This is a genomic window from Paraburkholderia sp. BR10882 (genome assembly GCF_040948855.1).
GTDB lineage: Bacteria > Pseudomonadota > Gammaproteobacteria > Burkholderiales > Burkholderiaceae > Paraburkholderia > Paraburkholderia nodosa_A.
In genome coordinates, this window is sequence record NZ_JBFPKP010000016.1 from 1 (window position 1) to 115,343 (window position 115,343).

Sequence of the window (115,343 nt, forward strand, 5' to 3'; positions counted from 1 at the left end):
GTCTGGGCCGCGTGCTGCTCAACGATCCGGCCACGGGCGTGATGCGCCACGCGGATGCCGGCTACGAACTCGCGCAGCAGACCGCGCGCGAGGCAGGCCTCAAGCTGCCGATGCTCGGCCGATGAGCGGCGCGAAAGCGATAGGGGGCGCGGTGCAGGCTGCCAGGCTCACGCTGCTGCGTGGCGCGGCGCTCGTGGCGTCGCCGTGGAAGAACGGCGGCGGCGTCACGCGCGAAATCGCGGTGGCGCACGTGGCATCGCGTGCCGACGCGTCACTGGACGCGTTCGCGTGGCGCGTGAGCGTGGCCGATGTCGCGCAGGCGGGGCCGTTCTCGCGCTTCGAGGGCGTCGATCGGACGCTGGTGCTGCTCGACGGCGCGGGCATGCTGCTCGACGAAGCGGGGCGTACGCATGTGCTCACGCAGCCCCTCGACGTCGCGCATTTCGCGGGAGAAGCCGCGATCGACGCGCGCCTCGTGAACGGCGCCACGCGCGACTTCAACCTGATGGTGCGCCGCGATGCGGCGCGCGGCACGCTCGAAGTGTGGCGCGCAAACGAGCGGCGCAGCATGCATGCGCAAACGGTATTGCTCTACTGCGCGCAAGGCGGGCAGGATGTGCGCGTGGATAACGAACGTCACGTGCGCCTCGAAGCGGGTGACACGCTGCGCATCGATACGCTCGATGCGCAACGCTCCTTGAACATCGACACGCGCGGCGCGGGCGCCTTGCTCGCCGTTGCGCTAGATGTGCTGCAAGAGCCGCCGCAAGACACTACGGAAACGGCATCGCGCGATGCTGTGCATACCTGATGAAACGCACACTCTGGCAAAACCTCAACCTGTGCCCGCATGGCGATCCGGGCCACGTCGTCGAGAACGCGGCGATTGCTGTGGAAGACGGCAAGATCGCGTGGCTCGGCGCCGCTGCCGAATTGCCCGCGCCATTCACCGATTGGCCGTGCGAAGACCTGGGCGGCGCCTGGGTCACGCCAGGCCTCGTGGATTGCCACACACACCTCGTCTATGGCGGACAGCGCGCCGATGAATTCGCGCAGCGCCTTGCGGGCGTGAGCTACGAAGAAATCGCGCGGCAGGGCGGCGGCATCGTCTCGACGGTGCGCGCCACGCGCGCGGCCGACGAAGCCGCGCTGTTCGCGCAGTCGGCAACGCGTCTCGAAGCGTTGCTCGCCGAAGGCGTAACGGCAGTCGAAATCAAATCGGGCTATGGCCTCGATCTGGCGAGCGAGCGCAAGATGCTGCGCGTCGCGCGTCAGCTTGGCGAGCGTTATCCGGTCACGGTGCGGACGACGTTTCTCGGCGCACATGCGTTGCCGCCCGAGTTCGCCGGCCGTGCCGACGACTATATCGACGAAGTGTGCGAACATATGCTTCCTGCGCTGGCCGACGAGGGGCTCGTGGACGCTGTCGATGTGTTCTGCGAACGAATCGGCTTTTCGCTCGCGCAGAGCGAGCGCGTGTTCGAGGCGGCCGCGCGGCGCAAGCTCGCGGTCAAGATGCACGCCGAGCAGCTTTCCAATAGCGGCGGCGCAGCGCTCGCGGCGCGTTACGACGCGTTGTCCGCCGACCATCTCGAGTTTCTCGACGAAGCGGGCGTCGCCGCCATGAAGCAGGCGGGCACGGTGGCGGTGCTGCTGCCGGGCGCGTACTACTTCATCCGCGAAACGCAGTTGCCGCCGCTCGACTTGCTGCGGCGCTACGAGGTGCCGATCGCCATTTCGACCGACAGCAATCCGGGCACGTCGCCCGCCACTTCGCTGCTGCTCATGATGAACATGGCGACCACGCTGTTTCGCATGACCGTGCCCGAGGTGTTGCAGGGCGTGACGCGGCACGCCGCGCAGGCTTTTGGCGACGCAGAGCGTCATGGCACGCTCACGGCTGGCCGTCCCGCAGACTTTGCCGTTTGGTCGGTGCAGTCACTCGCGGAGCTGGCTTACTGGATTGGCCGTCCGCTCTGCGCGCGCGTGGTGCGCGGCGGCGAGACCGTCTTTGAGCGTCGCGCATTTGAGCGTCGCGTTTGAGCACAATTTTCAGCATGAATCACACCATCGAAACGAATCCGACTTCGCACGCGCTCTTCGCCGAGTACGCTTACTTGACTGACGGCTGGCGCCGCAACGTGCTGCTCGAATGGGACGCCGCGGGAACGCTGCGCAACGTGACGCCCGATCTGGCGCAAGCGCCTGAAGGCGTCGCGCGTGCGTCGGGCCCGATTACGCCTGGCATGCCTAACCTTCATTCGCATGCGTTTCAGCGCGCCATGGCGGGCCTCACCGAATATCGCGCGAACCCCACCGACAGCTTCTGGAGCTGGCGCGACCTCATGTACCGCTTCGCGGCGCGCATCACACCCGACGATCTCGGGGCGATTGCGCGCTGGCTGTATGTCGAGATGTTGAAGGCGGGCTACACCTCTGTTTGCGAATTCCACTACGTGCATCACGGCAAGGATGGCCAGCGGTATGCGAGCCCCGCCGAACTGGCGCAACGCGTGGTGGACGCAGCGAACGTGACCGGCATCGGCATGACGATGCTGCCCGTGCTCTATCAATACAGCGGCTTCGGCGCGCAAGCGCCGCGCGACGATCAGCGGCGCTTCATCAACACGCCGGAACAGTTGCTCGGCATCGTCGAAGCGCTGCGTGCGTGGCAGCCCGAGCACGGCGCGTTGCGCTACGGCGTCGCGCCCCATTCGCTGCGCGCCGTCTCGCACGACTCCTTGCGCGCGCTGCTGGAAGGCCTGGATCGAGCGCTTCCCGGTGCACCGGTGCATATTCACATCGCCGAACAAACGGCCGAAGTCGAGGCATGCATGGCGATCGAAGGCGCGCGGCCGGTGCAATGGTTGCTCGACCGCTTCAACGTCAACTCGCGCTGGTGCCTCGTCCATGCCACGCATATCGATGCGAGGGAGACCGCCGCGCTTGCGCAGAGCGGTGCGATTGCGGGTCTGTGCCTCACGACCGAGGCGAATCTTGGCGACGGCATTTTCCCCACGCGCGAGTATCTCGATGCGGCCGGCGCGTTCGGCGTGGGCTCGGACAGTCACATCGGCGTGGACTGGCGCGCGGAGCTTCGCTTGCTCGAATACGGTCAGCGGCTCGCGCGGCGCGAGCGCAACGTGTTGGCCTCGACGCATCAGGCACAGGTTGCGGACCGCCTGTTCGACGCAGCGCTCGCCGGAGGCGCCAGTGCTACGGGGCGCAAGGTTGGCGCATTGAAGGAAGGCGCGCGCGCCGACTGGATCGTGCTCGACGCTCAACATCCGAACCTCGCCGAGCAAAAGCCGCTCACGTGGCTCTCGTCGGTCGTCTTTTGCGAACATGGCGAAACGCCCGTGCTCGACGTCTATACCGGTGGCGTCAAGGTCGTAGAAGCGCGCCGCCATCGCGACGAAGCCCGCCTTTACGCCGACTACCGCGCGGCGCTCGCCAGACTGCTGGCTGATGATTGAACGCAGGCGCCAATTCACGAGGCAACTTTCGATGACCGATATCTTTTCGCTGGAACGCGGCACCGCGCCGCTCATCATTTCGATCCCGCACCTGGGTACGCACATTCCGGCCGCGATGCACGGCGAGTACACGGACGTGGCGCTGACCGTCGCCGATACGGACTGGCATCTCGATCGCCTTTACGCGTTTGCGAAGGAGCTGGGCGCGACCGTGCTCGGCGCGCGCGTTTCGCGCTATGTGATCGACCTGAACCGCCCGCCGAACGACGAGAGCCTCTATCCCGGCCAGACCACCACGTCGCTGTGTCCGACCGAAACGTTTCGCGGCGAGCCGGTCTACCGCGACGGCTGCGTGCCCGACGCGCCTGAGCGCCAGCGCCGCGTGAAGACATTCTGGCAGCCGTATCACGACACGCTCGCCGCCGAACTCGAGCGCCTGCGCGTGGCGCATGCGAATGTGCTGCTGTGGGAAGCGCATTCGATCGCGAGCGTTCTGCCGCGTCTGTTCGACGACAAGCTGCCCGACCTGAACATCGGCACCCAGGACGGCCGCACGGTGAACCCAGCGGTGCAGGCGCGCGCGGAACGCGCGGCGGCGGCAAGCGGCTATTCGTGGATCGCGAACGGACGTTTCAAGGGCGGCTACATCACGCGCCATTTCGGCGCGCCGCAGGACGGCGTGCATGCGATCCAGCTGGAGATGTGCCAGTCGGTTTACATGAACGAAACGGCGCCGTTCGACTACGTTCCCGCTCTCGCTGGGAAAGTCCAGCCGGTGCTGCGCGAAATGGTGGGCGGCGCGCTTGCGGAAATCGAGGCGATGAACGCCGCTGCGGCCTGAGCATTCCCGACGGCCGTCCAGGCTGGGCGTGGGCACAACGGCTCTCGATCGACGATCGAGAGCCGTTGTTGCGTTTAGAAGCGGTGAACGATGCCGATCTGCACGCCGCGCGCGTCCGCGCCGGGGTAGGCGAGCGGCAGGCCCGGATTCGCCGCGCCGGCGAGCGTGTAACTTGCCTGGTTACGGTTGCGCAAGAACGAAAGTGCGCCGTAGAAGTTCGTGGTTTTCGACAGGTCGTATTCGTACATCAAACCGATCTGATCGGCATTGTCCCCTTGCGACGTCCGATCGTGCAGGGTGGCGTAGCCGAGCGACACGGCATTGTTCACGTTGAACTGATACTTCGCGGAAAGGCCCACGGTATAGGCGTTCAGCGCCAGGTCGGGCCATTTCATGTCCGAATAGCCGCCGAAGATCGTGACGCGCCCGATCGCGTACGAGGCGCCCGCCATGATCGTGCGGTCTGTTGCGCTACCCTCGCTGTGTTTGAGCCACTGTCCCGCCACGAACGTGGCGAATGGGCCGTGCGCATAGGTCACGTCGAACTGTTGACTCGAGCCCGCGGAGCGCAGGCCGCCTGCGTCGCCGAAGCCCACGTAGATGCCGGCCTGAAGGCCCGCGAACTCCGGCGTGACATAGGAGACGGTGTTGCTCGTGCGGAACGTGAACACCGTGAGGTTGTCCATGGCCGAAGCCTGTGTCACGCCGCCAAAAGCGTCCTGGCCGCCTTGATCGTTGAAGAGCGGCGAATTTTGCCGGCCCACGCGCAACTGGCCCCAGCCGCCCGAGAGGCCGACCCATGCCTGGCGATCGAACAGCGAGCCCTTGGTGGCCAGCGTGCCGTCCGTGGGGTTGAAGCCGTTTTCGAGGGCGAACGACAGCGTCTGCCCGCCGCCCAGGTCTTCCTTGCCTTTGAGGCCGAAGCGGCTGCCCCATTGACCGCTCGAACCGAGCGCGGCCGTGTAGCCATTGCCGGTGTTGACGTATTGGGCGAATTCGTCGATGAGCCCATAGAGCGTCACGCCGTCCTGGGCAAGCGCGTTGTGCGCGAAGAGGCCGAGTGCGGTGGCGCAAAGTGAGTTTCTCGTGGCGCGAGCGGAAGGGCGAACAGCTGTAGCGGGGTGCTTTTTCATTATCAGTACAACTATTTTTCGGAGGAATGAAACGAACGCGCGGGTGGTGAGGCCCGCGCGAATGGGAACTATGTGGATCAGCGAAGCGGCGCGCTGCGCCGCACGGGTCAATCCTGCTCGACCGGCAGGATCAGGCGTTCCGGAATGACCGGCGGCGTGAGGCGCATGGCGGCGTAGTAGAGCACGCCTGGCACGATCAGGCCGAGAATCCACGAGATGTCCGTGCCGCCGAGTGCGTCGACGAAGGGGCCCGTATAGAAGCTCGTCGAGATGAACGGCATTTGCACCAGCACGCCGAGCACGTAGATGCCAATGGCCTTGGCGTTCCAGCGGCCGTAGCGGCCATCGGGATTCGAGAGCGCCGGCACGTCGTAGCGCGAGCGCGTGAAGCAGTAGAAGTCCACCAGGTTGATCGCGCTCCACGGTGTGAAGAACGCCAGCAGAAACAGGATGAACGCCGTGAATTCCTTGAGGAACGAGTGGCGCCCCGCAAGCGCGACGAGCGTCGAAATGCCCACCATGCCGATGATGTAGAGGAAGCGGTGGCGCGTGGAAATCGCGCGCTTCGCGCGAAACGCGCTCACGATCGTCGCCATCGACATGAAGCTGCCATAGGCGTTGAGCGTGGTGACGGTGAGCTTGCCGAACGCAATGCTGAAGTAGAGCATCGCGGCGACCGCGCCGCTCGCGCCGAGGCTCACGATATACGCCACCTCATGGTGCGCAAACGCGTGGCCCGCGAGCGCGGCCGCAAACACGCCGAACACCATCGCTGCCTGCGCGCCGACCACCGAGCCGAGCCCGACGGCGAGGAACGTGCGCACGGGCGAAGTCGAGCGCGGCAAGTAGCGCGAATAGTCGGCAACATAGGGGCCGAATGCGATCTGCCACGAAGCCGAAAGCGACATGGAAAGCAGGAAGCTCGCGATCGAAAAATGGCGATTGGCCAACAGCGCGCCGATATCGTGGTGCGCAAAGAGCTGCGCGAACATGAACACGAACGCGAGCACGCCGATCACGCTGGCAATGCGGCCGACGAAGTGAATCGAGCGATAGCCGAGCAGCGTCAGCACGACGATGAGTGCCGCGAAGAGGCAGATGCCCGCGGTATCGGAAACGTCGAGTAGTTGCGCCGTGGCCTGGCCGGCAAGCACCGTGCCGCTCGCGGAAAAGCCGACGTACATGATGCAGACGAGCACGATCGGAATGGCCGCGCCGTAGACGCCGAACTGCACGCGGCTGGAGATCATCTGCGGCAGGCCGAGTTGCGGGCCTTGCGCGCCGTGCAGCGCCATGACCGTGCCGCCTATGAGTTGGCCAGCCAATAGCGCGATGAGCGACCAGAAGACGTCCCCGCCAAGCACGACGGCCAGCGCGCCGGTAATGATCGCGGTGACCTGCAGGTTCGCGGAAAGCCAGAGCGTGAACTGGCTGAACAGGCTGCCGTGGCGCTCAGAATCGGGGATGTAGTCGATCGAGCGCGTTTCCAGGATCTTGCGGCCATCGGTTTCGAGGTTGGCGACGGATTCAGGCATGGCCACGGACGGCTCCGAACATTGGGGTGAGTGCAGGGCGTCCGCGAGCCGCGGACGATGGGAATGTCCGCATGATGTTGTATAGACAACTTAGGAGAAATTGGGGATTACCCTGTCGATGCGTGGCTTACAAAAGCCACTCGATAGGCAGGGTGGAGAAGAACCAGACGCTCAGGCGCTGGTTCCATGTGGTGTTCGGCTCGGTGTCGTAGCGGATGACCGTGTCATCGGAAAGGCGCGTCCAGTAGAGCTTGCCGTTCTCGTCGAGGTGCGCCTGATACGCGAGCTGCGGCACGCGCGTCCAGAACGCTTTTTCGATCTGGGTGGCGAGCACGGGGCTGTCGATCACGAGCCCGAGTTCGGTGTTGAGGTTGGCCGAACGCGGGTCGAAATTCACCGAGCCGACGAAGACGCGCTCTGCATCCACAGCGAAGGTCTTGGCGTGCAGGCTCGAGCCCGTGCTGCCGAACGGGCCACTGCCTGCGCCTTTGCCCGCGGCTTTGTCTGAACCCTTGCTCGTGCCCGCCGCGCGCCGCAGTTCGAACAGCTCCACGCCGCCTTTGAGCAGCGCCACGCGGCGCCGCGCGTAGCCGGAATGGACGGCGGACACATCGGTGGCTTCGAGCGAGTTCGTCAGTACTCGCACGGTCACGCCCTGGGCGGCGAGCTGGGTGAAGTATTGCGTGCCCACCTCGCCCGGCACGAAGTACGGCGAAACCAGATCGAGTTCGCGGTGCGGATCGCCGACGATCTCGTGGAGCTGGCTGAGGATGAGCGTCTCCTTGGGCGCCGTGCCCAGCGCTTTGGCCGGATCGTCGCTGACCAGCTGCGTCTTCGCCCATTCGAGCGGCAGCGTGCCGTCCAGCAGACGGCGCACGTCGGTGGTCTTGCGCAATGATTCGATGTATTCCGCCGCGGCCGGATCGGTGCGCGCGGCAAGCGCTTCGCGATCGAGTGTAGCGAGTGCATCGGGCGCCACGTAGGGCAGGATTTGGGACGCGGGGAATGACGAAGCGCTGGCCCAGTAGCGGTCGAAGTCGTTCGCGACATCGGTGGCGGCGGGGCCGATGGCGAGCACGTCGAGGTCGGCGAATACGACGCCGTCGGTCGCGCCAAAATATTCGTCGCCGATATTGCGGCCGCCAAGGATGGTCGCCACGCCGTCAGCCGTGAGCGACTTGTTGTGCATGCGCCGGTTCAGCCGCGAGAAGTCGGTGATAAAGCCGATGGCTTTGGGCTTGCGGGTGACGAACGGGTTGAACAGCCGGACCTCGATGTTCGGATGCCCATTGAGCGCCGCAAGCGTGGGGTCGAGCGAGGACGGAATGCCGTTGTCGTCGAGCAGCAGGCGCACGCGCACGCCGCGGTCGGCGGCTTCGCGCAGTTCTTCGAGCAGCAGCGTACCCGTGAGATCGTTGCGCCAGATGTAGTACTGAACGTCCAGCGTACGCTGGGCGTTGCGCACGAGCGCCACGCGCGAGGCGAACGCGTCGAGCGGGTTCGCGAGCGGGTCGATGCCGGTGGAGTCGGGATGGGTGGCGAGTTCGGCCGCTACGGCTTTGCCAAGTTGAGTCGATCGCGCTTCGGCTGACGTGAGCGCCGTCGTTTGCGTGCGCTCGCCGATAGGAGGTAACTGCTGACACGCGGCAAGACCTGTGGCGAGCGCGATTGCGCACAGCGGCAACGCCATGGCGCGCAGTTTTCGCAACCCGTTTGCAGCCAGCGCGATGAGCGATCTTTGCATGGAGCGTCCGCTTTTCCGTGTCGATCCCGCTTCTAGGCGCGAAGCGCGGGGCTTCGCGAGTGAGCGTGCAACGACGTTAGCTTACGCGATTGGCGTGGCGGGCACCACGACGGGCGTACAGCCAAGGAGCGAACGCGTGGGTGTTGCGAGCTTAGTGCGCGTCGAGCGCCGCTTGCGCGCGGGCGCGGGAGTCTTGCGCCGACTGGTTGCGCTCGGCCCGGGCGTCACGTGCTTCCTGCTTGAAGGTCTGGCGCGCTTCCGCCGTGCGGGCGCGCTGTTGCCGGTTGGCCTCGCGAACTTCCATGCGCTTCTGAACGATCGGGTCGTTATGCGTCACCGTGGTGGCGGGCTGGCCTTCCTGGCTTGCCGGTGCGGGGGTCTGTGCAAACACCTGGCCCGCAAACAGGGCGCTGGCCACGATGGCGACGACGGCAACGGTGCGAGTTCTGATTTTCATGAGTTTCTCTCCGGAAAATAAGTTTGGGTTGCTAATTAAATCTCGTGCTCGGGTAAAGCCGAGAGCGGGGCCTGTCGAGCGATCAGAGGCGGGTGGCCTCGTCCGCTCTTGTCTTCTGAGCTTTCATTTTACTTTCTAGTTGAGGCAGGTCAACCCGAGAGAGGCTCTAGCGAAATGGCCGTGCGGCCGCAATGCGCCTATTCATAGGCCATTGAGGAATTCGCATGACAGATGGTCGCAGTTGCGCGTTCTGTCACCGACGCAGCATGTCTGCAATCGTTTGTGTGAGCAACGTCTGCTTGTGTGCTTTCCGGTGAATCATCCCCACCGTGCGGATGAGTGGCCGCCCAGGCAGCGGCACGAGTCGCAGATTCGGATCGCTCTGCCATTTGCCGCCTTGCAGGACGGGTAACACACTCACGCCCACGTCGTTGCGCACCAGCGAGACGATCGTTTCGATCGAGTTCAGCTCCAGGTATTCGAGCGGTTCGATGCCTAGCTCGCGCAGGGCGCGGTCGATCACGACGCCCGTCGGCACGCGCCGGTCGAAGCGCAGAAAGCTGCGCTCGCGCAGGATGCGTCGCGCATCGTCGCCGGGCGTCGCGCAGCTCGTCACGAGCATGAGGGGCTCTTCGTAGAGCGGCGTCCAGGCGAGCGACTCGTGAAGCGAACCATCTGCACTGCCAACTACGACGGCGAGGTCCACGTCGCCGTCTTCCACCATGCGCGCCAGTTCGTTCGAGCGCGCCGAGGTGAGGCGCACTTCGAGTTCCGGGTGGCCCGTTTTCAGATGCGCGACGGCCAGCGAAAGCGCGCCGATCACCGACACCACCGCGCCGATGATGATCGAGCCGCGCATCGTGTCGCCCGCGCTGGCGGGCAACTCGTCGATCAGCGCGAGAATGTGATCGACCTTCGCGCAGATCTCGCGGCCTTCGCGCGTGAGCGCGACCTGGCGCGCGCGGCGGTCGAAGATCTGCCGGCCGAGCGCCTCTTCGAGCCCGCGCATTTGCAGGCTCACGGCCGCCTGGGTGAGCGCCGATTTTTCTGCCGCCGTGGCGAACGACCCGCTGCGTGCGACGGCCTGCAAGGTGCGGAGCATGCGTAGGGTTAGCATGTAAATAAAACTTAAGTGTCGACAATAAAATATTAATATTTTTTCGCTTGATCCTTCAAGATAATCGACAGATCGGCGTGAGCCGTGCGCGCCGCAATTGAGTGCGGCCGTGCGCGTGCCGCTGCTTTCGTTCATTACCGGAATCCGGACTTCCATGACGCGCTTCAACTGGCAAAACCTCTATCCGACGCCGCGCCTGCCGGTGTTCGCCCGCAATATCGTTTCGACATCGCATCCGCTTGCCGCGCAGGCCGGGCTGCGCATGCTCTGGAAAGGCGGAAATGCCGTCGACGCCGCCATCGCCGCGGCGGCCGCCATCACCGTGGTCGAGCCGGTATCGAACGGCCTGGGCAGCGATTGCTTTGCGCTCGTGTGGGACGGCGCGAAGCTGCACGGCCTGAACGCGTCGGGCAACGCGCCGGCGGCGTGGAGCGTCGACTATTTCCGCCGCAAATACGGCGAGGAAAACGGTCTCGCGAAGCAGCCGAAACGCGGCTGGGACACGGTGACCGTGCCTGGCGTGATCGCGGGCTGGGAAGCGCTGCATGCGAAGTTCGGCAAGCTGCCATTCGCGGACCTGATGGAACCGGCCATCGAGATCGCGGAGCGCGGCCATGCGGTAGCGACTATCGTCACGCGCAAGTGGCAGGCGGCGATTCCCGAGCTGCACAATCAGCCGGGCTTTGCCGAAACGTTCATGCCGCGCGGCCGCGCTCCCGAAGTGAGCGAGCGCGTGTGCTTCCCCGGCCACGCCGCCACGCTGCGGCGTCTTGCGGAACGCGGTCCGCGCGACTACTACGAGGGCGAGCTCGCCGAGCGCATCGCCGCGTTTGCGCGCGAAGGCGGCGCGGCGCTCACGCTGGACGACCTGCGCAACTATCGCCCGGAATGGGTCGAGCCGATCGGCAAGAACTATCGCGGCTACACGGTCCACGAGATTCCGCCGAACGGACAGGGCATCGCCGCGCTGATCGCGCTCGGCATTCTCGAGCAGTTCGACATGGGCTCGCTCGCGCTCGACAGCCTCGAATCGCAGCATCTGCAGATCGAGGCCATGAAGCTCGCGTTCGCCGACGTCTATCGCTACGTTGCCGATCCGCGTTCGATGGAAGTCACGCCCGAGCAGATGCTCGACGACGCCTATCTGAAAGCGCGCGCGAAGCTGATCGACCCGAAGCGCGCCACGCATTTCGATTTCGGCATGCCGCGTTCGGGCGGCACGATCTATCTGTCCGCCGTGGACGAGCGCGGCATGATGGTCAGCTTCATCCAGTCGAACTACATGGGCTTCGGTTCGGGCGTGGTCGTGCCGGGCACGGGCATCGCGCTGCAGAACCGCGGCTGCGGCTTTTCGATGGACCCGGCATCGCCCAACGTCGTGGCAGGCGGCAAGCGCCCGTTTCACACCATCATTCCGGCGTTCCTCACGCAGCAGGTGGACGGCCGCCAGGAAGCGGTGATGAGCTTCGGCGTAATGGGCGGCGACATGCAGCCGCAAGGGCATTTGCAGTCGGTCGTGCGCATGCTCGACTACGGCCAGCAGCCGCAGGCCGCGTGCGATGCGCCGCGCTGGAAGGTCAACCGCGACTTCACGCTCGACATCGAATCGACCTTCAACCCGCAGACGGCGCGCGCGCTGCAAGGGCTCGGCCACGAGATCAAGGGCATCGACGATCCGTACATGGACTTCGGCTCGGGCCAGTTCATCTGGAAGCTCGATCGCAACGATCCCGAGCGCGGCTATGTGGCCGCGAGCGACACGCGCCGCGACGGGCTCGCAGCGGGTTTCTAGGCGGCAAACCGGCAAGCAGTATTTGACGCGAGCGGGAATACCTCGCTCGCGGTTCACGACGATCAATGAGTAGACCAAATAAAAACGGAGGAGACTGACATGGAGACCGGTTCATCGGTAACGGGTGCGCCGCTCAGCCGCGGCATGGTGCGCCGCATCGTGTTCTCCTCGTCGATCGGCAATGCGCTGGAGTGGTTCGACTTTCTCGTGTACGGCTACTTCGCGCCGATCATCGCGAAGCAGTTCTTTCCCGTGCACGACGAATGGCTGTCCACGCTGCTGGCGGTCGGCACCTTCGGCATCTCTTTCCTCATGCGGCCGCTCGGCGCGATCGTGCTGGGCGTCTACGGCGACCGCAAGGGACGCAAGGCAGCGCTCACGCTCGCCATTGCGCTCATGATGGCGGGCACGCTCGCCATGGCCGTCATGCCTCCGTATGCGTCGATCGGCATCGCCGCGCCGCTCCTGATCCTGCTCGCGCGCCTCGTGCAGGGCTTTGCCGTAGGCGGTGAATTCGGCAGCGCGACGGCGTTCATGGTCGAACACAGCCCCTCGAAGCGCGGCTACTACGCGAGCTGGCAGTTCGCGAGCCAGGGCGCGGCCGCGATTCTCGCAGCGTCGTTCGGCGGCGTGCTCGCATGGTGGCTGCCGCCCGAGCAGTTGCAGGCGTGGGGCTGGCGCGTGCCGTTCTTCTTCGGGCTCGTGCTCGGGCCCGTGGGCTGGTACATTCGCTCGCATCTGGACGAGACGCCCGAATTCATCGCGAACCAGCAAGCGCACAGCGAACAGGATGCGCGCGCAACGAGTGAGCCGGGGCTCGGGCGCCAGTGGGTGAACCTGGTGCTCGCGGTGGGCATCGTTGCGCAGTCCACCGTCGGCGTGTACATCCTCCAGCTCTACATGCCGATGTACGCGGTGAAGCAGCTCCACATGGCGGCGGCAACCTCGTTCGGCGTGGTCGTGCTCAACGGCGGCCTGCAGTTCGCGCTTTCGCCGGTGATGGGCGCGCTCTCGGACCGCATCGGCCGCATCCGCATCATGCTGACCACGTCGATCCTGCTCGCGGCGCTCACGTATCCCATGTTCGCGCTGCTGCAGCGACACCCCACGCTCGGCTGGCTGCTCGTGCTCCAGGGCGCGGCGGGCATCTTCAAGGCCGCCTATTCGGGCCCGATGCCAGCGCTGATGTCGGAGATCTTTCCCGTGCGCGTGCGCTCTGCGGGGCTTTCCATCGCGTATAGCCTTGGCGTGACGCTCTTCGGGGGCTTCGCGCCGACGATTGCCGAAGTGCTGATTCACGTGACGGGCGATACGCTCGCTCCCGCGTATTACGTCTCGCTTGCCGCCGTGATCTCGGGCGTTTCGCTCGCGATCGTCGGCTGGCGGACGATGCGGAAGGCTTCGATGCGCGCCACGCTCGCGAGCTGAAATTCGGAAGTCCGAACTGACCCGATTGTTCTTGCGCCCGCAGAATCGCTCCTTAAAACAGGGCGTGAATGTGGGCGCGGTGTTTTTGCACGACTACTTCGCGACTTCGTGTGGGCCTCGCTGAAGCGTCACGAAAGTGGTGATATAGTCGCCCCCTCACCGCCGTCCGTCGGGGCGAGCATTACGTTTTGTCAGGTTTCGGGAGAGTATATGGCAGTCGAATATCGTGGCTTTCGAGTCACTGTCGATGCGAAAGCAGACGCGACGGACACGCAATGGCTGTGCCGCGCGGTTATGGAAGGTGTCGACGCACAGGTGGAAACGGCGAAGCTGCCTTCCGTGGAGCTTGCCATTCCCAAGCTGAAGATCGATGTGCTGATGGCGCTGAGCGTGGTCGAGCAAACGGCGAAGCAGGCCGTCGACGAATGGTGGCACGCCAGGCAGCCGGAAATGGCCTGATGTTTCAGGCGCAGGCAACCCCGCTGCGGTTGCCGCGCCTCGCGCTCAACGCGAACTGACCCGATTGCGCGGCGTGCCTTCGCAAAACGCCGCGATGTTTTCCACGAGTTGATCCGCAAGCGCCTGCATGGCTTCATCGCTCGCCCACGCAACGTGGGGTGTGAGGATGAACGCCGGATGCGAGACGATGGCCTGAAACGGATGATCGGCAGGCAACGGTTCCTGCGTCACGACATCGAATCCCGCGCCTGAAATCGCGTCGCTTTGCAGGGCGTCCACCAACGCCGCTTCGTTCACGAGTCCCCCACGCGCCGTATTGATCAGCAAGGGCCGCCGCTTCATGCGCGCGAACGCCCTGGCGTCGATCAGATCCCGCGTTTCCACGGTGAGCGGACAATGCAGCGTAATGATGTCGCTTTCTTCTAGCAGCGCTTCGAGCGGCACGTAGCCCGCTTGCGCGTCGTTGCGCGTCTTGCGCGCGGCGAACAGCACGCGCAGGCCGAGCGCGCGTCCCATTTGCGCGACGGCCTGTCCCAGTGCGCCGTCCCCGATCACGCCGAGCGTCGAACCCGCGAGATTGCGGATTGGATGATCAAAGAAGCAGAACTGTCCCGATTCGAGCCAGCGCCCTGCGCGCACGGCATCGCGATACGCGGCCAGGCTGCGGCGCAGCGCAAATATCAATGCGAACGTATGTTCCGGCACGCTGTTGCCGGCGTAGTCGCGCACGTTGCTCACGACGATGCCGCGCGTCGCGCAGGCGTGCAGATCGACGTTGTCTGTACCCGTGGCGGCGACGGCGACCATGCGCAGGCGGGTCGCGCCAGCCAGCGCTTCGGCGCTGATGCGCGCCTTGTTCGTGATGACGATGTCGGCGTGGCGAATGCGGGCGGCGACCTCTTCGGGCGCGGTGCGCTCGAAGGTTTCCAGGGTGTGGTCGAACGGCAGCGGACGCAGCCGCGTCTGGGGCGCGAGCGTCGCGCGATCGAGAAAAACGACGTGCATGATGTCTGGCCTGAGCGAAGGAGGGGCAGTCCGCGATTGTCGCGCACCGGGTGCGCGGCTGGCTTGCTCGATCCGCCAACTGGGTTTCCGGTGAGGAAATGCGCAGCGACGCCGCGCCACAGGCCTTCGCTGCCTTTCCATTTGCTCAAGCCAGATTGAGCAAGCATCGATTATCAAAGGGTGCGGTCCGGTTCATCATGTCTCCGATAGTCAATCGCAGACAGTCCGAAATAACCCCTTTCATGGGACCAGAGTCAGGAGCTTTGCATGGGATCAGAGTAAGGAGCTTTGCATGGGATCAGAGTAAGGAGCTTTGCATGGGATCAGAGTAAGCGCTAAAGCGCTAACTCTGATCGACAGCTAAAGCGCTAACTCTGATCGACAGCTAAAGCGCTAACTCTGATCGACAGCTAAAGCGCTAACTCTGATCGACAGCTTTGCCCTGACTCTGGTCGACAGGAGACACAGCCATGCCACGACCACTCGAAGGCATCCGCGTTCTGGAGCTCGGACAGCTCATCGCGGGTCCGTTTGCTGGCCGCATGCTCGCCGAGTTCGGCGCGAGCGTCATCAAGGTGGAGCCGCCCGGCGTGGGCGATCCGTTGCGCAAGTGGCGCCTGCTGCACGACGGCACGTCGGTCTGGTGGGCCGCCCAGTCGCGCAACAAGGAATCCATCACGCTCGATCTGCGCACGCCCGAAGGGCAGGACGTGGTTCGCCGTCTCGTAGCGGAAACCGACGTGCTGATCGAAAACTTCCGCCCCGGCACGCTCGAAGGCTGGGGCCTCGGCTGGGACGAACTCAGCGCGATCAATCCCGGCCTCATCATGCTGCGCGTGTCGGGCTACGGGCAGACCGGCCCGTATCGCGACCGGCCCGGTTTCGGCGTGGTCGCCGAAGCGATGGGCGGCCTGCGTCACCTGAGCGGCGAGCCTGAGCGCACACCGGTGCGCGTCGGCATCTCGATCGGCGATTCGCTCTCTGCGCTACATGGCGTCATCGGCGTCCTGCTGGCGCTGCGGCATCGCGAGCAGCAGGGCGGACGGGGCCAGGTCGTCGACGTCGCGCTCTACGAGTCGGTCTTCAACATGATGGAAAGCCTGCTGCCCGAGTATTCGGTGTTCGGCGCCGTGCGCCAGCCGGCAGGCAGCAGCCTGCCCGGCATCGCGCCGAGCAACGCCTACCGCTGCAGCGACGGCAAGTACGCGCTGATCGCAGGTAATGGCGACAGCATCTATCGCCGCCTGATGGAACTGATCGGCCGCCCGGACCTGGGCAACGATCCGGCGCTCGCGCAGAACGACGGACGCGTCGCGCAGGTCGAGCGCATCGACGCCGCCATCGGCGAATGGACCGCGCGGCACACGCTCGACCAGGTGCTCGCGGCGCTCAACGAGGCGCGTATTCCAGCGGGCCGCATCTACGACATCGTGGACATCGCGGCCGATCCGCATTACCACGCCCGCGAGATGATCGTGGACGATACCTTGCCCGACGGCACGGCGGTGCAAGTGCCGGGCGTGGTGCCCAAACTGTGCGGCACACCCGGCACGATCGAGCGTAGCGCGCCGACGCTCGGCGAGCATACCGAAACGGTGCTGGAATCGATAGGCGTAGACGCCGCAACGCGCGAAACATGGCGCGCGCGCGGTGTGATCTGAACGGAGAGCGGCAAGATGACGACCGGAAATAAGGACAACTTCAAGGGCAAGGTGCTGTATCTGAACGAAGTCGCGACTCGCGACGGTTTCCAGAACGAAGCCGCCTTCATCGACACTGACGACAAGATCGCGCTGATCGACCGCCTGAGCGCCTGCGGCTACGCGAAGATCGAAGTGACCTCGTTCACGTCGCCCAAGGCGATTCCCGCACTGCGCGACGCCGAGGCGGTGATGCACGGCATCGAGCGCGTGCCGGGCGTCGTCTATACGGTGCTCGTGCCGAACGTGCGCGGCGCGGAGCGCGCGCTGTCGTGCAACGTCAATGAAGTGAATCTCGTGATGTCGGTGAGCGAGACTCACAATCGCACCAACCTGCGCATGACGCGCGAGCAGTCGTTCGCACAGTTGCGCGACGTGATCGACGCCGTGCGCGGCACGGGCGTCGCGATCAATGTTTCGCTCTCCACAGCAATGGGCTGCCCGATGGAAGGCGACGTGCCCGTGCAGGACGTGCTCGGCTGGATGCAGCGTTTTGCCGAACTGGGCGTGCAGGGCGTGACGCTTTGCGATACCACCGGCATGGCGCATCCCGCGCAGATACGGACGTTGTGCGAAAGCGCTGCGCAGGCGTTCGGCACACTCGAACTGACGCTGCACTTCCACAACACGCGCGGCATGGCGCTCGCCAACACGCTTGCGGCGCTCGATGCGGGCATCGTGCGCTTCGACGCTTCGCTTGGCGGTCTTGGCGGCTGTCCGTACGCGCCGGGTGCGAGCGGCAATGTGTGCACCGAAGAACTCGTGCACATGCTCGAACTCGACGGCTACGACACCGGCGTCGATCTCGCCGCCGTGCTCGATGCCGCCGCGCTGTTGCCCGGCCTGATCGGTCATGACGTGCCCAGCCAGATTCTGAAGGCCGGCCGCCGCCTCGACCTGCATCCTGTGCCTGAGCAGGCGCAAGGCATGCCCCCACAACGCGCGTACTCATGACAAGGAGCGAAGCATGGCGTTGATCGACCACCTCGACCACCTGGTGCTGACCTGCGTGGACCCTGAGGCCACGAAGCACTTCTATACGGAAGTCTTGCAGATGCAACTGGAGACCTTCGGTGCGGGGCGGCTCGCGTTTCGCTTCGGCAACCAGAAGATCAATCTGCATGTGCGTGGCGCGGAGTTCGAGCCCAAGGCGCATGTGCCGGTGCCGGGCGCGCTCGATCTGTGCTTCATCGCTGCGGTGCCGCTCGATGTGGTGATCGCGCATCTCGCCGGGAAGAACTGGCCGATCGTCGAAGGTCCGGTCGAGCGCACGGGCGCGACGCAGAAGATTCGCTCCGTTTATGTGCGTGACCCCGATCTGAACCTCATCGAAATTTCCGAGCCGATCCAGGCCGGTTGATCCCTCTCGCCAGTTTTTGCCGTCGAGCCGGGGGGCGCCGGTTGGGCGGCGAGCACGCCGGCCCGCATGGCCGGCACGCGGACGTGCATCGCAGCACGTTCGCCCCTCCGTTCCCACATCTGCACTTCCTCCCGAGCCCGCGATGCAGGACAATCGTCTCTCGCGCCGGCTTTGCCCCATTCATCATGGTCAATCCACTTCACTTCGATCTGCAGTCGCTGCGGGTCTTTCTGCTCGTCGCGGAACATGGCAGCCTCACCAAGGCCGCCGAGCACGGGCAGCTCACGCTTTCGGCCGTCAGCAAACGCATTGCCGAACTCGAAAGCGTGACCGACTGCGCCTTGTTCATCCGTCGCGCGCGCGGCGTGGATCTGACGCCCGCTGGCCATGCGCTGCTGGAGCACGCCACGCGCGTGGTCGATCAGGTCAATCGCATGGCCACCGAAATGAGCGACTACGCCGCCGGCGTGCGCGGGCACGTACGCATGTGGGCGAATACGTCGGCGATCGTGCAGTTTCTGCCCGTCGATCTCGCCTGCTTCCTGAATGAGCATCCAGGCATCAAGGTCAGCCTCGAAGAGCGGCTGAGCCACGAAATCGTGGAAGCGCTCGGCGCAGGCAAGGCCGACCTCGGCGTGTTCGCCGACAACGTGCCCGCACCCGGCATCGAGCGGCGCCTCTATCGCCGCGACGAACTCGTGTTGCTCGTGCCGCGCAGTCATCACTTTGCGCAACTCGAGGTGATCCGCTTCGCCGATACGCTCGACGAAGACTACGTGGGCCTGAGCGATGGCAGCTCGCTGCTCGCGCGCATGACGGACGCGGCATTCGCCGTCGAGCGATCGCTGAAGCTGCGCATCCAGGCCTCGAACTTCGACGGCGTGTTTCGCATGATCGAAGCAGGACTGGGCATCGGCGTGCTGCCGCGCGACGCGGTGAGCGACGAGCGCGGCAAAGCCGGCGTCGTCAAGGTGAAGCTGGCGGACACGTGGGCGACGCGCACGCTCTGGATCGGCATGAAGGCGGATAGCGCGCCAAGCTCGGACATCGTGAGCCTGTTCGACTACATGTCGGCGCGCGCAGAGCAATGAAAAGCGGGGCGGCCCCGCAAGACGCGGCAGCCGCCCCGATGACGCTGGGACGCTTGAGGTATCGGACGCTCAGACGGGATTGATCTCATCCTGGCTGCGCCGCGTGGTGAGGGGCCCGAACGCACGCAAGGTCACGGCAACGATGGCGAGCGCGGCGGAGATCACCCCGAACATCGCAATCGGGCCGTGCTGCGTGAGCACCGGCAACAGGATGAAGGGCAGGGCGCTGCTCATGATGCGCGAGAGCGAATAGGTGCTGCCGATCGCTGTCGAGCGCACGCTGGCGGGGAAAATCTCGGCCTGGTACACGTGGTAAGCGTTGCTGAACACATTCGATGCGCATGTCGTCAGTACGCCGAAGCAAACGATCAGCGCGGCCTGCCCCGAGTACGCGAAACCAAGGCCAAAAATACCGATGGAGATCAGCGAGGCGATCACGAGCGTGCGGCGCTCGATCCAGTTGAGCAGCGGCACGGAGAGCAGCGAGCCGATCGGGTAGCCGAGGAACGAGAGGGCCACGAACAGCGTGCTGCCCGTCACGTCGATGCCGCGGCTCTTCACGACGACGCCCGCAAGCGTACCGAAGCCGTAGTAACCGAAGGCCTGGAACAGGTGAAACACGACGAGCATGACATAGCGCTTGTCATAGGGCGCGCGCCGCAGCAGGGCAATGCGTTCGGAGAGGCTCAGCGGACGCTGGCGCGTTTTCGGCTCGGCAAAGCGCTTCGGCATCGGCGCGCCGGCGCTTTGCGCGAAGCGGCCCAGCATCGCATAGGCCTCGTCGGCGCGGCCTTGCGCCAGCAGCCAGCGCGGGCTTTCCGGCAGGCGATGCTGCACGGCCAGCACGAACAGGGCGCCAAGGCTGCCGATGGCGAGGATGATGCGCCATCCCGCAATGCCGGCAGGATGGATCGGATTGAGCCAAACCGCGAGGAAGCCGACCAGCGGCACCGCGACGTACGAGGTGGTATAGGCCCACGCGGCCATCCGGCCGCGTTTCTCCTTCGGCAGGATCTCCGAAAGGAAGCTATCGGCCACGGGATAGATCGCGCCGACGCCCACGCCGGTCAGAAAGCGGCAGACCACGAGCATGGTGGCGTCCACGGAGAACGCTGCGAGCAGCGAGAACGCGCTGTACCACACGAGCGTGAACAGGAAGGCGCGCCGGCGGCCGATGCGGTCGGCGAGACTGCCGAGGAAGAGCGAGCCGAAGAACATGCCGACGAAGGCGGAGGCCAGCAAGAGCTTGAACGCGAGGCTGTGCGCATCGAGTCCGTATTCGTTCTGCAGCGCGGCGCCGATCGAACTGACGAGGAAGATCTCGTACATGTCGAAGAAGAGGCCAATGCCGATCACCCACACCACGAAGCGGTGCAGCGCGCCCACGGGCATGTCGTCCATGAAGCTGCTGAGCGTGACGCCCTGGTGGCCTGGCAATGGGGCTTCCGCGGTGAGCGGGCGGCGTGGCGCTTCGCCCGGCGCGCTGCTGCCCAGGTCGAGGGGATGGCTGTTCATGCTGTCTCCGGTATTTTCGATGCCGCGTCACGAGCCGCGGTCGGGGCGCAAATCCGTACGAACGGTACGGAGAAGGCGTGATGGCCAGTGTGGGAGATTTTCGCGAGCGCGAAAATTGAGGAAGGGTGAAGCGTGCTTTCCCGCGGGGAAAGGCTGGGGCGGGGCGGCGCGTTATAGCCGCGCCGTTGCGCCCGAAATGCGTCTGGCTTTGCTTGCTTATGCGATCGCGAGGCAGATGCCGGTTCAGATCTGCAGCCGCTCGAGAACTTCAAGGAAGAGCAGCACGGCAATGAGGATGCCGATCCACCTTACCGTCAGTCTGAGGTTGAGGAGCGTCGGTCCCAGCGAGCTCACGGCTTCCGCGACGACCTTCGCCGCCCCCGCCGGGTCGCTGCTCGCCGCCGAGCCACGCAATGAAGCCGTCGCAAAGTCGATGCGCAGATGGGTGACATAGCCAGTCGCTATGTTCGGCCATTCGATCGTGTCGTCGCCTTCATTGGGCCGCAGAAAGAGCCGGGGCTGGCGTGACGGCTCGGCCGCGGGATCTTCGGACGTATAGAGGTGCCGCATGGCCAGACCCAACTCTACCGCGCCAAGCTGGCCGTCCGAGATCGCCTTCGCCAGCACCTGCAGGCAGGCAGGGGGAATGTGGCACGCGAGCCACCACTGATCGGGCTCTCCGGTCTCGTCATCGGCGGCATTGAAGCCCAGCCGGGCGGTGCCGAGCGCCACATCGGACATCGAGTTGCCCAGTTCGTCTTCCAGTGCGCGCAGGCCAAGCCGGTCGGCCGTGCTGACGTCGCGGGCTTCGAAGCTTACCTGAAGCACGCGCGTCGCCAGCTGCGGAAAGCCAATGATCGCAAGCTCCTGGCCGTCGAGATGCGCCGCGCCGTGGAGCGACGTGGACAGAACCGGCTGCCGGTCCTGATCCAGCGGCTCGACGAGTTGCTGCGCCACCTGAAGCTGTTCCAGCTTCAACCACATCGACGTGGTGGGATAGTACGTCCGCTTCGCGCTTGCCAGCTCGACGAGTTCAAGAGCGTGATCGTTGCGTTCGACGAGATTCACCGCCGCTCTCTTTTCCAGAAAATCCATGTTCCCCCCCACGCCGCCAGGTCCCTCGCCGGCATGAGACCAGGAGGTGAGTGCCGTCCGTCTGACCGCGTGATCGAGAAGCGTCCGCGGTATTCGGGTTTGCGCGTGATGTGAATAGGGGGGATTGTACCCATCGGAAAGTTCGCCGCTATATGCCACAGGGCACATAAGAACGACATTTCAATCCTCAGATTGATTCGAAGAATCACGTCGATTCGAAATGAAAATGAAAGCCATGACGCTGCGCGAGCGTTCCCCTTGCAGACCGGAATCGAGGCATGACGCGCCGCTTGTGTTGGCCAGGACACACTCCATCGCCCGTCAGGACCACGGCCGCGCAACGCGATGGGTTTGCCCTACTGCAAGTGTAGGGAGGTAACCCATCGCAGGCTCCGCTGCCGATATCCAGAATCCACATACGGGTCAGTGTGACGAATGCATCAGCCCGCAACTGCAGTCGAGCGTGACGTTCAGCGCCTGACGCGCTGCTTGACCCCAAGGACGGAGGTCATATGTTCAGCATCCGCATGTGTCGCAATAGCGTGGCAGCCCTGCTATGCATGATGTTTGCGATCCCCTCATTTTCCCAATCGTTCATGGTTCAATGCCCGCCGACCACGCCGTCTCATCCGTCGGCGCTGCCCGCGGGCGCCGGCGAACCGCCGTACACGGGACCGTCCTTCACGGGCCAGACCTCGGCATCGACCGGTGTCGTCAACGGCGCCATCAAGTGCCAGCAGATCTCGGGTGGCGACGGCTATGCGACGATGGCCAACGGCGTGCAGACCTATCTGTTCGCGTTCGGGCCGTTGTCCGGTCTTGCCGACATCAAGGCCGGATTGCCCGGCACGCAGTTCGCCTCGGTGTTCAACACCGTCGGCGATCCGAGAACGGATCCGACCTACAACGGCGCGGTCGGTCTCACGCCCGATCCGGAATCGACGCCGCCCGGCCAGCTCACGGGCCATGTCGACCCGCGGCCGATCATGGACATCGGCGTGATGAACGGCAACGAGCCCGCGCCGATGATGGCGATCGACGAGGATGACGAGTTCTTCCTCACGCTCACGAACGTCGGCATGATCATGCGCCCCGACCTGTTCGAGAAGCACACGGTGCACTTTCACGGCTATCCGAATGCCTCCTCGTTCTACGACGGCGTGCCCGACGCGTCGGTCGCGATCAACATCGGCGCGAGCTTCACGTACTACTATCTCGCGCCGGATGCGGGCACCTACTTCTGGCACTGCCACATCACGCCCCCGGAGCACCTGCAGATGGGCATGGTCGGCCAGATCTTCGTGCGTCCGCGTCAGAACCGCGTGCCCGCGGGCAAGTCGCTGTATCAGTCGCTGGTGTTGCAGCAGCAGGATCTGCGCACGCGGTGCGGCACCGACATTCTCTGCACGACGCCGCTGCCGCCACAGAACGGCGTGCTGCACGTGAACAATTTGAGCGGGACGCCCACGCTCTACGCATACAACGACGGCGATGGCTCGACCGCCTATGACGTCGAGTATCCGGTGCAGATCCATGGCTTCGATCCGAACTTCCACTTCGTCGGCATGACGTTCAATCCGGAGCCCTTCACCGACATGAAAGACAAGTTCTTCATGCTGAATGGCCGCAGCTATCCGGACACCGTCAATCCGAATGCGCTTTCGACGCCCGCGTCGGACGGCGTGCCGCGCTTCTCGCAACCGCTGCCGTCGCTGATCAATATCCCTGTCGGCGGCAAGGTGCTGCTGCGCATCTCGGACCTCGACGTCACCGAATATCAGACGCTCGCCTCGCTCGGCATTCCGATGCACGTGGTCGCGCTCAATGCGCGGCTGCTGCGCGACATGGCCGGCAACGACATGACCTACTACACGAACTCGATCACGCTCGGCGGCGGGGAGTCGCTCGACCTGATCCTCGACGCCACCGACACGACGAAGTATCAGTCAGGGCAGGTCTTCTACCTGTACACGCCGAATCTGGACCATCTGGCGAACGACCAGGAAAACTTCGGTGGACTGATGACAGAGGTGCACATCTGCAGGTCGGTGGATCCGAAGACGAAGGTCTGCACGCTATGAGACGCATCATGCACGCGATAAAGACGGTTCATGGCTGCCCTGCCATGGACCCGGCCAGGAAGTCCTGCACTTAGGAGAAGAGCCGTGGGACACATCACTTACCGCATAGCGATCACGACCCTCGCGCGCCTCGGACGGCTTGCACGGTTCGGCGTGGCGGCGCTCGCGGCGCTCTTCTGCATGCAGGTGCATGCGGCCGCGCCTGGCATCACGGGCACGCATTTCGACCTGCGCGCCGAGGCGAGCCGCATCACCCAGCCGGACGGCAATAGCGTCTATTCATGGGGCTACGGCTGCAATACGGCGCCGGCCGGATTTTCGCCGCCCAACATTGCCGGTGCGAATTGCCCGACCATGCAGATTCCTGGTCCGACGCTGATCGTCAACCAGGGCGACATCGTCACGGTGACGCTCACCAACAATCTGCCGGCGGCGGCGGGCAACACGTCGATTCTCTTTCCCGGGTTTGACGTATGCATGGGGACGATCGACCCGACGACGAGGCTCTGCTCCGGCACGCCGACGGGCGTGCAGGGCCTGCTCACGCGCGAGGCGTCCCACACCGTCACGGTCACCTACAGCTTCATCGCCGCTACGCCGGGCACGCACGCGTACTACAGCGGCACGCAGGGCGATCTGCAGATCGAAATGGGCATGTATGGCGCGGTCATCGTGTTGCCGACGTCGTCGCCCGGTACGCTCGCCGTGCCGACCGGCTGCAACCCGATCCAGGGGACGCGCAAGCTGCTGGACGGCCAGCCCGACTTCCGCAATGCCGCGGCGGCCTACAACCACAGCGCAGCGTGCTACGACCGCGAGTATCTGTTTCAGTTCTCCGAAATGGATCCGCGCATTCATGCACAGGCGGAGCAACAGGCCAGCAACGCTTGCACGAGTCCGACCGGCTGCATGACGGTCGAGACGGAGCCGTATCATCCAGCGTACTTCATGGTCAACGGACGCTCGATGCCCGACGACATGGACCCGAACTACGCGGCGCAATATCCGAATCAGCCATACAACGGCAACCCGCACATGCACCCCGGCGAAATGGTGCTGCTGCGGATCATCGGCACGGGGCGCTGGCAGCATCCGTTCCATGAGCACGGCAATCACGTGCGCGTGCTCGCGCGCGACGGCAACATGCTGCTCGCCAGGTCCGACGCGACCAAGGTCGCCGGCCCGCTGCTGTTCACGACCACGACGACACCGGGCCTTGCGATGGACGGGATCTTCTACTGGACGGGCAAAGGGCTGAACTGGGACGTCTATGGGCACTATCCCGGCGACGGCAGCGTCTGTATCCCGGATGCAAACGGCTACTACACGCAGGATCCGACAGCACCGAACTATTACGAGTGGTGCGCGGACCACAACAAGGCGCTCGAAACCCATCCGTTCGGCAAGGTGGGAAGCGGCGGCCCGGTGACGCTGCCCGACTCGCACGTACTGACCAACGGCTTCTGGTACGGCGGCAGCCCCTATCTCGGCCCCGATGCGACCATGCGCGCGACTTCGCCCACGGGCACGACGCCGCCAAGCGGCACGTCGGTGAATCCACCGCAAACGGAAGCCGGCTTTGCATTCATGTGGCACTCGCACAATGAACGTGAGATCACCACGAACAACATCTTCCCTGGCGGAATGATGATGATGATGCTCGTTGATCCGCAAGCATTCCTGATCGACGAATCGAACTAGAGGCGGGGAGAACGGCGATGAGATCCACCACACTCAAGGCAAATCTGTTAGGTATGCTTAAGGCGTCGATTGCCGCTTCCGTTTTGCTGGGCGCGAGCGGGATGGCATTCGCCCAGGCATCCGTCAATCTCACTGCGAAGGCCACCACGGCCGTGATGCCCGACGGGCAGGCCGTGCCGATGTGGGGTTACGGCTGCACGGCGGCCGCTGCGCCTGCCACGTGTACGGCGGCGAACCCCGGGGCAGGGGCCAACTGGTCGCCCGTCGTCATCACGGTGCCGCCTGGGCCGCTCACGATCAATCTCAACAACAGCCTGCCCGGCTCCGTGCCGACCTCGCTCGTGATCGTCGGGCAACTGGGCGGCGGTCTGGGCACGACGGCGACGAGCATGCCGAGCCCGACGCACCCCACCCAGACCGCGACCACGTGGCCGACCGCCGCCGCCGCGCCCGGCGGGGCGACGTTCACGCCGCCGACGCAAGCGGCCCGCGTGCAGTCGTTCGCGACCGAAGTCGCGCACGGCAGCACCACTGCGCTCACGTGGAGCAACCTGAACCCCGGCACCTATCTGATCGAGTCGGGCACGCACCCATCGATCCAGGGGCCGATGGGGCTCTATGGCGTGCTGGTGGTGAGAACGGCGGCCAACGGCACGACGCCTGCACAGGCGTATCCGGGCATCAGCTACGACACCGACGTGCCGCTCGTGCTGAGCGAAATCGATCCGGTGCAGAACACCGCGGTCGCCTCCGCGGTCGCGACCCCGGGCTTCAGCGAAACCCTGTCCTGGTCCGGGCAGCCGGGCGGCTGCGGCGATTCGAAGTCGACCTCGTTCGGCACCTGCTATCCGCCCACGGTGAACTACGATCCGCGCTACTACCTGATCAACGGCGTCTCATTCGACCGCACCAATCCCGGCGCTTCGACGTTCGCCGCGACGAGCGCCGCGACCACCGGACCGGTGATGCTTCGCTTCGTCAACGCGGGTCTGCGCATGCACGTGCCGGCCGTGGTCGGCGCGCAAACCGGCACGACCCCGGTCTCCGGCTTCGCGTTGATCGCCGAAGACGGCAACGTGCTGCCCGGCAATCCGCGGATCCAGTCGGAAGTGTTCATGGCGGCCGGCAAGACCTATGACGCGCTGGTCAACATGCCGGCCGCAGCCGCTTCCGCGCTGCCGGTGTTCGATCGCGAACTGAGCCTGTCGACGAACAACGCGCGTGACGGCGGCATGCAGGGTTACATCAGCGTGAACAACTCCACCGCGGCGTCCGCGGCCGCCGTGGCGAACGCTTCGGTCACCGGTTCCACGTACTTCTTCGTACCCGGCAAGACGCTGACCGTGTCCGACCCGGCTAGAGGCGTGGCGGCGAAGGACGCCAACGTCTACGGCGTGCAGGTGAAGACGCCACCGACTGGCGGCTCGCTCACGCTGAACCCGGACGGCACGTTCGTCTACACGCCGAGTCAAGGCACGACGGCCGACAGCTTCGTGTACCAGGCGAACGGCAACCCGAACGCGGCGGCGACGGTGACGCTCACTGCGTGCACGACGGGCAACGGGTGTCAGTCCGGACCGCCCACGGCCGGTAATGCCGCATATACGAGCAACGTCGCCTCGCGGCTGCAGATCTCCGAGCCCGGTGTGCTCACGTACGCCAGCGATCCGAATGGCCTGCAGCTCACCGCGACGCTGGTCGGCACCCCTTCGGGCGGCTCTGTCACGCTGAATCCGGACGGCTCCTTCACGGCGAGCCCGGCAACGGCGCCAATGGGCAGCGCGGCGTCCGCGAGTGTGACGTTCCAGTACAAGGCGGTGAATGCGCAAAATACGGCGAGCAACACGGCGAGCGTGACGGTGACGTTCAAGGGCGGCAGCGGACTCGTCGTCAACGTACTCGATGCGCCCAGCACGCAGCCGGGCAAGACGCCGGTGAAGATCAGCGACTACCGCTGGATCATCGAGGAAGACCGCACGTTCCAGATCGATCCGGCGTGCCAGGTGAATTCGCCCACGCGTCCGGCGACGTGTCCGCCGCTGCCTGTGCCGAGTCTCGGTGCAAACTTCCATACGAGTTACATGCCGGTGGTGGCGGCAGGCTGTGTCGGCGTCGCCGCGTGCGAAGCGGGGCAGACGGTCTACGACCCGGTCAGCCAGACCCACCTGCCGGCGGTGTGCGACGTCGGCAACGGCGTGTGCCGGACCACGGCGGCGCAGCAGGTGCCGGTGGATCCGTCGCAGGTGGCGCTCGATCCGAAGAAGCGCTATTACATTTCGATCCTGCCGGGCAACGCGTACAACTCGTTCACGAACGGCGGCGGCGTTCCGCAGCCGGTCGACCCGACCAACCCCTCGGGCGCGCAGCGGCAGTTCGACATTTCCAAAGACTGTCCGGGCGTCGCGAACTTCGCGCCGGGCACGGGCAAATGCGGCAACGGCATGGGCGGCGCGCCGATCGCGGCCGGGCAGACTTCGGTCAATGTGTTGCTCGAGGAATCGCCATTCCCGACTGCGAAGGTTTCCGTGTTCGTGTTCGAGGACGACGCACCGCTGAACGGCGAAGTGGACGTGAGCGGCGGCACCGACACCTTCGGCTCGGCGCGCGAACCGGGCCTCGGCGGCTTTGAGATCAAGCTGTGGGACGACGCGGGCGGCAGCGGCCAGCCGACCGGACAGATGACCTACGACATGTTCAACATGCCGCTGTCCAACTCGCTGCAAGGCACGATCGATCCGGTCAGCGGGCTCAACGCGTGCCCGATTTCGACATCGACCGATGGCCTCGTCGGCATGATCCCGACCTGCCCGAAATACGAGTCGGATGGCAAGACGCTGTCGCCGCTCGTTGGTCAGGCCATCATCGCGAACCTGATGCCGGGCCGCTACGGCATCATCGCGACGCCCGCTGCTGACCGCATTGCGCGAGGCGAGGAATGGCTGCAGACGAACACGCTGGACGGCGAGAAGGCCCATGATTCGTTCATCAAGATCGGCGGCCCTGCGTACTTCCAGGAATTCGGTCCGGCGGGCTTCCACGTGTCGATCGGCTTTGCGAATCCGAAGATCATCAACGCGCGGCTGCCTTTGCTGTGCGCCACCTCGAGCTGCAACAACGGGCTCAAGGGCCGGGTGACGAACCTGCACTACAGCCGTCCGCCCGACGAGCACCTCTATGGCAGCCAGTCGCGCAAGCCGTTGAGCTTCACGCAATGCTACGTGAGCGTGGGCGATCCGGACGGTGAAGACTACGCGTTCACCAAGTGCAACGCGGACGGCACGTTCAGCTTCACGGGCCTGCCTGCCGGCATAACCCGAATCACGGTGTTCGACCAGTGGAACGACCAGATCGTCGACGGGCTCGCATCGGCCGTGACGCTGGGCGGCGGTACGGTGACGGACGCGGGAGATATCGCGGTGCTTCAATGGCAAACGAATCTCTATACGCGGACCTTCCTCGACACGAACGGCAACGGCGTGGGGGACCCGAGCAAGCCAGGTCTCGCGCTATTGTCGACCAACATTCGCTTCCGCGACGGCAGCTATTCGGATTTCAACGTCACGGACGGGAGCGGCTATGCGTCGTTCAACGAAGAGTTCCCGTTGTTCAACTGGTACGTCGTCGATACCGACCTGACGCGCTTCAAGCAGAGCGGCGTGCACGTCGTCTATGACGCGGGCGGTCCGCCGGACGGCACGCCGGGCGGCGGCAAGTCGACGATCGCCGCGAACTTCGCGAACACGCTGGAATCGGTCCATCTGCCCACGAACCTGCGGGTGCCGGGCGCGGTGTACTGCAACGACGCGGACTGCAACGACCGCTCGGGCTCGAATCCCTCGACCGGCCGGGTCGATCCGCCGTGGGTGACCACGATGGGCTGGCAGGGCTTCTCGGGCCAGAGCTCGTTCGTCGAGTTCGGCAAGACGCCCTACGCGGCGAATGAGAACGGCGGCATCCACGGCGAAGTCGTCTATGCCTCCACGCGCCCGTTCGACGATCCCACGTTGCTGATTCACACGAAGTGGACGCCCAACGTGCCGAACGTCACGGTGAACCTGTATCAGGAAGGCGTTGCGGCGGACGGCTCCACGAGCCTGAAGCTCGTCGATACGACGAAGACCGCGAGTTGGGACGACTGGGCCCAGGGGTTCCGTTCGGACGGCGTGCCGAACATGAACTGTCCGGGCCAGAGCACCAGCGATCCGTACTTCTACACGCTGCGGAACACGCCGAACTGGCTCGACCCGCAGCAGCGTGCGCTGCCGAACAACTCGCAGTTCAAGTGCTATGACGGCATGCACGTGTTCAACCAGGTGCAGCCGGCGCCGTTCGACGGCATGTACCAGTTCCCGAGCGTGACGGGCCGCGATCCGCATAGCGGCCTGCCGACCGGCACCAACTGCACGATCTGCAGCGCCAATCCCACGAAGGACGGCACGCAGATGCTGCCGCCCGGCAAGTATGTGGTCGAGATCATCGTGCCGCCGGGCTACGAACTGGTGAAGGAGGAGGACAAGAACATCCTGATCGGCGACAACTACATTGCACCGGTTACGCAGCAGTTCGGCGGCATCGGCGACATCTTCATCCTGCCCGACCAGGCGGCGATGAACTCCACGTACAACCGGAACAACCCGCAGAATCCGACCTCGAATCTCGGCTCCACCCCGCATGCCGAAGGCGACACCGGCTCCGTCGAACGCTTCTGGCCGTGTGTCGGCGAACTGCGGATCGTGCCGGACTACATCAGTCTGTTCCCGGGTTCGCAGGAAGTCTCGCCGTTCGCGGGGGCTTCGCGGAATCTGTGCGACCGCAAGGAGGTGGAGCTCACCGACCAAAGCGCGGTGCTGGCGAAGTTCTGGATCTTCAGCTCGACGCACGTCGCCGCACACTACACCGGCTTCATGCTGGACGATTTCTCGTCGGAGTTCGATCCATATTCGCCGCAGTTCGGCGAGAAGTTCGCAGTGCCAAACGTGCCGGTGTCGTTCAAGGACTTCGCGGGCAACGAAATCTCGCGCACCTATTCCGACCAGTGGGGCATCTTCAACGGGCTGACCTACTCGACCTGGCAAGTCAACCCGCCGAACCCGACGGGCTACGCGCCGACGATGATGGTCGCCTGCATGAACGATCCGTACAAGCCCGACCCGGCGCATTCCGGCCAGACCATCAAGGACCCGCTCTATAACCCGGCATATAGCCAGTTCTGCTACGAGATTCCGTTCATGCCCGGACAGACCCAGTACATGGATACGCCGGTGGTGCCCGTCCAGGCCTTCGCGGACGGGTATAACCAGGTGGACTGCGCCTATCCGGACGGTACGCCGGGCATTGCCTCCGTGACGGGCGACGCGATTGCCGGCAATGCGTCCGCGGGCAGCAACGGCGGCGCGGGACCGTGGGTCAGTGGACCCTTGAAGACACTGACGATCACGTCGGTCGGCAGGCAGCAGGTGCCGAACCATGCGTACACAGGTCCAGCCGCCACCGCCGCGCCGTTCAACCAGAAGTTCATCACGCGCAACTACGGTTTCGGCCAGCAACGGGGCGTCGTGACGATCGCGGGCATCCCGGCGCCGGTGACGTCGTGGAGCGACGCGAAGATCACCGTGGTCGTGCCGCCTCTGCTCGGTCCCGATGCGGCCTGCACGATGCAGCAGCGCGGCGTGACGACCCCGACCCAGTGCGGCCAGCTCGTCGTCACCGCAGCGAGCGGCAAGCGCTCGATCGATGCGGTCACCGTGACGATCGGCGGCAAGGCGCCCACCTACGTGGGGGGCGAGAACACGGCGGGCAATGCAATCCAGACCGCAATCGACCATGCCGCCGCCGGCGACATGATCGTCGTCGGTCCCGGGACTTACAAGGAGATGCTGCTCATGTGGAAGCCGGTGCGGCTGCAAGGCGTGGGGGCGACGTCCGTGACGGTCGACGCCAATCCGCATCCGTCGGGCAAGCTCGACCCGTGGCGCAGGCAGATAGGGTGCCTGTTCGGCGATGCCCTGAACGGCGGCCTGATCTCGGCAAGCAATCCGTACGATCCGACCGGCGCGTACAGTTGCCTCGCCTCGATGCAGCGCAAGATCGACGGGATTCCGTTCGAGCCGACTTCCGGCTGGGATTTCAACCTCAACGGCAACCTCGCGGAGACGCTGATCGAGCCGACGCTGATGGGCGCGTACGAAGGCGCGGCCATTACCGTGCTCGGCAAGGGTGTGAAGGACGTGCTGGTGGGCGGGGTGCTGACCCAGGACCAGAACTGCGTCGCGAACGGCATCTGCACGCCGCTCACCAACAGCGCCGCGGACTGCAATACCTATCAGAGCAACTTCCTGTGCAACCCGTCGCGCATCGACGGCATGTCGTTCACGAACAGCTCGCAAGGCGGCGGCGGTATCTACCTGCATGGCTGGAACCACTACACGGAGGTATCGAACAACCGCGTCTTCTCCAACGCGGGAACGCTCACGGGCGGCATCATCGTCGGCCAGGTCGAGGTGCCCGACGGCAACATCGCGGCGAATAACGTGACCCAGTTGCCGTTCCAGTACAACGTCCACGTGAACGTGCACAACAACCAGGTCACGTCGAACGCTTCGTACGGCGACGAAATCAACTCGACCACACCGTCTTCGGCAGGAGGAGTGACGTTCTGTTCGGGCGCCGACTACTACAAGTTCAACTACAACTGGGTATGCGGCAACATCAGCAGCGGTGACGGCGGCGGCGTCGCGCACTTCGGCTTCAGCTACAACGGCGACCTGTCGCACAACTGGATCCTGTTCAATCAGAGCAACAACCCGACGCTGCCGACGTACGGCGGCGGGCTGATCGTTCAGGGTGTGCCGCCCGACGGCACCTTCTGCGAGAACTCGGCCACCGACGTCGACTGCGCGCCGCAGCTCTCGGACGGCGCGGGCCCGGACATCACGATCGACGGCAACCTGATCGTCGGCAACACGGCGGAAAGCGGCAAGGGCGGCGGCCTGCGGCTGCAGAACGTCAACGGCACCGACGTGCAACGTAGTCCGAACGACAGCTCCAGGTGGTATCGCGTGAAGGTGACGAACAACATCATCGCGAACAACGTGGCGGGCTGGGCGGGCGGCGGCGTGTCGCTGCAGGATGCCGTGGCGGTGAGCTTCATCAACAACACGGTCGTCTCCAACGACTCGACGGCGACGGCCGGCGTGCTGTTCAACACGTCCGCTGCGTCACAGGCCAACGTCGGGCCGCCGAACTGCACGACCTCGGGTTCGGAAACGACGTGCCAGCCGACCACGACGTCGCAGTACGAGCCGGCCGGCCTCGAGACCGCGCGCCACACGCAGAACCTGGTGGCGGCATTCACGAGGCCGAACGTGAAATGCCCGGCGGGCCACCCGGACTGCACGACGTTCTCGAACCCGGTGCTCACGAACGACCTGTTCTGGCAGAACCGCACGTTCTACATCACGGTGGGAGGACTGGATCCGGGCATTGCGGGGCTGCAGAACGTGGTCACGCTCAATCCGTCGCTGAATCAGGCCGGGCACGCCACGGGCTACTGCGATCCGAAGGCGGTCTACTGGGACATCGGCGCGTTCGGCGACACCGGAGCCGCCAACCATGGGTCCGGTCTGACGATGAACCCGCAGTACTCGATCCTGACCGACGCCGGCGACTATCCGAACGCAAACAACAGCGGATCGAATCCGGACGTCGTGCATCAGTACTGCAATGGTGCGCGCGTGCCGCCGGAGGCGGGTGGCATCGGCATCACGGTGCCCCCGGGCATTGCGGACACGGTGCTGCCGAATCCGTTGTTCAGCCTGCTGCCTTCGGCGACGCCGGACGAGGGCAACAACTGGATCAACATGTCGTACGGTCCGCTGTCGCTGTTCAACGAGGCGCGCACGGGCGCGCAACGCAACACGCTGCTTGGCAACTACACGATCCCCGGGACCTCGCCGGCGGTCAACCATGCCACGGCAGCGGGTGCGCCGAATCGTGACATCTTCGGCACGCCGCGGCCGCAGCTGGGTGGCTACGACATCGGCGCAGTCGAGTTCGTGAGGCCCGGCGTATTCGCCTCGCAGCCGTATCCGCTCGCGCTTGGCGTCAACGATCCGGTGACGCTGCTCGGATTGTTGCAGGGGATCCTGCCAAACGCCGCGAACAGCGGAGGGCTGCCCGGCATCGGAGGCGCACAGGGCAATCAAGGCCAGCCTGCGCTGCCGGTAGGCACGCCGCCCGCAGTCACGACGCCGGCGGGTCTGAAGACACTGGGAGCGTTGCCATGAGCCAGCGTCTGCGCCGGACGCCGCGGGTCGTGCTGCTGGCCGGCAGTATCTGTCTCGTCGCCGCCTCGCTTCAGCCGGCGGTCGGCGAGGCCGGTGCGAGCGCGGCGGCGAAGCAGTCGCCGTACTCGCCGGCGAGCCTGCCGCAGCGCGCGCGGGGCTATTACGAACTGATGCAGGGCATCGACCACCTGAGCGTGCGCCGCACGGCGTCGGGCAACCTGATCCGCTTCAGCTATCGTGTGACGGACCCGGTGGCCGCGCGGCCGCTCGGCGAAAAGACCGCGACAGCCGTGATGTTCGGACGCACGAGCCATGCATTGCTCGAAATCCCGGTGATGGACAAGGTTGGGGCGCTGCGCCAGAGCGGTCCGCTGGAAACCGGTCAGGAGTACTGGATGGTGTTCTCGAACAAGGGCGGTCTGATCAAGGCCGGGGAGCGCGTCGACGTATTCGTGGGGTCGTTCCACATCGACGGGCTGATAGTCGAATGAATGCACAAGCGCCTTTCACGCGCAGACGAAGAGGAGATGACTCATGAACCGCTTTCTTTCGCTGGCGATCCGGACCGCGTCGGTGGTGACGCTCGCGGCAAGTGCTCCCCTCGCGCTCGCGGGGTCTTCTGCGGCGAGCGCCCAGACTGCGGGCGCGGCGCACATGAGTGCCGCGCAGATCGTCGAGCGCAACGTCGCCGCGCGCGGCGGCCTGCAGGCGTGGCACGCGGTCAACACGATGACGATGTCGGGGCAGCTCGAGGCGGGCGGCACGAAGAACACCAAACTTCCTTTCACGATGACGCTCAAGCGCCCGCGCAAGAGCCGTATCGAGGTCCGCTTCAACGACCAGACGGCATTCCAGGTCTACGACGGCGCGCAAGGGTGGAAGGTCAGGCCGTTCCTCGGCCGCAATGAAGTGGAGCCCTACACGCCCGCGGAGGCCAAGGCGGCCGCGTCGTGGGCCGAACTGGATGGGCCGCTCATGGACTATGCGGCGAAAGGCACGCGCATCGACGTGCTCGGCATGGAAATGGTCGAGGGCCACCGCGCGTATGTGCTCAAGTTGACGATGAAAGACGGCACGTCGCGCCGCGTATGGATCGATGCGGCCAGCTTTCTCGAACTGAAGGTCGACGGCGATGCGCGCAAGCTCGACGGCAAGATGCACAACGTTGCGATCTTCTATCGCGACTATCGCAAGGAGGGCGGCCTCGTCATGCCGCATACGCTCGAAACGGTTGTCGTCGGCGCAAGAGGCACGCACAAGCTGATCATCGATAAGGTTGCGCTGAACCCGCAGGTGGACGACACCGCGTTTGCCAAGCCGCAGGTCACGGTGGCGAAAGTCACGCACCCCGCACCGGTCGTCAGCGCGAACCCGGCGCCGAGCCCGCGTCCGGCGGCGAGTGCGAACCCAGGCGCAAATGCAGGGGCGCACCCAGGCCCGCGCCAGAGCGCAAGCCATTAGCCGCTGGGTGCCCCCATGAGGTTGACGGCCATGAAACCAGTCGCAGTATGGGTGCTCGCCGGCAGTGTCGCCGCGGTCGTGTTCGCGGGAGAGCAGATCCCCGCGCACGATCTGAGTGCCGATGAGATCGTCCAGAAGAACGTCGACGCGAGAGGCGGCCTCGACGCATGGCGCAAAGTCCAGACCATGATCTGGTCCGGCCACGTGGATAGCGCCAATGCGCCCGCGCCGGACCTGCCGTTTGTCCTCGCCATGAAACGCCCGAACAAGACACGCTTCGAGGTCACTGTGTACAACCAGAAGTCCGTGCGCGTATTCGACGGTAAACAAGGCTGGAAACTGGGTCCGAACGGCATGGGCAGCGCGACGCCGCGGCCGTACTCGATGGACGAGGCGACGTCCGCGCGCGACGAGCAGGTGATCGACGGGCTCCTGATCGACCATGAAGCGAAGGGCGTCACCGTTACGCTCGAGGGCAAGGATCAGGTGGGCGGGCGCGATGCGTATCGCCTTGCCGCAAAGCTGCCTTCCGGTGTGATCCGCCATGTGTGGATCGACGCTCAAACGTTTCTCGACGTGCAGGTCGACCGCCAGGTGCGCACGCCGCGTGGGCAGACGGTCGTCGTGGACGTGAACTACAGCGACTTCAGGAGCGTCGAGGGGCTGCAGATACCGCTCGAGATCGAGAGTGGGGCACCGGCGTCCGACAAAAAGGACAAGCTCACCATCGACAAGGTGTCGCTCAATCCGGCGCTGGACGATGGCATCTTCACGAGACCCGCACCGCCGCAGATGCACCGCAAATCGGTTTCGATCGACGTCGATGCCTCGCCGGCGCTGCCCGGCGCGGGACATCCGTCGCCCTGATCATGAAGCGCACGGCAAGCGGGCCGAGAGGCCGCACACGGGCACCGTCGCGGGCGACGCGATGGTTGGCTCCATGCGCGTTGCTCGCCGCGCTGATCGTGCCTGTGCGCGAGGCGCGTTGCGCGCCTGCCGCCCCACCGGTCGCGACGGCGAGCGCCGGGCAGGCGCTCTATCAGCAGGGCGTACTGGGTTCGGGCGAAGCGCTCGAAGCGATGCACGACGGGGGCGTGCACCTGCAAGGCGCAGCCGCGGCCTGTGTGAACTGTCATCGACGCAGTGGCCTCGGCTCGCGGGAGGGCAACAGCAGCATTCCGCCAATCAGCTGGCGCTACCTCGTCGAGCCGCGCACGCAAACTCCGGAGGATCGCGACTTGCCGTACGTTCCCGGGATGCGCGCCGAACGTGAACCGTACACCGAGGCGACGGTCGCACGCGCGATTCGCGAAGGCATCGACTCCGAAGGCAAGCCGCTCAGCAGCCTGATGCCGCAGTACGCGCTGAACGACGCCGATATGCAGGCGCTGATCGGCTATCTGAAGCAGCTCGATCGGCGCAGGCCGACGGGTGTCACCGATACCGTGCTGCACTTCGCGACCATCATCACCCCCGATGCCGACCCGGTGAAACGCGCGGGCATGCTCGATGTGCTCACGCATTACTTCGCCGACAAGAACGTCTTTCCGCTCGGTGCGGTGCCGCCGTTGCGTTCGTCGCGCAAGATGATGTTCATGGTCAATCGCCGCTGGGAACTGCACGTGTGGGAGCTAAAAGGTCCGCCGGACACCTGGCGCGGGCAACTCACGCAGTTTCTGGCCCGGCAGCCGGTGTTCGCGGTGTTGTCGGGTCTCGGCGGCAAAAACTGGGCGCCGATTCACGACTTCTGCGAGCAGGAGGCCGTGCCGTGTCTCTTTCCCAACGTCGAGGTGCCGATCGAAAACGATCGCGACTTCTATTCCGTGTACTTCTCGAAGGGCGTGCTGCTCGAGTCGGAGCTGATTGCGGCGCGCATCGTCGATGAAACCGGCGCGCCGCAGGCGCAGGGCACGAAAGAGGCGAAGGCGCCGACACACGTCTGGCAGGTCTATCGTACCGGCGACAACGGCGAACGCGGAGCGCAGTCGCTCGCCACGGCGCTGGCGGCTCACGGCATTGCGGTATCGAATCACGCACTCGCCCCGGGCGAGGGCATTGCAGGTGCGCTGCACGGCATACCGCGCTCGGATGTGCTTGTGTTGTGGCTGCGTCCGCCCGATATTGCGGCGCTCGCGCGGATCCCTCCAGCGACGCATACGGTGTTCATGTCGGGCCTCATGGGTGGGCTGGATAGTATCCCCTTGCCGACGAGCTGGCGCGGCGTCACGCGTCTTGCGTACCCGTTCGATTTGCCGGAAGGGCGGCGCGTGCGCGTCGACTACGCGTTCGGCTGGTTCTCGATCAGACAGATACCGATGGTGGCTCCCCAGGTGCAGGCGGACACCTACCTTGCCTGCGGTCTGCTCGCCGAGACCCTGAGCCATATGGTCGATGCGTTCGTGAGGGACTATCTGGTGGAGCGGGTTCAGGACATGCTCGAACGCCGCATCCTGACGGGCTACTATCCGCGCCTGACGCTGGCGCCGGGGCAGACATTCGCGTCCAAGGGCGGCTATATCGTTCGCTTTGCCGGGCCGGACCACATCAAGCTCGTCGCCGATGGGGACTGGATCGTGCCGTGAGATCGATGGCGCTTTGCGGGGCGTGTCGTGCATCTGCACACTTTCGACGGAAAGCGGGAAGCTCAAATGCGACGCGTCTATCTTTTGCTGCCTACCGCACAGCGCGCGCGCGCGGTCGCCGGCGAACTGCTTTTGCACCGGGTCGAGTGGCGGCATATGCATGTCATCGCCAACGAGAATGTGTCGCTCGACGGCTTGCCGCAGGCATCGCTCGCGCAACGCAGCGATCTGCTTGCTTCGCTGGCTCGAGGCGCGGCAGTGGGCTGTGCGATCGGGCTGCTGGTGGCGCTGATTGCGCTTGTGTGCCCGCCCGAAGACGTACGGATTGCCGGCGGCACAGTGGTGATCCTCGCACTTTCGGGCGCAGGATTCGGCGCCGGGGTAGCGGCCGTGGTCGGCGTCGAGGTGCGCAATACGCGCTTGAAGCGCTTCGAAGAAGCGATCCTCCGCGGCGAGCTTTTGATGATGATCGACGTCCCGAAGGAGCGCGTGGAGGAGATCGAGGACATGATCGAGCTTCACCATGTACAGGCGCACGGCGAGGGCTCGGACAAGACCATTGCCTTGTTTCGGTGACGTGTGCCCGCACGCGGTAGACAACGGAGGGAGAGCGTAGGACGCAGCACCGCTGCAAGTGTTCGCGTTCTACGTCGCAGAGGGCGTCCGGCCGGCTGAACTGGTCCCCAGTCGGCCGGTTCGCTATGCTCCGGGGCGTGCAATCAGGCTCAACTGGACGCGAGGAGCTGCTTGTAGCGCGCCAGCACGCGCGGAACGTACAGACGCGTTTCCGGCAGCGACGGCACGCGATAGCCGGCGCGAATCACCGCGTTTTCACCGGCGTTATAGGCGGCCAGCGCGAGTTCCACATCGTCCTTGAACAGGTCGAGAAGAAAGCGAAGATAGCGGGCGCCGGCCAGCACGTTGTCTCGTGGATTGAACATGTCGCCGTGCGAGAATCGCGCAGCGGTGTCGGGCATCAACTGCATCAGTCCCAGCGCGCCTTTGTCCGAAACCGCCTTCGGGTTGTATCCCGACTCGATGTCGATCACCGCGCGAAGCAGTTCGGGTTGAACGCGAAAGGAACGGCTCGCTTCGTCGATCACGTCGGCGTACAGGGGGGAGTCGGCGCCGCCCGATGACTTGCGCGACCGGCGCCTGGCGCCGGGTTCGCCTGGCGGTTCGCCCGCAACGATCACCTTCAATCCCGGCTTGCCGCGCACGTTCGTCAGAACGATGGCGCCGTTGCTGTCGACGGTGCCGAAAATTTGTGCGCACGCCGGTCCCGGCAACACCGCACCGAGCATCGCGAATGCGGCAATGATCGCGTTTCCGAAGCTGGATGACGGGTGGTAATGCATCGTTGTTTTCTCCTGCACCTGAATTGTGGTGGAAGAAAAAACGGCTCGGCAATGGGGCACCTCCCTACACTTTGTGACGCGAAAGCGCGCTCAAAAAGCGCATTGCAGAAACTTAACATTCGAAATAAATGGTAATGGACGGTAATCAACGGCAGCCGCTCCGCAGTCATGCCTGGCGCCTTGATTCTTCTCGCCGGATGCAAATATCATCGATCAATTTTCACGCAATGATAAAAATGAACCGGCTTCCTGCCATCCATTGCGGCAGCTAATCTTCTGGGGATTTAAAAAGGATTCGAAAATGAAACATTTTTCGGCACTCGACGCGCGGCCGGAATGTCCCAACAAGTGGAGATGCGCGCCGTTGCTTGCTCTGCGCGAAGTGGCGTGAACCTTGCGAAGGGCAGGTACACACACAGTAACCCGAAAATAACACAAAGCTAACAGTTAGGAATTCGAATGTAAAGAGTGAAAGCTGTGTGGAAGGGAAGATTTTCGTCGAAGCGTTAATGCGGTGAAGACGGCCGAGGGCACGGGTACCGGGAGACAAGACGTGAACATGAAATGTCGCGTTGTAATCGCAGAGGATCACGATCTGCTGCGAAATGGTCTACGTTCGATGCTGTGTGCGCAAGCCGACTACGACGTCGTCGGCGAAGCGCGTGACGGCAAAGAGGCCTGCCAGCAGGCGATGACACTCGCCCCCCAACTGATCCTGATGGATCTGTCGATGCGGGGGATGAACGGCATCGACGCCAGCGCGACAATCAAACGGCGATCGCCGGGCATCCGGATCATCGCGCTCACGGTGCATCAAAACGAGGAGTACGTGCGGGAAGCGCTGCGTGCCGGCGTCGACGGTTACGTGCTGAAGGACGTCTCGTTCGAGGAACTGCTGGTCGCGATGCGCTCTGTCATGCAGGGCAAGAAGCATCTGAGTGCGGACGTCTACGGGTTTATGGTCGACTCGTTCGTCAGCGGCCGCGAAGCGCCCGCACCGAAGCATGCGTGGGACGTGCTGACGGCGCGCGAGCGCAGCGTGCTGAAACTGATCGCGGAAGGACGCACCAACCGTCAGGTCGGACAATATCTGAACCTGAGTCCCAAGACCATCGAGAAGTATCGCGCGAGCATGATGCACAAGCTCCATATCGCCAACCTGACCGAGCTGGTTCTCGTTGCGATGAGCATGGGTTTGCTGACGTCGCTCGCCGCCAAATGCGCTGAGCCGGATGTGGACGACGAGCATTTGCCGGAACGCGCCGATCCGGCGCCGGGCCCGGGGCCAGGCGGCGAAGAGCCCGAATGCAGGCTGGGCGAGACGGGAACCTGAATGCGGCGAGGGCGGCGCTAGCGCGTCCAGGTCGCGCAGACGAGGGTCCCGGTTGCGGCGGACGACTCGATCGAAAACGCGCCGCCGTGCATCTCTACACGGTGCTGCATGCCGATGAGTCCCAACCCTGTTGTATACGCTTCGTCCGTGGCGAATGGATGGTTCTCGTAGCCAATGCCGTTGTCCCGAATCGTCAACATCAGGCGGGCCGCATCGCTGCGCAGGCTGAGCGAGATTTCGGTCGCCGCGGCATGCTTGACGGCGTTATTCAGCGCCTCCTGAGCCACCCTGAACATGTCGGCTTTCAGATGCTCGGGCACGTCCTTATCCGCGACATCGCAGTCGAACACGACCGAAATCGCCCCCGTGCCGCGTTCGATGCGCCGGCACAGCGAACCCAATGCCGCGGGCAGCCCCAGTTTGTCGAGCATGAGCGGCCTTAGTTCACCGCATATCTGCCGCACGTCGCCAATCGTTTCGCGGATCCTGAATACGGTCGAATCCAGTAGCTGCACCGCATCGTCGACCTGACCGCGGCGTATGCGCATCAGCGCGTCCTCTGTCATCAGCTTGACGAGGGTGAGCGCCTGGCCGAGGCCGTCGTGCAACTCCGAAGCGAGCCGCTGGCGTTCTTTCTGCTGACCTATCATCAGATACGTCTGGCACAACCGCTCGCTTGCGTCGAGCAACTCCGAGTCGGCAGACCCGGGCTCGATGATCAGCGGTTCTTCGAAAAGCGTCAGCAAGACGCCCGAATTCATCGTCTTCGCGGGCACCCATTGCTGATGCAGTGCAAGCCGCGTTGGGTGACCGGTTCGGCCAGTGAGCAGGGCCTTGAACGAATGAAACTCGCGAGCCGCGCTGGCGGACAAGTCGTCTGTCAACGCCGCATGAGCGTCGTCGGGCGCAAGATCGACGAGACGCTTGCCGACGAGTTCGGCGCTCGAATAGCCGAGCAGTGCGGCCGCGCTGCGGTTTGCCGACACGAAGATTCCAGCGGGCGTGAGAATCGCAAGCGCTGCGCCGCGCGCATCGGTGACGACGCCGGCTTCGGGCTGACTGGCGCAGGCTGCACGACGAAGCTTGCGCATTGCTTCGATCAGATCGAGCAATCTTACCTGCGGTCCTCCAGGCTGAATCGCATCCATTGGAGCTCCCCCCGATGCGTCGATATAAGCAGATCGTAAGAATATCGGGATTTTAGGCCGTGATCGGTGCGGGCCGCAACGGGTAATGTGCGGGCTCGTAGTATGGGGACCCCCCCATTGCACGGTGCGGGTTTTCCATCAAGCGGGCATACCCTACCGTCGTTTGGGGTCCCTCCACCCATGACGCTCGTTGGCAAATTCATGACACTGGGCTCGCAAGGGAGTGAAAGCGCCGCGACCTGCGCATCGCGAGAAGCGACCTTTCTCCTCATTTCTGGAGACCGGTATGAACAGGACTGCAAAATTAAGGCTTGGGGTGCTGGCTGGCATGGCACTCGCGGCAACCGCGGCATGGAGCGCACCGGCCGATGACGCCGCCGCCGATCCTCACATGCATCATCACATGATGGCGGGTATGACGACGCGCACGACCGCGCAATACACGCTGCCTTCGGTGGACCTCGTGCGCGACGACGGCAAGACCGTTTCGCTCGTCGACGAGTTGAACGACGGCCGTCCGGTGATCGTCACGTTCATCTATACCACCTGCACGACGATCTGCCCGATGACCAGCCAGACGCTCGAGCAATTTCAGAACGATCTGGGCGACGATCGCAACAAGGTCCATATCGTCTCGATCTCGATCGACCCGGAACAGGACACGCCCGCACGCCTGAAGGCCTATGCGGCCAGGTTCGAAGCCGGCCCCGAGTGGCAGCACTATACCGGCACGGTCGAGGCGAGCATTGCGGCGCAGCGCGCGTTCAACGTCTATCGGGGCGACAAGATGAATCACACGCCGGTTGCCTTCCTGCGCGCCGCACCGGGCAAGCCCTGGCTGCGCATCGACGGCTTTGCCACGCCTTCTGAACTGCTCGCCGCCTATCACGATGTCGTCGCTTCCAACTAGGCCTGCAGTGTCCCGCAAGGAGCGACGAAATTGGAAAAAAGACATCGTGTGCTGATTGCCGAGGACCAGCATTTATTGCGCAGCGGACTTTGCCGCATGGTTTCCGAACTGGACGACTATTGCATCGTCGGCGAGGCGAGCGGCGGGCTCGAAGCCCATCGCCTCGCGAGAGAGACGCTGCCCGATCTGGTCCTGATGGATCTGACGATGCCCGGCGGCAGTGGCTTCGAAGCGATCACCGCGATCAAGCGCGAGTTCCCGCGCGTCCGGATCATCGTCCTCACCGTTCACTGGAGCGAAGACCACGTGCGCGAGGCGTTCGCCGCGGGCGCCGACGGCTACGTGGTCAAGGACGCGTCGTTCGATCAACTGGTGCGGGAAATGCGCTTCGTGTTGCAGGGCAAGCGGGTGGCCGGCGCCAACCGGATCAGCGGAGGGGCGCACGGATCGCAGGAGGACTTCGCCCACAAGGCGCAGCTCTGGAACGCGTTGACGGGCCGCGAACGCACGGTGCTGCGGCTCGTGGTAGAAGGGCACACCAACCGCCAGGTGGGCGAGTGCCTGAGCCTCAGCCCCAAGACCATCGAAAAGCATCGTGCGAACCTGATGCGCAAGCTCGGCATCCGGAACCTGAACGGTCTTGTGCGCATTGCGATCGACATGGGCGTGCTGTCGTTGCCCGACGACGAGCATGTGTGAAATCCCTCCAGACGCGATCGTGCAACTGGAGGGTCTTTACCCATGTCTTTGGACGGCACTCCCTACTACTTGCCCGTATCGACCTGAACAAGAATGCATTGAACGGCTTCAGCGGCGCTGAAGCGGTGAGTCGATACAGGGGGGGAGCCGTGCACAGCGAATCGACCTCTATCCAACACGGTGTGCCGATGCCCGAGTCAAAGGCGCCGCGGCGTTGCGCCGGTCGTGCGGCACCGGCGCGCACGTATGCGCGCCGCGGCTTCACGCTGCTCGAACTGCTCGTCGTGATGGTCATCATCGGCTTGCTCGCCGGTCTCGTTGCGCCCCGATATTTCGAACAGGTCGGCAAGTCGAACGTCAAGATCGCACGTGCGCAGATCGTGTCGCTCGGCCAGGCGCTGGATCAATACCGGCTCGACGTCGGCGCCTATCCGACGACCGAAGAAGGCCTGGAGGCGCTCGTGGAGAAGCCGCAGAATGCCACGCGCTGGAGCGGGCCGTATCTGCAGAAGGCGGTGCCCGTGGATCCGTGGGATCGCCCGTATCAGTATCGTTCGCCTGGCGACCATGGCGACTACGACCTGTTTTCGCTCGGCAAGAACGGACGCGGTGACGGCACGGGCGAGAACGTCACGATCTCGTCGTGGTAGGGGCGCGCGGCGCGGTCGTCGCGCCGCCGGTGGGTTGTCTGCAAGGAGGTTCGACGTGAAGTACGTGCTGCGTGTCTTCGATACGAATGGCTCGGTCCAGACGCTTCGCATCGACAGCGAAACGCCCGCGGCAGCCACGGCACTCGCGCGTTCCCGCGGTCTGCGCGTCGTCTCGGTGCGCGCCGAGGGCGGCCGGCGGCAACGTGCGAACCGGCTGGGGCTTCCCGGAGGCCGGTTCAACGTCGAACTCTTTGCGCGCGAGCTAGCGGCGCTGCTCGATGCGGGCGTGGGCGTCGTCGACGCGTTGCGCACGCTCGGCGGCAACGAGCGCCGCGAGACGTCGGCGCAAGTGTATCGCGACCTCTTGCGTCAGCTCGAAGAGGGGCACTCGCTGTCCGCGGCGCTCGAGCACGCAAGCCATATCTTCCCGCTGGTTCTGGTTGCGTGCGTGAAGGCGAGCGAGCAGACCGGCGGCCTCGCCGACAGCCTTACGCGTTATTCGCGCAACAGCGCGACGCTCCACGAGCTGCGTGCACGTGTGGTGTCCGCGGCGATCTATCCGACGGTCCTGCTGTTCGTCGGCGCGGCGGTCGTCCTCTTCCTGCTCGGTTTCGTGGTGCCGCGCTTCGCGAGCCTGCTCGAACACAGCGGGCGCGAGCTGCCGCTGCTGTCGCGCATGCTGATGGCCTGGGGCGGGTTGGTGCACGCGCACGGGTCCGGGCTGTCCGTGAGCGTCGCGGTGCTGGCCGTGGCGACCGGCTTCGCCTTGCGCCGCCCGTTCGTGCGCAACTGGATCGCCGATCGCATGCTGGCGCTGCCCGGTATCGGGCAACACTTTCGCGTGTTTCGTCAGTCGCAGTTCTATCGCACGACGGCCATGCTCGTGGATGGCGGCATTCCCGCCGTGAAGGCCTTCGACCTCGCACAGGGCCTGGTTGGACGAGCGGACCAGACGGCGCTCGCGGGCGCGCTGCACCAGGTGCGCAACGGTGCGAAAGTTTCGGACGCGTTTCAGGAGGCGGGGCTCGCCAACGCGATCGCGTACCGCCTGTTGACGGTCGCCGAGAAGACCGGCGGTCTCGGGCCCGTGCTCGACCGCATCGCGGCGTTCCAGGAGGCGCAGGTATCGCGCACGATCGATCTGATTTCGCGCTTGATCGAGCCCGCGATGATGATCTTCATCGGCGTGGTGATAGGCGGGATCGTGGTGCTGATGTACATGCCGATCTTCGAAATTGCGTCGAGCATTCAGTAAACCGAATTGGGGAAGCAAGTGGATACCGTCATCGCCCAGCCGGATGGCCCACAAGCCGAAGCGCGCGCCGATCTGCGCGACGCACTGAGAGCGCTCGGCGAGCGGCATGGTTCCGGCATTCGCGCGCTCGAGGAGCTGATGGCACAAACCGCGCTCAGCGCGGACGAACTGCGCGAGCAACTGGCCGCGCTGTTCCGCATGAAGTCGATCGGCATGCGTGAGCTGAATCAGCTCGAGCCGGATTTCGAAGTGATTTCGTTCGTCGAAGCGACGACTCGCCTCTGCGTGTGCTTCCACGATCGCGACACCACTCACGGGCTGCTGTTCGCGATTGCCGATCCGCTCGATGCGCGCACGCGCGGCTGGGTCGAGCATCGGATGCGCTCGCAGCCGGGCGTCCCGTATAGCTGGGCGCTCGCGAGCGCGGGAGACATCAATGCCTATCTGACCGTGCGCGAAAAGGACGTGCGCGCGATGGATTCTCTCGCGTTCGACGATCCGATCCAGAAGACGGTCGATCCGGCCTCACTGGCGTTGACGCTGCAGGGCATCAGCAGCGACGACAGTCCTGTGGTCAGGCTGCTCAACTCGACGATCTACGACGCGCTCAAGATGATGGCGAGCGACATTCACCTCGAATGCCGCGCCAACGGGCTCATGATCAAGTGCCGCGTGGATGGCGTGCTCGCCGTGGTCGGCCGTGCCGAGGGACGCGACGTCGCGGACCAGGTGCTCTCGCGCGTGAAGGTGATCTCCGAGCTCGATATCGCCGAGCGCCGTGTGCCGCAGGACGGCCGTTTCAAGGCGCAGTACGCGGGGCGTGAAATCGACTTCCGCGTCTCGATCATGCCGAATCAGTTCGGCGAGGATGCGGTGCTGCGGATTCTCGACCGCTATCAGCTTTCGCAATCGGCGGGCGGTCTGACGCTCGAGGCGCTCGGTTTTCAGGAGGCCGATACGCGCTTCATGCGCAAGCTCGCGTCGATGCCGTACGGCATGCTGCTCGTCACGGGTCCGACCGGCAGCGGCAAGACGACGACGCTCTACGCGATCCTCACGGAAATCAACAACGGCCTCGAGAAGATCGTGACGATCGAGGATCCGGTCGAATACCAGCTGGGCGAAATCCTGCAAATTCCGGTCAACGAGGCGAAAGGGCTCACGTTCGCCCGCGGGCTGCGCTCGATTCTTCGCCATGACCCGGACAAGATCATGGTCGGGGAAATCCGCGATCCGGAAACAGCGCAGATCGCCGTGCAGGCGGCACTGACCGGGCACCAGGTATTCACGACCGTCCACGCGAACAACGTGTTCGACGTGATCGGCCGTTTCACCAACATGGAGGTCGATCCCTACAGCTTCGTCTCCGCGCTCAATGGCGTGGTGGCGCAGCGCCTGTTGCGGCAATGCTGCCCGGACTGCGTGACCGAAGACAGGGTGGACACGGAAACGCTCATCCGCTCGGGCATCGACCCGGACGCTGCGGGCAGCTACCTCTTTCGCCGCGGCGCCGGCTGTGGCACATGCCGAGGCAGCGGCTATCGGGGACGGCGTGCGATCGCCGAGGCACTGCGCATGAACGACGAGTTGCGGCAACTGCTGTCGGAGCGGGCACCGCTCGGTCAAATCAAGGCTGCGGCGATGCGCTACGGCATGCAGACACTGCGCGTCGCCGCGATCGATCTGGTGAAGCGCGGCGAAACGACTCTCGAGGAGATCAATCGTGTCACGATGGTCGAATAGTCCGGTTGCGATCGGAGTCGGCACACGCGAGATCGTCGTCGGGGTACGCGCGCCCGGACTTCTGCGGCCGCGCAAGCACCTGCCGCCTGCGGAACCGGCCAGCTTCACGATTCCCGATGACCAGTACGGCACAGAGGCGGGTTTGCTCGACGCGCTGCGCGCTGCGCTCGCCGCCACGCCCGGCGCGGATGCCGCCGATGCGGATGGTCAGGCGCCCCGCGCAACGAAGGCACCGACGCGCAATGCACACGTGGTACTGGACGACTTCTGGGGCATCCACGCGATATTGCGCGGCGACTTTCGCACGCTGCGGGCGCGCGAGCTCGAAGAGGTCGCGCTGGCCCATTTCACCGACACCTATGGGGTCGACGGCGCCACGCTGCTGGTGCGCTTCTGCGTGCAGCAGGGCGGACGTGCGCTGTTTGCGAGCGCCATGTCGCGCGCGCTTCATGACGGCATTCATGAGGCCGGCGCGTCCGGACATCTGCGAATTGCGCGCCTGAAACTGGGCCTGCCTGAAATGCTCAATTGCATCGACGTTGCAGCGGGCGGCGACGCACTGCTGATGTTCGTTGCAGACGAACTGATGCAGGCCGTGATGATCGAGCGGCGCGGCTGGGCCGCCTACGATGCGCAGCGCCTGTTTCCCGGCGATGCGGACAATGCGTCACGGCTTGCCGAACTGGCCGAGCAACTGTTCGAACGCTCGGCGACGCGAGCGGGCCTCAAGCGAGAGGACTGCACGATCTATCTGTTCGGCAACGACACCGACCCGGCGCCGTTCGAAGCGCGTTTTGCGGCCGCGGTTCGGCCGGCACAGCCGGCGACGGACAACTCGCCCGCGCGCCGGCTCATGGAGTATGCGCAATGATCCAGGTCCTCGATATCGACTTCGGCAGACGGCGTGCGCGCACCGGGACGAGCGGCCTGATCCTGCTGTGTGTCGCCGTTCTGCTGCTGCTCGGATGCGGCGCGCGGCTTTGGCGTGCCTATGCCGAGAGCGATCGCGTGCAGGCGCAGCTCGACGCCGTGCGCCATCGAACGTTCGCGCAAAGGCACGCGGTGAAGCCGCCGCCTACGCTGGCTGCGAGGCTCGCGGAAAAGCAGAGCCTGTCGATACTGCGAGAACTGACCGTACCGTGGCAGGACCTCTTTTCGATCGTGGAAGATTATCCGGACCATGACGTCGCGCTGATCGGCATCGACCAGAACCCGGCGCAGAGCCAGATTCGTATCACCGCCGAAGCGAAGAATGTCGATGCGATGATTGCGTATCTGAAGTATCTGCAGACGAGCGTGTTGCTGCGCGAAGCGGTACTCAACGACCATCTGGTGGAGAACAACGTGCCGGGCAAGCCGGTTCGTTTCCAGATCACCGCCGTCTGGAGGAAGTCATGAATGCGGCTCCGTTGCGCGACCGGCTACTGACACTGCGATTCGAGCTGCGGCGTCTGTTCGGCCTGCCTGGATTGATCGGCATCCTGATGATTGGCGCGGCGGTACTCATGTGTGCCGAGATTGCCGGCGTGGAAGCCGATACGAATGAGATGCAGGCCCCGGCCCATGTCGTCGAGGCGGCCCAGACGCGTCATGCAATCGGCAAGCACGATGCGCAGGTCGATGCGGTCGCGCTCGAGGCGTTGCCCGAATTGTTTCCGCGCTTTTCGCAGAGTGCGGATGATATCGCGTCCATATTCGAACAGGCGCGCGGCAGCAAACTGACACTCGGGTCTGCCGAGTATCAGGTGAGCACGGATGCGGGCGCGCGCTTCACACGCTATCAGGTGATGCTGCCCGTCAAGGATCAGTACAGCGCAATCCGGCATTTTCTCGCGTTGGTGCTCAACAACGTGCCGAATGCAGCGCTGCGGGAAATCCATGTCGAACGTCCCGCGGTGGACGGCAATATTCTCGATGCGCGGGTGCGCTTCGAACTGATTTACCGGAGCCCCCAGCCATGAAACCCGCTCTGCCCATGCGTGTGCTGTTGGTGTTTTGCGCAATCGCGGCCGCCGGGGCAGGGTATCGCGTGCTGGTCGCGGCGCGCCAGATGCCGGCGCAGGTCGTTGCGCTCGACAGCCAGCGTCGCATCGATATGCATGCGAGGCTGGATGCCAGGCGTCATACGCATGCCACCGAGGCGGCCGCGAAGGCAGCGGCGACTGCGACTGCGTCTGCGGCGCAGGCGTCGGCGTCGGCGTCGTCGGCGGCCCATGCGAAGCTCGTCTCGTTGCGCGCGCCGCTTTCGCTCGAATCGGCCCACGATCCCTTCACGGCGTCATCGTGGCTTCCGCCGCCGCCCGTCGAAGTGCCGGCCGCGCCGGTGCGGCCCGCGCCGCCCACTGCGCCGCCCGTGCCTTTCGCCTACGTGGGGCAACTCGATGCCAAGGCGGCGAAGCCGCAAGTCTTTCTCAGCAACGCAGACCAGTTGCTGATCGTGTCGCCGGGCGACGTGATCGACAACCAGTACCGCGTCGAGTCCGTGTCGGAGTCGGACGTCGTGTTGACCTATCTGCCGCTGCACGAAAGACAGGTGGTCGCCATTCCACGAGAGGACAAGTAAATGAAAACCTCACGCACACGGGGTGCGGGCCGCGACTCAGGCAGCGGCCCAGCAAGACGCCTCTCGCCAGTCATCTGGCACCCTGTTCCTCGCCCGGACGCGATTCAGGTCGCGAGAAGACGCGCGCTTGCCATTGCGGTGTCCGTGCTCGCCTTTAGCGGCTGCATGCACGTGCCGAACGTGCATGACGATCCGACCGACGCCCAGGCGAAGGTCGACTATCTGAACCAGCGCAACGCCCAGGTCAACACGCTGCTCGACCAGGCCGATCAGTACCGCAAGAACTATCAGTACGACGAAGCGATCCGCAATCTCTTCCAGGCGTACGACATCGACCCGACCAATGAGCGTATCCGCAAGATCGGCCTGCAGATCGATCAGGACCGCAAGGACCTGGCCATCCTCCAGGAGGCCCAACGCATGATGAAGCGCGGCGCGTATGCGCAGGCGGCCGAGCGGGTGCACCGCGTGCTGGTGGAGAACCCGACCAACACCCTTGCGCAGCAGATGCAGACTGAACTCAACGCCAAACTCAGCCAGCAGCGTGCGGATCGCGATGACAAGCTTGCGGCTTCGTCGATCATGCAGAAGCCCGTGACGCTGCAGTTTCGCGACGCGAACGTGCGCATGGTGTTCGAAGCGTTGTCGCGCACCACGGGATTGAACGTGATCTTCGACCGTGACGTCCGCGCCGATCTGAAGACAACGATCTTCGTGACGAACGCGTCGGTGCAGGACACGGTCGACATGATTCTGATGCAGAACCAGCTCGACAAGAAGCAACTCAACGCGAACACGCTGTTCATTTATCCCGCCACGCCTGCCAAGCAGCTCGAATATCAGGAACTCAAGGTGCGCACGTTCCAGCTGTCGAACGTCGACGCCAAGCAGATCCAGCAGTTGCTCAAGAGCATTCTGAAGGTCAAGGAAGTCGTGATCGACGAGCGTGCGAATACGGTAACGGTTCGCGGCACACCCGACACGATCAAGGTGGCCGAGGAGATGATCGCCGCGCAGGATTTGCCGGACCCCGAGGTGATGATGGAGGTCGAGGTGCTGGAAGTGTCGCACGAGCGCCTCACCGATCTGGGTATCGACTGGCCCAACTCGTTCACGATGTCGACGCCGAGCACCGCGACGACATGGGGCCTGCTGCATCATCTGACGATCAATGAACTGAATGTCAGCAGCCTCTCGGCCACGGCGAACTTCAAGCTCACCGATACCGACGCGAATCTCCTCGCGAGTCCGCGTATCAGGACGCGCAACAACGAGAAGGCGCGCATTATGATCGGCGACAAGGTGCCGGTGATTTCGAGTTCCAGCACGCCGAGCACGAGCGGCCCGTCTTATACGCAAATGATTCAGTACCTCGATGTCGGCATCAAGCTCGAGGTGCAGCCACGGGTTTATCGCGACGGCGACGTCGGCATGCAGCTGAATCTCGAAGTCAGCAACATCACGAATACGATTTCGAGCAGCAATTCGAACGGCCTGAATTCGCTCGCCTATCAGATCGGCACGCGCAGCGCCTCGACGAGTCTGCGCTTGCGCGATGGCGAAACGCAGATTCTCGGCGGCCTCATTTCGGACGAAGACCGCAGGAACGCCAACAAGGTGCCCGGTCTTGGCCAGTTGCCGGTGCTGGGGAGGCTGTTCTCCAACCACCAGGGCGACCACGTCAAGACGGAGATCGTGTTGCAGATCACACCGCACATCGTCCGGCCGCAGCTTGCCGCCGATGCGGATACGCAGGAGTTGTGGTCGGGCACCGATGTCAACGTGCACGCCGATCAGCTCCGGCTGGACCCCGTCGTGGCGAACGCGGCAACCTCCATGGCGCCTGCGGTGAAGCCGATGCCGGGCATGGTCGGCGGCGGTACGGTTGGAGGCGCGTCGTCGCGAGGCGGCGCCGAGGCGTACCCCGCGCTGCCGTCGCCTTCGAACGGCGCGTTCGGGCAAATGGCCCCGCCGCCGCGCACGACGCCGCCCCCCGAACCGTACGGCGGACGCTTCTCGCGAACACCCACGCCGCAAGCGGCTCCCGCGCCGCAGTCCGGCCAGGGCGCGGCGCCGGCATCGGCCGAACCAACGGCCGCGGAGCAGGCGGGTGGCGAAGCTGCGGCCGCCGCGGCGCCACCGCCCGCAGCGCCTGCGCCCCCCGCACCGCCGCCGATGCTGACGATGCCGCCTGGGACGATGCCGAGCGATAACCCGCTTCGCCCCGTCGAGGGTGGGTACTGAGCCGTGGCTACCGGAACGGCAACGATGCGCCTGCGCGCCGCACGTCAGTTCGAGCAGCGTGGATTTACGCTGATCGAACTGGTCGTCACGCTCGCGCTCGTCGGCATTCTCGCGCTAGCAATCATGCCGTTTTCGGAGCTGATGGTGCAGCGTCAGAAGGAGCAGCAGCTAAGCGACGCATTGCGCGAGATCCGTACCGCGCTCGACGCCTACAAGGAGGCGAGCGATACCGGTCTCATCGACAAGGACGCCGAAGCATCCGGCTATCCGCCGACGTTGAGCGTGCTCGTGACGGGTGTGAAGAACGCCAGGGATCCGAAAGGCGGGCTGCTGATGTTCCTGCGTCACGTGCCGCGCGATCCTTTCTTTAGCGGCGACCCGGACACGCTTGCCGAGGATACATGGAGCGTGCGGTCTTATGGAGAGCCGCCGGATCAGGCAGCGGGCGGCGACCCGGGCATGAGCAGCGAACAGGCTGGCAAGGATGTGTTCGACGTGTCGTCGAAATCCGATCGCGTCGGCATTAACGGCGTCCCGTACAAACAATGGTGACGATGCATCATGAAACCCGCTCCCACTCGCAAGGCCCGTGGCTTCACGCTGATCGAACTCGTCGTCGTAATGGCCATCATCGGCCTGCTTCTGACAATTGCGGTGCCGCGCTACATGCACAGCATCGAACGCGGCAAGGAGCAGGTCAGGCAGCAGAACGTCGCGGTGATGCGCAACGCGATCGATCAGTACTACGGAGACAACGGCCAGTATCCCGAGACACTCGACGAACTGGTGGCGAAGCATTACTTGCGCGCCGTTCCTGTCGATCCGGTCAATGGCGACGAAAAATGGGCGGTAATCGCTTCGCCGGACGAAAACAAACCGGGCGTCTACGACGTGGCGCCGGCAAGTGCTCCTCAGGGAGCGCCACCGCGCGCAGAGGGGAGCGCAAAATGATCCGCGCGGCCTGCACGGCACGTGTCGCCTCGCGCGCGAGAGCGCGCGTGAGGCGACGCTCGCGGCCGCGTGCCGCGCGTGAGGGCGGGCTGGTGCTGCTGACGCTCCTGATCGCGCTGATGCTGATGTCGATTGCCTTGGCGGGGGCGCTCGACGTGTGGTCGCTGCAACGCCGCCGCGAGCAGGAGAAGCAGCTGCTGTTCGCCGGCAACCAGTACCGGCTCGCGATTCTGAGGTATTACCGCGTCGGCCGGGCTTATCCCGCATCGGTCGACGAACTGCTCGACGACCGACGATTTCCCAAGCCCTTGCATCATCTGCGCTTTGCCTATCCGGATCCGGTCACGGGCAAGAACGACTGGGTGCCCATGCTGCAGGGCGATCGCTTCTACGGGGTGTTCAGCCGCTCAGACGAGGCCACGGTCAAGCGCGCCGGATTTCCGCGGCAGTACGAGGATTTCGAGGGGGCGCAGACCTACGACGGGTGGAAGTTCCTGTTTCTGGCCCCGGGCCTGCGAACCACGCAGAGCAATGCCGGCGGCCTTGCCGCGCCCAGTAAATCGACCGGCTTTCCTGCGCTTTCTGGCTTCGATGGCGGCTTTCTGCCGGGGCAGCGGGTGCCCGGGTCAAGGTAAACCGATCTTGCTCGCCATCGTGTCGCGACGGCGCTCATCCCGATAACCGGGATCATGCCGAAGCGGTGTGCCCCTGGCGAAAACCAATGGCGACCGGCTAAAGCGAATCGATCCATGAAGCCACGGCGGCGTTCACGTCATCGGGGCGGTCCTGCATGATCCAGTGACCCGCATTGGACCATGCTTGCACTTTCGATTTTGGGTGCGAGAACCACGGCCGCATCCTGTCGGCCTGGACTGGGTCGATACACAGGTGATAGAAGGGGACCTGCAAGCCCGCGCAGAATCGCGCGCTCGCGTCTCCAATGCCTGTCTGATCGTCGCCGAAGAACAAAGGGGCGAAGGATTCCCGTATGACGTGCAGCGGCATGGCTTGCAGCCGGCTCGCGTGCCGACGCTTGTGAGCCGGATCGGTCGCGGGCCCGTAGACGTGCTCGAACAACGCGGCGACGACCGCGCGAGGATCGCCTGTGTTCAATTCACGCGCAGTTTTCTCGAAGACCTCAGCGGCCTCGCTTGAAAATCCGAGAGCCCCGTCGACGGAGACGACGGCGCTGACCAGATCGGGCCGGCGTGCCGCGAGACGGGCTGCGATCTGGCCGCCCATCGAATGTCCCACGACGATGAAGCTCTCGTTCGGGTAGCGCGTCGCAATCAGCGCCTCGATGTCGGCTACATAGTCCTTCGGCGAATACGCGCCGGACGGCGGGACCTCGGACGCGCCGTGTCCGCGCAGGTCGACGGCGACGACGTGATACCTGCTCGCGAAGACGGGTAATTGCGCACTCCAATCCTGCGAATCGCAGGTCCAGCCGTGCAAGAACATCACGTTCTTCCCAGTGCCGCGATCTGATACAGAAAGTCGTGCTATGGAGACGTCCGTTGGAGTGGCGAAATCGGCTACGTCGAGTAATGTTGAACTGCCTGGATCTGCTTCCATTCTGTATTCTCCGTGGTGATCGAGCGAAGCCATTCAGACTCAGGGCCCGAGGCAATTTGCGTGATACTCATGGTATACGTTGGAGATCTACGGTCAATTACGCACCATGAAGTGCGTAGATATACAGGAGGATATCTGCATGGCTTGCGAGGTTGACGCCGTATTCTTTGCGGACTGTGCCGCGCGTTCGTTTTTCGATCAGGTGGCCAACAAGTGGTCGGTGATGATTCTTACGCTGCTCACGGAGAAGCCGACACGGTTCAATGAAATCAAGCGGCGCCTGGAAGGCATCACACACAAGGCGCTCACGCAGGCCCTGAGGCGCCTCGAGCGCAATGGTCTGATTGCGCGCGAAGTGATCAATGCTTCGCCGGTGGCGGTCGAATATTCGATTACCGAATTGGGGCGCACGCTGCAAGTTCCGTTCGGCGCCGTATATGATTGGTCGATCAAGCATCTGGACGAAATCGAGCAGGCTCAGAATGCCTACGACAGAAGGGAAGGTCAGTGACGTCGATTCGGCAGGAGGTTCAGGAATCTGCAAAATGCGGTTCGCGGCTAACACATTCCACCAGAAACGCCATGACGGCCTTGACGGCCGGCGTGCGACGGAGGTCGGGATAGGTCACGAGCCAAAGCGGTGTTTCCGGCGGCGCTGCTTTTCCGCCGACCCTGACCAGTGCCGTGTCGCCATCGCCGATCATCGTCGGCAGGAGCGCGACGCCGACACCGCTTCGAGCCGCCGCCTGCTGGCCGATCACGTCGCCTGTTTCGAATACGATGGGCCGCCCGTCGAGATAGGCGCGCAGCCAGCGTTGATGACTCACATGGTCCAGTGATGCGTCATTGGCGATGAACTCCCATTGTGCCGCGGAGCGCGTGGCGTAATCATGGCTGGCATACAAGCCGAAGCGGATCGCCCCGATCCGCCGCGTGACCAGACTGGCCTCCCTGGGCTCGACCATCCGGATGGCAATGTCGGCGACACCGCGATCCAGTGGCGCGATGCAGGCGGCGCCTTCCATGACGATCTTCACCGTTGGGTTGGCTTCGCGGAACCCGCGTAAGTGCAGTGCGATGCAATGGCTGCCGAGAGTAGGCGGCACGCTGATGCGTATCGTCCCGGACAACGAGGCGGAAGCACGCAATGCATAGGCCTCGATCGCCAGCGCGCCTTCGGCCATCGGCGCGGCCAGTGCGGCGATGGCCTTGCCGTCCTCGGTCAGGCGAACGCTGCGAGGCAACCGATAAACGAGCTTCAACCCGAGTGCCGCTTCCAGCGACGCGACACGCCGGCCGATGGTCGCGTGTTCGACCGACAGCGCGCCTGCGGCACCGGAAAGCGTCCCCACGCGCGCGAGCACGACAAAATAGCGTAGATCCTGCCAGTCGAACATGGCGATTTCCCGACAGAGTGTGTGAGAAAAGAGGGAATTCTCTTCCGGATGGGACGAGTCTAATCTCGTTCGTCAAGGACGTCCGAAGGGGCGTTCATGGACTCAGGAGATTCGCTATGCATTACGAACTAACTACGCTGTCGTCCCACATTCTGAAGCTCCCCCAGGTGATCGCGAATGCGCAGACGTGGCTCGATCGTCCGGTTGCCATGGGGCGCAGGCTCGGGATCTGGACCTCGGAAAACGGCCGGCTCGGAAGCGTGCGCGTTCTGCGCGGCTTCGCCGATGCGGAAGAACTGGCGCGCGAACGCCACCGCGAGTTGCACCATCCCGATCCGTTCGGGGCCGCCAGCAGTGCCTGTACATTCGAGAGCGAGAGCTACGCCGGTTTTCCGTTTCTCCCGGCCGTTGAGCCGGGAGTCTTCGGCAAGTACTACGAGTTCCGCACCTATTGGCTCAAGCCAGGCGGACTGACGCCGACCATCGAGGCTTGGGAGGCGGCGATGCCCGAGCGCTCAAAACGGTCGCCGCTGACGCTCAACATGTACGCGCTCGATGGCGCGCCGCGCATCACGCATATCTGGCCCTGGAACAGCCTCGATGAGCGCATCGCGATTCGCGCAAAATCGTATGCCGACGGCATCTGGCCGCCGAAGGGCGGGCCGGAGCAATTTTACGAAGCCACTTCCACGATCTGGATTCCAACTGTCGACTCGCCGCTTCGTTGACTGCGTCCGGTAGCTTGCCGATCGCGTTCTGCCGCGTGTTCGATTGGCGAATCAGTTGCGCACGCAACGAAAACCCGCATAAACATACTGATAACGCGGCTGAAACCAGTTGCGGAACGTCGGCCGCAACATGCACTGGGCCGTGCGCGGCGAGCCGCCTTTCATTGTGTAGTGCTGACCGTCGAAGAAGTTTGCCGAATACCCTTCATAGAACGGGAACGCCTTGAAGCCCGGCAGCGGACCGAAGAGCGTGGAGGTCCATTCCCAGCCATTGCCGTACAGGCCTTCCACGCCCCACGTGCTGGCGCTGTCCGGCGTGGTGTCGACGGCCACCGGGTTCCAGTCGCGGAAATCGAAGTTGTCGCTGCGACCGGGCAGCGCGCCGTGCGCCGCGCGCTGCCACTGTGCCTCGCTCGGCAGCGCCATGCCGCGCCAGCGCGCAAAGGCGCTGGCTTCGGCGTGGCTCACATACACGGGCCAGGCAAGCGGCAATGCGATGTCTTCGAACATCGTGCGCAGCGTCCAGCCTTCGGCGCCGCGCGACCAGAACACGGGGTGCGCCACGCGTGCGCTTTCCTTCCAGGCCCAGTCTTTGTCGTTCCAGAGTTCGCGCGTGTCGTAGCCGCCGTCGTCGATGAATTCGAGAAATGCGCCGTTCGTCACCATGTAGCGGTCGATCTCGAAGGCCGGCACGTCGACCTGCTGCTCGCCGAACTCGTTGTCCCAGCCGAACAGGCCGCGCTCGGCGGTCATGCCGAGTTCGGTGCGGCCCGCGGGCACCTGCACTGTTCCGGCCTTGACCGTACGGAGCGGGTCGGTGCGCGCGCCCGTAGCGGCGGGCGCCCGCTTTTGCTCGAACGGCAGCTGGTGGAGCATGTAGGCGAGCGTTTCGACGTGCATGAGTCGATGTTCGATTGCGACGTTCAGCAACTGGCCTGGCGTGTCGTGATTCGAGGCATCGGGCGGCAGGTCGAGCGTCGAGAGCTGCGCGTCGATGCGGTTGCGTGCATCGCGTCCGTAGGCCAGGACTTCGGCGAGGTCGGGCCAATCGGCGCGCACGTCGGTCGGCAGGCCGCCATCGACAGGATCGATGCCGAACGCGAACAGCTGGTCGAGGCGCGCATCGACGGAGGGCAGGTCGAACAGGCGCTTGTCGAAGAGGTTACGGTCAAATGCTTCCAGATGGCCGACATAGAAGACGATACGGTGCCGCTCCCGAATGGGCCGCTCGTATAGAAACTCGGGCTTGACGACGTTGAAGAGCGCGTCGCTGGCGCTGCGCGCCGCTTCGAGACGGGCTGCGAGCGTGGGGGATTGCGGGAGATGCATTTCGGCGATTCTCCTTGCGTGGGCGTAGTACGAAACTTTAACCCTGCGCAGGAGTTGTGCCAACGGCGTTGCCGCGCCAACGAGGGGCGGCGCGGGCGCCCCGGGCTGGCCAGCCGCCCGGGGTTTGCCGCGAATTACAGATGCCGCAGACCTTCGATATCGATGATACGGATCAGCTTGCCCTGTGCGTCGATCAGGCCGCGCTTTTGAAATCTCGACAGGGTGCGGCTCACGGTTTCGAGCGTCATGCCGAGATAGCTTCCCATGTCCTCGCGGGTCATGCGCAGGTTGAACTCCGCATGCGAATAGCCGCGCTGGCCGTTGCGTTCGGAAACGTCCAGCAGGAACGCGGCGACGCGTTCGTCGGCGGAGAGCGAGCCGAGCACCATCATTTGCGACGATTCGCGAATGAGCTGCTCGCTCATGAGGCGGTGCAGCCGGTCTTGCATGGCGCCGGTTTCGCGGCACAAATGCTTGAGGGCCGAGTAGGGGATGAGGCAGACCGAGCTGTCTTCGAGCGCCACGGCGCTGCAGGTGTGGAAGCCGGTGCTGATGCCGTCGAGGCCGAGCGGGTCGCCGGCCAGACGCAGGCCGGTGACCTGCTCGCGGCCGTCGCGGTGTGCCATGACCGTTTTGAGCGAGCCGGAGCGCGCGACATAGAGGGTGTCGAATGCGTCGCCGGCGCGATACAGGGCTTCGCCGCGCCGCACGCTGCGCGCGGAGCAGATCAAGGCTTCGAGCTTTGGCAGGTCGTCGAGCGTGAGGCCCTGGGGCATGCACAGGTGCCGCATGGCGCAAACCGAACAGCGCGTTGACGTGCGCGGCGCCGTTAGCGGCGCGCGATTGCTGCGGCGCACGGTGGTTTGAGAAGCGACGGTATGGTTCATCGTGGACAATGCTCCTTTGATTTCTGTCCAGGCATTGTCTACCGGGGTCGAATCTCAGATTAGTGGCAAAGCGACGCGCATTTAAGATGAATCGTTTTGAGGCTTGTCAGAAGCCGCTCGCGCGGCGTCTGACGGCGCGCAAGCGACTTTTCGATAACACGCAAAACCGCGTGCGCTCGACGCGACTACTCGCCGGCATTTCCGGCGGCCGAGGGGATGAGCAGGACAGGCAGCGTGGATTGCCGCACGCAGCGTTCGGCAACGCTGCCGAGGATGAGGCGCTGGAAGCCCCGGCGGCCGTGCGTGCCCATCACGATCAGGTCGGCGCCCGCGGTCTTCGCGGCGCTGAGCACGAGCGTCGGCACGTCGTCGAGCGAGGACGCTTCGCCCGTGACCATGGCGCCTTGCACGCCAAGCTCGCCCATCGCCTTGTCCATTTCTTCCGCGAGTTCGTTGCCCTGCGCAATCATCTGGTTGCGCAGGATCGACGGGTCGTAGCCGGGCGCGTCGAAATACATCGGCGTGTTCTCGATCACGTAGTAGGGCTGCAGGGTCGCGCCCATCGCCTTCGCCAGGTCGAGCGCGGCTTCGAAGGCGCGGCGCGACGTGGCGCTGCCGTCGACGGCGACAAGGATGCGTTTGTACATAAGACCTCCTCTTTGAGTGGGATCGAGAATCGCGCGGCCTCGGGCGAAGCTGCGAGGAGGCGGGCGCGGCGTGTTGTGTCGTAACTGGCGAGAAGCTTAATGGATCGCAAGTAAAAACGCAGTCGGACTGTATGAAATGTGGAAGGTACTGGAAGGAAGATCAAGTGCCTTGCGTCGGAATACCGCAGCGCCGCCAGGTTTTCGTTTGCTATGCCGTTATGTTGCACGCGCACCGGCATCCCGCTATTGTTGCCTCTTTTTCGCTCCGCGCAGTCTCTTCCCCTCCCGTGAAACCTTCCTCCGCTAACCTGCCGTTTCGCGACGCGCTGCTGGCCATGCTCGGCATCGGCCTCGTCAACATGCTCGTCGCACTCGATCAAACCGTCGTCAGCACCGCTTTGCCCTCGATCGTCGCCGAACTGCACGGTTTCGAGTTCTACGCGTGGATCGCGAGCGCCTACCTGCTGGCCTCGGTCGTGACGGTGCCCGTGTTCGGCCGGCTCGGCGACTACTTTGGCCGCAAGCGCTTCGTGATCGCCGCGGTGATCGTATTTACGGTGGCCTCCGTGCTGTGCGGGCTCGCGACCGACATGCGTTTTCTGGCGGCGGCGCGTGCGCTGCAGGGCGTTGGAGGCGGGATGATGGTGGGCACGGCGTTCGCCTCGATTCCCGATCTCTTTCCCGACCCGCGCGCCCGGGTACGCTGGCAGGTCGTGATGGCGGCCGCCTACGGCATCGGCACGGCAGCGGGGCCTTCACTGGGCGGCTGGCTCAGCGAGCACTTTGGCTGGCGCTCGACCTTTCTCGTCAATCTGCCGGTCGGCGCGCTGGCGCTCTATTTCATCTGGGCGCATCTGCCGCGCTATCAGCCGGCGCGTACCGGCGAGGTGCGCATCGACTGGACGGGCGCCGCGCTCGTCGCGCTGGTGCTGGGCGGTTTCCAGACCCTGATCGAGGCGGTGCCCAAAAGCGGCCTGACGCCCGGCAACGGCGCGCTCGCGCTGGCGGTCCTCGCCGGCGCGGCGGCGCTGCTGACCTGCGAGCGCCGCGCGACGCACCCGATCATCCCGCTCGACCTGTTTCGCGACCCGCAGCTCGTCACCCTGTTTACGCTCTCGACGCTTTCGGGCTTCGTGATGTTCTCGCTGATCTTTTTCGCGCCGCTCCTGCTACAGGGCGGCTTCGGGCTGTCGCCCCAGGAGGCGGGCCTGCTCGCCACGCCGATCGCCGCCTGTATCGCGCTAGGCAGCCTGATCAACACGCGCATCGTGATCCGGCTGCGCAAGCCCACGACCATTCTCACGGCCGGCTTCAGCCTGCTGGTCGCGGCTTCCGCCGGTCTTGCCTTCGCGTCCCGCCACACGGCGCACCTCTGGCTCGAACTGGCGATGTCGGCGGTGGGCATCGGGCTCGGCTTCATCCTGAACAACCTGAATATCTTCGGCCAGGAGATCGCCGGGCGGGAGCGTTTCGGCATCACGACTGCCTTGTTGCAATCCACGCGCATGGTGGGCGGCATGCTCGGCACCAGCGTCGTCGCGACCATCGTCAACCATCGCTACGCGGCCGGGGTGGGGGACGCGCTGGCGGTGATCGGCGCGCCGCTGCAGCAGCGCTGGCAACCCCAGCTCGCCGATCCGCGCGTGCTGATCGACCCGTCGCTGCGCGAGGGTCTCGTCGCGCAGATGAAGGCGGCGGGGCTCGACGGCGCGGCGCTGATCGATGCGGTGCGCCACGTACTGGTAGATGCGATCCATCTGGGGATCGGCCTGACAGGCTGCGCGGCGCTCGCGGCGGCCCTGTGCGTGGGTCGGATTTCCCACATCCGCTTCAGCCGCAGCGCGTCGGCGGCGCAGAAAAGCGCGGAGGCGCGTGCCGACGAGGTCAAGGCCGATTAGGGCGCGCAGCGTTCGGGTGTAGGCCGTCGGCGCAGGTTTCGGTAATATTTGTCTGACAAAAACAACAATATGCCTGGCTGAGCGAGAAAGGCCGCGGCGCCCAGCCAGCGCGTATTTGTCCCTGCGCGGCGTCGCCCTCAGGCGGCGTGGGCCATTGCCCCGAATAGCGCGTGGTGCGTTTGCTCGCTCATCGCGATTTCGAGCGCGACGGCGTTCTCCACGCCGATGCGCATCGGCGCGCCAAGCCGCGTCAGCTCGATGCCCGTGCGGCGCAGCAGGCGCTCCATCGGCGTCGTGGTCACCGTCACATAGCTGTTGATGCCCGCCCGGTCGGCGAACGAGACGACCGCGCGCATTGCGCTCATGGTCACGTCGGCGAAGCCGAACGCCTGGTCGTTGCCGGATTCGATGGCGAAGCGGCTCAGTTCCCAGATGTTGCGCGACGTAGGCGCAGCTTTGCCCTGCAGCAGTTGCGGGAACGTGTCGCGCAGCATGTTGGGGCCTTCGGTGGGCATCAGGCGCCAGCAGCCGCGCACGTGGCCCGCGCCGTCCTGGATCAGCATGTAATGAGGCCCGAGCGCGTCGTAGCCGTCGATTTCCATCCCCGCGATGGTGGGAATGTCCCAGCCGAGGCGGTCGCGGAACACGCGCGCGCGCAGCCGGTACATCTCGTTGATGTCCTCGTTGTCGAAGTCCTGTCTCAGTCCGATCCGTATCGCAGCTTGCATGACAACTCTCCCGATTTGTGTGGAGGCGCGGCAGTACGGTTCGAAAGCTATGCGTTATGAATATAAAAAAACACCTATCTAGATAGGTAGGTGCGCAGATAGGGCCTCTTAAGGAGAATCACTTCCGCGGCAGTCACTCATCAGGCATATCTGACAGCGAGAGTCATCATGGAACTTATGGGCAATCAATGGCACTCGGGTGCGAATACCATGTCGTCCCCGGGGGATCTGTCCTCGGTCGTCGACCGCGTCCTGATCATTGCGTATCGGAAGAAGAAGAAAGAGAGCCAGCGCCGCTTCTGGGCGCGCTTCGGCGTGACGCAGTCGCGCGGCAGCCGGTTCGAGTCGGGCGCGGAGATTCCGCCGCCGGTGTCGATCCTGCTCGGGCTGTATTTCAACAAGACGATTTCGGACGGCGACCTTGGCCGTGCCGAGCGCGTGCTGCGCGGCGAAGCACCGATGGTGCTTAGCCCGGGTCAATAAGACCCATCTGGGTTGCAATCACGGCTGCCGCTCGCCGTGAGTTCACGCCGAACTTCCCGCGAATGTTCTTCATGTGGAAGTTCACGACGGCCTCAGAGCAATTCAGGATGTGAGAAATTTCCCAAGTGGACTTGCCTAGTGCAGTCCACTTGAGGCATTCCTTTTCCCGTGGCGTGAGCTTGGGAATCAGCGACTGGACATGGTCGTTCAGATGCCGCTGGCTCGTGTCCAGCACGAGGTCGCGCAGCAGGACGAGATTCGGCAAGGCGCGGTTCACGTCGTCCCAGAATTTGTCCGTGGGATTCGCGTCGTTGACGAAGCAGAGCATGCCGATTTCCTGGCGCGGGCCATGGATCGGCAGGGTGATGCCTGCGCGCAGCCCGTACGAGCGGGCCTCCTCGTACATCGATTGTTGCTGTTCGGTCGCGAACAGCTCCGGCGACCAGATGAGCGGCGCCGAGCGCGTGGTGCAGTGCGACACGGTCGGGTCGAAGTAGGCCATCCCGTGGTCGTTGTACGTCTGCCGCCAGGCGGCCGAGTAGTTCGTGCGGATGAACGCATCCTCGAGCCTCATGCCCGGGCGCGGCAAGATAGCCAGCATGAGCTGGCTGAATCCCCACGAGCTGGCGAGCTTCGCCACCGCGTCGAACCACGCTGCCTCTTCGGGCGCGTCGAGTACGGGCGACATCTGCTCAATAAAATGTAGAGGCACGTTCAACACTCTCCATCAGCGCTGGGCGAGATCGCGGGGCAAGCCCTCAGACACTCGCTCCTCGCTTCTTATGATGTAAGAATTTATCACTAAATTCCTATCCGATCCCACCTCGTCTGCAATCCTCCCGCTTTGCCGGGGTCATTTCTGTCAGAGTTCGGTGACATCGGAGAGAATTCTGCGTCTCCTGAACAAGCGCGGGCCTGCACGAAAAACGTGCATTGCGGAGCCGAAATAAAGCCGGACGCCATTTCGAAGGCAAAAGCGCGCAGCGCGCCGGGATAATGCCGGCGATTTATCGGCTTTCATTATTTTTCAGGCTTTTCATTGCGAGTTTTAACTGCACTCGACTGGATACTGTCTGTATCCGCCATTGCTGCGATTTCGCCTGGATAATCGCAAACGATTCGCCGCATGGTGAGCGGCGAACCGTTGTTCAGGGCTTGCGCTGCAACTCGATCACGCGGGTCGGCCGCAGGTGGTTCAGCGCGAAGTGCAGCCGCCCAGGGCTGCGGCGCACGCCCTCTTCGCGCGCGGCGTTGCGCTGCCACTCGGCGTCTTCGGGCTCTTCGGGTGCGCTCATGCCGAGGTCGACGACCTCGTAGCCGGACTCCAGCGCGATAGGCAGCCGGTGCACGCCCTTGCGGCTGTCGAAACCCGCCAGCCCGTCATCCGCTTCGGCCACGCTGTTGACGAGCGTCGCATTGCTGGTCGTCACTTCGTCGGGGCCGATGCAGCCTTCGCCCGCCAGGCGTGCCGCCTCGCGGTTCTTGCCGTCCGTGTCGACCGAACTGTCGTGTGTGCGGTCGTTATGGAGTTCGGCGCTGCGCGGCCGCGACGGCGACGCGCTCACATCTCCCGCATTCGGTTTCTGCATGTCGTCGGGACGATTCATGATGCTTCCTCCTTGGAAGATCTGGGTGCCTGCGTTCAGCAGGCCATTCCGCAAGCGCCGTTCCGCTGCAGCGCCGCGCCCTTGAATCGGGGTGAAAAGCAAGCCGGTTCGCCAGGAGAACGCCTCCAGCGATGTTGCATTTTTTTCGTTGGTTTGGGCTTTTTCCCAGGAGTATGATCCTCTTTCAACGAGTTGGCGCGCTTTCGATTAATGGGCCGGGCGAGGGCCCATGCTGTGGCTTTGCCGCACGATCCTGAATGCACGCGCCAAATAAAATGGACGAGGCAGTCAGGGGCGGGTGACACACATGCACTTCGACGCTGCATTTACGCATCGTGGCTATTTGCTGAATTGCGCACCGGCGCGTGCCGGTGACGGCACGTATCAGCCGTATGTGGTGATTTCGCGCTCGAGCGACGGCGAACTCGTTGCCAACCGATTTTTCCCTGCCGAATTGCGCTTTTCCGATGAAGGGGCCGCCATCGCTCATGCGCGCGACTGGGCCGTGCGCTGGATCGACGCGAGCACGGTCACGCTGTGAAGGCGCGCGCCTCGCGTGCGTGGATCGGCGCCGAGGGCGCTTCGGCGAACTCCGGCAAAACGCGGTAATCTCTGGGGTCGATACACTCACTCCTGCGCAGACTCTGCGTCTGCTGCCGCATCACCATGTCCAAAGCTGCTTCCCCCGACTGGGGTCTCGAACAGATCGTCGCCGATCTGCGTGCGTCGCGTGAAGAGCGGCACCGCACGCGCCATCCGCTCGGCATCCGCGAACTGCCGTCACGCGATGCGGTCGTCAACATCGTGGCGGGCCTGCGCGCCGCGCTCTTTCCCACGCATTACGGCGCGCCCGATCTGACCGACGAGAGCATCGATTACTACGTCGGCCATACACTCGACAGCACGTTGCGGCTGCTTGCCGAGCAGATTCGCCGCGCGCTGCGCTTCCTGCCGGAAAGCTCGCAGGCGAGCGACGACGAACTGCGAGCGCGTGCATTCGACGTGGCGCGCGAGTTCGGCCGGCAACTGCCCGATATTCGCGCGCTGCTCGTGAGCGACATTCAGGCGGCGTTCACGGGCGACCCGGCCGCGCAGCACATCACCGAGATCCTGCTGTGCTATCCGGGCGTGTGGGCCATGACGCATCATCGGCTCGCGCATGCACTGCACCGCCTCGGCGTGCCGCTGCTCGCGCGCTTCATCAACGAGATCGCGCATTCGGCAACGGGCATCGACATTCACCCGGGCGCACAGATCGGTTCGAGCTTCTTCATTGACCACGGCACGGGCGTCGTCATCGGCGAGACGGCGATCATCGGCGAGCGCGTGCGCGTGTATCAGGCCGTGACGCTCGGTGCGAAGAGTTTCGCGGCCGACCTCGACGGTACGCTCGTGAAGGGCAATGCGCGCCATCCGATCGTCGAGGACGACGTGGTGATCTACGCCGGCGCGACGATTCTCGGCCGCGTGACGATCGGGCGCGGCTCGGTAATTGGCGGGAACGTGTGGCTCACGCATAGCGTGCCGCCGGGCAGCAGCGTGCGCCAGGGCAAGATTCGCGAGATCGAGCGAGGCGACGAAGGTCCGCTCAAGTAAGGAGGGGAACGGGACACGCGGTCCCGTTCTTTATCTGTGCGTTGCGATCAGGTATTCGAGACGCTCATTGCGCTCGGATTGCCGACGATCGCGAGAAACTCGCGGCGCGTGGAAGGATCGGTGCGGAACGTGCCGAGCATGCGCGAGGTCACCATCGCCACACCCGCCTTGTGCACCCCGCGCGTGGACATGCATTGATGCGCCGCTTCGAGTATCACGCCCACCCCCTTGGGCTGCAGGATTTCATTGAGCGTGTCGGCAATCTGCGCGGTCATCTTCTCCTGGATCTGCAGGCGCTTCGCGAATGCGTCGACGAGACGCGCGAGCTTCGAGATGCCCACCACGCGATGCTCGGGCAAATACGCCACATGTGCGCGTCCGATGATCGGCACCATATGATGCTCGCAGTAGCTCTCGAAGCGGATGTCCTTCAACACGATCATTTCGTCGTAGCCATCCACCTCCGAGAAGGTGCGCGACAGGATTTCGCGCGGATCGACCGCATAGCCCGCGAAGAATTCCTCATAGGCGCGCACGACGCGGCCCGGCGTATCGAGCAGCCCTTCGCGAGCGGGGTCGTCCCCGGCCCAGCGCAACAGCACGCGCACGGCGTCCTCGGCTTCGGCGCGTGACGGACGCGCGACGCTCGTGCTCGCTGTGTTCTTGCGTTGCTTCGCACCTTGGGTCGCGCTTTGCTTCGCGGGTTGCTTCGATTTCCCGGCCTTTTTTTCTTCGCTCATGCATGGGCTCCTGTCATGTGGGAGTACGCCGCTTTGGCGTGCACCACGAGCGCCCATTGTTTCATGTTTTGCCGTGCTTGGCGCGAGGGGTCATTTGGGCCATTCGTCCATGGCGTCGTTGAACAGTTCCGCCACGACGCTGCGCAGCCATTCGCCACGTGGCGCATTGTGATACTTGCGATGCCAGTGCTGCTTGAGATCGAAACGCGGCAACTGCAGCGGCGGCTCGACGAGCGTGATCGATGCATGCTCGGACACGTAGGCGAAGCCGATTGCATGCGGCACGGTGGCGATGAGATCGGAGCGCGTGAGAATGAACGGCAGGCTCATGAAGTGAGGCGTTTCGAGCACGGCGCGTCGGCGCATGCGCCTTTTCTCCAGATACTGCTCCAGCACTTCCTGGCTGCGTCCTTCGGCGCGCACGACGGCATGGCCCATCGCGAGAAACTGCTCGATCGTCATGGCCTTGCCCGCGAGCGGATGCCCGCTGCGCATCATGCAGATGAAGCGGTGCGTGAAGAGGCGCTGCTGAAAGAAGTTGTTGCCGCCGAGGTCGGGGAAATAGCCGACCGCGAGATCGATGTCGCCCGATTCGAGACCGCGCTCGACCTGGTTGGGCGGCAGCGACACCGAACGCAGGTTCGCGTTGGGCGCGCGCTCGGAGAATACCTGCAGGAGGCGCGGCAGAAACACGATCTCGCCGACGTCGGAGAGCGCAATGGAGAACGTGTGCGTGCTCGTGACGGGATCGAAGTCCTGCGCCTGCAGCATGCCTTTCTCGATGTGCACCAGCGCGTCGCGTGCGGCGGGAATGAGGGCGAGCGCGCGCGGTGTGGGCTCCATGCCGCGCGAGGTGCGCACGAAGAGCGGATCGCCGAAGAACTCGCGCAGCTTGCCGAGCGCCGTGCTCACGCGCGGCTGGCTCACGCCGAGCCGCTCGGCGGCGCGGCTCACGTTGCGCGTTTCCTCCATGGCCACGAGAAAGGGGATGAGATTCAGATCGAGGTCTTGCATGAAGGCGGGCGCGGCGGCGCTGACTATGTCGAAATCGGATAAAGACTAGACGATGAATCGCAATTCCGGATACTGGGGTATGTGCCCACGGGCGCGCGTGGCCTGAAGGGCGGGCAGTGCGTGCGGTCGGGCGCGCATCGGCGCCGACATGAAGTAGATTGCCTGTGTGGGTAGACCCGCCTTGACAAGCGCTTGAATCCACTCCGATAATGCGCTGGACGTTCGCTAAACGAATCAGTGTTCGCATATAGAACTTTTCGCGATCGAGTGACGTGGACCTTCCGCGATGCGCATCGCTTTCAGGAACAGGCATGATCAACAAGATTTTCGACTCGCTTCAAGCCGCCGTGGCCGATGTGCATGACGGCGCCACGGTGATGATCGGCGGCTTCGGCACGGCCGGTATGCCCGCCGAACTGATCGACGCGCTCATCGAGCAGGGCGCGCGCGACCTCACCATCGTCAACAACAACGCAGGCAACGGCGACATCGGCCTGGCCGCGCTGCTCAAGGCGAAGCGTGTGCGCAAGATCATCTGCTCGTTCCCGCGCCAGACCGACTCGTATGTGTTCGACGCGCTCTATCGCGCCGGTGAAATCGAACTCGAACTCGTGCCGCAAGGCAATCTGGCCGAGCGCATCCGCGCCGCCGGCGCCGGCATTGGCGGCTTCTTCACGCCCACGGGCTACGGCACGAAGCTGGCCGAAGGCAAGGAAACGCGCCTGATCGACGGCCGTCAGTATGTGCTCGAAGCGCCGCTGCACGCCGACTTCGCGCTCATCAAGGCGTACAAGGGCGATCGCTGGGGCAACCTCGTCTATCGCAAGACGGCGCGCAACTTCGGCCCGATCATGGCAAGCGCGGCGAAGGTCGCTGTCGCGCAGGTTTCGGAGGTCGTCGAACTCGGTCAGCTCGATCCGGAAAACATCGTGACGCCCGGCATTTTCGTGCAACGCGTCGTGGCAGTGCCGCAAGCGGCGCATCAAGCGCACGCCGACCAAAGCGGCCAGGCAGCCTGAAGGAACGGAGAGAGGCAATGAAACGACTGAATCGCGATGAAATGGCCAAGCGCGTGGCTGCGGACATTCCCGAAGGCGCGTATGTGAATCTCGGCATCGGCGTTCCGACGCTGGTGGCCAACCACCTCGATCCGAGCAAGGAAATTTTCCTGCACAGCGAGAACGGCCTGCTTGGCATGGGCCCGGCGCCCGCGCCCGGCGAGGAAGACGACGAACTCATCAACGCGGGCAAGCAGCACGTCACGCTGCTCACCGGCGGCGCGTTCTTCCACCACGCCGACTCGTTCGCGATGATGCGCGGCGGCCACCTCGACTACTGCGTGCTCGGCGCGTTCCAGGTGTCGGTGAACGGCGACCTCGCGAACTGGCACACCGGCGCGCCCGACGCGATTCCGGCCGTGGGCGGCGCGATGGACCTCGCACTCGGCGCCAAGCAGGTGTTCGTGATGATGGAACTGCTCACCAAGCAGGGCGAAAGCAAGCTCGTGAGCGAATGCTCGTACCCGGTCACGGGCGTGGGCTGCGTGGGCCGCATCTATACCGACCTCGCCGCGTTCGATGTCACGCCCGAAGGCCTCGCGGTACGCGAGATCTATTCGGACATCGATTTCGACGCGCTGCAGAAGCTCGCCGGCGTGCCGCTGATCGACGCGACGCAAAACCGTCGCGCAGCGTAAACTGTCTGTAGACGTGCGCATCGTTCGCACGTGAGTGGCGCGGCAACCCTCGGCATTCGTCGACGGTTGCCGCGCCCGCTTCGTTCCGGCTGTATCGGAACGCCTGCTTTTTTCCGCGCGCCACACTCCATGATTGAACGTCTCACGAGCCTGATCTGCGGGACCGAACCGATGAACGCGGTCTGGTCTCCCGATGCCACGCTGCAACGCATGCTGGACGTCGAAGCGGCGCTCGCGCGCGCCTCGGCGGCGCATGGCGTAATTCCGCACTCGGCCGTGGCCGCGATCGTCGCGGCCTGCGCGGCGGATCAGCTCGACGCCCCGGCGCTCGCGCGCGACGCCGCGCTGGGCGGCAACCTGGCGATCCCGCTCGTCAAGCAGCTCACGGCGCGCGTGAAGGCCGCCGACCCCGAAGCCGCCAAGTACGTGCACTGGGGCGCCACGAGCCAGGACATCATCGACACGGCAACGGTGCTGCAGTTGCGCGATGCGCTCGCGTTGATCGAGCGCGGCATCGACGCGCTCTGCGCGACGCTGGCGGACCTCGCGCGCACGCATCGCGCGACGCCCGCGGTCGGGCGCACGTGGCTGCAGCAGGCGCTGCCCATCACGCTCGGATTGAAGTTCGCGCAATGGCTCGACGCGGTGCTGCGCCATCGCGAACGCCTCGTCGTGCTGCGCGAGCGCGCGCTCGTGCTGCAGTTCGGCGGCGCGGCCGGCACGCTCGCGAGCCTGCGCGACGCCGCCCCGGCGGTGAGCGCTGCGCTCGCGCAAGAACTCGTTCTCGCGCTGCCTGCGTTGCCGTGGCACACGCAGCGCGACCGCATTGCCGAAGCCGCATCGTTCTTCGGCATGCTCATCGGCACGCTCGGCAAGATCGCGCGCGACATCTCCTTGCAGATGCAGACCGAAGTCGGCGAACTGGGCGAACCGGCGGCGGCAGGCAAGGGCGGTTCGTCGACCATGCCGCACAAGCGCAATCCCGTGGGTTGCGCAGCTGTTCTGACGGCTGCCGCACGCGCGCCGGGCCTCGTCGCGACGGTGTTCGCCGGCATGGTTCAGGAACACGAGCGCGCGCTCGGCGGCTGGCAAGCCGAGTGGGATGCGCTACCCGATCTCGCGCGCCTCGCCGGCGGCGCGCTCGCGCAGATCGAACAGATCACGGCCGGACTCGAAGTGCGGCCCGAACGGCTCGCGGCGAATCTCGACATCACGCACGGACTCATTCTCGGCGAGGCCGTGATGCTCGCGCTTGGCGACCAGATCGGGCGCCTGGACGCGCATCATCTCGTTGAGCACGCATCGAAATCCGCGGTGCAAAGCGGCCGTACGCTGTACGAAGTCCTCGCGGCGGATCCCGCCGTCACGAGGCACCTGGACGAAGCGCGCCTTAAGGCGCTGCTCGATCCGGCCAACTACGTGGGCCAGGCCCATGCATTCGTCGACGCGGTGCTCGCGTCGTATGAAGCGAAAGCAAAGTAACGCACGCCCCATTGATTACAGAAGACACACGAGGAGTAACACGCATGCCTTACGCAGCCGTCAACGACACGCATTTGTTCTACCGCATCGACGGTGCGGAGAACCATTCGGCGCCATGGGTGGTTCTGTCGAATTCGCTCGGTAGCGACGTGTCGATGTGGACGCCACAGATCGTCGAGTTCACGAAGCATTTCCGCGTGCTGCGCTACGACACGCGCGGCCACGGCCACTCGGCGGCGCCGCTGGGCCCGTACACCATCGAGCAACTGACCGGCGACGTGATCGGCCTGATGGACCAGCTCGGCATCGAACGCGCGCATTTCGCGGGCGTTTCGATGGGCGGCCTGACCGGCGTCGGCCTCGGCGCGCGTTACGCCAACCGCATCGATCGCCTCGTGCTGTGCAATACGGCCGCAAAGATCGGCTCGCCGGAGGTGTGGGTGCCGCGTGCAGCGAAGGCTCGCAGCGAAGGCATGCTCGCGCTCGCCGAAGCGGTGCTCCCGCGCTGGTACACGCCCGAATTCATCGCCAACAATGCACTCGTGATGTCGCAGGTTCGCGACGTGTTCGTGCATACGGACAAGGACGGCTATGCTTCGAACTGCGAAGCGATCAATGCCGCCGATCTGCGCGGCGAGGCGCCGTCTATCAAGGCGCGCACGCTCGTGATCTCGGGTACGCACGATCTGGCCGCGACGCCCGCCCAAGGGCGCGAGCTGGCCGAATCGGTGCCGGGCGCGCGCTATGTCGAGCTGAACGCCGCGCACATCTCGAACGTCGAGCTGGCGGACGAGTACAACAAGATCGTGGTCGATTTCCTGCTGGGGGCGTGATGAACGACGAAGACCGCTACGAAGCCGGCATGAAGGTGCGCCGCGCGGTGCTGGGCGACGCGCACGTCGATCGCTCGCTCGCCAACCGCACCGAAGTGACCGAGGAATTCCAGAACTTCATTTCGCGCTACGCGTGGGGCGAGATCTGGACGCGCGATGGCTTGCCGCGCCACACGCGCAGCCTGCTGACGATCGCGATGATGGTCGCGCTCAACCGCAGCGAAGAACTCGCGCTGCATCTGCGCGCCGCGCGCAACAACGGCGTCACGCGCGACGAGATCAAGGAAGTGCTGCTGCAGACAGCGATTTACTGCGGCGTGCCGGCGGCGAACTCGGCGTTCCATCTCGCCGACCGCATCTTCCGCGAGCAGGACGCCGAGCAGGGCTGATCGTGTGGTAACAACGCGCGAGGCATGCGCCCCGCGTTCAGTCGAATACCGGCGACTCCACGCCGAGCACCTTGTGCAGGCGCGTGCTGGTCGTCGTGTACTGCAGATGGATTTTCTTCTCGGGAAACACGTGACGCGCCGCGCCGAACGCAGCGAGCGCGGCTTCGTGAAAGCCGGAGAGAATCAGCTTCTTGCCCGGATAAGTATTGATATCGCCGACGGCAAAGATGCCCGGCACGCTCGTCTCGAAGCGCGCCGTATCCACGGGCAACTGCTTGCGCTCGATCTCGAGGCCCCATTGCGCGATCGGCCCGAGTTGCGGCGACAAGCCGTAGAACACGAGCAGGTAGTCGAGATCCAGCGAGCGCGTGACGCCGTCGCCGCCCGTCACCTTGATGCGTTTGAGCTTGCCGCCTTCGTCGTCGAAGCCGGTCAGCTGGCCGACGATGGACTGCATGCGCCATTCCTCGCATAGCGCGTGCATCTTCGCGACGGTTGCCGGCGCGGCGCGATAGCCCTCGCGCCGGTGCAGCAGAATCACGCTCTGCGCGACGTCCACGAGCTGGAGCGCCCAGTCGAGCGCCGAATCCCCGCCGCCACACACCACGACGTCCTTGTCGCGAAAGGGTTCGACATCGCGCACGCGGTAGAACAGCTGCGTGTCGCGGTAGCGCTCGATGCCGCTCAGCTTGAGCGTGCGCGGCTGAAACGAGCCCACGCCCGCCGCGATGAACACCGTCTTCGCCAGAAACTGCGTGCCCTTGCTCGTCTGCACGAAAAAGCGGCCGTCGGCGCGCGGCTCGACGATCTGCACTTCCTGGCCAAGATGGAACGTCGCGCCAAAGGGCTCGATCTGCTGCATTAGCGCATCGACGAGCTGTTGGCCGGTGCACATCAGCACCGCCGGAATGTCGTAGATCGGCTTGTCGGGGTATAGCTCGGCACACTGGCCGCCCACCACCGGCAGCGAGTCGACCACGTGCGCGTGGATTTCCATCAGGCCCAGTTCGAATACCTGGAAGAGTCCCACCGGCCCGGCGCCGATGATGAGCGCATCGGTTTCGATAAGCTGCGGCGGGATGCGATCGTTGCGATCGTTCATCGGCGAGCTCTCCTTGCAAGAGGCAGGGACAATGATCAAGAGTCCTATTCTTCTGGCTGCACGTCGGCTACGTAGCGACGCAGGCAGGCGAGCAGCGCGGCTTCCTCGGCGCGGCTCGCTGCGTCGCTGGCCGAACCCGCGTCGCGCTCTTCGCCGAACATGGCCGCGGGCGCGGGGATCGTGTCGACCACGCGGCCGTCACGGAACACACGGATTTGATGGGTCGCTTCCATATACTCGGCGATCCAGTGGACGCCCTCGATATGCGTGCCGATGCGGACTGGCATCTTCATGAGATTCCCTCCTGGCCAGCGCACGTCGGTCGATGCGCGCTCGCCGCAATCGCGTTTCTTATGGCGGATAGGGCAACGATACGCCGATGGCGCGCGCTGTGCTTGAACCGGGTCCTGGCGCGCCGACGGCCGGAAAAAGAAAGGGCGGCCCGAGCCCGGGCCGCCCTTGCGGCGGATTACCAAATGAAAGCAGGCGCGCGTAAGCCGTTAGCTCGCGCCTCGCGCGTTACTGCACCGTGGCGAGCACGTCGCGCACCGTGCCGAACAGGCGTGCGATTTCCTCTTCGGTCACGATGAGCGGCGGCGAGAACGCCAGGATGTCGCCCGTGAAGCGGATCAGCACGCCCGCCTCGAAGCACTTCACGAAAACCTCGTAAGCGCGCGCGCCAGGTGCGCCGTCGCGCGAGTCCAGTTCGACGCCGGCAACGAGGCCAAGATTGCGCACGTCTTTCACGTGCTTCTCGCCGCGCAGCGCATGCGCGGCGGCCTCGAACTTCGGCGCGAGCGCGTCGGCGCGCTCGAACAGGCCCTCGCGGCGATACAGATCCTGCGTCGCGATCGCGGCGGCGGCGGCGAGCGGGTGCGCCGAATAGGTGTAGCCGTGGAACAGCTCGATTGCGCCCTGCGCGCCGCTATTCACGATCGTGTCGTGAACCGCGCGGCTCGCGGCCACGCCGCCCATCGGCACGGCGGCGTTGTTGATCGCCTTGGCCATGGTGATGATGTCCGGCGTCACGCCGAAATACTCGCTGGCCGTGGCCTTGCCGAGGCGCCCGAAGCCCGTGATGACTTCGTCGAAAATCAGCAGGATGCCGTGCTTCGTGCAAATCTCGCGCAGACGCTGCAGATAGCCTTGCGGCGGAATCAGCACGCCGGTCGAGCCTGCCACCGGTTCGACGATCACGGCGGCGATGGTCGAGGCGTCGTGCAGCGCGACGATGCGCTCGAGGTCTTCCGCGAGATGGGCGCCCCAGGCCGGCTGGCCCTTCGAGAACGCGTTGTGCTCGAGATTGTGCGTGTGCGGCAGATGATCGACGGCGGGCAGCAGCTGGCCCGAGAACGCCTTGCGATTCGGTGCGATGCCGCCAACTGAAATGCCGCCGAAGCCCACGCCGTGATAGCCGCGCTCGCGGCCGATCAGCTTGGTGCGCTGGCCTTCGCCGCGTGCGCGATGGTAGGCGAGCGCGATCTTCAGTGCGGTGTCGACCGACTCGGAGCCGGAGTTCGTGAAGAACACGCGGTCGAGGCCGGCCGGCATGATTTCGGCGATCTTTTGGGCCGCTTCGAACGCAAGCGGGTGGCCCATCTGGAACGTGGGGGCGAAGTCGAGCGTACCGGCCTGCTGGGCGATGGCCGCGACGATTTCCTCACGCGCATGGCCCGCGTTCACACACCAGAGGCCCGCGCTGCCGTCCAGCACTTCGCGGCCATCGGTCGTGCGGTAGTACATGCCCTTGGCCGATTCGAGCAGGCGCGGCGCGGCCTTGAACTGGCGATTGGCGGTGAAGGGCATCCAGAACGACGAGAGATCGTCGATGACGGGGCGCGAAGTCATGCGTGCTTCTCCTCAGGTAGGTTTGGCTCAACTGTAGCGCCGAGGCTTGAACGACGGCATAGACAGTCTCTATACTGATCTGCAAACCGTGCTGGACAATTCTCGCCAACTGTATTGGTCGGCACCGGGAATCGTACGGGTTTTCCCTCGCACTATACGCTTGCTTTCCCGATGATCGAACTCGAACTGGAGCGCGGCCGCGGCGTCACGACGACGCTTGTCGAGCAGCTCGTGCAGGGCTTCGCGCGCGCAATCGAAGCGCAAACGCTGCGCGCCGGGGCGCTCTTGCCCTCGGTGCGCCAGCTCGCGCAATCGCACGAACTATCGACCTATACAGTGACCGAGGCGTACAACCGTCTCGTTTCGATGGGCTTCGTCGTCGCGCGGCGCGGCTCGGGCTACCGCGTGGCGCCCCGCAGCGAGTCTGCGCGGGCGAGCGCGGCGGGCTGGCAGCCGCCCACGCTGACGGCGACCTGGCTGCTCTCCGACGTGTTCGCCGATCATTCGGTGCCGATCAAGGCGGGCTGCGGCTGGGTGCCGGGCGAGTGGATCAACGAAAGCGGCCTGCAGCACGCCTTGCGCGCCGTGAGCCGGGTGCCGGCCGTGCGTCTTGGCGACTACGGGCACCCGTACGGTTACGCGCCGCTGCGCGAGCGCATCGCGGCGCAGCTCGATCGTCAGGGGCTGCCTGTCGAGGTGTCGAACGTCCTGCTCACGCAGGGCGCGACGCAGGGGCTCGACCTTATCGTGCGTACGCTGCTGCGGCCCGGCGACACGGTGCTCGTGGAAGACCCCGGCTACTGCAATCTGCTGCAGATTCTCAAGCTCGCGGGGCTCACGGTGCATGGCGTGCCGCGTACGCCGGCAGGGCTCGACATCGAGGCGCTCGAGCGCCAGGTGGCGGCGCACCAGCCGAAGGCGATCTTCGTGAACACGACGCTGCAGAATCCCACCGGCGCGACGTATGCGATGTCGAACGCCTTCCGCTTGCTGCAGATCGCCGAGCGCCAGCGCATGTGGGTCGTGGAGGACGATGTGAGCCGCGAGCTTGCGCCGCCAGGCGCGCCGTTGCTTGCGGCGATGGAAGGCTTGCAGCGCGTGCTGTACGTGAGCGGCTTTTCGAAGACGGTCACGCCTTCGCTGCGTTGCGGCTATGTGGTCGCCGAACGCGATGTGCTGCGCGAACTGGCGCGCGCGAAGATGGCGGTGGGGCTCACCTCGTCGGCGACCATCGAGCGCATGGTCGACAAGGTCTTGCTCGAAGGACGCCACGCGCGCCACGTCGAACTCGTGAACGAACGCCTGAAGGCCGCGCATGCCTGCGTGGAGGAGCGGCTCGACGCGCTGGGGCTCGAGATATTCCACCGGCCGCGCGCGGGCTTGTTCGTGTGGGCGCGCCTTGCCATCGAACCCGAACGGGCCGGCGCGATCGCGACGGCCGCGTTGCGCGACGGCATCTGGCTCGCGCCTGGCTCGTATTTCAGGCCCGACGACGAACCGAGCGCGTGGTTTCGCTTCAACGCGCCATATTCGACGGACGATGCGCTGTGGCGGTTCATTGAGCGCGCGCGCTAAGGCGTGCGCGACGGCCCACGCTTAAAACAGACTCTGCTGCCCCGACATCAACGTATCGAAATCCTCGCGCAGGAAAGGCAGAATCGCGTCCGCAACCGGCTGTAGCTGGCGGCTCACATAGAACGCGTAGTCGAGCGGCGAACTTAGCGTTTCGAGCGGCTCGGGGCCGGCCGTCGTCATCACGTAGCTGATCCAGCCGCCGTTCTGATACTGGAGCGGTCGGCCTTTCGCGCGATTGAACTCGTCCGCGACGCGGGCTGCCCGCACGTGCGGCGGCACGTTGCGCTGGTACTCGACGAGCGGCCGCCGCAGGCGCTTGCGGTAGACGAGCTGACCGTCCAACTCGCCGTTGAGCGTGCGCCGCACATAGTCGCGGATGTACTCCACGTACGGCTCGCGCTGGAAAATGCGTCGGTACAGTTCGCGCTGGAATTCCTGCGCGAGCGGCGTCCAGTCGGTGCGCACGGTTTCGAGGCCCTTGAACACGACTTCTTCGCCGCCGTTCTTCGCGAGTGTGAGGCCGGCGTAGCGCTTCTTGCTGCCTTCTTCCGCGCCGCGCACCGTGGGCATGAGAAAGCGCGAATAGTGGCGCTCGAACTGCAGCTCCAGAGCGCTTTGGAGACCGAAGCGTTCCTGCAGTTCGGCCTTCCACCAGGCGTTGACGTGCTCGACGAGCTGCTTGCCGGTGCGCGTGGCGTCGGCTTCGCTGTGCGCGTGCTTGAGCCAGACGAAGGTCGAGTCGGTGTCGCCGTAGATCACGTCGTAGCCTTGCGCCTCGATCAGCTGACGGGTTCTGCGCATGATCTCGTGCCCGCGCATCGTGATCGAAGAAGCGAGGCGCGGGTCGAAGAAGCGGCAACCGGTCGATCCGAGCACGCCGTAAAACGCGTTCATGATGATCTTGAGCGCCTGCGAAAGCGGGGCGTTGTGCTGCCGCTTCGCATGTTCGCGGCCCTCCCACACCTGGCGCACGATTTCGGGCAGACAGTGCTTCTCGCGCGAGAAGCGCGCGCCGAGAAAGCCGGGCACGGACGCTTCGTCGCTGGGATCGTTCAGACCTTCGATGAGCCCGACGGGATCGATCAGGAAGGTGCGGATGATCGAGGGGTAGAGGCTCTTGTAATCGAGCACGAGCACCGAATCGTAGATGCCGGGGCGCGAGTCCATGACGAAGCCGCCGGGGCTGTTTTCGCCCACCACGTCGCCGAGATTCGGCGCGACGTAGCCGAGCCGATGCATTTTCGGCAGATACAGATGCGTGAACGCGGCGACCGAACCGCCGCTTCGATCCACGGGTAGCCCTGTGACGGACGCGCGTTCGAGCAGAAACGCCATCAGCTCGGTTTTCTCGAAGACGCGCGTGACCAACTCGCAATCCTTGAGGTTGTAGATGGCCAGCGCGGGTTTGTCTTCGTCGAAACGGCGCTGGATCTCGTCCATGCGCTGATACGGATTGTCGATCGACTTGCCCTCGCCGAGCAGCGCCTGCGAGACGTATTCGAGGCTGAACGACGGGAAGCTCCAGGTGGCCGAGCGCAGCGCCTCGATGCCGTCGATGATGAGGCGCCCCGCGGCGCCCGCGAAGAAGTGATTCTCGCGCATGCCGTGCTCGCGCCACTCCATCACCTCGCCGCCGCGCCCAAGACGCAGCGGCACGCCGGTTTGCTGGGCGTGCGCGTGCAACACGCGCAGATCGAACTGCACGAGATTCCAGCCGATGATCGCGTCGGGATCGTGCTGCGCCATCCATGCGTTGAGGCGTTCGAGCATCTGCGCGCGGCTTTCGCAGTATTCGAAGTCGAAGTCGATCGGGCTCGCATCGCCATTTGCGGGGCCGAGCATATAGACCTGGCGCTGTCCGCAGCCTTCGAGCGCGATCGAATAAAGCTCGCCCTGGGCGCTCGTTTCGATGTCGAGCGACACCAGTTTCAACTGCGGGCGATAACCGTTGGCGGGTTTCATCTCGCCTTCGAGCAGCACGCCGCTTTCTTGCGGGCTGCCCGCATCGCCGCGAAACAGCACGGGCGCCGTGATGAAGCGCTCCATCATGTAGCGCTCCGGCGGCTGGATATCGGCTTCGTAGACGTCGACGCCCGCTTTGGCGAGGCGCCTTGCGTGCCCGGCCAGGGCGCGATATTGCGGGGAATAGAGCCCAAGCACCGGGCGGCGCTGGAAGTCGCACAAATTGAGCGGGCGTAGCTCGGCGCGTGCGTCGCCCTTCAGCGCGGCGCGGGCCGCGGCTTCCTGGGCGGCCGGCACGAACGCGACAGAGGGCTGGGGGCGCAGGCGCAGCTGGCGCGGCCCCGCGTCGGTCGCGAGCCAGAAGTCGACCTCGGTGTGTTCGCCCGTATCGCGCCAATGGCGGGTGAGAATAAAACCCGCTTCAAACTCAGACAAAGTGTGACTCCGCCGCCCATGTTTCCCGCTTGCGATTGTAGCGTTTGAACGGGTGAAGGGCGGCGGGTCGTCTTAATGTTGAAGCAAATGCGCAAACATCGGATACAGCGAGACGAGCAGCGAAAGTGCCATGAAGACATTGAAGGCGCGCAGTCGTCGCGGATTCGACAGAAAACGCCGCATGCTGGTGCCGAACGCGGCCCAGATGCAGATGCAGGGCAGACCAATCACATAGAACAGGAAGGCCATCGCCATCGTGTTGGTGCCGAAGTTCGTGGAAAGGCGGATCGTGGTGGCGGCCGTGAGCACCATCATCCACGCCTTGGGATTCACCCACTGGAACGCGATGGCTTCGTGAAAGCGCATGGGACGGTGTTCGCCGCTCTTCACCTTGATGTCGCCCGAGGTGCCGATTTTCCACGCCAGATACAGCAGGTACGCAATGCTCGCGACCTCCAGCACGGTATAGAGCGACGGGATGTGCCTGAACACCTGACCAAGCCCGAAGCCCACCGAGAGCATGAGCACGACCACGCCCGCGCTGATGCCGAGAATGTGCGGCAGCGTGCGACGAAAACCGAAGTTGACGCCGGAAGCGAGCAACATGGTGTTATTGGGGCCGGGCGTGATGGTCGTGACCACGACGAAAAGCATGCCGGCGGGCAGCGCACTGAGCATTTCGGGCAGCATGATGCGAGGGGCTCCGGAAAGAGAAGACAGATTCGACGGAACCCAGTTTATCGACAGTTCGCGGTACAGTACCGGTACAGTTGTGGAGACGCTCAACGGTACGGATTGGGGGCATGAAGGGCTGAGTGGCGGCTACGGAACCGGCGCGCAGGGCATCAGCGGCGCGCGTCACCGCTCCGGACTGAACGGCGCTGGAATCCTATTGACGAATGACCTGAATGCGTCCCCCCTTGACTGCCGCTTTCAAAACCGCCCAGTCCCGCTCATTTTGTTCTGCGTAGGCGAGCGAGAATCGCACGATGGCTTCGTCGAATACCGCTGACTTGCCCGCATATCCGCTGAGCAACGCGGGATCGCCTGCCTTTGCCATCGAATGGGCCAACGCGTGGGCGCAGGAAACCGCATACTCGCCGAGATCTTCGACGTCGAAGGTCGTGAAGTCGAAGGCGCCCTTCATGTCGCGCAATTGCCTCACGTAGAAGTCGTTGCCGGTGTGGCGCATCTTCGACCATCCGAGGAAGATGTCACTGGCGGACTGCAGCAGACGCTGCCCGTTGACCACACGTTGACCATGGTTGGGGTAGCGGCTCGGCGGCAGATAGCCCTCCAGCACGGAAGCGCGCGCCTCCTTGAGTTGAAGGAAAAGCGGGCAATCGCCGTCGGCCATGAAAAGCGCCTCATAGCAACGCGTTCCGACCGAGCCGATGCCCACCACACGAATGGCGACATCCACCAGTTCATATCGGTCGAAGAGTGCGCGCCTGTCGTCGGGAAGCGTCAGCCGGTAGTCGGCGAAGAAGCGCCGTACCATCGCGTTGTACTGCTTGCTGTCACTCGCGCTCTCCAGCGGTACGTGATACACGAGGGGCGGGACATCCTTGATCCGCAGCTTGCCGTTGATCACCTCGGTTGCATGAGTCAGCACGGTACGCGACGACTGTTGTCTTGCCTTTTCGATGACGGCCAGTTCCTTGTTCCTTTCTTCGACGGAATCGGCAATGGCCAGCATGCTCGCCGCCTTGAACTGGCAGTACCAGACGTCGAGCGTGTCCATGCGGCTGAAGTCGGCGAGCCGTTGGCGGAAGGTTGCGCACAACCGGCGCACGATGCGTTGCTGGTCACGCAAGGTAAATCCGCGCTCGCGCGCAGCGATCACGAACGATGTCGCGAGTCTGCGTACGTCCCAGTCGAATGGTCCAGGCAGCGTCTCGTCGAAGTCGTTGGGGCCGAACAGGACGCGCCGCTCGGGGCTCGCGAACAGTCCGAAGTTGGCCAGGTGCGCATCGCCACCCAGTTGCACGATCACGTTGGAATGCGGCAGCGTCGACAGATCGTGCGCCATGAGCGGCGCCGCACCGCGATAGAACGCGAACGGACTCGCGACCATCCGTCCATAACGGATGGGTATCAGTTCGACTACCCGCCCCACGTTGGAAGCGTCGAGGAGTGCGATGGGATCGCGATCTGCAATCCGGCATTCGGCGAGCTTCTCGCGCGGCACTTCCTTGCGAGCCGTCTTGCCCCGTCTGACGCGATCGGCCAGCGAGCCACGCCCCGCAAAGAGTGTGGATGGGTCTTCCTGCACCGTCGGCGTAGCCGGGTCAGCGAGAACTGCGCCGGGGGCGGCGCGCTTTGTGTTAGCGGGATCGGGCACGCAGCACTCCTTTTTTCGATTCAAGGCCGGCTCGGACCTGTGTCATTTCAGGTCGCTTCATTGCGGCTTGGCGTCTTGAGAAGTTGAGGACGTAGACGGCGAAATGTCACGTAGCGCCTCGATTGCGGCATCGACGGTTGCAAAGACCTCGCGATGCACGCCGCTCACACGCAATGCCTTGTACCGCTCGATTTCGTGTCGGACGCCCGAGGGGAGGGCGACCGCCGCTATGCCCACACCGTGCTTGTCGAGTTCGCCGCCTAGCTGGATCAAGGTCTTGCCTGCCGTGTAGTCGATGTTGCTGATCTCCGATGCATCGATCACCACCCAGCGCAGCCCCGGACTCGCTTCGTTGACGAGCTTGAGCACCTCTTCCGTGAATCGGCCGGTGTTCGCATAGAACAGGTCGGCTTCGAAACGGTAGACGACGATCCCAGGTGCGGCGAGCAGATCGGGCTCGACATGTCGCGCGATCCAGCTGTCGCCGGGGCCTCGCGTCAGCACCCGGGTCCGCAGGCGGTAGCTGTGGCGTGCATGCGCGATCAGGGAAAGCACGACGGCAGCAAGAATGCCGTGCATCACGTCGACGAACACGACGACGCCCGCAGTCAGCAACGCCACGACGAGCTCGTCCTTCTGCATGCGATACAGTTCGATCATGCCTTTCACGTCGATCAGCTTTACGCCGATCATGAAGACGATGGCCGACAACACGGCGGCAGGGAGCAGACTCAGCGGTCTCGTGAGAAATAGCAGCACCAGCAACACGATGGCGGCAGTCGTGAGATGGGCGACCTGGGTGCGTCCGCCCGCGTCGTCGAGCATCTCGGTCTTGGTCGGGCTGCCGTTCACGACGAATGTTCCCGTGAAAGCCGCCGCCGCGTTGGCGGCCGCGAGCCCTATGATATCGGCGTTGTCGTCGCCCCTTTCGTTATAGCGATTGGCGTACGCGCGTGCCGTTGCTGCGCTCTGGGCAATGATGACGATGAAGCATGAGGCGGCGGTGATCAGTACCTGGTTGATCTCGCCCATATGCAACGGTGGGAGGAACAATGACGGTAGTCCCCCCGGTACTTCGCCCGTCACCGCGATGCCATGTCCGGCAAAATTGAACACGCCGCTTGCCACGATGGAGCCGATCACGGCGATCAGCGCACCCGGTGCGCGCGGCACGAAGCGCTTGCAGCCGATGATCACCACGAGCACGGCGATCGAGAGCATCGTGGTCGGAAGATTGGCCTGGGCCACGCGTTGCAACGCGGACGCGATCTGCATCAACGGCCCATGCCCTTGCCTGGCGAGTCCGATCAGGCCGGCAAGCTCGCCTCCTGCGACCTGGATGCCGACGCCGGTCAGGAAGCCGATCAACGCGCTGCGGGAAAGAAAGTCGGCCAGAAAACCCAGACGAAAAGCACGCGCGATCACCAGCATTGCGGCGACCGTCAAGGCGACTGTACTCGTGAGAGCGACATAGTCCTTGCTGCCGAGTGCGGCGACGGCCGTCAAGGTACCCGCGAGAATGGCGGCAGTGGCCGAGTCGGCGGCGACGACCAGTTGTCGCGACGCACCAAATACTGCGAACGCCACGAGCGGCAGCAGGATCGTATAGAGGCCCGTCACGGTGGGGGTGCCGGCAATTTTCGTGTATCCCATCACTTCGGGAATGCCGAGCGCCGCCAGCGTGATCCCGGCGATGATGTCGTGCGGCAGTTGCGCGGCATTGAAGGGCAGCAGTCCCTGCAGGAAAGGCAGATGAGGGAGGCGGTGCGGTGCAGGAGCGGTGGGCTTCATTGTGCGGCCTCCGCTGCAGTCGTAATCCGGGTGACCAGTGCTTTGGCGATGATGTCGTCGGCGATGACGACGTTGGTCGCGCCAGCGTTCTCCAGCAGCCCTTTTCGCAAGGGGTTTTCGCCCGGTACGGCAATGGCGAGCGACGGGTTGAGCGTATGGGCCAGCAGGGTGATTGCCAGATTGTTATTGCTGTCGGGTGTCGTGACGAACATGGCTTTCGCGCTGTCGAGTCGCGCACGCTTGAGCACTTCGTCGAAGGCGTCCGGCGAGCCGAGTACGACCAGATGCCCGCAATCCGTTGCCCGGTTGGCCTGATCCTGATCGCCCACGAGTACGAGCACGGTGCTTCCCTCCTCATGCAGGTAGTCTGCAACCCGCTCTCCGAGAGAATGGAATCCAACCACCACGACATGATTGGCGAGTTGCTCGAGCTTGCGTTCCATGATTCTGTTCTCCCGATAAGCCATCACGTCATCGCCCGAAAGCATGCCTGTGAGTCTCGAAACTGCGAACCCGCCGATCAGCAGTGTCGCGACCATGGCCAGAAGCATGAAGCCCTTTTGAGGCGGACTGAATTCGCTGAAGGCGCCGAGTGTCGTAATGAGATTGACTCCGTTCCAAAGAGCCGTAAACAGTTTGTCGGGGAAAGCGTTGCTGGACTGATCGAGGGCGACCAGCCCGATGGTGGCGCCGCCCAGCAGCATGACGAGAAGGCCGATGGTGTGATGCGCGCGACGGCGCCATTCTCGAATACGGATGACCCCGAGACGAGGTTCATCGACACGGAAGATCCACATGGTTACCTCGGATTGTTGGTCTGATCGAGACAACAGCGAACCTGATGCCAAGGGATACGCTCTCCCTTTTTGTGCCCGTAGTCAATAGTAAATAATCAGGAGCCCAATATATTGAACGGCTGAGCGACGACGCAATGCGGCAACGTGTTTCAGACGATAAAACAGATCGGAGGAAAGAGAAAACTTTATAGCCGCTAACGCATCTCGTGGTAGTTAGCCGATCAAGAACCAGGCGACGCGTCGCAATCGCGATCGAACCCGGCTTGTCATTGCCGTCGACGCATCGTGCTGGAGATCGACCAGCGCATCTGTCTATACCTGAGGCAAAGTCGCTCCGCTTGCGCGACGAAAATGAGGGCGCAATCGGCGTATTGCCGTTTCCAGAACTGCACCAGGCGTGGATTTTGTTCAGCACCGGTAAGAGACATAAGCCGAAGCAGATGGATAAAAAATGCGCACCACATTGAATCGCTGAACCATTTTCGAACGAATGGCACGTTGAATACATCTGTGCGGATCGTATTCCATAATGTTCGTCAGGTATTCGGAGGATGGACGGCAAAAGACAATGCTCCGCGTACGTATTGGCTGAATGTTCGCTAATGACTATGCGTGGAATCGTTAGCAAACAGGCCGAATAGATTAGCGAATCCGCAATGCGCCGCATTAGGGGAAATGTCATGCGTTTTCTCGCTGCAACACTTCTTGGCTCTGTAGTCGCCTCGTTCGCGCTTTCCGGTTGCGAGGCGCCAACTTCGGGCTCTGTCTTCTCGCCGGCCCAGGCGCAGCAGGTGATGGTGGTCGAACTCGGTACGGTCGAATCCGTGCGGCCCGTCACGATCCAGCCTGGTCCAACGGGCATTGGCGCAATAACCGGCGGCGCGCTTGGCGGCATCGCGGCTGGCAGCAACATCGGGCGCGGCACGGGTGCCGTAGCGGCGGGCATCGGCGGCGCCGTGCTGGGCGGCGCGGCGGGCAATGCCGTCGAGCAGCGCGTCACGCAGCGGCAAGCCCTTGAAATCGTCGTGCGTCTGGATTCGGGGCAACTGATGTCGATTGTCCAGGATGCGGATCAGCAGTTCGTTCCGGGTGACCGCGTGCGTGTGCTGCTCGGCAACAACTCGGTGCGCGTGACGCGATGAAGTGAACGCAGGTGTCGTTGACCTCTCGATAAAACGAAGTGTCGAACCGAGGAAACCGATGGCCGATACCGGGCAGAAAATGAGTCGCGTGCAGTTGACCGCGAGGGTAGTCGGCGGCGTGGTGGGCGCGGCCATCGTCGTGGCGTCGGCTGACATCTCGCTGTTTCATTTCCTCATTCTTCGCGGCGTGAAGCAGGCCGCGTTCATCAACACCATCGTGACGTTCGCCAACGTCATTCCGACCGTGGTGTTCATCGTCAGTCTGGAACGTCGCCCGGTGTCGTCGAGTTCTAGCGCTTGAATCGTCGTTGTTTTCGGATGAATACACCGGCACGCCCGGCGGGGCCGCAACAGGGCGCGAAGCCATTTCACGGTGGACACGGGCAACCTGTCCAGGGATCCAGAGGAATACGCCAGTGTTTGCGAATCATGCTGCAGGTCGAATGGTGTCGCGGCCTTTGGCCGTGACGCTGTGTGCGCTGTGTCTAACGGCGGCGGGCGGACTCCTGGCGGGCTGCCGTAAGGGCGAAGAGGCGCAGGTGACGGAAGTGCGCCCGGTACGCGTCGTCAGGATAGAAAAGCAGGAGGCCGGAGCGACCATCGCCTTGACCGGAAGATTGCAGGCGCAGGCCGAGATCAATCAATCGTTCCGTATCGACGGAAGAATGACGTCCCGCAACGTCGATGTCGGGGACCGTGTCAAGGCGGGCCAGGTACTGGCGCGGCTTGACCGGATGAACGAGGAAAGCAGCCTGCAGTCCGCTCGGGCACAGTTGGCCGCCGCGCAGGCACAAGCCCTGGAAGCGCGCACGATGTTCACCCGCATGCGCGATCTGCTTGCGGAGCATGCCGTGTCGCGTGCTTCGTTCGAGCAGTCGGAAGCGATGGCAAAGATCACCCAGTCGCAAGTCGATTCGGCGCAGTCGTTGGTCAACATCGCGCAGAACCGGCTGAGCTATACCGACCTCGTTTCCGACGTAGCCGGCGTGGTGACGGCGCGCGGAGCGGAGTCGGGCGAGGTGGTTCCGGCTGGCCGCATGATCGTGCAGATCGCTCGCGAGGGCGCGGTGGATGCCGTATTCGATGTACCCGCCGCGATCAAGGACGTCGCGCCGGCCAGTCCCGACATCGTCATCGCGCTTGCCAGCAACCCCGAGGTCACCGCCGTTGGTAAGGTGCGCGAAGTATCGCCCCGCGCCGATCCGGTGACCGGAACCTTTGCGGTCCGGGTTCAAGTCCTCAATCCGCCGGCAGCCATGCGCCTTGGCAGTACGGTCATTGGCCACATGACGCTCCCGCGCGCGGCGGCCATCGAAATTCCTTCGAGCGCCCTGATCCAGCCAGGAGGGAAGCCGGCGGTCTGGGTGGTCGATACGAAGACAGGGACGGTTTCGGCGCGTGAGGTCGAGCTTCAGGCGTATGGCGAGGACCGCGTTGAGGTGTCGCAAGGTCTCAACACGGGCGACGTGGTCGTGACTGCCGGCGTGCAGGCATTGCGGCCGGGACAGAAAATTAACTGGACCGAGGCAGCCAGGTGATTGGCCCGAATCTATCCGAGTGGGCGCTTTCGAAGCGCCCCCTGGTCGTGTTCCTCATGATCGCTGCGCTGGTCGCGGGAACCCTGTCATTCTTGGGGTTGGGGCGCGCCGAAGATCCGGTCTTTACATTCCGCACCATGGTGGTGGCCGCTGCGTGGCCGGGGGCCACTGTCGACGACACGCTCTCGCAGGTGACCGAGCGGCTCGAACGCACGTTGCAGGAGACCCGTCACCTGGATCGCATACGCAGCTATACGACAGCGGGTCAGACGACAATCTTCGTCGATCTTCTGCAGTCCACGCCACCCTCCGAAGTCCAGGACGTCTGGTATCAGGTTCGCAAAAACGTGGACGATATGCGACAAACGCTCCCGGCGGGAACGCTCGGGCCGTTCTTCAACGACGACTTCGGCGACACCTACGGCATCATCTACGGCTTCACCGCCGACGGCTACAACATGCGCGAGTTGCGCGATCGCGTCGAGGCGATTCGCTCGCGCCTGCTGCTGGTGCCGGACGTCTCGAAGATCGAGGTCCTGGGCGCTCAGGACGAACAGATTTACATCGAATTCTCGACCACCCGTCTGGCGGGCTTGCGTCTGGACTACCCGACCATCGTCGCCGCATTGAGAGCGCAAAATCTCATCAGGCCGACCGGCGTCCTGCAAACCGGGCAGGAGCGGGTGTTCTTCAGGGTGACGGGCGCCTTCGATTCCGAACGCGACATCGAGAATGTCAACCTCGTGCTGGGAGGGCGCATCGTTCGCCTCGGCGACATCGCCACCGTGAGACGCGGTTTCGCCGACCCTCCACAGCCAATGCTCCGCGTCAACGGCAGGCCGGCCATCGGCCTCGCGATCGCCATGCGCGATTCGGGCGACATACTGGCGCTCGGTCGCAACCTGAAGGCCGAGATGGCCGACGCCACCGCGAACCTGCCCGCTGGCATCGAGCCGTTCCTGGTCGCCAATCAGTCAGATACCGTCGACGTGGCGATCAACGACTTCATGGCGTCGCTCTGGCAGGCGATCATCATCATCCTGGTGTGCAGCTTCGTGAGTCTGGGCATACGGCCGGGGACGGTAGTGGCATTGTCTATCCCGCTGACGCTGGCGATTGTCTTCGGGATCATGGACGTCGTGCACATCGACCTGCACCGGGTCTCGCTGGGCGCGCTGATCATCGCGCTGACCTTGCTGGTCGACGACGCCATGACCACCGTCGACGCCATGATCAATCGCCTCGCCGCCGGTGACAGCAAGGATCAGGCGGCGACGTTCGCGTACCGTACGCTGGCCGCGCCAATGCTGATCGGCACGCTCGTGTCGATTTCCAGTTTCGTGCCGATTGGCTTCGCAAAGAGTTCGGCCGGCGAATATACGTTTTCTATTTTTGCGGTAGTCGCCATCGCGCTGCTCGCGTCGTGGTTCGGTGCGGTGATTTTCTCGCCGCTCGTCGGTGTGGCAATCCTGAAAGCGCCCAAGGCCGAAAAGGAGCCGCGCAAGCCCGGCAAGATGCTCATGGCCTATGACCGCTTCCTGCGCGGCGCGCTGCGGCTCAGGTGGTTGACGATTGCCGTCACGCTCGCGGCGTTCGTGGTGTCGATCTTCCTCGTCCGGTTCGTGCCGCGGCAGTTCTTTCCCGCCTCGGACCGGCCGGAGCTGACGGTGGATCTGACCTTGCGCCAGAACGCGTCCATCCACGCGACCGCGGACCAGGTCGCGCGACTCGAAGCCATTCTGAAAAGCGATCCCGATGTCGATCACTTCAGCAGCTATGTGGGCCGCGGCGCAGTGCGCTTTATTCTTACTCTCAATGTTCAGTTGCCTAATCCGTTTTTCGCACAGGTCATCGTGGTCGCGAAAAGTCTCGAGGCGCGCGACCGGCTGCAATTGAAACTGGAGAAGACGCTGAGCGAGCAGTTCCCCGGTATCGTCGCCCGCGTGTCGCCGCTGGAACTGGGACCGCCGGTGGGGTGGCCGCTGCAGTATCGCGTCTCGGGGCCCGACCCGGCGCAGGTGCGCAGGGCCGCACTCGATCTGGCCGGTATCGTGGGTTCCGACGAGCGAACACGCCACATCAATTTCGACTGGATGGAGCCGGCCCGGCAGATCCGCATCCACATCAACCAGGATGAAGCGCGTCAGCTCGGCGTGAGTTCCGCCGCGCTGGCCGCCATCATGAACACCGTCATTACCGGAACGCCACTCACGCAGATACGCGACGACATCTACCTCGTCAACGTCGTGGCGCGCGCGCAGGAAGAGCAGCCGCTGACGGTGCAGTCACTGAGTACGCTGCAGGTGCCCACGCCGAGCGGGCGCATGGTTCCACTCAGTCAGTTCGCGACGTTCACGGAGGAACAGGAGTCGCCGCTGATATGGCGGCGAAACCGTGTGCCGACGCTCACGGTGCGCGCCGACGTGATGCATGGCGAGCTGCCCGACGAAGTCGTCGCAACGCTCGCGCCGAAAATCGATGCGTTCAACGCGAAGCTGCCCAAGGGTTACCACGTCGCGACTGGCGGCATCTTCGAGGAAAGCGCGACTTCGCAAGCCTCGGTATTTGCCGTGGTCCCGGTGATGATCGTGCTGATGCTGACGAGCATGATGCTGCTGCTGGTGAGCTTCAGGCGCCTGGCCATGGTGGTCTCGGTGATGCCATTGGGCCTGATCGGCGTGGTGCTCGCACTGCTGGTGTTCAACCGGCCGCTTGGTTTCGTCGCCATTCTGGGCATTCTTGCGTTGATCGGCATGATCGCCAAGAACGGCCTGATCCTGATCGTGCAGATCGAGACTTTTCGACACGAGGGCATGGGCGTACTCGAGGCCGTTGTCGCTTCGGGCACATCGCGCATCCGGCCAATGATGTTGACCTCGATCTCGACCGTGCTTGGCCTGATCCCGATCGCGCCTACGGTGTTCTGGGGCGCCATGGCCTTCGCGATCATGGGCGGCTTGCTGGTGGCGACGCTGCTGACCCTGGTGTTCCTGCCGGCCCTGTACATGGTGGTGTTTGGCAAGGAAGACCGGCCGCCGTCGCAGTCGTCGGGGATGGCGAGCGGGGCGACCTGAGCCGCCGGGGCCTGACGCCATCCGGCAGACGCCCGCCGTTTTCGCGCTCGCTGGTTTTTCGATAGAGGAGGCGTATCTTCCATGAGCTCACCAACGCTTCGTGCTTTTCTGCTCGACTGGCGTTCGCACTGGCGCGTCGCGCTGACACGCGCGGTTTGCTTTCTCGCGCTATGGATCATCCTGATGCCGAGCGTCAAGCCGGCCGATCTCGTCTGCGGCCTGATCGCGACGCTCGTCGCGACGCAGATGAGCCTGCGGCTCCTGCCTCCCGTCGCGGGAAGGGTACGGCTCGGCGCCTTACTCGTCTTCGTTCCGCATTTCCTCTTGCAGTCCCTGCTCGCGGGCATCGACGTGGCGCGCCGCGCGTTGGACCCGCGCCTGCCTTTGCGGCCCGGTATCGTGGTCTATCGTGTCGGTTTTCCGCCGGGAACGGCGCGCAATGGTTTCGCCATCATCACGAGCCTCTTGCCGGGGTCGCTGCCGGTAGATGAGACCGCGGACGGACTCGTTTACCACTGCCTCGACACCTCGAAGCGGGTCGACGAACAACTGGCGGACGAAGAACGGCGCCTCGCGGGCGCGCTGGTCAGCGGTGAACGTCATGGCTGACGTGCTCATCGCCGTTTGCGCGCTGGTGCTGCTGATGGTGGCCGTGGGCCTGCTGTCGGTGCTGCGCGGGCCCACGCGCGCCGACCGCATGATGGCCGCGCAACTGTTCGGCACGGGAGGGATCGCGGCGTTGTTGCTGGTCGGCACGGCAAGCGGCGTCGAGGCTGTCGTGGATGTGGCGTTGACGCTCGCCGTGCTTGCGGCGTTCGCGTCGGTCGCCTTCGTCAAGGCCGATCGTCAGGCAGAAGGCGATATCGCGAAAGAGGACCGGAAATGAAAGCCGCAGCCGATATTTTCACGATCATTGCCATGCTGGCCGGCGTTGTCTTTTTCGTGGCCGGCACAGTCGGGCTGTTGCGGTTCCCGGACACGTACACGCGGCTGCACGCGTTGACCAAGGCCGACAATCTAGGCCTGGGCATGGTGGTGCTGGGGCTGTTGCCGCAGACGGGTCACATCGTGATCGCCCTCAAGCTGATCGTGGTCTGGCTGCTGGTAATGCTGACGTCGTCCGATGTGTCGCAGCTCATCGCGCGCGCCGCGCGCCGGCAGGAGGAGCGCGCATGATCGCCGCGATCTCCGTCGGTATCGGCATCCTGTTGCTGGGGCTTGCGCTCTGGACGGTCGTCGTGCGCGATACGTTCGCCGCGGTCGCCGGATTCATTCCTTACGGCCTGCTGCTCACGCTGGCCTGGCTAGTGCTTCGTGCTGTCGACGTCGCATTGACCGAAGCGGCCATCGGTGCGGGCCTGACCGGCGCGCTGCTGATCCGCGCGGCGTCGCGGCTCGAGATCACTGAAGCGGCGGCCCAGGCAGAAACGCCGGGCCTCGCGATGCGTGTCGCGGCAGGCGTGGCCGCCACGGCGGTCGCCGTCGTGATTGCCGTGAGCCTGTTGAGCTTGCCGGACCCCGCGCCGACCCTGGCGCCCGAGGTGGCGCGACACATTCAGGCCACTGGCGTCGGCAACCCGATCACGGCCGTCCTGCTGTCATTCCGCGCGATCGACACGCTGCTGGAAGCCATCGTGTTGCTGTTCGGCGTGGTCGGCGTCTGGTCGCTGGCGCCGGACCGCTGCTGGGGCGGCAGGCCGGGACTGGCGCAGGGGGTGAGTCCCAACGACATTCTGGTGTATCTCGCGCGTGTATTGCCGCCGATCGGCGTCGTGATCGGCATCTACATTTTCTGGGTCGGCGCCGATCATCCGGGTGGCAAGTTCCAGGGCGCCACGGTGATTGCCGCCATGTGGCTGCTCGTCATGATGTCCGGTTTGCGCGATGCGCCGCCGGTCAGCCGGCGCTGGCTGCGCGCCGTCCTTATCGTCGGGCCGGCGGTGTTCATCGCGCTTGGCCTGCTCGGCGCCGTCGTGGCGGGAGCGTTTCTCGCGTACCCCGATGGCTGGGCGAAGGTGTGGATCATCATCATTGAAGCCGCGCTGCTGCCTTCGCTTGCCGTGACCCTGGTCCTCCTGCTCGTCGGTCCACCGCAGCGGCCGGAGGTGAGCCCATGAACGTCTCGCAGTTGTTCGGCTTGACCGCCGCTGCCCTCGTGGGTCTCGGCCTCTATGGCCTGATCGTCAACCCGCAGCCCTTGCGCAAGGTGCTGGCCTTCAACCTCACGGGCAATGGCGTCTTTCTGGCCTGTGCCGTGATCGCGCATCGGGGAGCTGGCGCCGGCATGTCCGGCGACCCGGTGCCGCAGGCGCTATTGATCACGGCGATTGTCGTGTCGTTCGCCGCTTCCGCGCTCGCAGTCGGACTCATGCTGCGCAGGTTCGCGGAAACGGGCTCGAATTCTCTGTCGGCGGACGGTGATGCGGCGTCGGGCGGTGCCCGCGCCAATACGGAGGCGAGGTGACGACGCTGGCGCTCACGGGGCAATCGACGCCGGGCGGGCTGCTGCTGACGCTCGTCGTGTTGCTGCCTTTTGCCGGGATGCTGGCAGGGTTGGCGCTCGGCGGACGCCACGCGCAACGCGTGGCCTGGGTGACGATCGCCTTCGGTTTCGGCCTCGTGCTGGAGATTGCGGCGAGGCTGCTGGTCTCGGGCGACGCATTGCGCTATCTGCTGGGCGGCTGGGCGCCGCCGCTGGGCGTCATGCTCCGCGCCGACGGCCTCTCGGTGTGCATGATGCTCGTGGTTGCCGTGGTGGTGGGGGCGGTGGCGATTTACGCCAATGGCGACTTCGGCACACCGTCCGGCACGAACGAGGCACGCGCGCCGCTGGCGTTCTGGCTGCTGCTGCTGGCGGTATGGGGAGCGCTCAATCTGGTGTTTGTGAGCGCAGACATTTTCACGCTCTACGTCGCGCTCGAACTGCTGACTTTTGCGGGCGTTCCACTCGTGTCCCTCGATGGCCGCGCCGAAACATTGCAGGCTGCGTTGCGTTATCTGTTATACGCGCTGATCGGCTCGATGCTTTATTTGCTGGGGGTTTTTCTGCTCTATGGCGCCTATGGCACGCTGGACATTGCGCTGCTTGCCGCGAGGATCGGGGCGCAGCCGCTAGCCTGGGCCGCGTTGGGGTTGATGACGGCCGGCATGCTCGCCAAAACCGCGCTGTTCCCGCTGCATCTGTGGTTGCCGCCTGCGCACGCGGGCGCACCGGCCGCCGCGAGCGCGCTGCTGTCGGCATTGGTCATCAAGGGATCGTGGTTCGTGGTGGTGCGGTTGTGGGTCGACGTCTTCGCCGGCATCGCAAGCGGGTCCTGCTCGCAACTCCTCGCAGGCCTCGGGGCGCTCGCGATCCTCTTCGGCAATGTGGTGGCGCTGCGCCAGGTGCGGCTGAAGCTCTTGATCGCTTACTCGACGGTCGCCCAGATCGGCTATCTGTTCCTGCTGTTCCCGCTTGCCGTGCAGCACGAAAGTGCTCGGGCCGTCACGGGTGGCCTGTTGCAGGCCGTATCGCACGCGAGCGCAAAAGCGGCCATGTTCCTCGCGGCCGGTCTGATCTATAGCACGCTGGGGCATGACCGTCTGGCCGACCTGCGCGGCGCGGGGCGCGCCCTGCCCATGACGCTGACCGCTTTCGCGCTGGCCGGCGCCACGTTGATCGGCTTGCCGCCTTCCGGGGGCTTTCTGGCCAAGTGGCTGCTGATGTCGGCGGCACTCGCGACGGGGCAATGGTGGTGGGCGCTGGTCATGCTGATCGGCGGCCTGCTCACGAGCGTCTACGTCTTCATGGTGGTCGTGCGTGCGATGGAGCCCGCTGCGCCCGGCTGGTCGCCGCAAAAGCAGGTGCCTCGTTACCAGCAGCTCGCCGTGCTTGGCCTCGCAACGTGTTCGTTCCTGCTTGGCCTCGCCGTGCTGCTGCCGGTCGACGTGGCCCAGATTGGCCGCACAGTGATGCCGCCAGCGGGGCTGCCATGAACGTTTCCCAGGCTCTGCTCGTCGCAGCCGTCGGGTTGCCATTGCTGATGCTGCTGCTCTGTGCGTCGGCGCCGGTTCGCAGGCGCCTGCCGTCATGGTTCGCGGTCGCTGCGCTGCCCGCGCTGGCCGCGGCCGTCGGCGCCAGCCAGAGCGAAACCCTGATGCTCGGCCACAGCCGGTTCGCCCTCAGTTTCGCGCTCGATACGCCAGGCGCGGTGTTGCTCGGCACGGCGGCGCTGTTGTGGTTCTTCGCCGGAATCTATGCCGCACGATATGTACGCGGTCGCGAAGATATCGATGGGTTCGTCGTCTGCTGGCTCATGGCCTTGACCGGCAGCGTGGGCGTGTTCCTGACGGCCGACCTGATTGGCTTCTATCTGATGCTGGCGGTGTTGAGTGTCGGCGCCAGCGGGCTGGTGCTCCAGGGCGATGGGCCCGAAGCCCGATACGCGGGCGCGCTTTATCTTGGCGTTGCATTACTGGCCGAGGCTTTCGTGCTGGGAGGATTGGTCCTGCTCGCACAGGCCACGCCTGGCGGCAGCCTGCTGATTCGCGATGCGGCTGCAGCCTTGCCGGGCTCGCCCTGGCGCAACGCCACGCTGCTATTGCTCCTGGTTGGCCTCGGCATGAAGGCCGGGATGGTGCCGCTGCATGTCTGGATGCCGCACGCCTATCGCGCGGCGCCTGTTCCGGCGGCGGCGGTGCTCAGCGGCGCGGTGGTCAAGGCCAGCGTAATCGCATTGGTTCGTTTTCTGCCATTTACTTTCAACGACGCATGGCCGCACTTTGGCATCCCTTTCGCGGCGCTGGGCATGGTCGGCGCGTTCTACGGCGTGGCGATCGGTATCACTCAGGCCCAGCCGAAAGTCGTGCTTGCATACTCGAGCGTCAGCCAGATGGGCTTCCTGATGGCCGTGATCGGCATGGGGCTCGCCGCAGGCGACCCCACTACCGTCGTGGCAGCCGCTTACTATGCCGCGCACCATCTGCTCGTCAAAGGCACTTTGTTTCTGGCCGTGGGCGTGGTCGCATTGACGGGTGCCGGATCGTTGCGACGAGTGCTGCTGCCCACGGCGGTCATCGCGCTTGGACTGGGCGGATTGCCGTTGACGGGCGGCGCACTGGCCAAGTACGCGGCCAAGGACCTGCTGGGCGGCGATCTGGCCGGGTCGTTGGCTGCGGCGTCTTCAGCCGCGACCACGTTGCTGATGCTTCATTTCGTGCGCTGTCTGGGTGCAGTGGCCACGACCGATTCCCACGCACGCGCGCCGGGGCCGTTCAGGGGGGCATGGCTGGCAATGGTCGTGGTCTCGCTCGCCGTTCCGTGGGTGTTGTATCTGCGTATCCCGGCAGGCTCGCTACCCGAGGCCCTGGCGCCCGCGGCGCTGTGGTCGGCACTCTGGCCGGTACTCGTTGGCGCGGCGCTCGCGATTGGCTGGAACCGATGGGGCAAGACGGTGCCGTCCGTGCCTGTGGGAGATATCTCTGGCTTCCTGCGCGGACTGCAACGCGGCAGCACGGGGGCCGCACGAATTGCTGTGTGTACGGATGCGTTCGTACGCGGATGGGCCGTGTCCTGTCTGACGCTGTTGCTCGCGGCGCTGCTGCTCGGCGGCCTGCTCGCGGTGGCGGCGTGATGTGTGTGGCGCAACCGACCGCACCGCCTGCGCATACGGGACGCGGTCGCAGTAGAACCTGGAGTACGTCATGAGAACGCTGACGCGTGCTGCGATATTCGCCGCCGCTACCAGTTGCCTGGCCGGCTGCATTAGCGTGGGGCCCGATTACAGTCGCCCCGAGGTGGCGGTGCCCGCAACGTGGCGGGTCGATTTGCCCGCGGCTGAAGAAGTCGTCGACACGGCGTGGTGGGAGCAATTCGACGATCCGGTGTTGAACGACCTGATTCAAACCGCACTGCAGGGCAATCTGGACGTGCGTATCGCAGCGGCGCGTATCGACCAGTTCATCGGCTTGTTGCGCGCTGCGCGCTCGCAGGGTCTCCCGCAGATCGGCTATGGCGCCAACGTGAGCCGCAACCGGAACAGCGAGGTCGGGATGCCACCGCTGTCCCCCTTGCTCGATCCCGTATTCAATCTTTATCAGGGCATGCTATCCGCTTCCTGGCAAATCGACCTGTTCGGCCGGGTAAGACGCCTGACCGAAGCCGCGCAGGCGCAGGTCTATGCCAGCGAACAGGCCCAGCGGGGCGTCGTGCTTTCGCTGGTGACAGGCGTGGCGACCAGCTACATCACGCTGCGCGGGCTCGACCGGCAACTCGAAGTCGCACGGGCCACGGCGAGTAACTTCGGCGAAACATTACGCATATTCGAGTTGCGCTATCGCGACGGCCTGGTTTCCCAGACGGAGCTGTCCCAGGTGCGCTCGCAGTACAAGCTGGCTCAATCCGCGATACCGGCCATCAAACAGCAGATCGCCATCGTGGAAAACGGCATTTCTATTCTGCTGGGACGTAATCCCGCGCCCATTGCGCGAGGCAAGTCGGTGAGCGAGCTGGTGCTTCCTGTCATTCCGGCGGATCTGCCTTCGACACTGCTCGAGCGGCGGCCCGATATTTTGCAGGCCGAACAGAATCTGGTCGCGGCCAATGCGAATGTCGGCGCCACGCGTGCGCTTTACTATCCCACTATCTCGCTGACGGGGGCGCTGGGTTCGGTCAGTACCGCGTTCGGCGACTTCCTTTCCGGGCCCGCCTCGCTCTGGTCGGTCGCAGCAGGACTCACCGGGCCGATCTTCACGTCGGGTGCGATTGGTGGCCAGGTGCAGTCAGCCGAGGCACAAAAGCGCCAGGCCGAACTGGTCTACAGGCAGACGGTGCTGGGCGCGTTCAACGACACCAATAATGCGCTCGTCAGCTCACAAATGACCATCGAGCAGACCGCGCTTCAGCAGCAGCGCGTCGATGCTTTGCGCGAATATGCGAGGTTCTCGCGGCTCAAGTTCGAAGACGGGTTGATCGGCTATCTCGAAGTGCTGATATCCGAAAACGACCTGTTCTCCGCCGAGCTTGCGCTCGCCAACTTGCAGGCCTCGCGCTATAACCAGGTGATCAGCGTGTATCAGGCCATGGGTGGCGGCTGGGTGGATATCGCCGATTCGCATACGCCCGTGTCCCTGAGCGCCGACCGAAAGGGCAATGCATCGCAGGGCAGGTGACACAGGCTTTAAAGACATAGGGCCAGGCTGCGCATCACGAAGCATCCGGTCGAATTGATACGCAGCAGAAGAAGGTCAAGGTCACTCTGTGTTTTGAAGTTGCTTCCAAGAGAAAACCCATGCTACGCACGTCGCTGAAGGTAATAAAAATATGCGTGTCGATCCTGGTCGTGCTCGCGTTACTCGCATTGGGTTTGCGGGCATGGTCTTCGCTGCGCGGCCCGCAACTATCGGTCTGGCACACCTACGTGCCGCGGGAGATGACCGTCGAAGCAATAGACGCCGGCGACTGGAGTGCGTACATGCGGGAGGAGTCGCGGCTTTTCGAGGATGTGCGCGTCAACGTCGTCGAAAAGATCGACGCATCCGAGCGTGTCCCGTCGAACCGATACTACGAAGGCTCACCGATCTATCCAGAGCACTTCGCTCAGGACTGGAACCGCTCGTACATACTGGAACCTCCCGGACCGCCGGTGGGAGCGGTCGTGCTGCTGCACGGCATGACGGACTCGCCCTACAGTTTGCGGCACATCGCGCGCAACTATCGTGACCGGGGCTTTGTCGCGATCGCCATCCGTTTGCCTGGACACGGTACCGTGCCTGCGGGACTGACCAATGTCACATGGCAAGAATGGGCCGCAGCAACGCGACTCGCGGTTCGCGAAGCGCGCCGGCGCGTGGGCCCGGACAAGCCGCTGGAACTGATAGGCTTCTCGAACGGCGGCGCGCTTGCCCTGCAATATGCAATGGACGCCATCGAGAACCCCGCGCTCACGCGTCCCACCCGGCTCGTGCTCATTTCGCCGATGATCGGAGTCACGCGTTACGCGCGGTTTGCGGGCCTCGTGGGACTACCCGCGATGTTGCCCGCGTTCGCGCGGGCCGCCTGGCTTGGCATCGTGCCGGAATTCAACCCCTTCAAATTCAACTCGTTCCCGGTGAACGCAGCGCGTCAGTCCTGGTTGCTAACCCGCGCGATCCAGGAGCAGATGGCGAGGCTCGAGCGTGAGAATCGGTTGAATTCGCTCCCTCCCGTGCTGACGTTCCAGTCGGTGACCGATTTCACGGTCAGCACCCCTGCTGTCATGTCGTCGTTGTATGACAAGCTTCCCGCAAACGGCAGCGAAATCGTGTTGTTCGATGTGAACCGCAGCGTGAGTTTCAGAACCTTCCTGCGCGTCGCGTCCTATTCGGCGCTCACACGGCTGCTGCGCATCGGGCCGCAGAACTATCGCACCACGGTCATTGCCAACGCCTCCCAGGATTCGGCTCATACGGTCGAACGCAGTGTCGATGCCGGCAGTGTGGCAACTCACGTTCGCCCTTTGGAAATTGACTATCCTCCGGATATTTTTTCCTTATCGCATGTCGCGATTCCATTTCCCGTGACGGACGCACTCTACGGCATCGAGCCGGGCGACGACGAGAACTTCAATGTCAACCTTGGTACGCTCGCGCCGCGCGGAGAACGCGGCACGTTGATTCTGACGCTCGACTCGATGTTCCGGATTGCATCGAATCCGTTCTTCCCGTATCTCCTGCAACGCGTCGACGAGGGCATCGGCAAGATGCCTCCGCCAGTTGTCGATTCACCGAGGCGCACTCATGAGACCGCTGCCGGGAAGCCGGAGGATCCCGCAGAAGCGTTGAGGGAACTGGAGCAGGCCGGAGATGATTACGTCGAGCCGTAAGCCGACGCCTGCAACAGCAACTCGACTGGAAGAATCGGCAGCATCCAGACACCGGGTCGGCCGACCTTGTTACTGAGCCCGGTTTGTCCGATGATACGGGCAGGGTGCGCAAGCTCGCATGGGGCCGCCGTGGCCACCGGCTGGCCAGACGTACTCGTGGAGCACCGGCACCTGTTGAGTGTTGCGTCATACCCGGAGACGAGCACCGTGAACATGACCCGATTGCTGCTCGGCAGCATCATGCTCTTCGTGGTGGGTACGGTGTTGCAGCTGGTATGGCCGCTGGCGCAGGCGGCGTCGTATCACCACTTCGCCGACCAACGCGCGCTGGGTTTGATACCGCATGCCGCGGACGTGCTGTCGAATCTCGTCATCCTGGCGGCAGGGATCGCCTGCCTCAGTTGGGCGAAGCGCAATGCATCGCGGCAGCCGCCAAAATTCCCCGGCATGGTAGTCGCCGGATTCGGGCTCGTGCTGACCGCAATCGGGTCGGCCTACTATCACTGGGCACCTTCCGACGCGACGCTCGTCTGGGACCGCCTGCCGATGACGATCGTCTTCGCCGGCATACTGGCGATGGTCTGGACGTCGAACACCGGGCAGCGCGTAGGCTGGGTGCCGTTGCTGATCCTGGTTGCGGTATCGCTAGGCACGATCGAGTACTGGCTCGCACTCAACAGCCTGTGGCCGTACGCGATCCTGCAGTTCGGCGGGCTCATGTTCATCGTCGGCTTGACGCTTACGCGCAAGGTGGACAGCGTATTCGGCTGGACGATGGTGATCGTTTTCTACGGGCTGGCCAAGATCTTTGAGAGCCTTGACTGGCAGGTGTGGGAGCTCACTCGCCATGTGATCGCGGGGCATGCGCTGAAGCACGTATCGAGCGGCCTGGCCGGTGCCGCCCTGATTCTGGTGGCGAACGCGGCACCGCGCTTTGCAGTCGGCCCGGTTCCACCGCAGCCGGGAGCGATCGACCATTCCCAGTCGCCGCGCTGACGTGTTCGGATGACAAAGTTTCCGATGGCCGCCAGGATGGAGCCGGACACGCCGCTGGAATACTCGCCTTCTTCGAGCGCGCTCAGGTGAGGCGCGCGTTATCCAGGCTGGCGTCCGTCTTCCCAGCGCGGGTCCGCGGTAATCTGCACAATCAGCCGGCTTTCCAGCGGATTCGCGCTGAGCGTTTCCCAGATGCGTTCGCGCAATTCGTCCTGCGAGGCGAGATCGCTTAGCGTGGACGTTGCGCCGACGAGCACGCTGACTTCGACAAAATTACGCCGGCCCGCCTGGATGACGTGTGTGTGATGGCGCAGAATGCCAAGTTCGCGTTCGAGCTTCGAAAGCGCCATCTCGATCTCCGAACGCGGATTGTTCTCTTCGGGGCTCATGTGCAGCAATTCAGCAAAGCTCGTGCTCACGATCTTCACTGGCGCAAAGAAAAAAATCAGTGAGAGCCCCGCGGTCATTGCACTGTCGACATAGCGCGCCCATAGATAGTGAAAGCTTTCGGGCAATATCGAATACACGAAAAAGCCGAGCAGTGTGGCTGCGCTGAACGAGAATTTCATGATCCATTTCCAGCCGTCGGTTTTGAGCAGCTTGGAATTGATCTGCGCGGCCGCGCGCTTTTTATAGACCACCATGGCAAAGCTGATCACGCAACTCGCGGCGCTGATCAGCATGACGCCTTGCGCATTCACCACGTGGCCGCCCGAACGTATCCCCTCAATCCCGTTCACGAAGCCATATACGCAAACGAGCAGCATCATGAGCCCGTTTATGCCGTTCACGAGCGGCTCGAGGAACCAATACCCGTATTCGAAGCGAGTCGTCGCGGGCCGGCTCACCACGGTGGCCACGAGCAATCCAAGCGCGGAACTCGCGAGATTGAGCAGATAGAAAATGGCGGTGAGCAGCAGCGTATCGGATTGCACGAAGAAGCCATAGCCGACGTTGGCCGCGAAACCGAGGCACACGACGTAAATGGAAACCTTCATCGTGCGCTGCTCGACCGCTGCGAGCCGCGCCTTGCGGAGCGCGTAGCTGATAGGCATGGTTCCTCGCTGTCGAACTTTGGAACGTTTGGATGGCAGCGGTGAGGCGAAACGCAGTCACGAGGCCGATGGATGCGGGCAGGCGCCGTGGCGCGCGGCTAACGCCACGCCGGGGTGCTCAGCCCGACGATCGCGGCGAGTCCGCCGCCCATCACCACGAGAAACGCGCACCACTCGGGCCGCGAAAATAGCGCCTCGCCACGCTCGCGACGCGCCCACATGTACAGCAGGCTGCCGGGTCCATAGAGCAGTGCGGACATGACGAGCAGTTCCAGCCCGCAAGCGTAAAGCAGGAACAGTGTATAAATCGTGGCGATGCCCGCTGTGGCATAGCGCAGTGTGCGCGTTCGCGCGCTCATGGCCGCTTGCGGCAGTGCGCGGATGGCCTTGAGCCCGAAGGTCGCCACGAAGAAGTAGGGGATGAGCGCCATCGCGCTCGTGAGGCGCAGCATGAGCGAGAAGGCGTCGGTGGACCAGTAGGTGCTGATGACGAAGGCCTGTACCACGCCGCTCGTGAGCCAGATCGCGGCGGTGGGAAGCTGCCGGGCGTTGCGGCGCGCGAAGATGGCTGGCATGGCGTCCGCTTTCGCGCTCGCATACAGCACTTCCGCGCAGATCAGCGACCACGCGAGGTAGGCGCCGAGAACGGAGACGATGAGCGCACCGCCGATGAACACCACGCCCGGCGAGCCGATCACGGCGCCAAGCACCGACGCCATCGAAGGTTGCCGCATGACGGCGATATCCACGCGCGGGAGATGCGCATAGGGCAGCAGCGTCACGAGCACGAGCAGCAACAGCACGAAGGCGAAGCCGAGTACCGTTGCCGCGCCCACGTCCGAGCGCTTCTTCGCGTAGCGCGAATAGACGCTTGCGCCTTCGATGCCGAGAAACACGAATACCGTCACGAGCATGGTCCCTTTGACCTGCGGGGCAAGCCCTCGAGCGCTTTCCGCGAGATTGTCCGTGAACGGCTCCGCACTCGCATAGACGCTCAAAATGCCGATAAAAACGAAAATGGGCAGAATCTTGACGACAGTAAGAATCGCATTGATGAGCGTGGCCTGCTGAATGCCGCGCAGCAGCATCCAGTGAAATGCCCATATGCCGACGGACGAAACGGCAATGGCAATCGGTGTATTGCCGTTTCCAAATGCCGGCACGAATGCGCCGAGCGTGGATTTGATCAGCACCCAATAAGAGACATTACCGAAGCAACCGGCCATCCAGTAGCCGAACGCAGAGAGAAAGCCGGCGTAGCCGCCGAAGCCGTCACGTGCATAAGCAAAGATGCCGGAGTCGAGGTCGGGCCGGATTTCGGCGAGAAGCTGGAAGACGCGGGCCAGCATATACATGCCGCCTCCCGCAATGCACCATGAGATGACGGCGGCCATTGGGCCCGCTTCGAGCGCGAAGTTGCGCGGCAGCGAATAGATGCCGGCGCCGACCATGGAGCCCACGACCATGGCCGTCAGGACCGGCAGCGACAATTTCTGGTCATCCGTCGATTTCATGTTCGAGCCTTTTTCTGATCTTTGACCGGTCGTAATGCAAGCGCGGGAAATCGCGGATAAAAAATGCGCGCCACATTGAATCGATGAACTATTCTCGAACGAATGTCACGTTGAATACATCATGTGCGAATCGTATTCCATAATGTTCGTCAGGTGTCCGGAGGATGGAAAGCAAAAGGAGAATTACCGGGAACGTATTGGTTGAATGTTCGCTAATGACCCTATGTGTAATCGTTAGCAAACAGGTCGAATGAATTAGCGAATCCGCAATGCGCCGCATTAGGGGGAATCTCATGCGATATCTCGCAGCAACACTTCTTGGCTCCGCAGTTGCTTCGCTCGCGCTTTCCGGCTGTGAGGCGCCGACTTCTGGCTCTGTCTTCACGCCAGCCCAGGCGCAGCAGGTGTTCGTGGTCGAACTCGGTGCGGTCGAATCGGTTCGGCCCGTCACGATCCAGCCGGGCCCAACGGGCATCGGCGCGATCACCGGAGGCGCGCTTGGCGGCATCGCGGCAGGCAGCAACATCGGGCGCGGCACCGGCGCCGTTGCAGCGGGCATTGGCGGCGCCGTGCTGGGCGGCGCGGCAGGCAATGCCGTGGAGCAGCGCGTCACGCAGCGGCAAGGCCTTGAAATCGTCGTGCGTCTGGATTCGGGACAACTGATATCGGTGGTCCAGGATTCGGATCAGCAATTCGTCCCCGGTGATCGTGTGCGTGTGCTGATGGGCAACAACTCGGTGCGCGTGACGCGGTGACCCTGCAGGCGCCCGAAGCCTGAACGGCGGCGCAGCGGTGCGCCGGCCGCCCGATAAAGCGCAGTTCCAAACAAAAAGCGAGGAAACCGATGGCCGATACCGAGCAGAAGATGAGTCGCGTGCAGTTGACCGCGATGGTAGTCGGGGGCATGGTGGGCGCCGGGATTTTTTCTCTGCCGCGGACCTTCGCCAATGCAACGGGGCCGGTCGGCGCGGCGATTGCGTGGCTCGTGGCGGGCGTGGGCATGTACACGCTCGCGCGCGTGTTTCAGGCGCTCGCGGAGCGCAAGCCGAATCTCGACGCCGGTGTGTTCGTCTATGCGAAAGAGGGCTTTGGCGATTACCCCGGCTTCCTCTCGGCGTTCGGTTACTGGATCGGCAGTTGCATCGGCAACGTTTCGTACTGGGTGCTGATCAAGTCCACGCTGGGCGCGTTCTTCCCGATTTTTGGCGACGGCAACACGGTCACGGCCATCATCGTCGCGTCGATCGGCATCTGGCTGTTTCACTTCCTCATTCTGCGCGGCGTGAAGCAGGCCGCATTCATCAACACTGTCGTGACGTTCGCCAAGGTCATTCCGATCGTGGTGTTCATCGTCATCCTCCTGTTCGTCTTCAAGTACGGGACCTTCCACCTGAATATCCAGTCCGCCGCGCAAGAGGGCGGCCTCATCCAGCAGATTCGCGCGACGATGTTCGTGACCGTGTTCGTGTTCATCGGCATCGAAGGGGCGAGCGTGTATTCGCGTTACGCGAAGGAGCGCACGGACGTGGGTCGTGCAACGATCTTCGGCTTCGCTGGCGTGACCACGCTCATGGTGCTCGTTTCCATGCTGCCTTTCGCCGTGCTGCCGCGCGCGGACGTGGCGGGCATGCGCCAGCCCTCCATGGCGGCCGTGCTCGAGAGCGTGGTCGGTCCGTGGGGCGGGATTTTCGTGAGCATCGGCCTGATCGTTTCCGTGCTCGGCGCGTATCTGGCGTGGTCGCTGATCTGCGCGGAGGTGATGTTCGCGGCGGCGCGCAATCAGGACATGCCGGCCGTGTTCGCGCGCGAAAACGCCAACAACGTGCCGGCCAATGCGCTCTGGATCACCAATATCGTCGTGCAGTTGCTGGTCGCGAGCACGTATTTCTCGCGCGATGCGTTCTCGCTGATGCTCAACCTCACGAGTTCGATGTCGCTGATTCCGTATCTGTTCGTCGCCGCCTACGGGTTCATGGTCTCGAACCGCGGCGAGAGCTACGAGGTTCGGCCCGAGGAGCGCAGGCGCGATCTCGCGCTGGCCACGGTCGCCGTGATCTACACGTTGTTCATGATCGTGGCCGGCGGTCTCAAGTTCATTCTGCTATCGGCGATTCTTTACGCGCCTGGCACGGTGCTTTATTTCCTCGCGCGGCGCGAGCGCAAGCTGAAGGTTTTCCAGCGTACGAGCGACTGGGTCATTTTCATCGTGGCGGCCGTAGCGGCCATCGTAGGCGTCGTTGCGCTGGCCACGGGCACCATGGCGGTCTAACGAGAACGAGCGGAGATCGATATGTCCAAGGCGAAGGGCGGTGGCAAGAGTGAAAGGGGCGAAAAGGTAGAAAAGGCGGAAAAGGTAGAAAAGGCGGAGAAAGCCGCGAAGGGCGGCAAGGGCAAGGCGAAGGAAGGGAGCGCGCTTGGCGTGTACTCGGAGGTCGGGCAACTGCGCAAGGTGATGGTGTGTGCCCCCGGCATGGCGCACTCGCGTCTCACGCCGAGCAATTGCGACGAGCTGCTGTTCGACGACGTGCTGTGGGTCGACAACGCGAAGCGCGACCATTTCGACTTCGTCACGAAGATGCGCGACCGCGGCGTCGAGGTCGTGGAAATGCACAACCTGCTCGCCGAAACCGTTGCCGTGCCAGAAGGCAAGAAGTGGATTCTCGACAACCAGATCGTGCCGAACCAGGTCGGGCTGGGGTTCATCGACGAACTGCGCAGCTATCTGGAAGAGCTCGAGGATCGCAAGCTGGCCGAGACCTTGCTCGGCGGCCTTTCGATCCACGATTTCCCCGAATCGCATGGCGGCGCGGCGCTCAAGGTCGTGCGCGAAGCGGCCGGGTCCACCGAATATCTGCTGCCGCCGCTGCCGAACACGATCTACACGCGCGACACCACTTGCTGGATTTACGGCGGCGTGACGCTCAATCCGCTGTACTGGCCCGCGCGGCACGAGGAAACGATTCTAGCCGCGGCGATTTACCAGTTTCATCCGGATTTCGCGGGCAAGGTCAACGTGTGGTGGGGCGACCCCACACAGGACCACGGCATGGCGACGCTCGAAGGCGGCGATGTCATGCCCATCGGCAACAAGACCGTGCTGATCGGCATGAGCGAGCGCACCTCGCGCCAGGCGATCAGCCAGCTCGCCGCCACGCTCTTCAAGAAGGGCGCCGCCGAGCAGGTGATCGTGGCGGCGATGCCGAAAATTCGCGCGGCCATGCACCTCGATACGGTCTTCACCTTTGCCGATCGCGACTGCGTGCTGATCGCGCCGGATTTCCTCGCACGCACGCGCACCTTCACGTACCGGCCCAGCGATCAACCGGCGGGTGTGGAGCTGCGCCAGGAGAAGAAGTCCTTTGTCGAGGTGGTGAGCGCGGCGCTCCGCATCAAGAAAATGCGTGTGGTGGAAGCGGGCGGCAACGACTACCAGCGTGAACGCACACAATGGGACAGCGGCGCGAACCTCGTTTGCACCTCGCCCGGCGTGGTCTTCGCTTACGACCGCAACACCTATACGAACACGCTGCTGCGCAAGGCCGGCATCGAGGTCGTGACGATCGTGGGCGCGGAACTGGGGCGCGGGCGCGGCGGCGGCCATTGCATGACGTGCCCGATCATTCGCGACGCAGTGGACTTCTAGCGTCGCAGGGCGAGGAGATCGTTGCGGGCGCAAGCAGCGGCGGCATCTCCGCGCCGCAATGGTGCCGGATCGATGGGGCGTGGAAGTCGAGACTTTCAAAGCTTACGGGCATGCGGACTGCTGCGCAGTCCTGTGGGGTGCGCCATGCGCGCACCTCGCCCCCATCGCAACCATCTGATCCCCGATCATGGACGATTTCCTCAACCGCCTTTTCCATCTGCAACCCTCGCTGCTCGCCACGATGACACACGACGTGATGAATGTGATCGTCGCCGTTCTGATACTGGTGGTTGGGTGGTGGGTTTCCAATCGCGTGGCGCACATATTCGCGAGCATGCTCGCGCACTCGCACGCCGATCCCACGCTCGCACCGATGCTCGCAGGTATGGCGGCATGGACCGTGCGCGTCATTGCGCTCGTTGCCGCGCTCAGCGAGGTGGGCATCGCCACGGCTAGCGTGCTCGCCGCGCTGGGCGCCGCCGGTCTCGCCATCGGCCTCGCATTGCAAGGCACGCTGCAAAACATCGCTGCCGGCATCATGCTGCTGATGCTGCGCCCGTTTCGCGCGGGCGACGTGATCGAAGGCAGCGGCGCGGCGGCGGGCATCGTGTGCGAAGTGGGGCTGTTCACCACGCGCATCGAGCGCGGCGACGGCAACGTCGTCTTCGTGCCGAACAGCCAGATCTGGAGCAATCCCGTCATCAACTACAGCAGCGGCGGCACGCAGCGTATCGACGTCACGGTCGATCTCGCGCGGCGCGACCAGGTGGACGCCGCCATCGGCAAGCTCAAGGAGATGGTTTCCGCCGAACCGCGCGTGCAGAACGGCACGACGCTCGCGCCGACGGTCGCCGTGGACAGCTACCCGTCCAGCGGCGGCGCGCGCTTGCTGGTGCGCGCCTGGGTGCGCAACGCCGACGCGCAATACGCCGTCGACGACATCCGCGGACATGCGCGCGAAACACTCGCCACAGCGGGACTCGCCGTAACCGGCAACGCGCGCATGGCGGCCGACCATGCGGCGCTCACGCGCTCGTGAGCCGTTGTTCAAACGTAGCGTTAAAGCACATTGAGCATGGCGAGCGCGCTTTCCTGCAGATGCGGCAGAACGCGCTGAAGGGCCGCCTCGGGACTTTCCTCGCCCATCGGCATGTTGGTGCTGAGCGCGGCGACGACTTCGCCGCTGCGATTCCTGAGCGGCACGGCAATGCCGCGCACGCCCACCTGCAACTGCTGCTCGATGAGCGCATAGCCGTCCACGCGTGCGCGCCCGATTTTCTCGCGCAGGCGCGCGCCGCTCGTGATCGTATGCGGCGTGAAGGGCGACAGTTCGACCGTATCGAGCCACGCTGAAACTGCGCTTTGATCGGCCTCGTGCGCGAGCAGCACCACGCCCGGCGAGATGAGCGGCGCGGGCACGCGCGCGCCGAGTACGAAGCCAGTCGTCATGACGCGCGACACGCCATTGCGCGCGATCACGACGAGGTCCCAGCCGTCGAGCACGCTCACATAGGCCGACTCGTTGAGCGTCGCGCTCAGCTGCTGCAGATAGGGCTGCACGGTGCGCGGCAGACGCGCCGAATCGAAGTAAGACCAGCCTACCCGCAGCACGCGCGGCGTAAGGCCGTACAGCCGGCCGTCCGTGTACACATAGCCCAGCGATTCGAGCGTGAGCAGATAGCGGCGCGCGGCGGTGCGCGAGAGGCCGGTGCGCTCGGCCGCCTGGGTGGGCGTCATGCGCGCGTGCTCGCTGTCGAAGGCTTCGAGAATCGCGAGGCCTTTTTCGAGCCCGGCGATCCAGTCGCGCCGGTCCAGTGGCGGTTTTTTCATCGGCGCGCAAGGCCCTGTGCTGCACGGTGGCCAAAACAATGGAAAAAGCCGCAAGCGCGAAACGCCTGCGGCTTGCGTGCGAACGATCGGCTCCTGCTCACTCCGGCTTCATGCGCGCCGCCACGATCAGCGAGATCAGGCAGCCAATCGCGAGGTACGCGGCAACGAGGTGCCACGAACCGCCGCCGAAGCCCACCAGCGCCACGGCGATGAACGGGGTGAAGCCGCCGCCCACCACGCTCGCGAACTGGTAGCCCACGCCCGCGCCGCTGTAGCGGTACTCCGCGCCGAACAGCTCGGTGAAGAGCGGTTGCTGCACGCTCACGACCATGTCGTGGGCGATGTTCGCGAGCATCACGGAGAAGATCACGATCCAGATCGTGGCCCGCGCTTCGAGCGCGAGGAAGAACGGCACGGCGCTCAGGAGACCGATGAACGCGCCGATCAGATAGATGCGGCGCAGCCCGAGGCGATCGGCGAGCCACGCGAAGCAGGGGATCGTCACGCAGGAGAGCGCGCCGACGAACAGGCCGATGCCGAGAAAGAGATCGCGCGACATGCCGAGGTTGGTGGTCGAATAGCTCAGCGCGAAGGCGGTCACGATATACATCGTGAAGAGTTCGGCAAGGCGCAGCGCGATGATGTACAGGAAGGCCTTCGGGTGACGCGTGAGCGCTTCGAGCACCGGCATCTTGAGCTTGCGATGACCGTGCTCGACTTTCTCGACGAACTCGCGCGACTCGTCCATGCTCGAGCGCACCCAGAGGCCGACGAGCACCAGCACCACGCTGAAGAGGAACGGCAGACGCCAGCCCCACGAACGGAACGCCGCGTCGCCGAGCAGGTGGCTCAGGAGCGCCACGAGGCCGGTGGCGAGCACGAGGCCCACGCCATAGCCCACCTGCACGCCGCTGCTATAGAACGCCTTCTTGCCGCGCGGCGCGCTTTCCACGGCCATCAGCGCCGCGCCGCCCCATTCGCCGCCCACGGCGAAGCCTTGCAGCGCGCGCATCGTGACGAGCAGCACGGGCGCCCACCAGCCGATGGTCGCAAAGGTCGGCAACAGACCGATGGCCACGGTGGAAAGGCCCATCATCATGACGGTCAGAACGAGCATGCGTTTGCGGCCGAGCCGGTCGCCGAAGTGGCCGAACACGACGCCGCCGAGCGGCCGGAAGAGAAAGCCCACACCGAAGGTCGCGAACGCGGCGAGCGTGCCCATGGTCCTGCCGACCTGCGGGAAGAACGCCACGTTGAACACCAGCGCGGCGACGATGCCATAGAGCAGGAAGTCGTACCAGTCGACGACCGCGCCGACGAAGCTGCCGAGCGCCGCCTTGCGGGCCTGGCTGCGCGACGGTGCGAAAGGGGCGGCGTCGCCGGTGGTGTCGAGGCTTGGGGTCATCAGTTGTCTCCAGACTGTTGCGCATGTGCCATGCTGCTGCAGTATTCAGGATGCGCGCTAAACGTGAGACGCAGCATAGGGCGGCCCTCGCGGTCCGGCAATGCGTGGTGGCGCTGTTTTGCGCGATTATCGCCCAAGTGCGTGCGATTATCGAACGCTTTGCGGGTTTGCACCGAGATGGCGCGTGGACCGACCGCGCACGGCGGTCTTCGTCAAAATGAACGAAATGGTTAAAATCGGCCTGCCTCATATGCCAGATTCGCGGCCTCGAAGTCGCGACGGGGCGGCGAGGTGTCCGTTTCAGCGCTTGCGTCAGGAGCCCACTGCATGTCCAGCCCCTCTAATCCTCCGCCGCAGGCGGACAATCCGCTCGGCATGGCGGGACTCGAGTTCGTCGAGTTCGCCGCGCCCGAACCCGCCGATCTCGGCCGCCGTTTCGAGCAGTTCGGCTTCAAGGCGATCGCACGCCACGTGAGCAAGGCGGTCACGCTCTACCGCCAGGGCGAGATGAATTTCCTGCTGAACGCCGAGCCCGACTCGTTCGCCGCGCGTTACGCGCAGGAGTACGGCATGGGCGTCTGCGCGATCGGCGTGCGCGTCGACAATGCCAGGCGCGCCTTCGAGCACGCCATCTCGCTCGGCGCGTGGGCGTTCGAAGGCGAGCGTCTCGGTCCCGCGGAGCTGCACATTCCCGCGATCCAGGGTATCGGCGACTCGCACCTCTATTTCATCGACCGCTGGCGCGGCCGCGGCGGCCAGCGCGGCGGCGTGGGCGACATTTCGATCTTCGACATCGACTTCCGGCCCATCGACGTCGCCACGGCGCATACCGATCTCGATCACGGCGGCACCGGCCTCACGCGCGTCGACCATCTCACGCAAACGGTGGGGGCGGGGCGCATTGCCGAATGGCTCGACTTCTATCGCGACCTGCTGCATTTCCGCGAGATCCACGAAATCAACGCGAACTGGCACGTGTCCGAGGAGTCCCGCGTGATGGTTTCGCCCGATGGCGAACTGCGCATTCCTGTTTATGAGGAAGGCACGCGGCGCACGCAGCTATTGCACGACTATCTGCCCGAGCATCCCGGCGAAGGCGTGCAGCACATCGCGCTGGCGAGCAACGACATCCTCGCGAGCGTCGATGCGCTCAAGGCCAATGGCGTGGAGTTCGTCGAACCGCCGCCCGCTTACTACGACACCGTGGATGCGCGTTTGCCAGGCCACGGCGTGGATCTGGAAGCGCTGCGCAAGCGCCATGTGCTGATCGATGGCGAGATTGGCGAAGACGGCGTGCCGCGGCTCTTTTTCCAGACCTTTGCCAAACGCCATCCCGGCGAGATCTTTTTCGAAGTCGTGCAGCGCAGCGGCCACCACGGTTTCGGCGAGGGCAATCTCGACGTGCTCGCGCGGGCGCGCGAGGCGGCCGCGAAGCTGGGCCAGGCGCCCGGCTAAGTCCCGCCGTGCACGACGTCAGCGTTCCACGCGTGATTTCGCGGCTGCGCCCGTTGTCCTGCGCGTGCGCGCGGTAGCGAGCGCGGCGGCGCGCGGCGAGACCATCGTGCGGCAGCGATGGCGAATTTCCTTGCTGAACTCGGTGCACGCCTGGGTCATCAGGTCGGTGGCACCCCGTGTCATGTCGAGACTTTGCCGACCAGATGAAAACGCGACGAGGGATGCCAAAGCTCGACGGCGGTCGCCACGGCACTGCCGACCCACGTACGCCGCCACATCAGCAGGCAGGGCTCGCCAATATTCATCGCAAGATGGCGTCGTATATCCGCATCCGGTTTTTGCGCGTAGATCCGGAACTCCGCCCGTTGAACCGGCGCGAGCCGCATCATGTAGTGGTTCGGTGTTTCCCGTGTGAAGTCCTGTTCGAGATAACCCGGAAACACATGGGGGTTCACGTAGCGGTCCTCGTACAGAATCGCTTCGTCTTCCTCGTAGTGGACGATACGCGAATGGAACACGGAACCGCAGCCGAGCTCGAGCGCGGCCATCGCCTGATCGTTCGAGCTTGCTCCCAGCGTCAGCACTCGCGCGCTGTGCCGGTGGCCGCGCGCGGCGATTTCGTCGGCAATGTTGCGAACCTCGAGGACGGTCGATTCGACGTCGCGCGAGGCGACGAACGTTCCCGCGCCCTGAACGCGTCTGAGCACATGCTCGGCCGACAGTTCGCGCAGCGCGCGCGATACGGTCATTCGCGCGACGCCGAATTCCTTGACGAGCTCTGTCTCCGACGGAATGGCCTCACCGGGCTTCCAGGTCCCGTCCGTGATTCGATCGACCACGTAGCGCTTGATCTGCTCATACGCTGGAGCGGCCTTATGCGCTGTCGCGGACTGCGTCGAGTTGTCGATCAGCGAAGATGGCGCGTTCATACCTGACCTCGCTTCAGACGCCGACCGTGCCGGGAACCGCGCGGCTCGCCGGCGCCGCCGTACTGCGCGCGATTGGCGGCATATCCGGCGCCGGTTCCCGCGAGACGGTCCTGGCGTCGTCTCGTGCCGTGCCGGGAAGTGGCGGAGGGGCGCCGTCGGCAACGAGGCGAAACGCGAAAGTCATGTCGTCGGAAAGCGGGCGGTCGTCGCGATAGGTCGGCAGCGTGGCGCGCACGCTGGCGTAGATCGCGTCCGTATAGGGCGCGCGCGCCGCGTCGAGCGGCTGCAGATCGTAGGCTTGTGCCGCGGCGAGCAGTTCGATGCCGAGGATGCGGTTGCTGTTCTCGATGACCGCGAGCGCCTTCAGCGCGGCCGGCGTCGCATGGCACAAATGGTCTTCCTGCAGCCCCGATGTCACGCCGCCATCGAGACTCGCGGGAGCGGCTTCACGGCGGTTCTGCGCGACGAGCGACGCTGCCGTGTACTGCGCAATCATGAAGCCCGAACGCGTGCCGCATGCGTGCGCGAGGAAGGCCGGCAGGCCGCTCACGAGCGGGTTGACCAGACGGTCGAGGCGGCGTTCGGCCATCGCCGCGACCTGCGCAATCGCGGTTGCGAGGCTGTCCATGGCGAGTGCGATCGAGGCGCCGACCGCATGCGCCTGCGAGTACACCCGGGGCGACTCCGGCGTGCCCGCAACGATCGGATTGTCCGTCACCGAGGCAAGCTCGCGGTTCACGACTTCGGCCGTTGCCGCGAACGTGTCTCGCGCGGCGCCGTGCACGTGCGGTATCGTGCGGACGCTGAGCGGGTCCTGGGTGCGCCGCCCGAGCGAAATTTCGAGCAGCGCGCTACCGGCGAGCGCCGCGCGCAGACGCTCTCCCACGTGGGCGAGGCCCGGCGACACACGAAATGCAAGTGAACGGGTGTCGAACGCCGCGATCTGCCCGCCCAGATTCTCGAAGCTCATTGCGGCGACGACGTCCGCCCAGTCGAGCAAGCGCTCCGCGCGGTGAAGCGCGAGCGCAGCGAGCCCGGTCACGCACGGCGTGCCGTTCACGAGGCTCAATCCCTCCTTCGCTTGGAGCGACAGGGGCTGCAAGCCGAGCCGCTGCAGGGCCTGAGCGCCGCTCACGCGCTCGCCGTTCCAGCGCACGTGTCCCGCGCCAACGCAAACGAGCGCGATGTGCGCCATATGGCTCAGATAGCCGACGGAACCGAACGCGGGCACCTCCGGCAGGCAATTCGCCTCCAGCAGCGTGGCGAGACGCTCGACGACTTCGAGGCGCACACCCGAGTGTCCATGCGCGAAGTTGTTGATGGCCGCAGCCATGATCGCGCGCGTCTCGTCTGCCCCTAGCGGCTCGCCCACGCCCACTGCGTGGCTCATGAGGATGTTGTGCGACAGGTCGTGCTGTTCGTCTTGCGAGACGATCACATCGCACAGCGCGCCGACGCCCGTGTTCACGCCATACGCACGGATGCTGCGCGCGACGATCTGTTCGACGAGCACACGGGCGCTGCGAATGTTCGCCTGCGCATCGGCGCCGAGGATCAGCGGCTCGCCTGCGGCGACGCTAGCGATCGCGCGCCAGTCGAGCGGATTCTGGGTACGGGTGATGGCCATGGGAGTGCGTGGTGCGGGTTTAGTGAGCGTTGCGATCCTGGTGGCTCGACACGAACTGGCGGAAGCGGTCCGACTTCAGTTCGCCGAATACCTCGTCTGGCGTGCCATCCGAATCCACCTGGCCCTGGTGCAGGAACATCACGCGATTCGAAACGTGGCGTGCGAAGCCCATCTCGTGCGTGACGACGAGCATCGTGCGGCCTTCGTCGGCGAGCGTGCGCATCACGCGCAGCACTTCGCCGACCAGCTCGGGGTCGAGCGCCGAGGTGGGCTCGTCGAACAGCATCACCTTCGGATGCATCGCGAGCGCGCGTGCAATCGCCACGCGCTGCTGCTGGCCGCCCGACAGGTGTGCGGGGTAGTGGCCGCGCTTGTCGGCAAGGCCGACCTTGGCGAGCAGCGCCTCGGCTTCTTCGACCGCCTCGGCGCGGCTGCGCTTGAGCACGCGCATGGGGCCTTCGATCAGGTTCTCCAGCACGGTCATGTGCGACCACAAGTTGAAGTTCTGAAACACCATGCCGAGTTGCGAGCGCACGCGGTCGACCTGACGGCGGTCGCCCGGTTGTAGCTTGCCGTCGCTGCGGCGCTTCATCTTGAGTTCCTCGCCTGCGAGCGCGACCGAGCCGTCGTCCGGCGTCTCCAGCAGATTCAGGCAGCGCAGGAACGTGCTCTTGCCCGAACCGCTCGCGCCGAGAATCGAAATGACGTCGCCCTCGTGCGCGTCGAGCGAAATGCCCTTGAGCACGTGATGGTCACCGAACGACTTGTGGATGTTGCGCACCGACAGCGCAATGGGTGCTGACGTATTCATCAATCTCTCCAGGTAGGGCGGCGGGTCACGACGCGGCACGCGTGGCTTCGAGCGGCGCGGCGGGTTTGCGCGGGGCGGGCGGCGCCGCGCGCAGGTGGCGCGACAGCCGTTGCTCGACGAAGCCGATCACGCGCACGACCACGAAGTTCAGGAACAGGTAGATCAGCGCGGCGCACGTAAATACCTCGGTGGTGCGATAGGTCTGCTGAATGATCTGCTGCGCGACCCCCGTCACTTCCCAAACGGTGACAAGGCTTGCCAGCGCCGTCGACTTGACGAGCAGCACGGCTTCGGTCGAATACGCGGGCAGGCACTGACGCAGCGCGATTGGGCCGATCACGCGGCGCAGCAGGGCGAAGCCGGAAAGACCGATCGAGTAGCCGGCTTCGATCTGCCCGACGGGCACCGCCATGAGGCCGCCGCGGATGATCTCGGCCGTGTATCCCGCCGTGCACAACGCGAGCGAGAGGACCGCGCAGACATAGGGTTCGCGCAACACGGGCCACAGAAAGCTTTCGCGAATCACGCCGAACTGCCCAAGGCCGTAATAGACGAGGAACATCTGGATCAGCAGCGGCGAGCCGCGAAATACGAGAATGTAGGCGCGCGCAAAACGGTTCGGCAGCCAGTGCGGCGAGACGCGCATCGTGACGATCACGAGCGAGAGCAAGCCGCCCAGCACGAGCGACGCGAAGAAAAGACCGAGCGTCGTGGGCACGGCGCCGATGAGCTGGCGCATCGTGTCGAGCAGGAACGCGAAATCGATATGCATGAGTGTGCGCTCCCCGATCAGTTGCGCGCGAAGTTGCGCTTGAACGAGCGGCCGACGACCGCTTCGGCGCGACCGAAGACACGGTTCGACACACCCGTCATGGCGAGATAGAGCAGACCGCCGACGACGAAGAAGAGGAAGTACTGGTGCGACGAGCCCGCTGCGATCTGGCTCGCCCGCAGCAACTCGGCGAGCCCGGTGACCGAAATCAGCGCGGAGTCCTTGAGGCTCAGTTGCCAGACGTTGCCGATGCCGGGCAGCGCGTAGCGCAGCACCTGCGGGATCAGAATCCGGCGAAACAGCGTGAGCGTCGGCATGCCTATCGCGCGAGCGGCTTCGAGTTCGCCGCGTGCAACGGCGAGCACGGCTGCGCGATAGACCTCGGCCTGATAAGCGCCCGAAATCATGCCGACCGCGAACGCGCCGACGGCGAAGGGCGGCACGCCGACGAATCCGTCGGCGCCGAACCACTGACCGACGGTGGTGACCAGGGAAGAGCCGCCGAAGTAGAACAGATAGATGACGAGCAATTCGGGCACGCCGCGAAAGACGGTCGTGTAGAAGTCGCCGAAAACGCGCAGCACGCGCAAGCGCGAGAGTTTTGCCGCGGCAATGAGCGCACCGAACACGGCGCCGATTGCCAATGCGGCAAGCGTGAGCACGACGGTCATCAACGCGCCGAGGAGCAGAACGCTGCCCCAGCCGTCCGGACCGAGGCCGAGTGTGTTGAATAGCGATAACAGAGACATGGCAGGGATCCAGGCGGGTCGGGAAGCGAAGGCGCGCGTCAGGCGCGGCGCGCGCCGCCAGGGTGCGATGCTTACGGCGTCACGTCGGTCTTGAACCACTTCAGTGCGAGCTTTTTCACGGTGCCGTCGGCGAGTGCCGCCGTGATCGCGCTGTCGAACTTCGCCTTCAGGTCGGCGTCCTGTTTGCGGAACGCGAGACCTTCGCCCGGTCCCCAGATCGGACCGGCAATCATCGTGCCGGCGATCACCACGGGCGACTTGTCGGCGTTGGCGGTGTAGTAGGTCACGTCGTCGAACGTGGCGTCGATGCGGCCGTTCGTGAGATCGAGATCACGTTCGGGCGCGGTCTTGTACACGCGCACTGACGC

104 protein-coding genes (1 of these 104 running past the window's edge) are annotated in these 115,343 nt (G+C 64.4%); 65 read left to right on the forward strand and 39 right to left on the reverse strand.

The features are described from left to right. The 5 genes from AB3X99_RS30365 to hutG all read left to right on the forward strand — a co-directional run. Positions 1–125: hypothetical protein (locus AB3X99_RS30365; protein ID WP_343676248.1), on the forward strand; the 125-nt coding region annotated here is incomplete at its 5' end. Then, complete coding sequence (locus AB3X99_RS30370; RefSeq protein ID WP_342946304.1) at positions 122–811, forward strand: HutD family protein; 690 nt, start codon at positions 122–124, stop codon at positions 809–811. The genes AB3X99_RS30365 and AB3X99_RS30370, both read left to right, overlap by 4 nt. Then, the gene (hutI, locus tag AB3X99_RS30375; RefSeq protein ID WP_342946303.1) at positions 811–2,043 is read left to right on the forward strand and encodes an imidazolonepropionase; all 1,233 of its coding nucleotides are present in this window, start codon (positions 811–813) and stop codon (positions 2,041–2,043) included. Before AB3X99_RS30370 ends, hutI begins: the two co-directional genes overlap by 1 nt. Before the next feature lie 14 nt (positions 2,044–2,057). After that, a complete protein-coding gene (locus tag AB3X99_RS30380) occupies positions 2,058–3,476 on the forward strand; it encodes a formimidoylglutamate deiminase (RefSeq protein WP_368619017.1) in 1,419 nt (472 codons plus the stop codon). Positions 3,477–3,507: 31 nt separating this feature from the next. Continuing rightward, on the forward strand, positions 3,508–4,317 hold the full coding sequence (gene hutG, locus AB3X99_RS30385) for an N-formylglutamate deformylase (protein WP_342946301.1): 810 nt from the start codon (positions 3,508–3,510) through the stop codon (positions 4,315–4,317). A gap of 74 nt (positions 4,318–4,391) precedes the next feature. Here hutG and AB3X99_RS30390 read toward each other — a convergent pair whose 3' ends face one another. The 5 genes from AB3X99_RS30390 to AB3X99_RS30410 form a co-directional block, all read right to left on the reverse strand. Beyond that, positions 4,392–5,450, reverse strand: a complete 1,059-nt coding sequence (locus AB3X99_RS30390; RefSeq protein ID WP_342946300.1) for a porin — start codon at positions 5,448–5,450, stop codon at positions 4,392–4,394. 107 nt (positions 5,451–5,557) lie between these two features. After that, the gene (locus tag AB3X99_RS30395; protein WP_342946299.1) at positions 5,558–6,985 is read right to left on the reverse strand and encodes a cytosine permease; all 1,428 of its coding nucleotides are present in this window, start codon (positions 6,983–6,985) and stop codon (positions 5,558–5,560) included. Between the two features lie 127 nt (positions 6,986–7,112). Further along, the gene (locus tag AB3X99_RS30400) at positions 7,113–8,675 is read right to left on the reverse strand and encodes a phospholipase D family protein (RefSeq protein ID WP_342946640.1); all 1,563 of its coding nucleotides are present in this window, start codon (positions 8,673–8,675) and stop codon (positions 7,113–7,115) included. Between the two features lie 205 nt (positions 8,676–8,880). Then, positions 8,881–9,186, reverse strand: coding sequence for a hypothetical protein (locus AB3X99_RS30405; protein ID WP_069267167.1), 306 nt, complete (start codon positions 9,184–9,186; stop codon positions 8,881–8,883). A 253-nt stretch (positions 9,187–9,439) separates the two neighbouring features. Next, positions 9,440–10,303, reverse strand: a complete 864-nt coding sequence (locus tag AB3X99_RS30410) for a LysR family transcriptional regulator (RefSeq protein ID WP_069267166.1) — start codon at positions 10,301–10,303, stop codon at positions 9,440–9,442. A gap of 154 nt (positions 10,304–10,457) precedes the next feature. Here AB3X99_RS30410 and AB3X99_RS30415 point away from each other — a divergent pair, with 154 nt between their 5' ends. The 3 genes from AB3X99_RS30415 to AB3X99_RS30425 all read left to right on the forward strand — a co-directional run bounded on the left by AB3X99_RS30415 (position 10,458) and on the right by AB3X99_RS30425 (position 13,982). Continuing rightward, on the forward strand, positions 10,458–12,095 hold the full coding sequence (locus AB3X99_RS30415; protein WP_368619018.1) for a gamma-glutamyltransferase family protein: 1,638 nt from the start codon (positions 10,458–10,460) through the stop codon (positions 12,093–12,095). Positions 12,096–12,194: 99 nt separating this feature from the next. Then, positions 12,195–13,523 (forward strand): MFS transporter, encoded by a 1,329-nt coding sequence (locus AB3X99_RS30420; protein ID WP_368619019.1) that lies wholly within the window; start codon positions 12,195–12,197, stop codon positions 13,521–13,523. Between the two features lie 210 nt (positions 13,524–13,733). Further along, complete coding sequence (locus AB3X99_RS30425) at positions 13,734–13,982, forward strand: hypothetical protein (RefSeq protein WP_069267164.1); 249 nt, start codon at positions 13,734–13,736, stop codon at positions 13,980–13,982. A 45-nt stretch (positions 13,983–14,027) separates the two neighbouring features. Here AB3X99_RS30425 and AB3X99_RS30430 read toward each other — a convergent pair whose 3' ends face one another. Beyond that, on the reverse strand, positions 14,028–14,987 hold the full coding sequence (locus AB3X99_RS30430; protein ID WP_368619020.1) for a D-2-hydroxyacid dehydrogenase: 960 nt from the start codon (positions 14,985–14,987) through the stop codon (positions 14,028–14,030). A gap of 470 nt (positions 14,988–15,457) precedes the next feature. Between AB3X99_RS30430 and AB3X99_RS30435 the strand changes: the two genes are divergently transcribed. The 4 genes from AB3X99_RS30435 to AB3X99_RS30450 all read left to right on the forward strand — a co-directional run bounded on the left by AB3X99_RS30435 (position 15,458) and on the right by AB3X99_RS30450 (position 19,138). Then, positions 15,458–16,648, forward strand: coding sequence for a CaiB/BaiF CoA transferase family protein (locus AB3X99_RS30435; protein ID WP_368619021.1), 1,191 nt, complete (start codon positions 15,458–15,460; stop codon positions 16,646–16,648). Between the two features lie 15 nt (positions 16,649–16,663). Then, positions 16,664–17,641 (forward strand): hydroxymethylglutaryl-CoA lyase, encoded by a 978-nt coding sequence (locus AB3X99_RS30440; RefSeq protein ID WP_368619022.1) that lies wholly within the window; start codon positions 16,664–16,666, stop codon positions 17,639–17,641. Positions 17,642–17,654: 13 nt separating this feature from the next. Next, positions 17,655–18,047: a VOC family protein gene (locus AB3X99_RS30445; RefSeq protein WP_069267160.1), complete on the forward strand. Its 393-nt coding sequence runs from the start codon at positions 17,655–17,657 to the stop codon at positions 18,045–18,047. A gap of 185 nt (positions 18,048–18,232) precedes the next feature. Then, positions 18,233–19,138, forward strand: coding sequence for a LysR family transcriptional regulator (locus AB3X99_RS30450; RefSeq protein WP_069267159.1), 906 nt, complete (start codon positions 18,233–18,235; stop codon positions 19,136–19,138). A gap of 69 nt (positions 19,139–19,207) precedes the next feature. Here the strand turns inward: AB3X99_RS30450 and AB3X99_RS30455 are convergent, their stop codons facing one another. Together AB3X99_RS30455 and AB3X99_RS30460 are read right to left on the reverse strand one after the other, a co-directional pair. Then, positions 19,208–20,653: an MFS transporter gene (locus AB3X99_RS30455; protein ID WP_368619023.1), complete on the reverse strand. Its 1,446-nt coding sequence runs from the start codon at positions 20,651–20,653 to the stop codon at positions 19,208–19,210. A gap of 243 nt (positions 20,654–20,896) precedes the next feature. Further along, positions 20,897–21,748, reverse strand: coding sequence for a hypothetical protein (locus AB3X99_RS30460; protein WP_368619024.1), 852 nt, complete (start codon positions 21,746–21,748; stop codon positions 20,897–20,899). Positions 21,749–22,260: 512 nt separating this feature from the next. Between AB3X99_RS30460 and AB3X99_RS30465 the strand changes: the two genes are divergently transcribed. The 8 genes from AB3X99_RS30465 (at position 22,261) to AB3X99_RS30500 (ending at position 38,434) form a co-directional block, all read left to right on the forward strand. Continuing rightward, positions 22,261–23,829, forward strand: coding sequence for a multicopper oxidase domain-containing protein (locus AB3X99_RS30465; protein ID WP_069267156.1), 1,569 nt, complete (start codon positions 22,261–22,263; stop codon positions 23,827–23,829). 180 nt (positions 23,830–24,009) lie between these two features. Further along, the gene (locus AB3X99_RS30470) at positions 24,010–25,530 is read left to right on the forward strand and encodes a multicopper oxidase domain-containing protein (protein WP_256094931.1); all 1,521 of its coding nucleotides are present in this window, start codon (positions 24,010–24,012) and stop codon (positions 25,528–25,530) included. A gap of 17 nt (positions 25,531–25,547) precedes the next feature. Then, complete coding sequence (locus tag AB3X99_RS30475) at positions 25,548–33,815, forward strand: Ig-like domain-containing protein (protein WP_368619025.1); 8,268 nt, start codon at positions 25,548–25,550, stop codon at positions 33,813–33,815. Further along, entirely contained in the window at positions 33,812–34,306 is a 495-nt protein-coding gene (locus AB3X99_RS30480; protein ID WP_069267155.1) for a hypothetical protein, read from the forward strand. Before AB3X99_RS30475 ends, AB3X99_RS30480 begins: the two co-directional genes overlap by 4 nt. Positions 34,307–34,349: 43 nt before the next feature. Then, positions 34,350–35,276: an outer membrane lipoprotein-sorting protein gene (locus AB3X99_RS30485; protein ID WP_368619026.1), complete on the forward strand. Its 927-nt coding sequence runs from the start codon at positions 34,350–34,352 to the stop codon at positions 35,274–35,276. Positions 35,277–35,306: 30 nt separating this feature from the next. Next, a complete protein-coding gene (locus AB3X99_RS30490; protein WP_069267153.1) occupies positions 35,307–36,143 on the forward strand; it encodes a hypothetical protein in 837 nt (278 codons plus the stop codon). Between the two features lie 2 nt (positions 36,144–36,145). Beyond that, complete coding sequence (locus AB3X99_RS30495; RefSeq protein ID WP_368619027.1) at positions 36,146–37,858, forward strand: c-type cytochrome; 1,713 nt, start codon at positions 36,146–36,148, stop codon at positions 37,856–37,858. A gap of 66 nt (positions 37,859–37,924) precedes the next feature. After that, positions 37,925–38,434 (forward strand): DUF1269 domain-containing protein, encoded by a 510-nt coding sequence (locus tag AB3X99_RS30500; protein ID WP_069267152.1) that lies wholly within the window; start codon positions 37,925–37,927, stop codon positions 38,432–38,434. Positions 38,435–38,583: 149 nt separating this feature from the next. Here AB3X99_RS30500 and AB3X99_RS30505 read toward each other — a convergent pair whose 3' ends face one another. Beyond that, complete coding sequence (locus AB3X99_RS30505) at positions 38,584–39,216, reverse strand: lytic transglycosylase domain-containing protein (protein ID WP_368619028.1); 633 nt, start codon at positions 39,214–39,216, stop codon at positions 38,584–38,586. Positions 39,217–39,769: 553 nt separating this feature from the next. Here AB3X99_RS30505 and AB3X99_RS30510 point away from each other — a divergent pair. Then, complete coding sequence (locus AB3X99_RS30510) at positions 39,770–40,549, forward strand: response regulator transcription factor (RefSeq protein ID WP_083245472.1); 780 nt, start codon at positions 39,770–39,772, stop codon at positions 40,547–40,549. 17 nt (positions 40,550–40,566) lie between these two features. Here AB3X99_RS30510 and AB3X99_RS30515 read toward each other — a convergent pair whose 3' ends face one another. Continuing rightward, positions 40,567–41,697 (reverse strand): ATP-binding protein, encoded by a 1,131-nt coding sequence (locus AB3X99_RS30515; protein ID WP_368619029.1) that lies wholly within the window; start codon positions 41,695–41,697, stop codon positions 40,567–40,569. 328 nt (positions 41,698–42,025) lie between these two features. Between AB3X99_RS30515 and AB3X99_RS30520 the strand changes: the two genes are divergently transcribed. From AB3X99_RS30520 to AB3X99_RS30580, 13 genes are all read left to right on the forward strand, one after another. After that, entirely contained in the window at positions 42,026–42,607 is a 582-nt protein-coding gene (locus AB3X99_RS30520; RefSeq protein ID WP_368619094.1) for an SCO family protein, read from the forward strand. 30 nt (positions 42,608–42,637) lie between these two features. Further along, complete coding sequence (locus tag AB3X99_RS30525) at positions 42,638–43,306, forward strand: response regulator transcription factor (RefSeq protein WP_342946286.1); 669 nt, start codon at positions 42,638–42,640, stop codon at positions 43,304–43,306. Between the two features lie 188 nt (positions 43,307–43,494). Beyond that, the gene (gene gspG, locus AB3X99_RS30530; protein ID WP_069267147.1) at positions 43,495–43,956 is read left to right on the forward strand and encodes a type II secretion system major pseudopilin GspG; all 462 of its coding nucleotides are present in this window, start codon (positions 43,495–43,497) and stop codon (positions 43,954–43,956) included. Positions 43,957–44,011: 55 nt separating this feature from the next. Next, entirely contained in the window at positions 44,012–45,211 is a 1,200-nt protein-coding gene (locus tag AB3X99_RS30535; protein WP_069267146.1) for a type II secretion system F family protein, read from the forward strand. An 18-nt stretch (positions 45,212–45,229) separates the two neighbouring features. Next, the gene (locus AB3X99_RS30540) at positions 45,230–46,954 is read left to right on the forward strand and encodes a GspE/PulE family protein (protein WP_368619030.1); all 1,725 of its coding nucleotides are present in this window, start codon (positions 45,230–45,232) and stop codon (positions 46,952–46,954) included. Continuing rightward, positions 46,935–47,825, forward strand: coding sequence for a hypothetical protein (locus tag AB3X99_RS30545; RefSeq protein WP_342946284.1), 891 nt, complete (start codon positions 46,935–46,937; stop codon positions 47,823–47,825). The genes AB3X99_RS30540 and AB3X99_RS30545 overlap by 20 nt, the downstream gene beginning before the upstream one ends. Beyond that, a complete protein-coding gene (locus tag AB3X99_RS30550) occupies positions 47,822–48,352 on the forward strand; it encodes a hypothetical protein (RefSeq protein WP_069267143.1) in 531 nt (176 codons plus the stop codon). The genes AB3X99_RS30545 and AB3X99_RS30550 overlap by 4 nt, the downstream gene beginning before the upstream one ends. Then, complete coding sequence (locus AB3X99_RS30555; RefSeq protein ID WP_368619031.1) at positions 48,349–48,915, forward strand: hypothetical protein; 567 nt, start codon at positions 48,349–48,351, stop codon at positions 48,913–48,915. The genes AB3X99_RS30550 and AB3X99_RS30555 overlap by 4 nt, the downstream gene beginning before the upstream one ends. Then, positions 48,912–49,517, forward strand: a complete 606-nt coding sequence (locus tag AB3X99_RS30560) for a hypothetical protein (RefSeq protein WP_342946282.1) — start codon at positions 48,912–48,914, stop codon at positions 49,515–49,517. Before AB3X99_RS30555 ends, AB3X99_RS30560 begins: the two co-directional genes overlap by 4 nt. Next, complete coding sequence (locus AB3X99_RS30565; RefSeq protein ID WP_368619032.1) at positions 49,518–51,761, forward strand: secretin N-terminal domain-containing protein; 2,244 nt, start codon at positions 49,518–49,520, stop codon at positions 51,759–51,761. 24 nt (positions 51,762–51,785) lie between these two features. Beyond that, positions 51,786–52,313, forward strand: a complete 528-nt coding sequence (locus tag AB3X99_RS30570) for a type II secretion system protein (protein ID WP_069267139.1) — start codon at positions 51,786–51,788, stop codon at positions 52,311–52,313. A 9-nt stretch (positions 52,314–52,322) separates the two neighbouring features. Further along, positions 52,323–52,712, forward strand: coding sequence for a type IV pilin protein (locus AB3X99_RS30575; protein ID WP_368619033.1), 390 nt, complete (start codon positions 52,323–52,325; stop codon positions 52,710–52,712). Positions 52,713–52,831: 119 nt separating this feature from the next. Continuing rightward, positions 52,832–53,347: a type II secretion system protein gene (locus AB3X99_RS30580; protein WP_368619095.1), complete on the forward strand. Its 516-nt coding sequence runs from the start codon at positions 52,832–52,834 to the stop codon at positions 53,345–53,347. A 97-nt stretch (positions 53,348–53,444) separates the two neighbouring features. Here the strand turns inward: AB3X99_RS30580 and AB3X99_RS30585 are convergent, their stop codons facing one another. Further along, complete coding sequence (locus AB3X99_RS30585; protein WP_342946280.1) at positions 53,445–54,287, reverse strand: alpha/beta hydrolase; 843 nt, start codon at positions 54,285–54,287, stop codon at positions 53,445–53,447. Positions 54,288–54,366: 79 nt separating this feature from the next. Here AB3X99_RS30585 and AB3X99_RS30590 point away from each other — a divergent pair, with 79 nt between their 5' ends. Beyond that, positions 54,367–54,798, forward strand: coding sequence for a winged helix-turn-helix transcriptional regulator (locus AB3X99_RS30590; RefSeq protein WP_368619034.1), 432 nt, complete (start codon positions 54,367–54,369; stop codon positions 54,796–54,798). Between the two features lie 19 nt (positions 54,799–54,817). On the opposite strand, the gene AB3X99_RS30595 is transcribed toward AB3X99_RS30590, so the two are convergent. Continuing rightward, positions 54,818–55,684, reverse strand: a complete 867-nt coding sequence (locus AB3X99_RS30595; RefSeq protein WP_368619035.1) for a LysR family transcriptional regulator — start codon at positions 55,682–55,684, stop codon at positions 54,818–54,820. Between the two features lie 116 nt (positions 55,685–55,800). Here AB3X99_RS30595 and AB3X99_RS30600 point away from each other — a divergent pair, with 116 nt between their 5' ends. Beyond that, positions 55,801–56,412 (forward strand): NIPSNAP family protein, encoded by a 612-nt coding sequence (locus AB3X99_RS30600; RefSeq protein ID WP_342946277.1) that lies wholly within the window; start codon positions 55,801–55,803, stop codon positions 56,410–56,412. Between the two features lie 51 nt (positions 56,413–56,463). On the opposite strand, the gene AB3X99_RS30605 is transcribed toward AB3X99_RS30600, so the two are convergent. From AB3X99_RS30605 to AB3X99_RS30615, 3 genes are all read right to left on the reverse strand, one after another. Next, entirely contained in the window at positions 56,464–57,741 is a 1,278-nt protein-coding gene (locus tag AB3X99_RS30605; RefSeq protein ID WP_368619036.1) for an SUMF1/EgtB/PvdO family nonheme iron enzyme, read from the reverse strand. A 134-nt stretch (positions 57,742–57,875) separates the two neighbouring features. Continuing rightward, entirely contained in the window at positions 57,876–58,628 is a 753-nt protein-coding gene (locus AB3X99_RS30610) for a helix-turn-helix domain-containing protein (protein ID WP_083245469.1), read from the reverse strand. 185 nt (positions 58,629–58,813) lie between these two features. Continuing rightward, complete coding sequence (locus AB3X99_RS30615) at positions 58,814–59,275, reverse strand: universal stress protein (RefSeq protein WP_069267133.1); 462 nt, start codon at positions 59,273–59,275, stop codon at positions 58,814–58,816. Positions 59,276–59,610: 335 nt separating this feature from the next. Here AB3X99_RS30615 and AB3X99_RS30620 point away from each other — a divergent pair, with 335 nt between their 5' ends. After that, complete coding sequence (locus AB3X99_RS30620; RefSeq protein WP_368619096.1) at positions 59,611–61,173, forward strand: MFS transporter; 1,563 nt, start codon at positions 59,611–59,613, stop codon at positions 61,171–61,173. A 137-nt stretch (positions 61,174–61,310) separates the two neighbouring features. Here the strand turns inward: AB3X99_RS30620 and AB3X99_RS30625 are convergent, their stop codons facing one another. Continuing rightward, the gene (locus tag AB3X99_RS30625; RefSeq protein WP_069267131.1) at positions 61,311–61,901 is read right to left on the reverse strand and encodes an acyl-homoserine-lactone synthase; all 591 of its coding nucleotides are present in this window, start codon (positions 61,899–61,901) and stop codon (positions 61,311–61,313) included. 210 nt (positions 61,902–62,111) lie between these two features. Here AB3X99_RS30625 and AB3X99_RS30630 point away from each other — a divergent pair, with 210 nt between their 5' ends. Then, the gene (locus AB3X99_RS30630) at positions 62,112–62,384 is read left to right on the forward strand and encodes a helix-turn-helix transcriptional regulator (RefSeq protein WP_233885339.1); all 273 of its coding nucleotides are present in this window, start codon (positions 62,112–62,114) and stop codon (positions 62,382–62,384) included. Here AB3X99_RS30630 and AB3X99_RS30635 read toward each other — a convergent pair. Both AB3X99_RS30635 and AB3X99_RS30640 read right to left on the reverse strand, forming a co-directional pair. Further along, complete coding sequence (locus AB3X99_RS30635; RefSeq protein WP_028206371.1) at positions 62,368–63,072, reverse strand: LuxR family transcriptional regulator; 705 nt, start codon at positions 63,070–63,072, stop codon at positions 62,368–62,370. The genes AB3X99_RS30630 and AB3X99_RS30635 overlap by 17 nt on opposite strands. Positions 63,073–63,532: 460 nt before the next feature. Further along, the gene (locus tag AB3X99_RS30640; RefSeq protein WP_069267182.1) at positions 63,533–63,973 is read right to left on the reverse strand and encodes a DUF3005 domain-containing protein; all 441 of its coding nucleotides are present in this window, start codon (positions 63,971–63,973) and stop codon (positions 63,533–63,535) included. 325 nt (positions 63,974–64,298) lie between these two features. On the opposite strand from AB3X99_RS30640, the gene AB3X99_RS30645 reads away from it, so the two are divergent. Further along, a complete protein-coding gene (locus AB3X99_RS30645; protein WP_069267130.1) occupies positions 64,299–64,532 on the forward strand; it encodes a hypothetical protein in 234 nt (77 codons plus the stop codon). A 125-nt stretch (positions 64,533–64,657) separates the two neighbouring features. Next, positions 64,658–65,587: a serine O-acetyltransferase EpsC gene (gene epsC, locus AB3X99_RS30650; RefSeq protein WP_254355650.1), complete on the forward strand. Its 930-nt coding sequence runs from the start codon at positions 64,658–64,660 to the stop codon at positions 65,585–65,587. A 47-nt stretch (positions 65,588–65,634) separates the two neighbouring features. On the opposite strand, the gene folE is transcribed toward epsC, so the two are convergent. Together folE and AB3X99_RS30660 are read right to left on the reverse strand one after the other, a co-directional pair. Continuing rightward, positions 65,635–66,327, reverse strand: a complete 693-nt coding sequence (gene folE, locus AB3X99_RS30655) for a GTP cyclohydrolase I FolE (protein WP_368619037.1) — start codon at positions 66,325–66,327, stop codon at positions 65,635–65,637. A gap of 90 nt (positions 66,328–66,417) precedes the next feature. Beyond that, positions 66,418–67,341, reverse strand: a complete 924-nt coding sequence (locus tag AB3X99_RS30660; protein ID WP_069267127.1) for a LysR family transcriptional regulator — start codon at positions 67,339–67,341, stop codon at positions 66,418–66,420. A gap of 311 nt (positions 67,342–67,652) precedes the next feature. Here AB3X99_RS30660 and AB3X99_RS30665 point away from each other — a divergent pair, with 311 nt between their 5' ends. From AB3X99_RS30665 to pcaC, 5 genes are all read left to right on the forward strand, one after another. Further along, entirely contained in the window at positions 67,653–68,360 is a 708-nt protein-coding gene (locus tag AB3X99_RS30665) for a 3-oxoacid CoA-transferase subunit A (protein WP_368619038.1), read from the forward strand. Positions 68,361–68,377: 17 nt separating this feature from the next. Continuing rightward, complete coding sequence (locus tag AB3X99_RS30670) at positions 68,378–69,037, forward strand: 3-oxoacid CoA-transferase subunit B (RefSeq protein WP_042260188.1); 660 nt, start codon at positions 68,378–68,380, stop codon at positions 69,035–69,037. 129 nt (positions 69,038–69,166) lie between these two features. Continuing rightward, a complete protein-coding gene (locus tag AB3X99_RS30675; protein ID WP_368619039.1) occupies positions 69,167–70,519 on the forward strand; it encodes a 3-carboxy-cis,cis-muconate cycloisomerase in 1,353 nt (450 codons plus the stop codon). A 44-nt stretch (positions 70,520–70,563) separates the two neighbouring features. Beyond that, complete coding sequence (gene pcaD, locus AB3X99_RS30680; RefSeq protein ID WP_069267125.1) at positions 70,564–71,352, forward strand: 3-oxoadipate enol-lactonase; 789 nt, start codon at positions 70,564–70,566, stop codon at positions 71,350–71,352. Next, positions 71,352–71,741, forward strand: coding sequence for a 4-carboxymuconolactone decarboxylase (pcaC, locus tag AB3X99_RS30685; RefSeq protein WP_069267124.1), 390 nt, complete (start codon positions 71,352–71,354; stop codon positions 71,739–71,741). The genes pcaD and pcaC overlap by 1 nt, the downstream gene beginning before the upstream one ends. A 37-nt stretch (positions 71,742–71,778) precedes the next feature. Here the strand turns inward: pcaC and AB3X99_RS30690 are convergent, their stop codons facing one another. The 3 genes from AB3X99_RS30690 to AB3X99_RS30700 form a co-directional block, all read right to left on the reverse strand. Next, on the reverse strand, positions 71,779–72,843 hold the full coding sequence (locus AB3X99_RS30690) for an NAD(P)/FAD-dependent oxidoreductase (protein WP_368619040.1): 1,065 nt from the start codon (positions 72,841–72,843) through the stop codon (positions 71,779–71,781). 44 nt (positions 72,844–72,887) lie between these two features. Further along, complete coding sequence (locus AB3X99_RS30695) at positions 72,888–73,136, reverse strand: hypothetical protein (RefSeq protein ID WP_069267122.1); 249 nt, start codon at positions 73,134–73,136, stop codon at positions 72,888–72,890. A 226-nt stretch (positions 73,137–73,362) separates the two neighbouring features. Then, positions 73,363–74,691, reverse strand: coding sequence for an aspartate aminotransferase family protein (locus AB3X99_RS30700; protein WP_368619041.1), 1,329 nt, complete (start codon positions 74,689–74,691; stop codon positions 73,363–73,365). 171 nt (positions 74,692–74,862) lie between these two features. Here AB3X99_RS30700 and AB3X99_RS30705 point away from each other — a divergent pair, with 171 nt between their 5' ends. After that, positions 74,863–76,266: a PLP-dependent aminotransferase family protein gene (locus tag AB3X99_RS30705; RefSeq protein WP_368619042.1), complete on the forward strand. Its 1,404-nt coding sequence runs from the start codon at positions 74,863–74,865 to the stop codon at positions 76,264–76,266. A gap of 21 nt (positions 76,267–76,287) precedes the next feature. Here the strand turns inward: AB3X99_RS30705 and AB3X99_RS30710 are convergent, their stop codons facing one another. The 5 genes from AB3X99_RS30710 to AB3X99_RS30730 form a co-directional block, all read right to left on the reverse strand. Then, positions 76,288–78,663 carry a DNA polymerase II gene (locus AB3X99_RS30710; RefSeq protein ID WP_368619043.1) on the reverse strand — a complete coding sequence of 792 codons (2,376 nt, stop codon included), beginning with the start codon at positions 78,661–78,663 and terminating at the stop codon, positions 76,288–76,290. A 72-nt stretch (positions 78,664–78,735) separates the two neighbouring features. Then, entirely contained in the window at positions 78,736–79,353 is a 618-nt protein-coding gene (locus AB3X99_RS30715; RefSeq protein ID WP_368619044.1) for a LysE family translocator, read from the reverse strand. A 199-nt stretch (positions 79,354–79,552) separates the two neighbouring features. Beyond that, positions 79,553–81,007, reverse strand: a complete 1,455-nt coding sequence (locus AB3X99_RS30720; protein ID WP_368619045.1) for a DUF2252 domain-containing protein — start codon at positions 81,005–81,007, stop codon at positions 79,553–79,555. A 57-nt stretch (positions 81,008–81,064) separates the two neighbouring features. After that, positions 81,065–82,798: a SulP family inorganic anion transporter gene (locus tag AB3X99_RS30725; protein ID WP_368619046.1), complete on the reverse strand. Its 1,734-nt coding sequence runs from the start codon at positions 82,796–82,798 to the stop codon at positions 81,065–81,067. Next, positions 82,795–83,595, reverse strand: coding sequence for a TrkA family potassium uptake protein (locus tag AB3X99_RS30730; RefSeq protein WP_368619047.1), 801 nt, complete (start codon positions 83,593–83,595; stop codon positions 82,795–82,797). The genes AB3X99_RS30725 and AB3X99_RS30730 overlap by 4 nt, the downstream gene beginning before the upstream one ends. A gap of 680 nt (positions 83,596–84,275) precedes the next feature. Between AB3X99_RS30730 and AB3X99_RS30735 the strand changes: the two genes are divergently transcribed. From AB3X99_RS30735 to AB3X99_RS30800, 14 genes are all read left to right on the forward strand, one after another. Further along, positions 84,276–84,737 carry a hypothetical protein gene (locus tag AB3X99_RS30735; protein WP_069267116.1) on the forward strand — a complete coding sequence of 154 codons (462 nt, stop codon included), beginning with the start codon at positions 84,276–84,278 and terminating at the stop codon, positions 84,735–84,737. 58 nt (positions 84,738–84,795) lie between these two features. Beyond that, complete coding sequence (locus AB3X99_RS30740; RefSeq protein ID WP_368619048.1) at positions 84,796–85,038, forward strand: hypothetical protein; 243 nt, start codon at positions 84,796–84,798, stop codon at positions 85,036–85,038. A gap of 163 nt (positions 85,039–85,201) precedes the next feature. Next, positions 85,202–86,275, forward strand: a complete 1,074-nt coding sequence (locus AB3X99_RS30745; RefSeq protein ID WP_368619097.1) for an efflux RND transporter periplasmic adaptor subunit — start codon at positions 85,202–85,204, stop codon at positions 86,273–86,275. Next, positions 86,272–89,349 (forward strand): efflux RND transporter permease subunit, encoded by a 3,078-nt coding sequence (locus AB3X99_RS30750; RefSeq protein ID WP_368619049.1) that lies wholly within the window; start codon positions 86,272–86,274, stop codon positions 89,347–89,349. Before AB3X99_RS30745 ends, AB3X99_RS30750 begins: the two co-directional genes overlap by 4 nt. An 81-nt stretch (positions 89,350–89,430) precedes the next feature. Further along, complete coding sequence (locus AB3X99_RS30755) at positions 89,431–89,958, forward strand: Na+/H+ antiporter subunit E (protein ID WP_069267112.1); 528 nt, start codon at positions 89,431–89,433, stop codon at positions 89,956–89,958. Then, complete coding sequence (locus AB3X99_RS30760) at positions 89,951–90,235, forward strand: monovalent cation/H+ antiporter complex subunit F (RefSeq protein ID WP_069267111.1); 285 nt, start codon at positions 89,951–89,953, stop codon at positions 90,233–90,235. Before AB3X99_RS30755 ends, AB3X99_RS30760 begins: the two co-directional genes overlap by 8 nt. Then, positions 90,232–90,525: a monovalent cation/H(+) antiporter subunit G gene (mnhG, locus tag AB3X99_RS30765; protein WP_368619050.1), complete on the forward strand. Its 294-nt coding sequence runs from the start codon at positions 90,232–90,234 to the stop codon at positions 90,523–90,525. The genes AB3X99_RS30760 and mnhG overlap by 4 nt, the downstream gene beginning before the upstream one ends. Beyond that, positions 90,522–91,466 (forward strand): hydrogenase subunit MbhD domain-containing protein, encoded by a 945-nt coding sequence (locus tag AB3X99_RS30770; RefSeq protein WP_368619051.1) that lies wholly within the window; start codon positions 90,522–90,524, stop codon positions 91,464–91,466. Before mnhG ends, AB3X99_RS30770 begins: the two co-directional genes overlap by 4 nt. Further along, on the forward strand, positions 91,463–91,813 hold the full coding sequence (locus tag AB3X99_RS30775; protein WP_133184712.1) for an NADH-quinone oxidoreductase subunit K: 351 nt from the start codon (positions 91,463–91,465) through the stop codon (positions 91,811–91,813). The genes AB3X99_RS30770 and AB3X99_RS30775 overlap by 4 nt, the downstream gene beginning before the upstream one ends. Next, positions 91,810–93,324, forward strand: a complete 1,515-nt coding sequence (locus AB3X99_RS30780; RefSeq protein WP_368619052.1) for a complex I subunit 5 family protein — start codon at positions 91,810–91,812, stop codon at positions 93,322–93,324. The genes AB3X99_RS30775 and AB3X99_RS30780 overlap by 4 nt, the downstream gene beginning before the upstream one ends. Continuing rightward, positions 93,321–94,961, forward strand: coding sequence for a proton-conducting transporter membrane subunit (locus tag AB3X99_RS30785; protein WP_368619053.1), 1,641 nt, complete (start codon positions 93,321–93,323; stop codon positions 94,959–94,961). The genes AB3X99_RS30780 and AB3X99_RS30785 overlap by 4 nt, the downstream gene beginning before the upstream one ends. Before the next feature lie 70 nt (positions 94,962–95,031). Then, positions 95,032–96,498, forward strand: coding sequence for an efflux transporter outer membrane subunit (locus tag AB3X99_RS30790; RefSeq protein ID WP_368619054.1), 1,467 nt, complete (start codon positions 95,032–95,034; stop codon positions 96,496–96,498). Between the two features lie 119 nt (positions 96,499–96,617). Next, entirely contained in the window at positions 96,618–98,189 is a 1,572-nt protein-coding gene (locus AB3X99_RS30795) for an alpha/beta hydrolase (RefSeq protein ID WP_368619055.1), read from the forward strand. 213 nt (positions 98,190–98,402) lie between these two features. Then, complete coding sequence (locus tag AB3X99_RS30800; RefSeq protein ID WP_342946635.1) at positions 98,403–99,185, forward strand: hypothetical protein; 783 nt, start codon at positions 98,403–98,405, stop codon at positions 99,183–99,185. A gap of 98 nt (positions 99,186–99,283) precedes the next feature. Here AB3X99_RS30800 and AB3X99_RS30805 read toward each other — a convergent pair whose 3' ends face one another. Together AB3X99_RS30805 and AB3X99_RS30810 are read right to left on the reverse strand one after the other, a co-directional pair. Then, entirely contained in the window at positions 99,284–100,240 is a 957-nt protein-coding gene (locus AB3X99_RS30805; RefSeq protein ID WP_342946258.1) for a cation diffusion facilitator family transporter, read from the reverse strand. A gap of 98 nt (positions 100,241–100,338) precedes the next feature. Continuing rightward, positions 100,339–101,754 carry a basic amino acid/polyamine antiporter gene (locus AB3X99_RS30810; RefSeq protein WP_069267102.1) on the reverse strand — a complete coding sequence of 472 codons (1,416 nt, stop codon included), beginning with the start codon at positions 101,752–101,754 and terminating at the stop codon, positions 100,339–100,341. 293 nt (positions 101,755–102,047) lie between these two features. Between AB3X99_RS30810 and AB3X99_RS30815 the strand changes: the two genes are divergently transcribed. From AB3X99_RS30815 to AB3X99_RS30830, 4 genes are all read left to right on the forward strand, one after another. Then, positions 102,048–102,509 carry a hypothetical protein gene (locus tag AB3X99_RS30815; RefSeq protein WP_254315497.1) on the forward strand — a complete coding sequence of 154 codons (462 nt, stop codon included), beginning with the start codon at positions 102,048–102,050 and terminating at the stop codon, positions 102,507–102,509. Positions 102,510–102,598: 89 nt separating this feature from the next. Continuing rightward, entirely contained in the window at positions 102,599–104,023 is a 1,425-nt protein-coding gene (locus tag AB3X99_RS30820) for a basic amino acid/polyamine antiporter (protein WP_368619056.1), read from the forward strand. Positions 104,024–104,044: 21 nt separating this feature from the next. Next, positions 104,045–105,397 carry an arginine deiminase gene (gene arcA, locus AB3X99_RS30825; RefSeq protein ID WP_368619057.1) on the forward strand — a complete coding sequence of 451 codons (1,353 nt, stop codon included), beginning with the start codon at positions 104,045–104,047 and terminating at the stop codon, positions 105,395–105,397. A gap of 187 nt (positions 105,398–105,584) precedes the next feature. Continuing rightward, a complete protein-coding gene (locus AB3X99_RS30830; RefSeq protein WP_368619058.1) occupies positions 105,585–106,436 on the forward strand; it encodes a mechanosensitive ion channel family protein in 852 nt (283 codons plus the stop codon). A gap of 20 nt (positions 106,437–106,456) precedes the next feature. On the opposite strand, the gene AB3X99_RS30835 is transcribed toward AB3X99_RS30830, so the two are convergent. Next, a complete protein-coding gene (locus AB3X99_RS30835; protein WP_342946254.1) occupies positions 106,457–107,227 on the reverse strand; it encodes an IclR family transcriptional regulator C-terminal domain-containing protein in 771 nt (256 codons plus the stop codon). Positions 107,228–107,324: 97 nt separating this feature from the next. Continuing rightward, positions 107,325–108,632 carry a shikimate transporter gene (gene shiA, locus AB3X99_RS30840; RefSeq protein WP_069267097.1) on the reverse strand — a complete coding sequence of 436 codons (1,308 nt, stop codon included), beginning with the start codon at positions 108,630–108,632 and terminating at the stop codon, positions 107,325–107,327. A 327-nt stretch (positions 108,633–108,959) separates the two neighbouring features. Between shiA and AB3X99_RS30845 the strand changes: the two genes are divergently transcribed. Further along, positions 108,960–110,087, forward strand: a complete 1,128-nt coding sequence (locus AB3X99_RS30845; RefSeq protein ID WP_368619059.1) for a 4-hydroxyphenylpyruvate dioxygenase family protein — start codon at positions 108,960–108,962, stop codon at positions 110,085–110,087. A gap of 18 nt (positions 110,088–110,105) precedes the next feature. On the opposite strand, the gene AB3X99_RS30850 is transcribed toward AB3X99_RS30845, so the two are convergent. The 7 genes from AB3X99_RS30850 to AB3X99_RS30880 all read right to left on the reverse strand — a co-directional run. Continuing rightward, the gene (locus tag AB3X99_RS30850; protein ID WP_176732959.1) at positions 110,106–110,270 is read right to left on the reverse strand and encodes a hypothetical protein; all 165 of its coding nucleotides are present in this window, start codon (positions 110,268–110,270) and stop codon (positions 110,106–110,108) included. Then, complete coding sequence (gene hutC / locus AB3X99_RS30855) at positions 110,267–111,016, reverse strand: histidine utilization repressor (protein ID WP_069267095.1); 750 nt, start codon at positions 111,014–111,016, stop codon at positions 110,267–110,269. The genes AB3X99_RS30850 and hutC overlap by 4 nt, the downstream gene beginning before the upstream one ends. A gap of 13 nt (positions 111,017–111,029) precedes the next feature. Then, positions 111,030–112,643, reverse strand: a complete 1,614-nt coding sequence (gene hutH / locus AB3X99_RS30860) for a histidine ammonia-lyase (RefSeq protein ID WP_368619060.1) — start codon at positions 112,641–112,643, stop codon at positions 111,030–111,032. A 19-nt stretch (positions 112,644–112,662) separates the two neighbouring features. After that, complete coding sequence (locus AB3X99_RS30865) at positions 112,663–113,454, reverse strand: ABC transporter ATP-binding protein (RefSeq protein ID WP_069267093.1); 792 nt, start codon at positions 113,452–113,454, stop codon at positions 112,663–112,665. Between the two features lie 25 nt (positions 113,455–113,479). Further along, entirely contained in the window at positions 113,480–114,226 is a 747-nt protein-coding gene (locus AB3X99_RS30870) for an ABC transporter permease subunit (RefSeq protein WP_342946249.1), read from the reverse strand. Between the two features lie 17 nt (positions 114,227–114,243). Further along, positions 114,244–114,975, reverse strand: a complete 732-nt coding sequence (locus AB3X99_RS30875) for an ABC transporter permease (protein ID WP_368619061.1) — start codon at positions 114,973–114,975, stop codon at positions 114,244–114,246. A 71-nt stretch (positions 114,976–115,046) separates the two neighbouring features. Further along, on the reverse strand, positions 115,047–115,343 hold the 3' end of the coding sequence (locus AB3X99_RS30880; RefSeq protein WP_342946248.1) for a transporter substrate-binding domain-containing protein. Its footprint extends 555 nt past the window's final position; only the last 297 of its 852 coding nucleotides appear in the window; its start codon lies off the right edge, out of view; it ends in the stop codon at positions 115,047–115,049.

Bases quoted from the DNA above. Each gene is read 5' to 3' on its own strand.
- AB3X99_RS30615 (WP_069267133.1), bottom strand. From the start codon at position 59,275: ATGTACAAACGCATCCTTGTCGCCGTCGACGGCAGCGCCACGTCGCGC.
- AB3X99_RS30695 (WP_069267122.1), bottom strand. From the start codon at position 73,136: ATGAAGATGCCAGTCCGCATCGGCACGCATATCGAGGGCGTCCACTGG.
- AB3X99_RS30595 (WP_368619035.1), bottom strand. From the start codon at position 55,684: ATGTTCGACTGGCAGGATCTACGCTATTTTGTCGTGCTCGCGCGCGTG.
- AB3X99_RS30830 (WP_368619058.1), top strand. From the start codon at position 105,585: ATGGACGATTTCCTCAACCGCCTTTTCCATCTGCAACCCTCGCTGCTC.
- AB3X99_RS30795 (WP_368619055.1), top strand. From the start codon at position 96,618: ATGCTACGCACGTCGCTGAAGGTAATAAAAATATGCGTGTCGATCCTG.
- AB3X99_RS30725 (WP_368619046.1), bottom strand. From the start codon at position 82,798: ATGAAGCCCACCGCTCCTGCACCGCACCGCCTCCCTCATCTGCCTTTC.
- AB3X99_RS30635 (WP_028206371.1), bottom strand. From the start codon at position 63,072: ATGTCGCCCGTACTCGACGCGCCCGAAGAGGCAGCGTGGTTCGACGCG.
- AB3X99_RS30450 (WP_069267159.1), top strand. From the start codon at position 18,233: ATGGTCAATCCACTTCACTTCGATCTGCAGTCGCTGCGGGTCTTTCTG.
- AB3X99_RS30435 (WP_368619021.1), top strand. From the start codon at position 15,458: ATGCCACGACCACTCGAAGGCATCCGCGTTCTGGAGCTCGGACAGCTC.
- AB3X99_RS30570 (WP_069267139.1), top strand. From the start codon at position 51,786: ATGCGCCTGCGCGCCGCACGTCAGTTCGAGCAGCGTGGATTTACGCTG.
- AB3X99_RS30555 (WP_368619031.1), top strand. From the start codon at position 48,349: ATGAATGCGGCTCCGTTGCGCGACCGGCTACTGACACTGCGATTCGAG.
- AB3X99_RS30560 (WP_342946282.1), top strand. From the start codon at position 48,912: ATGAAACCCGCTCTGCCCATGCGTGTGCTGTTGGTGTTTTGCGCAATC.
- AB3X99_RS30380 (WP_368619017.1), top strand. From the start codon at position 2,058: ATGAATCACACCATCGAAACGAATCCGACTTCGCACGCGCTCTTCGCC.
- AB3X99_RS30690 (WP_368619040.1), bottom strand. From the start codon at position 72,843: ATGAACGATCGCAACGATCGCATCCCGCCGCAGCTTATCGAAACCGAT.
- AB3X99_RS30475 (WP_368619025.1), top strand. From the start codon at position 25,548: ATGAGATCCACCACACTCAAGGCAAATCTGTTAGGTATGCTTAAGGCG.
- AB3X99_RS30785 (WP_368619053.1), top strand. From the start codon at position 93,321: ATGAACGTTTCCCAGGCTCTGCTCGTCGCAGCCGTCGGGTTGCCATTG.
- AB3X99_RS30730 (WP_368619047.1), bottom strand. From the start codon at position 83,595: ATGTGGATCTTCCGTGTCGATGAACCTCGTCTCGGGGTCATCCGTATT.
- AB3X99_RS30740 (WP_368619048.1), top strand. From the start codon at position 84,796: ATGGCCGATACCGGGCAGAAAATGAGTCGCGTGCAGTTGACCGCGAGG.
- AB3X99_RS30550 (WP_069267143.1), top strand. From the start codon at position 47,822: ATGATCCAGGTCCTCGATATCGACTTCGGCAGACGGCGTGCGCGCACC.
- AB3X99_RS30700 (WP_368619041.1), bottom strand. From the start codon at position 74,691: ATGACTTCGCGCCCCGTCATCGACGATCTCTCGTCGTTCTGGATGCCC.
- AB3X99_RS30820 (WP_368619056.1), top strand. From the start codon at position 102,599: ATGGCCGATACCGAGCAGAAGATGAGTCGCGTGCAGTTGACCGCGATG.
- AB3X99_RS30675 (WP_368619039.1), top strand. From the start codon at position 69,167: ATGATTGAACGTCTCACGAGCCTGATCTGCGGGACCGAACCGATGAAC.
- AB3X99_RS30705 (WP_368619042.1), top strand. From the start codon at position 74,863: ATGATCGAACTCGAACTGGAGCGCGGCCGCGGCGTCACGACGACGCTT.
- shiA (WP_069267097.1), bottom strand. From the start codon at position 108,632: ATGACCCCAAGCCTCGACACCACCGGCGACGCCGCCCCTTTCGCACCG.
- AB3X99_RS30465 (WP_069267156.1), top strand. From the start codon at position 22,261: ATGTTCAGCATCCGCATGTGTCGCAATAGCGTGGCAGCCCTGCTATGC.
- AB3X99_RS30370 (WP_342946304.1), top strand. From the start codon at position 122: ATGAGCGGCGCGAAAGCGATAGGGGGCGCGGTGCAGGCTGCCAGGCTC.
- AB3X99_RS30625 (WP_069267131.1), bottom strand. From the start codon at position 61,901: ATGCAAGCTGCGATACGGATCGGACTGAGACAGGACTTCGACAACGAG.
- AB3X99_RS30665 (WP_368619038.1), top strand. From the start codon at position 67,653: ATGATCAACAAGATTTTCGACTCGCTTCAAGCCGCCGTGGCCGATGTG.
- AB3X99_RS30810 (WP_069267102.1), bottom strand. From the start codon at position 101,754: ATGAAATCGACGGATGACCAGAAATTGTCGCTGCCGGTCCTGACGGCC.
- AB3X99_RS30490 (WP_069267153.1), top strand. From the start codon at position 35,307: ATGAAACCAGTCGCAGTATGGGTGCTCGCCGGCAGTGTCGCCGCGGTC.
- AB3X99_RS30845 (WP_368619059.1), top strand. From the start codon at position 108,960: ATGTCCAGCCCCTCTAATCCTCCGCCGCAGGCGGACAATCCGCTCGGC.
- AB3X99_RS30760 (WP_069267111.1), top strand. From the start codon at position 89,951: ATGGCTGACGTGCTCATCGCCGTTTGCGCGCTGGTGCTGCTGATGGTG.
- AB3X99_RS30515 (WP_368619029.1), bottom strand. From the start codon at position 41,697: ATGGATGCGATTCAGCCTGGAGGACCGCAGGTAAGATTGCTCGATCTG.
- AB3X99_RS30410 (WP_069267166.1), bottom strand. From the start codon at position 10,303: ATGCTAACCCTACGCATGCTCCGCACCTTGCAGGCCGTCGCACGCAGC.
- AB3X99_RS30405 (WP_069267167.1), bottom strand. From the start codon at position 9,186: ATGAAAATCAGAACTCGCACCGTTGCCGTCGTCGCCATCGTGGCCAGC.
- AB3X99_RS30790 (WP_368619054.1), top strand. From the start codon at position 95,032: ATGAGAACGCTGACGCGTGCTGCGATATTCGCCGCCGCTACCAGTTGC.
- AB3X99_RS30645 (WP_069267130.1), top strand. From the start codon at position 64,299: ATGCACTTCGACGCTGCATTTACGCATCGTGGCTATTTGCTGAATTGC.
- AB3X99_RS30575 (WP_368619033.1), top strand. From the start codon at position 52,323: ATGAAACCCGCTCCCACTCGCAAGGCCCGTGGCTTCACGCTGATCGAA.
- AB3X99_RS30500 (WP_069267152.1), top strand. From the start codon at position 37,925: ATGCGACGCGTCTATCTTTTGCTGCCTACCGCACAGCGCGCGCGCGCG.
- AB3X99_RS30715 (WP_368619044.1), bottom strand. From the start codon at position 79,353: ATGCTGCCCGAAATGCTCAGTGCGCTGCCCGCCGGCATGCTTTTCGTC.
- AB3X99_RS30420 (WP_368619019.1), top strand. From the start codon at position 12,195: ATGGAGACCGGTTCATCGGTAACGGGTGCGCCGCTCAGCCGCGGCATG.
- hutG (WP_342946301.1), top strand. From the start codon at position 3,508: ATGACCGATATCTTTTCGCTGGAACGCGGCACCGCGCCGCTCATCATT.
- AB3X99_RS30430 (WP_368619020.1), bottom strand. From the start codon at position 14,987: ATGCACGTCGTTTTTCTCGATCGCGCGACGCTCGCGCCCCAGACGCGG.
- AB3X99_RS30875 (WP_368619061.1), bottom strand. From the start codon at position 114,975: ATGTCTCTGTTATCGCTATTCAACACACTCGGCCTCGGTCCGGACGGC.
- folE (WP_368619037.1), bottom strand. From the start codon at position 66,327: ATGAGCGAAGAAAAAAAGGCCGGGAAATCGAAGCAACCCGCGAAGCAA.
- mnhG (WP_368619050.1), top strand. From the start codon at position 90,232: ATGAAAGCCGCAGCCGATATTTTCACGATCATTGCCATGCTGGCCGGC.
- gspG (WP_069267147.1), top strand. From the start codon at position 43,495: ATGCCCGAGTCAAAGGCGCCGCGGCGTTGCGCCGGTCGTGCGGCACCG.
- AB3X99_RS30400 (WP_342946640.1), bottom strand. From the start codon at position 8,675: ATGGCGTTGCCGCTGTGCGCAATCGCGCTCGCCACAGGTCTTGCCGCG.
- pcaD (WP_069267125.1), top strand. From the start codon at position 70,564: ATGCCTTACGCAGCCGTCAACGACACGCATTTGTTCTACCGCATCGAC.
- AB3X99_RS30440 (WP_368619022.1), top strand. From the start codon at position 16,664: ATGACGACCGGAAATAAGGACAACTTCAAGGGCAAGGTGCTGTATCTG.
- AB3X99_RS30585 (WP_342946280.1), bottom strand. From the start codon at position 54,287: ATGGAAGCAGATCCAGGCAGTTCAACATTACTCGACGTAGCCGATTTC.
- AB3X99_RS30600 (WP_342946277.1), top strand. From the start codon at position 55,801: ATGCATTACGAACTAACTACGCTGTCGTCCCACATTCTGAAGCTCCCC.
- AB3X99_RS30445 (WP_069267160.1), top strand. From the start codon at position 17,655: ATGGCGTTGATCGACCACCTCGACCACCTGGTGCTGACCTGCGTGGAC.
- AB3X99_RS30640 (WP_069267182.1), bottom strand. From the start codon at position 63,973: ATGCAGAAACCGAATGCGGGAGATGTGAGCGCGTCGCCGTCGCGGCCG.
- AB3X99_RS30520 (WP_368619094.1), top strand. From the start codon at position 42,026: ATGGCACTCGCGGCAACCGCGGCATGGAGCGCACCGGCCGATGACGCC.
- AB3X99_RS30485 (WP_368619026.1), top strand. From the start codon at position 34,350: ATGAACCGCTTTCTTTCGCTGGCGATCCGGACCGCGTCGGTGGTGACG.
- AB3X99_RS30755 (WP_069267112.1), top strand. From the start codon at position 89,431: ATGAGCTCACCAACGCTTCGTGCTTTTCTGCTCGACTGGCGTTCGCAC.
- AB3X99_RS30630 (WP_233885339.1), top strand. From the start codon at position 62,112: ATGTCGTCCCCGGGGGATCTGTCCTCGGTCGTCGACCGCGTCCTGATC.
- AB3X99_RS30770 (WP_368619051.1), top strand. From the start codon at position 90,522: ATGATCGCCGCGATCTCCGTCGGTATCGGCATCCTGTTGCTGGGGCTT.
- pcaC (WP_069267124.1), top strand. From the start codon at position 71,352: ATGAACGACGAAGACCGCTACGAAGCCGGCATGAAGGTGCGCCGCGCG.
- AB3X99_RS30620 (WP_368619096.1), top strand. From the start codon at position 59,611: ATGCTCGGCATCGGCCTCGTCAACATGCTCGTCGCACTCGATCAAACC.
- AB3X99_RS30470 (WP_256094931.1), top strand. From the start codon at position 24,010: ATGCAGGTGCATGCGGCCGCGCCTGGCATCACGGGCACGCATTTCGAC.
- arcA (WP_368619057.1), top strand. From the start codon at position 104,045: ATGTCCAAGGCGAAGGGCGGTGGCAAGAGTGAAAGGGGCGAAAAGGTA.
- AB3X99_RS30415 (WP_368619018.1), top strand. From the start codon at position 10,458: ATGACGCGCTTCAACTGGCAAAACCTCTATCCGACGCCGCGCCTGCCG.
- AB3X99_RS30495 (WP_368619027.1), top strand. From the start codon at position 36,146: ATGAAGCGCACGGCAAGCGGGCCGAGAGGCCGCACACGGGCACCGTCG.
- AB3X99_RS30565 (WP_368619032.1), top strand. From the start codon at position 49,518: ATGAAAACCTCACGCACACGGGGTGCGGGCCGCGACTCAGGCAGCGGC.
- AB3X99_RS30805 (WP_342946258.1), bottom strand. From the start codon at position 100,240: ATGCCTATCAGCTACGCGCTCCGCAAGGCGCGGCTCGCAGCGGTCGAG.
- AB3X99_RS30775 (WP_133184712.1), top strand. From the start codon at position 91,463: ATGAACGTCTCGCAGTTGTTCGGCTTGACCGCCGCTGCCCTCGTGGGT.
- AB3X99_RS30580 (WP_368619095.1), top strand. From the start codon at position 52,832: ATGCTGATGTCGATTGCCTTGGCGGGGGCGCTCGACGTGTGGTCGCTG.
- epsC (WP_254355650.1), top strand. From the start codon at position 64,658: ATGTCCAAAGCTGCTTCCCCCGACTGGGGTCTCGAACAGATCGTCGCC.
- AB3X99_RS30735 (WP_069267116.1), top strand. From the start codon at position 84,276: ATGCGTTTTCTCGCTGCAACACTTCTTGGCTCTGTAGTCGCCTCGTTC.
- AB3X99_RS30850 (WP_176732959.1), bottom strand. From the start codon at position 110,270: ATGACACGGGGTGCCACCGACCTGATGACCCAGGCGTGCACCGAGTTC.
- AB3X99_RS30425 (WP_069267164.1), top strand. From the start codon at position 13,734: ATGGCAGTCGAATATCGTGGCTTTCGAGTCACTGTCGATGCGAAAGCA.
- AB3X99_RS30480 (WP_069267155.1), top strand. From the start codon at position 33,812: ATGAGCCAGCGTCTGCGCCGGACGCCGCGGGTCGTGCTGCTGGCCGGC.
- AB3X99_RS30660 (WP_069267127.1), bottom strand. From the start codon at position 67,341: ATGCAAGACCTCGATCTGAATCTCATCCCCTTTCTCGTGGCCATGGAG.
- AB3X99_RS30610 (WP_083245469.1), bottom strand. From the start codon at position 58,628: ATGAACCATACCGTCGCTTCTCAAACCACCGTGCGCCGCAGCAATCGC.
- AB3X99_RS30460 (WP_368619024.1), bottom strand. From the start codon at position 21,748: ATGGATTTTCTGGAAAAGAGAGCGGCGGTGAATCTCGTCGAACGCAAC.
- AB3X99_RS30670 (WP_042260188.1), top strand. From the start codon at position 68,378: ATGAAACGACTGAATCGCGATGAAATGGCCAAGCGCGTGGCTGCGGAC.
- hutI (WP_342946303.1), top strand. From the start codon at position 811: ATGAAACGCACACTCTGGCAAAACCTCAACCTGTGCCCGCATGGCGAT.
- AB3X99_RS30870 (WP_342946249.1), bottom strand. From the start codon at position 114,226: ATGCATATCGATTTCGCGTTCCTGCTCGACACGATGCGCCAGCTCATC.
- AB3X99_RS30815 (WP_254315497.1), top strand. From the start codon at position 102,048: ATGCGATATCTCGCAGCAACACTTCTTGGCTCCGCAGTTGCTTCGCTC.
- AB3X99_RS30835 (WP_342946254.1), bottom strand. From the start codon at position 107,227: ATGAAAAAACCGCCACTGGACCGGCGCGACTGGATCGCCGGGCTCGAA.
- AB3X99_RS30505 (WP_368619028.1), bottom strand. From the start codon at position 39,216: ATGCATTACCACCCGTCATCCAGCTTCGGAAACGCGATCATTGCCGCA.
- AB3X99_RS30605 (WP_368619036.1), bottom strand. From the start codon at position 57,741: ATGCATCTCCCGCAATCCCCCACGCTCGCAGCCCGTCTCGAAGCGGCG.
- AB3X99_RS30455 (WP_368619023.1), bottom strand. From the start codon at position 20,653: ATGAACAGCCATCCCCTCGACCTGGGCAGCAGCGCGCCGGGCGAAGCG.
- AB3X99_RS30865 (WP_069267093.1), bottom strand. From the start codon at position 113,454: ATGAATACGTCAGCACCCATTGCGCTGTCGGTGCGCAACATCCACAAG.
- AB3X99_RS30390 (WP_342946300.1), bottom strand. From the start codon at position 5,450: ATGAAAAAGCACCCCGCTACAGCTGTTCGCCCTTCCGCTCGCGCCACG.
- hutC (WP_069267095.1), bottom strand. From the start codon at position 111,016: ATGAACGCGCCATCTTCGCTGATCGACAACTCGACGCAGTCCGCGACA.
- hutH (WP_368619060.1), bottom strand. From the start codon at position 112,643: ATGGCCATCACCCGTACCCAGAATCCGCTCGACTGGCGCGCGATCGCT.
- AB3X99_RS30800 (WP_342946635.1), top strand. From the start codon at position 98,403: ATGACCCGATTGCTGCTCGGCAGCATCATGCTCTTCGTGGTGGGTACG.
- AB3X99_RS30395 (WP_342946299.1), bottom strand. From the start codon at position 6,985: ATGCCTGAATCCGTCGCCAACCTCGAAACCGATGGCCGCAAGATCCTG.